The organism is Kitasatospora sp. NPDC041917 (assembly GCF_055589745.1).
Genome location: NZ_JBVJBI010000023.1, coordinates 1 through 111,680 on the forward strand (window position 1 = coordinate 1; position 111,680 = coordinate 111,680).

General features: G+C 73.5%; 105 protein-coding genes and 2 pseudogenes (1 of these 107 running past the window's edge). 57 read left to right on the forward strand and 50 right to left on the reverse strand.

Features of this window, described 5'->3' with window-relative positions:
* Both ACZ6EM_RS25515 and ACZ6EM_RS25520 read right to left on the reverse strand, forming a co-directional pair.
* Positions 1-203: pseudogene (locus tag ACZ6EM_RS25515) on the reverse strand (aggregation-promoting factor C-terminal-like domain-containing protein); the annotation flags it as partial.
* Between the two features lie 966 nt (positions 204-1,169).
* Complete coding sequence (locus ACZ6EM_RS25520) at positions 1,170-2,081, reverse strand: LysR family transcriptional regulator (protein WP_401043165.1); 912 nt, start codon at positions 2,079-2,081, stop codon at positions 1,170-1,172.
* A 189-nt stretch (positions 2,082-2,270) separates the two neighbouring features.
* Here ACZ6EM_RS25520 and ACZ6EM_RS25525 point away from each other — a divergent pair, with 189 nt between their 5' ends.
* Entirely contained in the window at positions 2,271-2,951 is a 681-nt protein-coding gene (locus tag ACZ6EM_RS25525; protein WP_401043163.1) for a type 1 glutamine amidotransferase domain-containing protein, read from the forward strand.
* Between the two features lie 99 nt (positions 2,952-3,050).
* Here the strand turns inward: ACZ6EM_RS25525 and ACZ6EM_RS25530 are convergent, their stop codons facing one another.
* Positions 3,051-4,586, reverse strand: a complete 1,536-nt coding sequence (locus ACZ6EM_RS25530) for a carboxylesterase/lipase family protein (RefSeq protein ID WP_465773304.1) — start codon at positions 4,584-4,586, stop codon at positions 3,051-3,053.
* A 112-nt stretch (positions 4,587-4,698) separates the two neighbouring features.
* On the opposite strand from ACZ6EM_RS25530, the gene ACZ6EM_RS25535 reads away from it, so the two are divergent.
* From ACZ6EM_RS25535 to ACZ6EM_RS25580, 10 genes are all read left to right on the forward strand, one after another.
* Positions 4,699-5,328: a TetR/AcrR family transcriptional regulator gene (locus tag ACZ6EM_RS25535; RefSeq protein WP_401043159.1), complete on the forward strand. Its 630-nt coding sequence runs from the start codon at positions 4,699-4,701 to the stop codon at positions 5,326-5,328.
* A gap of 51 nt (positions 5,329-5,379) precedes the next feature.
* The gene (locus ACZ6EM_RS25540; RefSeq protein ID WP_465773305.1) at positions 5,380-6,477 is read left to right on the forward strand and encodes a TIGR03617 family F420-dependent LLM class oxidoreductase; all 1,098 of its coding nucleotides are present in this window, start codon (positions 5,380-5,382) and stop codon (positions 6,475-6,477) included.
* A gap of 227 nt (positions 6,478-6,704) precedes the next feature.
* Positions 6,705-7,109, forward strand: coding sequence for a hypothetical protein (locus ACZ6EM_RS25545; RefSeq protein WP_380540982.1), 405 nt, complete (start codon positions 6,705-6,707; stop codon positions 7,107-7,109).
* A complete protein-coding gene (locus ACZ6EM_RS25550; protein WP_465773306.1) occupies positions 7,106-8,869 on the forward strand; it encodes a GMC family oxidoreductase in 1,764 nt (587 codons plus the stop codon). The genes ACZ6EM_RS25545 and ACZ6EM_RS25550 overlap by 4 nt, the downstream gene beginning before the upstream one ends.
* Positions 8,870-8,941: 72 nt before the next feature.
* Positions 8,942-9,784, forward strand: coding sequence for a hypothetical protein (locus ACZ6EM_RS25555; RefSeq protein WP_359903256.1), 843 nt, complete (start codon positions 8,942-8,944; stop codon positions 9,782-9,784).
* A complete protein-coding gene (locus ACZ6EM_RS25560) occupies positions 9,781-10,458 on the forward strand; it encodes a ribonuclease FAU-1 family protein (RefSeq protein WP_465773307.1) in 678 nt (225 codons plus the stop codon). The genes ACZ6EM_RS25555 and ACZ6EM_RS25560 overlap by 4 nt, the downstream gene beginning before the upstream one ends.
* A gap of 496 nt (positions 10,459-10,954) precedes the next feature.
* Positions 10,955-12,217, forward strand: coding sequence for a PapB family radical SAM/SPASM ranthipeptide maturase (gene papB, locus ACZ6EM_RS25565; protein ID WP_401044676.1), 1,263 nt, complete (start codon positions 10,955-10,957; stop codon positions 12,215-12,217).
* A gap of 1 nt (position 12,218) precedes the next feature.
* On the forward strand, positions 12,219-12,566 hold the full coding sequence (gene papA, locus ACZ6EM_RS25570; RefSeq protein WP_401044679.1) for a freyrasin family ranthipeptide: 348 nt from the start codon (positions 12,219-12,221) through the stop codon (positions 12,564-12,566).
* A gap of 58 nt (positions 12,567-12,624) precedes the next feature.
* A complete protein-coding gene (locus ACZ6EM_RS25575; RefSeq protein WP_465773308.1) occupies positions 12,625-13,248 on the forward strand; it encodes a GGDEF domain-containing protein in 624 nt (207 codons plus the stop codon).
* 67 nt (positions 13,249-13,315) lie between these two features.
* On the forward strand, positions 13,316-13,783 hold the full coding sequence (locus tag ACZ6EM_RS25580) for a hypothetical protein (protein WP_465773309.1): 468 nt from the start codon (positions 13,316-13,318) through the stop codon (positions 13,781-13,783).
* Here the strand turns inward: ACZ6EM_RS25580 and ACZ6EM_RS25585 are convergent.
* The 5 genes from ACZ6EM_RS25585 to ACZ6EM_RS25605 all read right to left on the reverse strand — a co-directional run bounded on the left by ACZ6EM_RS25585 (position 13,749) and on the right by ACZ6EM_RS25605 (position 18,167).
* Positions 13,749-14,735, reverse strand: coding sequence for a bile acid:sodium symporter family protein (locus ACZ6EM_RS25585; RefSeq protein WP_465773310.1), 987 nt, complete (start codon positions 14,733-14,735; stop codon positions 13,749-13,751). The two genes, ACZ6EM_RS25580 and ACZ6EM_RS25585, sit on opposite strands and share 35 nt — an antisense overlap.
* Before the next feature lie 209 nt (positions 14,736-14,944).
* Positions 14,945-15,262 carry a hypothetical protein gene (locus ACZ6EM_RS25590; RefSeq protein ID WP_380351491.1) on the reverse strand — a complete coding sequence of 106 codons (318 nt, stop codon included), beginning with the start codon at positions 15,260-15,262 and terminating at the stop codon, positions 14,945-14,947.
* Complete coding sequence (locus tag ACZ6EM_RS25595) at positions 15,259-16,146, reverse strand: isocitrate lyase/PEP mutase family protein (RefSeq protein ID WP_465773311.1); 888 nt, start codon at positions 16,144-16,146, stop codon at positions 15,259-15,261. The genes ACZ6EM_RS25590 and ACZ6EM_RS25595 overlap by 4 nt, the downstream gene beginning before the upstream one ends.
* A 353-nt stretch (positions 16,147-16,499) precedes the next feature.
* Positions 16,500-17,378, reverse strand: coding sequence for a class I SAM-dependent methyltransferase (locus ACZ6EM_RS25600; RefSeq protein WP_401044688.1), 879 nt, complete (start codon positions 17,376-17,378; stop codon positions 16,500-16,502).
* 198 nt (positions 17,379-17,576) lie between these two features.
* The gene (locus ACZ6EM_RS25605; RefSeq protein ID WP_465773312.1) at positions 17,577-18,167 is read right to left on the reverse strand and encodes a PadR family transcriptional regulator; all 591 of its coding nucleotides are present in this window, start codon (positions 18,165-18,167) and stop codon (positions 17,577-17,579) included.
* Between the two features lie 204 nt (positions 18,168-18,371).
* Here ACZ6EM_RS25605 and ACZ6EM_RS25610 point away from each other — a divergent pair, with 204 nt between their 5' ends.
* On the forward strand, positions 18,372-19,835 hold the full coding sequence (locus tag ACZ6EM_RS25610; protein ID WP_465773313.1) for an MATE family efflux transporter: 1,464 nt from the start codon (positions 18,372-18,374) through the stop codon (positions 19,833-19,835).
* Positions 19,786-20,313 carry a DinB family protein gene (locus ACZ6EM_RS25615; RefSeq protein ID WP_401044693.1) on the forward strand — a complete coding sequence of 176 codons (528 nt, stop codon included), beginning with the start codon at positions 19,786-19,788 and terminating at the stop codon, positions 20,311-20,313. The genes ACZ6EM_RS25610 and ACZ6EM_RS25615 overlap by 50 nt, the downstream gene beginning before the upstream one ends.
* Before the next feature lie 49 nt (positions 20,314-20,362).
* Here the strand turns inward: ACZ6EM_RS25615 and ACZ6EM_RS25620 are convergent, their stop codons facing one another.
* The 3 genes from ACZ6EM_RS25620 to ACZ6EM_RS25630 form a co-directional block, all read right to left on the reverse strand.
* A complete protein-coding gene (locus tag ACZ6EM_RS25620; RefSeq protein ID WP_465773314.1) occupies positions 20,363-21,832 on the reverse strand; it encodes an MFS transporter in 1,470 nt (489 codons plus the stop codon).
* Positions 21,829-22,419, reverse strand: a complete 591-nt coding sequence (locus ACZ6EM_RS25625; RefSeq protein ID WP_465773315.1) for a TetR/AcrR family transcriptional regulator — start codon at positions 22,417-22,419, stop codon at positions 21,829-21,831. The genes ACZ6EM_RS25620 and ACZ6EM_RS25625 overlap by 4 nt, the downstream gene beginning before the upstream one ends.
* A 172-nt stretch (positions 22,420-22,591) precedes the next feature.
* The gene (locus tag ACZ6EM_RS25630; protein ID WP_401050048.1) at positions 22,592-22,771 is read right to left on the reverse strand and encodes an antitoxin; all 180 of its coding nucleotides are present in this window, start codon (positions 22,769-22,771) and stop codon (positions 22,592-22,594) included.
* Between the two features lie 162 nt (positions 22,772-22,933).
* Between ACZ6EM_RS25630 and ACZ6EM_RS25635 the strand changes: the two genes are divergently transcribed.
* On the forward strand, positions 22,934-24,550 hold the full coding sequence (locus ACZ6EM_RS25635) for a M28 family peptidase (RefSeq protein ID WP_452180118.1): 1,617 nt from the start codon (positions 22,934-22,936) through the stop codon (positions 24,548-24,550).
* 280 nt (positions 24,551-24,830) lie between these two features.
* Entirely contained in the window at positions 24,831-26,237 is a 1,407-nt protein-coding gene (gene lpdA / locus ACZ6EM_RS25640; RefSeq protein ID WP_387733705.1) for a dihydrolipoyl dehydrogenase, read from the forward strand.
* Between the two features lie 109 nt (positions 26,238-26,346).
* Here the strand turns inward: lpdA and ACZ6EM_RS25645 are convergent, their stop codons facing one another.
* Positions 26,347-27,081: a sigma 54 modulation/S30EA ribosomal C-terminal domain-containing protein gene (locus ACZ6EM_RS25645; protein ID WP_387692252.1), complete on the reverse strand. Its 735-nt coding sequence runs from the start codon at positions 27,079-27,081 to the stop codon at positions 26,347-26,349.
* 226 nt (positions 27,082-27,307) lie between these two features.
* Positions 27,308-28,567, reverse strand: a complete 1,260-nt coding sequence (locus ACZ6EM_RS25650) for an AI-2E family transporter (RefSeq protein WP_465773316.1) — start codon at positions 28,565-28,567, stop codon at positions 27,308-27,310.
* 146 nt (positions 28,568-28,713) lie between these two features.
* Here ACZ6EM_RS25650 and ACZ6EM_RS25655 point away from each other — a divergent pair, with 146 nt between their 5' ends.
* Entirely contained in the window at positions 28,714-28,950 is a 237-nt protein-coding gene (locus tag ACZ6EM_RS25655; RefSeq protein WP_401050495.1) for a DUF6296 family protein, read from the forward strand.
* 77 nt (positions 28,951-29,027) lie between these two features.
* Here the strand turns inward: ACZ6EM_RS25655 and ACZ6EM_RS25660 are convergent, their stop codons facing one another.
* The 3 genes and pseudogenes from ACZ6EM_RS25660 to ACZ6EM_RS25670 form a co-directional block, all read right to left on the reverse strand.
* Positions 29,028-29,252, reverse strand: a complete 225-nt coding sequence (locus ACZ6EM_RS25660) for a hypothetical protein (protein ID WP_401050492.1) — start codon at positions 29,250-29,252, stop codon at positions 29,028-29,030.
* A gap of 129 nt (positions 29,253-29,381) precedes the next feature.
* Positions 29,382-29,828, reverse strand: a complete 447-nt coding sequence (locus ACZ6EM_RS25665) for a DUF6343 family protein (protein WP_401050489.1) — start codon at positions 29,826-29,828, stop codon at positions 29,382-29,384.
* 139 nt (positions 29,829-29,967) lie between these two features.
* Positions 29,968-30,354 (reverse strand): annotated as a pseudogene (locus ACZ6EM_RS25670) (GNAT family N-acetyltransferase); the annotation flags it as partial.
* A 123-nt stretch (positions 30,355-30,477) separates the two neighbouring features.
* Between ACZ6EM_RS25670 and ACZ6EM_RS25675 the strand changes: the two are divergent.
* Entirely contained in the window at positions 30,478-32,478 is a 2,001-nt protein-coding gene (locus ACZ6EM_RS25675; RefSeq protein ID WP_401050486.1) for a LamG-like jellyroll fold domain-containing protein, read from the forward strand.
* Positions 32,479-32,653: 175 nt separating this feature from the next.
* On the opposite strand, the gene ACZ6EM_RS25680 is transcribed toward ACZ6EM_RS25675, so the two are convergent.
* A complete protein-coding gene (locus ACZ6EM_RS25680; protein WP_401050483.1) occupies positions 32,654-33,304 on the reverse strand; it encodes a TetR/AcrR family transcriptional regulator C-terminal domain-containing protein in 651 nt (216 codons plus the stop codon).
* A gap of 85 nt (positions 33,305-33,389) precedes the next feature.
* Between ACZ6EM_RS25680 and ACZ6EM_RS25685 the strand changes: the two genes are divergently transcribed.
* Positions 33,390-34,793 carry an FAD-dependent monooxygenase gene (locus tag ACZ6EM_RS25685; protein WP_465773361.1) on the forward strand — a complete coding sequence of 468 codons (1,404 nt, stop codon included), beginning with the start codon at positions 33,390-33,392 and terminating at the stop codon, positions 34,791-34,793.
* A gap of 140 nt (positions 34,794-34,933) precedes the next feature.
* Here the strand turns inward: ACZ6EM_RS25685 and ACZ6EM_RS25690 are convergent, their stop codons facing one another.
* From ACZ6EM_RS25690 to ACZ6EM_RS25700, 3 genes are all read right to left on the reverse strand, one after another.
* Entirely contained in the window at positions 34,934-35,119 is a 186-nt protein-coding gene (locus ACZ6EM_RS25690) for a hypothetical protein (protein WP_465773317.1), read from the reverse strand.
* A 77-nt stretch (positions 35,120-35,196) separates the two neighbouring features.
* Complete coding sequence (locus ACZ6EM_RS25695) at positions 35,197-35,370, reverse strand: CsbD family protein (protein WP_359903189.1); 174 nt, start codon at positions 35,368-35,370, stop codon at positions 35,197-35,199.
* 162 nt (positions 35,371-35,532) lie between these two features.
* A complete protein-coding gene (locus ACZ6EM_RS25700) occupies positions 35,533-36,177 on the reverse strand; it encodes an SRPBCC family protein (protein ID WP_465773318.1) in 645 nt (214 codons plus the stop codon).
* A 175-nt stretch (positions 36,178-36,352) separates the two neighbouring features.
* Between ACZ6EM_RS25700 and ACZ6EM_RS25705 the strand changes: the two genes are divergently transcribed.
* Entirely contained in the window at positions 36,353-37,015 is a 663-nt protein-coding gene (locus tag ACZ6EM_RS25705; protein WP_465773319.1) for a TetR/AcrR family transcriptional regulator, read from the forward strand.
* 262 nt (positions 37,016-37,277) lie between these two features.
* Here the strand turns inward: ACZ6EM_RS25705 and ACZ6EM_RS25710 are convergent, their stop codons facing one another.
* A complete protein-coding gene (locus ACZ6EM_RS25710) occupies positions 37,278-37,556 on the reverse strand; it encodes a plasmid stabilization protein (RefSeq protein WP_465773362.1) in 279 nt (92 codons plus the stop codon).
* Positions 37,557-37,885: 329 nt separating this feature from the next.
* Here ACZ6EM_RS25710 and ACZ6EM_RS25715 point away from each other — a divergent pair, with 329 nt between their 5' ends.
* Positions 37,886-39,409, forward strand: a complete 1,524-nt coding sequence (locus ACZ6EM_RS25715) for a threonine/serine exporter family protein (protein WP_465773320.1) — start codon at positions 37,886-37,888, stop codon at positions 39,407-39,409.
* Between the two features lie 167 nt (positions 39,410-39,576).
* Positions 39,577-39,732, forward strand: coding sequence for a DUF6131 family protein (locus tag ACZ6EM_RS25720; protein WP_401051289.1), 156 nt, complete (start codon positions 39,577-39,579; stop codon positions 39,730-39,732).
* A gap of 60 nt (positions 39,733-39,792) precedes the next feature.
* Here the strand turns inward: ACZ6EM_RS25720 and ACZ6EM_RS25725 are convergent, their stop codons facing one another.
* Entirely contained in the window at positions 39,793-40,146 is a 354-nt protein-coding gene (locus ACZ6EM_RS25725) for a hypothetical protein (protein ID WP_380540904.1), read from the reverse strand.
* Between the two features lie 226 nt (positions 40,147-40,372).
* On the opposite strand from ACZ6EM_RS25725, the gene ACZ6EM_RS25730 reads away from it, so the two are divergent.
* From ACZ6EM_RS25730 to ctaF, 3 genes are all read left to right on the forward strand, one after another.
* Positions 40,373-41,014, forward strand: a complete 642-nt coding sequence (locus ACZ6EM_RS25730; RefSeq protein WP_380351512.1) for an L-threonylcarbamoyladenylate synthase — start codon at positions 40,373-40,375, stop codon at positions 41,012-41,014.
* Positions 41,015-41,191: 177 nt separating this feature from the next.
* The gene (ctaD, locus tag ACZ6EM_RS25735) at positions 41,192-42,919 is read left to right on the forward strand and encodes an aa3-type cytochrome oxidase subunit I (protein ID WP_465773321.1); all 1,728 of its coding nucleotides are present in this window, start codon (positions 41,192-41,194) and stop codon (positions 42,917-42,919) included.
* A complete protein-coding gene (ctaF, locus tag ACZ6EM_RS25740; protein WP_465773322.1) occupies positions 42,916-43,311 on the forward strand; it encodes an aa3-type cytochrome oxidase subunit IV in 396 nt (131 codons plus the stop codon). The genes ctaD and ctaF overlap by 4 nt, the downstream gene beginning before the upstream one ends.
* Here the strand turns inward: ctaF and qcrB are convergent.
* The gene (qcrB, locus tag ACZ6EM_RS25745) at positions 43,277-44,986 is read right to left on the reverse strand and encodes a cytochrome bc1 complex cytochrome b subunit (protein WP_452177315.1); all 1,710 of its coding nucleotides are present in this window, start codon (positions 44,984-44,986) and stop codon (positions 43,277-43,279) included. The two genes, ctaF and qcrB, sit on opposite strands and share 35 nt — an antisense overlap.
* A 329-nt stretch (positions 44,987-45,315) precedes the next feature.
* Between qcrB and ACZ6EM_RS25750 the strand changes: the two genes are divergently transcribed.
* Together ACZ6EM_RS25750 and ACZ6EM_RS25755 are read left to right on the forward strand one after the other, a co-directional pair.
* The gene (locus ACZ6EM_RS25750) at positions 45,316-45,918 is read left to right on the forward strand and encodes a hypothetical protein (RefSeq protein WP_465773323.1); all 603 of its coding nucleotides are present in this window, start codon (positions 45,316-45,318) and stop codon (positions 45,916-45,918) included.
* A gap of 78 nt (positions 45,919-45,996) precedes the next feature.
* The gene (locus ACZ6EM_RS25755) at positions 45,997-46,554 is read left to right on the forward strand and encodes a GNAT family N-acetyltransferase (RefSeq protein WP_401047022.1); all 558 of its coding nucleotides are present in this window, start codon (positions 45,997-45,999) and stop codon (positions 46,552-46,554) included.
* Between the two features lie 50 nt (positions 46,555-46,604).
* Here ACZ6EM_RS25755 and ACZ6EM_RS25760 read toward each other — a convergent pair whose 3' ends face one another.
* Positions 46,605-47,624, reverse strand: coding sequence for a S66 peptidase family protein (locus tag ACZ6EM_RS25760; RefSeq protein WP_401047024.1), 1,020 nt, complete (start codon positions 47,622-47,624; stop codon positions 46,605-46,607).
* A 208-nt stretch (positions 47,625-47,832) separates the two neighbouring features.
* Here ACZ6EM_RS25760 and ACZ6EM_RS25765 point away from each other — a divergent pair, with 208 nt between their 5' ends.
* Positions 47,833-49,026 (forward strand): enoyl-[acyl-carrier-protein] reductase FabV, encoded by a 1,194-nt coding sequence (locus ACZ6EM_RS25765; protein WP_401047026.1) that lies wholly within the window; start codon positions 47,833-47,835, stop codon positions 49,024-49,026.
* On the opposite strand, the gene ACZ6EM_RS25770 is transcribed toward ACZ6EM_RS25765, so the two are convergent.
* From ACZ6EM_RS25770 to ACZ6EM_RS25800, 7 genes are all read right to left on the reverse strand, one after another.
* Positions 48,984-49,628 carry a hypothetical protein gene (locus tag ACZ6EM_RS25770; protein WP_465773324.1) on the reverse strand — a complete coding sequence of 215 codons (645 nt, stop codon included), beginning with the start codon at positions 49,626-49,628 and terminating at the stop codon, positions 48,984-48,986. The two genes, ACZ6EM_RS25765 and ACZ6EM_RS25770, sit on opposite strands and share 43 nt — an antisense overlap.
* Before the next feature lie 67 nt (positions 49,629-49,695).
* Positions 49,696-50,139: a MarR family winged helix-turn-helix transcriptional regulator gene (locus ACZ6EM_RS25775; RefSeq protein WP_380351521.1), complete on the reverse strand. Its 444-nt coding sequence runs from the start codon at positions 50,137-50,139 to the stop codon at positions 49,696-49,698.
* Positions 50,136-51,998 carry an MFS transporter gene (locus ACZ6EM_RS25780; protein WP_465773325.1) on the reverse strand — a complete coding sequence of 621 codons (1,863 nt, stop codon included), beginning with the start codon at positions 51,996-51,998 and terminating at the stop codon, positions 50,136-50,138. The genes ACZ6EM_RS25775 and ACZ6EM_RS25780 overlap by 4 nt, the downstream gene beginning before the upstream one ends.
* Before the next feature lie 175 nt (positions 51,999-52,173).
* Complete coding sequence (locus ACZ6EM_RS25785) at positions 52,174-52,764, reverse strand: hypothetical protein (RefSeq protein ID WP_465773326.1); 591 nt, start codon at positions 52,762-52,764, stop codon at positions 52,174-52,176.
* A gap of 183 nt (positions 52,765-52,947) precedes the next feature.
* The gene (locus ACZ6EM_RS25790; protein WP_465773327.1) at positions 52,948-54,147 is read right to left on the reverse strand and encodes an NAD(P)/FAD-dependent oxidoreductase; all 1,200 of its coding nucleotides are present in this window, start codon (positions 54,145-54,147) and stop codon (positions 52,948-52,950) included.
* Positions 54,144-54,341, reverse strand: a complete 198-nt coding sequence (locus ACZ6EM_RS25795) for a ferredoxin (RefSeq protein ID WP_401047040.1) — start codon at positions 54,339-54,341, stop codon at positions 54,144-54,146. The genes ACZ6EM_RS25790 and ACZ6EM_RS25795 overlap by 4 nt, the downstream gene beginning before the upstream one ends.
* Positions 54,342-54,435: 94 nt before the next feature.
* Positions 54,436-55,635, reverse strand: coding sequence for a cytochrome P450 (locus tag ACZ6EM_RS25800; RefSeq protein ID WP_465773328.1), 1,200 nt, complete (start codon positions 55,633-55,635; stop codon positions 54,436-54,438).
* Positions 55,636-55,822: 187 nt separating this feature from the next.
* Between ACZ6EM_RS25800 and ACZ6EM_RS25805 the strand changes: the two genes are divergently transcribed.
* The 3 genes from ACZ6EM_RS25805 (at position 55,823) to ACZ6EM_RS25815 (ending at position 58,763) form a co-directional block, all read left to right on the forward strand.
* Positions 55,823-56,428 (forward strand): MarR family winged helix-turn-helix transcriptional regulator, encoded by a 606-nt coding sequence (locus ACZ6EM_RS25805; RefSeq protein ID WP_465773329.1) that lies wholly within the window; start codon positions 55,823-55,825, stop codon positions 56,426-56,428.
* Between the two features lie 31 nt (positions 56,429-56,459).
* Entirely contained in the window at positions 56,460-57,920 is a 1,461-nt protein-coding gene (locus ACZ6EM_RS25810; protein WP_465773330.1) for a PTS transporter subunit EIIC, read from the forward strand.
* A 525-nt stretch (positions 57,921-58,445) separates the two neighbouring features.
* Positions 58,446-58,763, forward strand: coding sequence for a beta/gamma crystallin domain-containing protein (locus tag ACZ6EM_RS25815; RefSeq protein ID WP_380351537.1), 318 nt, complete (start codon positions 58,446-58,448; stop codon positions 58,761-58,763).
* A gap of 182 nt (positions 58,764-58,945) precedes the next feature.
* On the opposite strand, the gene ACZ6EM_RS25820 is transcribed toward ACZ6EM_RS25815, so the two are convergent.
* The 3 genes from ACZ6EM_RS25820 to hcp form a co-directional block, all read right to left on the reverse strand.
* Complete coding sequence (locus tag ACZ6EM_RS25820; RefSeq protein ID WP_401055015.1) at positions 58,946-59,482, reverse strand: DUF4240 domain-containing protein; 537 nt, start codon at positions 59,480-59,482, stop codon at positions 58,946-58,948.
* Between the two features lie 923 nt (positions 59,483-60,405).
* Positions 60,406-61,050, reverse strand: coding sequence for a 2Fe-2S iron-sulfur cluster binding domain-containing protein (locus tag ACZ6EM_RS25825; protein ID WP_465773331.1), 645 nt, complete (start codon positions 61,048-61,050; stop codon positions 60,406-60,408).
* On the reverse strand, positions 61,047-62,717 hold the full coding sequence (gene hcp, locus ACZ6EM_RS25830) for a hydroxylamine reductase (protein WP_465773332.1): 1,671 nt from the start codon (positions 62,715-62,717) through the stop codon (positions 61,047-61,049). Before hcp ends, ACZ6EM_RS25825 begins: the two co-directional genes overlap by 4 nt.
* Before the next feature lie 383 nt (positions 62,718-63,100).
* Between hcp and ACZ6EM_RS25835 the strand changes: the two genes are divergently transcribed.
* From ACZ6EM_RS25835 to ACZ6EM_RS25845, 3 genes are all read left to right on the forward strand, one after another.
* On the forward strand, positions 63,101-65,872 hold the full coding sequence (locus ACZ6EM_RS25835) for a SpaA isopeptide-forming pilin-related protein (protein ID WP_465773363.1): 2,772 nt from the start codon (positions 63,101-63,103) through the stop codon (positions 65,870-65,872).
* A gap of 139 nt (positions 65,873-66,011) precedes the next feature.
* Positions 66,012-66,368, forward strand: a complete 357-nt coding sequence (locus tag ACZ6EM_RS25840; RefSeq protein WP_380540857.1) for an ArsR/SmtB family transcription factor — start codon at positions 66,012-66,014, stop codon at positions 66,366-66,368.
* Between the two features lie 135 nt (positions 66,369-66,503).
* Positions 66,504-67,841 (forward strand): MFS transporter, encoded by a 1,338-nt coding sequence (locus ACZ6EM_RS25845; RefSeq protein WP_465773333.1) that lies wholly within the window; start codon positions 66,504-66,506, stop codon positions 67,839-67,841.
* A gap of 229 nt (positions 67,842-68,070) precedes the next feature.
* Here ACZ6EM_RS25845 and ACZ6EM_RS25850 read toward each other — a convergent pair whose 3' ends face one another.
* The gene (locus ACZ6EM_RS25850; RefSeq protein ID WP_401055130.1) at positions 68,071-68,565 is read right to left on the reverse strand and encodes a universal stress protein; all 495 of its coding nucleotides are present in this window, start codon (positions 68,563-68,565) and stop codon (positions 68,071-68,073) included.
* Between the two features lie 369 nt (positions 68,566-68,934).
* Between ACZ6EM_RS25850 and ACZ6EM_RS25855 the strand changes: the two genes are divergently transcribed.
* Positions 68,935-70,587, forward strand: coding sequence for a phospholipase D-like domain-containing protein (locus tag ACZ6EM_RS25855; RefSeq protein ID WP_465773334.1), 1,653 nt, complete (start codon positions 68,935-68,937; stop codon positions 70,585-70,587).
* The gene (locus tag ACZ6EM_RS25860; protein WP_465773335.1) at positions 70,527-70,823 is read left to right on the forward strand and encodes a hypothetical protein; all 297 of its coding nucleotides are present in this window, start codon (positions 70,527-70,529) and stop codon (positions 70,821-70,823) included. Before ACZ6EM_RS25855 ends, ACZ6EM_RS25860 begins: the two co-directional genes overlap by 61 nt.
* A 26-nt stretch (positions 70,824-70,849) precedes the next feature.
* Here the strand turns inward: ACZ6EM_RS25860 and ACZ6EM_RS25865 are convergent, their stop codons facing one another.
* Positions 70,850-72,319, reverse strand: a complete 1,470-nt coding sequence (locus ACZ6EM_RS25865; protein ID WP_465773336.1) for an alpha/beta fold hydrolase — start codon at positions 72,317-72,319, stop codon at positions 70,850-70,852.
* Positions 72,320-72,709: 390 nt separating this feature from the next.
* On the opposite strand from ACZ6EM_RS25865, the gene ACZ6EM_RS25870 reads away from it, so the two are divergent.
* From ACZ6EM_RS25870 to ACZ6EM_RS25905, 8 genes are all read left to right on the forward strand, one after another.
* Positions 72,710-73,828 (forward strand): NHL repeat-containing protein, encoded by a 1,119-nt coding sequence (locus ACZ6EM_RS25870; protein ID WP_465773337.1) that lies wholly within the window; start codon positions 72,710-72,712, stop codon positions 73,826-73,828.
* A 174-nt stretch (positions 73,829-74,002) separates the two neighbouring features.
* The gene (locus tag ACZ6EM_RS25875) at positions 74,003-74,158 is read left to right on the forward strand and encodes a hypothetical protein (protein ID WP_465773338.1); all 156 of its coding nucleotides are present in this window, start codon (positions 74,003-74,005) and stop codon (positions 74,156-74,158) included.
* Positions 74,159-74,192: 34 nt separating this feature from the next.
* A complete protein-coding gene (locus ACZ6EM_RS25880) occupies positions 74,193-74,753 on the forward strand; it encodes a hypothetical protein (RefSeq protein WP_465773339.1) in 561 nt (186 codons plus the stop codon).
* 494 nt (positions 74,754-75,247) lie between these two features.
* Complete coding sequence (locus ACZ6EM_RS25885) at positions 75,248-76,069, forward strand: SDR family NAD(P)-dependent oxidoreductase (protein ID WP_465773340.1); 822 nt, start codon at positions 75,248-75,250, stop codon at positions 76,067-76,069.
* A gap of 36 nt (positions 76,070-76,105) precedes the next feature.
* Entirely contained in the window at positions 76,106-76,180 is a 75-nt protein-coding gene (locus ACZ6EM_RS25890; protein ID WP_401052252.1) for a 50S ribosomal protein bL37, read from the forward strand.
* Positions 76,181-76,731: 551 nt separating this feature from the next.
* Complete coding sequence (locus ACZ6EM_RS25895) at positions 76,732-78,099, forward strand: hypothetical protein (RefSeq protein WP_452177332.1); 1,368 nt, start codon at positions 76,732-76,734, stop codon at positions 78,097-78,099.
* A 356-nt stretch (positions 78,100-78,455) separates the two neighbouring features.
* Positions 78,456-78,839 carry a CU044_2847 family protein gene (locus ACZ6EM_RS25900; RefSeq protein ID WP_401055229.1) on the forward strand — a complete coding sequence of 128 codons (384 nt, stop codon included), beginning with the start codon at positions 78,456-78,458 and terminating at the stop codon, positions 78,837-78,839.
* Positions 78,836-83,359 carry an nSTAND1 domain-containing NTPase gene (locus ACZ6EM_RS25905; RefSeq protein ID WP_465773341.1) on the forward strand — a complete coding sequence of 1,508 codons (4,524 nt, stop codon included), beginning with the start codon at positions 78,836-78,838 and terminating at the stop codon, positions 83,357-83,359. The genes ACZ6EM_RS25900 and ACZ6EM_RS25905 overlap by 4 nt, the downstream gene beginning before the upstream one ends.
* Before the next feature lie 40 nt (positions 83,360-83,399).
* On the opposite strand, the gene ACZ6EM_RS25910 is transcribed toward ACZ6EM_RS25905, so the two are convergent.
* The gene (locus ACZ6EM_RS25910; protein WP_401049306.1) at positions 83,400-83,699 is read right to left on the reverse strand and encodes a hypothetical protein; all 300 of its coding nucleotides are present in this window, start codon (positions 83,697-83,699) and stop codon (positions 83,400-83,402) included.
* Positions 83,700-83,994: 295 nt separating this feature from the next.
* On the opposite strand from ACZ6EM_RS25910, the gene ACZ6EM_RS25915 reads away from it, so the two are divergent.
* Positions 83,995-85,176: an RICIN domain-containing protein gene (locus ACZ6EM_RS25915; RefSeq protein WP_465773342.1), complete on the forward strand. Its 1,182-nt coding sequence runs from the start codon at positions 83,995-83,997 to the stop codon at positions 85,174-85,176.
* A 128-nt stretch (positions 85,177-85,304) separates the two neighbouring features.
* Here ACZ6EM_RS25915 and ACZ6EM_RS25920 read toward each other — a convergent pair whose 3' ends face one another.
* Together ACZ6EM_RS25920 and ACZ6EM_RS25925 are read right to left on the reverse strand one after the other, a co-directional pair.
* A complete protein-coding gene (locus tag ACZ6EM_RS25920) occupies positions 85,305-85,532 on the reverse strand; it encodes a response regulator transcription factor (protein ID WP_401049302.1) in 228 nt (75 codons plus the stop codon).
* A 57-nt stretch (positions 85,533-85,589) separates the two neighbouring features.
* Entirely contained in the window at positions 85,590-85,760 is a 171-nt protein-coding gene (locus ACZ6EM_RS25925; protein ID WP_401049300.1) for a hypothetical protein, read from the reverse strand.
* Between the two features lie 139 nt (positions 85,761-85,899).
* Between ACZ6EM_RS25925 and ACZ6EM_RS25930 the strand changes: the two genes are divergently transcribed.
* The gene (locus tag ACZ6EM_RS25930) at positions 85,900-86,919 is read left to right on the forward strand and encodes a helix-turn-helix transcriptional regulator (RefSeq protein WP_465773343.1); all 1,020 of its coding nucleotides are present in this window, start codon (positions 85,900-85,902) and stop codon (positions 86,917-86,919) included.
* Positions 86,920-87,102: 183 nt separating this feature from the next.
* Positions 87,103-87,675: a hypothetical protein gene (locus ACZ6EM_RS25935; protein WP_452177336.1), complete on the forward strand. Its 573-nt coding sequence runs from the start codon at positions 87,103-87,105 to the stop codon at positions 87,673-87,675.
* Between the two features lie 57 nt (positions 87,676-87,732).
* On the opposite strand, the gene ACZ6EM_RS25940 is transcribed toward ACZ6EM_RS25935, so the two are convergent.
* Positions 87,733-89,145, reverse strand: coding sequence for a M1 family metallopeptidase (locus ACZ6EM_RS25940; protein WP_452177337.1), 1,413 nt, complete (start codon positions 89,143-89,145; stop codon positions 87,733-87,735).
* A 28-nt stretch (positions 89,146-89,173) separates the two neighbouring features.
* Positions 89,174-90,136 (reverse strand): M28 family peptidase, encoded by a 963-nt coding sequence (locus tag ACZ6EM_RS25945; protein WP_452177338.1) that lies wholly within the window; start codon positions 90,134-90,136, stop codon positions 89,174-89,176.
* Between the two features lie 162 nt (positions 90,137-90,298).
* Here ACZ6EM_RS25945 and ACZ6EM_RS25950 point away from each other — a divergent pair, with 162 nt between their 5' ends.
* Both ACZ6EM_RS25950 and ACZ6EM_RS25955 read left to right on the forward strand, forming a co-directional pair.
* On the forward strand, positions 90,299-91,042 hold the full coding sequence (locus tag ACZ6EM_RS25950; protein ID WP_452177339.1) for a response regulator transcription factor: 744 nt from the start codon (positions 90,299-90,301) through the stop codon (positions 91,040-91,042).
* The gene (locus ACZ6EM_RS25955) at positions 91,032-93,071 is read left to right on the forward strand and encodes a sensor histidine kinase (protein WP_465773344.1); all 2,040 of its coding nucleotides are present in this window, start codon (positions 91,032-91,034) and stop codon (positions 93,069-93,071) included. Before ACZ6EM_RS25950 ends, ACZ6EM_RS25955 begins: the two co-directional genes overlap by 11 nt.
* A 31-nt stretch (positions 93,072-93,102) precedes the next feature.
* Here ACZ6EM_RS25955 and ACZ6EM_RS25960 read toward each other — a convergent pair whose 3' ends face one another.
* Entirely contained in the window at positions 93,103-94,782 is a 1,680-nt protein-coding gene (locus ACZ6EM_RS25960) for a hypothetical protein (protein ID WP_452177341.1), read from the reverse strand.
* 246 nt (positions 94,783-95,028) lie between these two features.
* Here ACZ6EM_RS25960 and ACZ6EM_RS25965 point away from each other — a divergent pair, with 246 nt between their 5' ends.
* The 3 genes from ACZ6EM_RS25965 to ACZ6EM_RS25975 are packed head-to-tail and all read left to right on the forward strand — an operon-like array spanning position 95,029 to position 97,666.
* Positions 95,029-96,111, forward strand: a complete 1,083-nt coding sequence (locus tag ACZ6EM_RS25965; RefSeq protein ID WP_452177342.1) for an NAD-dependent epimerase/dehydratase family protein — start codon at positions 95,029-95,031, stop codon at positions 96,109-96,111.
* A 59-nt stretch (positions 96,112-96,170) separates the two neighbouring features.
* Positions 96,171-96,665, forward strand: a complete 495-nt coding sequence (locus ACZ6EM_RS25970; protein ID WP_359904633.1) for an NUDIX domain-containing protein — start codon at positions 96,171-96,173, stop codon at positions 96,663-96,665.
* A 14-nt stretch (positions 96,666-96,679) separates the two neighbouring features.
* A complete protein-coding gene (locus ACZ6EM_RS25975; protein WP_452177343.1) occupies positions 96,680-97,666 on the forward strand; it encodes a GHMP family kinase ATP-binding protein in 987 nt (328 codons plus the stop codon).
* Positions 97,667-97,681: 15 nt separating this feature from the next.
* Here the strand turns inward: ACZ6EM_RS25975 and ACZ6EM_RS25980 are convergent, their stop codons facing one another.
* The 4 genes from ACZ6EM_RS25980 to ACZ6EM_RS25995 form a co-directional block, all read right to left on the reverse strand.
* Positions 97,682-98,779 (reverse strand): radical SAM protein, encoded by a 1,098-nt coding sequence (locus tag ACZ6EM_RS25980; protein ID WP_359904638.1) that lies wholly within the window; start codon positions 98,777-98,779, stop codon positions 97,682-97,684.
* Between the two features lie 62 nt (positions 98,780-98,841).
* A complete protein-coding gene (locus ACZ6EM_RS25985; RefSeq protein WP_380540786.1) occupies positions 98,842-99,666 on the reverse strand; it encodes a carbohydrate ABC transporter permease in 825 nt (274 codons plus the stop codon).
* Positions 99,663-100,574, reverse strand: a complete 912-nt coding sequence (locus tag ACZ6EM_RS25990; RefSeq protein ID WP_359904643.1) for a carbohydrate ABC transporter permease — start codon at positions 100,572-100,574, stop codon at positions 99,663-99,665. The genes ACZ6EM_RS25985 and ACZ6EM_RS25990 overlap by 4 nt, the downstream gene beginning before the upstream one ends.
* Positions 100,564-101,826: an extracellular solute-binding protein gene (locus ACZ6EM_RS25995; protein WP_452177344.1), complete on the reverse strand. Its 1,263-nt coding sequence runs from the start codon at positions 101,824-101,826 to the stop codon at positions 100,564-100,566. Before ACZ6EM_RS25995 ends, ACZ6EM_RS25990 begins: the two co-directional genes overlap by 11 nt.
* A gap of 222 nt (positions 101,827-102,048) precedes the next feature.
* On the opposite strand from ACZ6EM_RS25995, the gene ACZ6EM_RS26000 reads away from it, so the two are divergent.
* Together ACZ6EM_RS26000 and ACZ6EM_RS26005 are read left to right on the forward strand one after the other, a co-directional pair.
* The gene (locus tag ACZ6EM_RS26000; RefSeq protein ID WP_380540777.1) at positions 102,049-103,224 is read left to right on the forward strand and encodes a serine/threonine protein kinase; all 1,176 of its coding nucleotides are present in this window, start codon (positions 102,049-102,051) and stop codon (positions 103,222-103,224) included.
* Between the two features lie 10 nt (positions 103,225-103,234).
* A complete protein-coding gene (locus ACZ6EM_RS26005; protein WP_465773345.1) occupies positions 103,235-103,993 on the forward strand; it encodes an HAD family hydrolase in 759 nt (252 codons plus the stop codon).
* Here ACZ6EM_RS26005 and ACZ6EM_RS26010 read toward each other — a convergent pair.
* On the reverse strand, positions 103,944-105,395 hold the full coding sequence (locus tag ACZ6EM_RS26010) for a N,N-dimethylformamidase beta subunit family domain-containing protein (RefSeq protein ID WP_465773346.1): 1,452 nt from the start codon (positions 105,393-105,395) through the stop codon (positions 103,944-103,946). The two genes, ACZ6EM_RS26005 and ACZ6EM_RS26010, sit on opposite strands and share 50 nt — an antisense overlap.
* A 239-nt stretch (positions 105,396-105,634) precedes the next feature.
* On the opposite strand from ACZ6EM_RS26010, the gene ACZ6EM_RS26015 reads away from it, so the two are divergent.
* Positions 105,635-106,480: a class I SAM-dependent methyltransferase gene (locus tag ACZ6EM_RS26015; protein ID WP_380540768.1), complete on the forward strand. Its 846-nt coding sequence runs from the start codon at positions 105,635-105,637 to the stop codon at positions 106,478-106,480.
* 108 nt (positions 106,481-106,588) lie between these two features.
* Entirely contained in the window at positions 106,589-107,374 is a 786-nt protein-coding gene (locus tag ACZ6EM_RS26020) for a GNAT family N-acetyltransferase (protein WP_465773347.1), read from the forward strand.
* On the opposite strand, the gene ACZ6EM_RS26025 is transcribed toward ACZ6EM_RS26020, so the two are convergent.
* The 3 genes from ACZ6EM_RS26025 to ACZ6EM_RS26035 form a co-directional block, all read right to left on the reverse strand.
* The gene (locus ACZ6EM_RS26025; RefSeq protein WP_465773348.1) at positions 107,364-108,479 is read right to left on the reverse strand and encodes a hypothetical protein; all 1,116 of its coding nucleotides are present in this window, start codon (positions 108,477-108,479) and stop codon (positions 107,364-107,366) included. The genes ACZ6EM_RS26020 and ACZ6EM_RS26025 overlap by 11 nt on opposite strands.
* A 152-nt stretch (positions 108,480-108,631) precedes the next feature.
* Positions 108,632-108,880 (reverse strand): hypothetical protein, encoded by a 249-nt coding sequence (locus ACZ6EM_RS26030; RefSeq protein WP_465773349.1) that lies wholly within the window; start codon positions 108,878-108,880, stop codon positions 108,632-108,634.
* Between the two features lie 420 nt (positions 108,881-109,300).
* Positions 109,301-109,918 carry a TMEM175 family protein gene (locus ACZ6EM_RS26035; RefSeq protein ID WP_465773350.1) on the reverse strand — a complete coding sequence of 206 codons (618 nt, stop codon included), beginning with the start codon at positions 109,916-109,918 and terminating at the stop codon, positions 109,301-109,303.
* 631 nt (positions 109,919-110,549) lie between these two features.
* Here ACZ6EM_RS26035 and ACZ6EM_RS26040 point away from each other — a divergent pair.
* Both ACZ6EM_RS26040 and ACZ6EM_RS26045 read left to right on the forward strand, forming a co-directional pair.
* Complete coding sequence (locus ACZ6EM_RS26040) at positions 110,550-111,017, forward strand: hypothetical protein (protein WP_401049362.1); 468 nt, start codon at positions 110,550-110,552, stop codon at positions 111,015-111,017.
* Positions 111,018-111,026: 9 nt separating this feature from the next.
* Positions 111,027-111,680, forward strand: the 5' portion of a protein-coding gene (locus tag ACZ6EM_RS26045; protein ID WP_465773351.1) for a S1 family peptidase. 501 nt of this gene lie beyond the right edge of the window; 654 of the gene's 1,155 nt are visible here — the first part of the coding sequence; it begins with the start codon at positions 111,027-111,029; its stop codon lies beyond the right edge, outside the window.

Here is a 111,680-nt window from a genome sequence, read left to right on the forward strand (position 1 = left end):
GAGCTCGGGTTGGTCGCGGTCACGTTCCAGCCCGACTCGTGGGAGATGATCTGGCTGAACGAGGCCAGCTGGTCCGCCGGGACGATCTGGGCGGCGATGGCCTGCGGGGAGGCCTCGGCGGCGGAGGCGACGGCGGGGACCACGGCGGCGCCCAGGGCGGTCACACCGGCGGCGCCGGCGAGAATCGCGGCAGAGGTACGCATACGGAGCTTGAAAGCGGGCATGTAGAGCAAGACCTCGTTCGGGTTGGGCCGGTGTCACGCCCCGTGTCGACCGTGGCCGGACAGGGGCCGAACGGTCGCGGGGTGTGACGCGGCGGGAAGCCGTCCACCGGCGGGACAGGAGCCGGTGTGGCTGGCGACGAATGCCAAGTTGCCAGACCGGATCGGCCCCCGCCAAGACCCCCTCGCTACGATCCGCCGTCGTAGCCGCGCGCCCGGCTCCGATTCCAAGGAACCGCCGCCCCGGGCGCCTCGACCCCTCCCCGCCTGCGCGAACACGTTCCGCCCCGTGGCAGAAGACGGGCATAACGGACACTGCTAGCCGTCGTCGTTCATCGCATCCGTGTGTGAGCGCCCTCACCGCCCCGGGTCCGGCGGCATCGCTGACGGGCCCGCCGCCGTCACACCGGGTCACCACCGACCGGCCGCTACTGAGACCCCCGCCACACCCCGCAGACGCGGGCGGCCGTCCGACGAAGGCAGCCACGGCTGGCGGCCCCGGACGGTCGGCAGCGCGGTCCAGCGGCGGACGGACCCGGCGGCCGTGGCCACCGCCAGACCGGCACCGAGGGCGCACAGGGCGCACAGGACGCCCACGACGTGGCCCCATTCGCCGACCCGCAGGGCCGGCAGCCAGCAGGCGGCGGCGGTCAGCGACAGGGAGACGGCCTTGAGGCGGCCCGGTCCAACGGCCGGGAGAAGCGGGCCCGGGCTGGTGCTGCGCCGGCGTGCCGAGCGCCGGGCCCGGCACATCGAACGCGCGGTGCGCGAGGAGCGCAACGCGGCGGCCCGGGACCTGCACGACGTCGTCGCCGGCGACGGGTGGCTTCGCCCGGACGTCCACGACGACGGCCACATGGACGGGTTGGAATTGCCGCCGGCCTGTCGGCTGCCAAGCTGCTGGCTGCTGGAACGGCGTGGCCCGGCGGCCCGAGGCGGGCCGCCGGGTCAGGCCCAGGTGCGGGCCGCGGCCAGCAGGCGCTCGCGGACCAGGGCCACGTGCGGGTTGGCCGAGCCGGCCGGGCGGCGGACCAGGTACGCGGTGTTGATCGGCGGATCGGCCGGCTCGTGGAGCAACCGCAGGGCCCCGGTGGCGAGTTCGGCCCGGCACAGGTAGCCGGGCAGTACGCTCCAGCCCGCGCCCGCGGTCACCGCCGCGACCACCGCCCGCAGGTCCGGCACGGTGACCGCGGCCCGGGCGTGCAGCCGTCGGTCGAAGACGTGCCGCCAGTAGCGGCGCGCGATCGGCAGGTCCTCGGCGTAGCTGAGCAGCGGGACCTCGGCCAGCGCGCCGGGCAGCTCCCGGCCGGCCAGCCGTTCGGCCCAGAGCGGGGCCGCGACCAGGACGAACTCCTCGTCGGCGAGCGGTTCGGCGAGCAGCGTCCGGCCTGGCGGCCGCCGGGTGGCGATCACCAGGTCGTGCTGCCCGGCCCGCAGTTCCGCCAGCAGGGGGTCGGTCAGCCCATTGGTGACCCGCAGCTGGACGCCCTCCGCGACGAGCGGGGCCAGCTCCGCCAGCAGGACGGTGCCGAGGAACTCGGCGGGCCCGGCGAGGTGGACCGGTTCCGGCACGCCGCCAGCGCGCCCGTCGGCGAGGCCCGCGAGGCGGTCCAGCGGCCCGGCCAGCCGGGTGGCGAGGTCGTCGGCGTACGGCAGCGGGCTGACCCCGCGCGCCCGGCGCTCGAACAGTTCCCGGCCGAGCCGTTGCTCCAGCGCCCGGATCTGCGCGGTCACCGTGGACTGGGACAGGCCCAGCAGATGCGCGGCCGCGGTGAAGGAGCCCGCCCGGTGCACGGCGAGGAAGGTCCGCAGCTGGTTGAGGTCCAGCGGGCCGGAGCCGGTGGTCGGCCGATCGCTCATGCCGGCGAGCCTACGGGATTCCGATGGCCGGCCGGCGGGCTCGACGGTCCGGGTGAGGTATCGGAATCCCGATGCCCGGTATCGCGTGGCCCATTGGTTCCCGCAGGCAGGGCGCGTCTAGCGTCGACGGCGTGAGCGCCGCGGCGGACCGTCGCGGCGAGGACCGCGGCACCCCTGGAGGCACACCCCATGGCCGACATCCTGTTCGTCGTGACCGGCTCGAAGGTCTGGACGCTGAACGACGGCACCGAGCATCCGACCGGCTTCTGGGCGGAGGAGGCGGTCGTCCCGTACCGCGCCTTCACCGGGGCGGGCCACCGGGTCGCGGTCGCCACCCCGGGCGGCGTCGTCCCGGTCGCGGACCGGGCCAGCCTGACCGACCCCGAGCTGGCCGAGGAACTGGCGAAGATCGCCGAGTTCCGGCAGCCGCTGGTGCTGGCCGAGGTCGACCCGGCCGACTACGACGTCGTGTTCTACCCCGGCGGCCACGGCCCGATGGAGGACCTGGCCGTCGACGCCGACTCCGGTCGGCTGCTCACCCGGGCGCTCGCCTCGGGACGCCCGCTGGGCGTGGTCTGCCACGGCCCGGCCGCGCTGCTCGCGGCACGGACCGAGGGCGGCGGCTCGCCGTTCGCCGGGTACCGGGTGACCGGTTTCACCAACGCCGAGGAGGTCCAGGCCGGCCTGGCCGACCGGGCGCCGTGGTTGCTCCAGGACCGGCTGGTCGCGCTGGGCGTGGACTTCGAGGAGGGCGAGCCCTGGGCGCCGCACGCGGTGGTCGACCGCAACCTGGTGACCGGCCAGAACCCGGCCTCCTCGGCCCTGGTGGCCGCCGGGCTGCTGAAGCTGCTGGCGGAGTCGGCGAAGTAGCGGCCGGGGCGGGGCCCGGCGCGGCGGTGCTGCGGCGCGGCGCCCGACGTCGCCGGGCGGGCTCCCGTCGTGCCGGGCCTCCGTCGTGCCGGGCGTCCGTCAGCGGAGGTCGTAGGCGGTGAGGGGATGGCCCGCCCAGATCCGGTGCGTGGCCTGTTCCGGGTAGCGGACGGTCCGCGAGCGGGCGTCCAGGACCCGGGTGAGCTGCCCGTCCGGTTCGAAGGCGGGCCACCCCGGGTCGCCGGTGGTCGCGAACCGGACCCAGGCCCGCCGCAGTTCCGCCGAGACCCGGACCGCCTCCGGCGGGGGCGGGTCGCCGAGGGACTGCCGTGCCGGCGGGCTGTCCAGGCTGCCGAAGGCGAGCGGCACGTCCAGGCCGTGGCAGGCGCCGAAGGCGCCGTCGAGAGCGGGCGCGGGCAGGGCGAGCTCGAAGAGGTACGAGGTGCCGCCGGCGGCCGCGTTGGCCTCGGCGAGTCGGACGGACGGCACCCGGAACAGGGCGTCGGAGCCGACGGTTTCCAGGAGTTCGGAGGGTGTCGCCCCCGGGAGGGCGGCCCGGTAGGCGTCCGGGCCGCCCGGCGGCGGGGCGAACAGCTCCAGCATCAGCCGGGCCTCTTCCTCGGTGAAGCCGCCGTGCCGGCCGCTGAGCACGCTGAACAGCCGGAACTCGTCCCGGGTGTGACCGACCAGCAGGTCCACGCCGGCGGTGAGCGCCGACCAGGGCGAGCCCGGCAGGACCTCGCCGTCGACCACCGGGACGGTGGCGATGCCGCTGTGCGCCAGCCGGCCCCAGCGCGCGAGGCGGGCCGGCAGCGCGGCGCCCAGGTCGGTGACCGCCGAGGCCAGGCGCCAGGGGTGCACCTCGGCCAGGGCGGCGGCGGTGGGGGCCGTGCCGAGCAGCTTCGCGAGTTCGGCGGTGACCTCGGCGGCCAGCGCGGGAGTGCAGTGGTTGCCCGGCACCGAGTGGGCGACGGCCCGCCGGAAGAGGCCGCGGGCCCGGTTCGTCGAGAGCAGGGCGGCGACCGAGCCGGCGCCCGCGGACTGCCCGGCGACGGTCACCCGGGCCGGGTCCCCGCCGAAGCGGGCGATGTTGCGCCTCACCCAGTACAGGGCGGCGATCTGGTCCAGGAAGGCGCGGTTGGCGGGGGCGCCCGCCAGCAGTGCGAAGCCCTCGGCGCCGACCCGGTAGTTGATGCTCACCACGACCAGTCCGGCGGTGGCCAGGGCGGTCGGGTCGTACAGCGGGTCGCCGGCGGTCCCGGAGATGAACCCGCCGCCGTGGATCCAGACCAGCACCGGCAGTCCGGCCGCGCCCGGATCGGGCGTGCAGACGTCGAGCGTCAGCCAGTCGGTGTCCTCGGACGCTCCGGACGTGCTGGCGGGCATCGGCCCGGACTGCGGGACGACGGGCCCGAAGGCGGTGGCCTCGCGGACGCCGTCCCAGGATTCGGGCTCGACGGGGGCGGCGAAGCGGAGGGCCCCGACGGGCGGTCGGGCGTAGCGGATGCCGCGGAAGACCGCGAGCTCGCGGGCCCCCGGCCGCGCGTGCTCCTGTTGCTGTTCCTGGCCGCGCCGCGCTGCCCAGCGGCCGCGGACGAGTCCCTCGGCGGTGCGGATGACGGGCTGTTCCGGCATGTGGGCGCTCCTCCCTCGGAAGGCTCTTCCCACGTTATAGGTCAGCTGTATTATGTCAAGTGTATGAAAAAGAATCCGCAGTGCGCGGAGCGAGGACGAGGAGCCGCCGCCGATGCCGAAGCAGGTCGACCACCGGGAACGCCGGGAGACGATCGCCCGCGCGCTGTGGCGGGTCGTGGAACGGCGCGGCGCCACCCACCTGACGATGCGCGAGGTCGCGCAGGAGGCCGGAATCTCGCTCGGGCAGCTCCAGCACTACTTCGGCTCCCGGGCGCAGATGCTCTCCTTCGCGATGGACTTCGCCGGCGAGCAGAGCGCGCAGCGGGTCGGCCTGGCGATGGGAGCGCTCGGCGGGCGGCCGCATCCGCGCGACGTGCTGCGGGTGATGCTGGTCGAGCTGCTGCCCCTGCACGCCGACGCGCGGGCGACCAGCCGGATGAGCGCCGCCCACGTGCTGGAGGCGCTGCACGACGAGGAGGTCCACGCTCGGGCGCGCGGCGGCCTGCTCCAGGGGCGGGCGATGGTCGAGCAGGTGGTCCGGCAGGCGATCGCCGACGGGCAGCTGGCGCCCGACCGCGACCCGGTGGTGGAGACGGACCTGCTGCTCGCGCTCACCGGGTTCGCCACGCTGCTGGAGCTGGACGTGGTCGGGCCCGACGCCGTGCTCGCGGCCGTGGACCGGCACCTGGACCGGCTGTTCGCGGTGCCGGGAGACGTGGGCGGGGACGTCGACGGCAGGTGACGTGGCAGGCTACCCGGGTACCACAGCCGCCCGCGACCAGGAGCCCAGCCCATGGACCGACCCGCCGCCCTCCGGCCCGCCGCCCCCCGACCCGCCGCCCTCGGGCTCGACGCCACCGCCTCCGGGCACCCGGCGGGCATCCTGGACGCCGCCGAGCGGGCCGAACGCCGGGGCATGGACCGGCTCGTGGTGGCCGAGACCGCGTACGACCCGTTCCTCCAGCTGGCCCGCGCGGCCGACCGGACCGAGTCGATCGAGCTGGCCACCGGCATCGCGGTGGCCTTCGCCCGGACCCCGATGACCCTCGCCTACCAGGCCTGGGGACTGCACGCGGCCTCCGGCGGACGCGCCGTCATCGGGCTGGGTTCGCAGGTCAAGCCGCACATCGAGAAGCGCTTCGGAATGCCCTGGGACCGTCCGGCCGCCCGGATGCGCGAGTACGTGCACGCGGTGCGGGCGATCTGGCACAGCTGGCAGACCGGCGAACGGCTGCGCTTCCGGGGCGAGTTCTACACCCACACGGTGATGACGCCGGTGTTCTCCCCGGACCCGGTCCCGTCCGGCGTGCCGCGCATCCTGCTGGCGGGCGTCGGGCCGCTGATGACCCGGACCGCCGGGGCGGTGGCCGACGGCTTCCTGAGCCACCCGTTCTCCTCCACCGCCTACCTGGCCGAGCAGGTGCTGCCGGGCCTGACCGAGGAGCGGGCCCGGGCCGAGGCGGAGGGCGCCGCATGGACGGAGCGGCCGTTCGAGATCGTCGGCAGCGTGCTCACCGCCACCGGCCGCACCGAGGAGGAGCTGGCGGCCAACCGGGCCGCCACCCGCGAGCGGCTCGCGTTCTACGCCTCCACGCCGGCCTACCGTCCGGTACTGGCGCAGCACGGCTGGGAGGAGCTCCAGGAGGAGCTGCACACCCACTCGGTGCGCGGCCGCTGGGCGGAGATGGCCGCGCTGATCGACGACGAGGTGTTCGACGCCTTCGCGGTCTGCGGTCCGGTGGAGGAGGTCGCGCGGGAGATCCACCGCCGGTACGCGGGTCTGGTCACCCGGCTGTCCGTCAGCCTGCCCGAGGACGCCGACCCGGAGCTTGGCCTGGACGTCCTGGCGGCCGTGCGGGCGCTGGGCCGACCGGAAGCGGACGCCGGATGATCGTGATGCGCGGCCGACCGGACAAGGGGTGACGAAGTCCGGGCAGATTCGTGCAACGCGTTTCCGATGGTGAGGAGGCGCGGCATGATCGCGGTGGCAGGCCGGGTCGTCCGGTGGACGGGTCGACCCGGGCTGCCGCGTTGTGGGGCCTGTCGCGCCGTACGGACCGTTGCGCCGTCCGGCCTGTCATGCCTCGGCCACCCGTTGCCGACCATGGGGGTGCCCGCGTGCCCGTGTCCGACGACCGCCCGGCCGACTACGACCTGGCGGAGTGCTGGGACCCCGTCGCGAACCAGTACGTCGACGCCCTGGCCGACCTGGACGAGTTCCTGCGCGTCTGCGCCGAGCTGACCGGATTCGACGTCCCCGAACTGCGCTCCACCGGCATGGCGGACGAGCACCACCGCACCACGCTGGCCCACCAGGTGCGCGACGAGCACGCCCTGGTCCACCTCTGGTACGTCGGCGCCTGGCCCGGCGAGGCACCCTCCTCCGCCCGGGCCCACGACCAGGGACTGGTCTGGCGGACCTTCCACGCCGTCCCGCCCGGCTCCGCAGCCCCCGGCCACGGCAGCTGGGCCGAGGCACCCCGAAGCGCAGTGGCGCCGGACAACGGCGGTGAGCGCCGATGAGCGCCCGCTGGGACGCCGTCGTGGTCGGCGCTGGCTTCGCCGGGACCCTCGTCGCCCACCGCCTCGGTGCGCAGGGCTGGCGGGTCCTCGTCCTGGAAGCCGGACGGGCCGCGCCCACCGGCGCCGAGACCGCCACCGCCCACCGCGCGGCCGGCGGCGGACCGCCCACCTCCCCCTACCCGCACAGCCCCGAGGCCCCGTCACCCGACGTCACCGACCTCGCCGGACACCCGGACGGCGGCTTCACCGCCACCGGCCACCTCCGCCAGGACGGGCCGCTGCCCTACGCCAGCGGCTACCTGCGCGCCAACGGCGGCACCGGACTGCTCTGGACCGGGCTCACCCCGCGCATGCACCCCGAGGACTTCCGCACCGGAGACCTCGGCCACGGCCGCAACTGGCCGATCGGCTACCACGACCTGGAACCCCACTACCGCGAGGCCGAACGGGAACTCGGCGTCGCCGCCGACGCCGAGGAGCAACGCCGCGCCGTCGGACTGCCCATCCCGGACGGCTACGACTTCCCGATGCGCGCCGTTCCGGCGAGCTTCCTCGACCGGCAACTGGCCCGCGTCCTCGACGGACGGACCGTCCGCGACCCCGCCGTGCCCGGCCCCGCCCGGCTCGCCGTCACCGCCACCCCGCACGCCCGCAACGGCGTGCCGACCAGGCCCGGATCCGCCGACGGGCCGCTCTGCGCGGGCAGCGCCAGCTGCGTCCCCGCCTGCCCGACCGGCGCCAAGTACACCCCGCTGCGCACCCAGGCCCGCTGGGCGGCCGGGGTCGAACTGCGTACGGAGGCCGTCGTCAGCCGGGTGCTGGCCGACCCGGAGACCGGGCGGGCCGGGGGAGTCGAGTACCTTGCGGGCGGGACGGCCCACCGGGTGGAGGCGGACCTGGTCGTCCTCGCCGCGCACGCGATCGAGAACGCCCGGCTGCTGCTCCTGTCCGGCCTGGCCAACCGCAGCGACCAGGTCGGCCGGAACCTGATGGACCACCCGGCCCTGCTCACCTGGGGGCTGATGCCCCGCCCGGTCGGCCCCTACCGCGGACCCGGCTCCACCAGCGGCCTGGAGGCGTTCCGCTTCGGCCCCGGGCGGGAGCGCCGGGCGCCGTTCCGGATCGAGATCGGCAACTGGGGCTGGTCCTGGGCGGGCGGCGCGCCGGAGGCCGAGGCGGCGGCGCTGCTCGCGGCGGGCCTGCGCGGCAAGGAGCTCCGCGACCGCCTCGGTGACCGGCTGGGCCGTCAGTTCTCGCTCCAGTTCGAGCTGGAGCAGCCCGCGGACCCCGCCAACCGGGTCACCCTCGACCCGGACCGGTGCGACCCGCTCGGTCTGCCGGGCCCGGCCATCCGCTACGACCTCTCGGAGTACGTCCGCGAGGGGATGACCTCCGCCCGGGCCGTCTCCGACCAGCTGTTCGCCCTGCTCGGCGCCGAGGACCACACCGCCTACCCGGCGGCCGGATGGCCGGGACGGCTCGAACACCGGGGAAGCGTCCACGGCTACCGCGGCGCCGGCCACGCCGGAGGCACCCACATCATGGGCGACTCGCCCGCGACCTCGGTGGTCGACCACTGGCAGCGCTGCTGGGAGCACCCCAACCTGTACGCCGTCGGCTGCGGCTCGATGCCCTCCCTGGGCACCTCCAACCCCTCGCTCACCATGGCCGCCCTCGCGCTGCGCAGCGCCGAGCGGATGCACCACGACCTGCTGGAGCTGCACCGCCCGGCGGCCGTGGCACCACCGGCCGCCCCCTGAACCCTCGTACCGCCCCCGCGGTTTCCCCCGTCTCTCCCGTCTCTCCCGTCTCTCCCCGTCCTCGGAGCCCTCATGACCGGCCTGCCGCTGCCGCCCGTACCGGAGCCGTACCACCTGCCCTTCCACTACGGTGCGCTGCACAATATCGGCGTCGACTACCTGGTCGACCGCGCGCGGGCGCGCGAACTGCTCGCCAAGCGCCACCCCGGGCTGAACGTCGCCGCCTTCGACGGCGGGGCCTGCGTCTCGCTCAACTACCAGCTCTACTTCGCCCAGTATCCGAACGGCGGCGGCATCACCCAGGAGCTGGAGATCAACCTGATCGCCCACCCGCTCTTCGCCGAGGAGCGGATGCCGGTGGTCAACTACGGCCAGTACGCCCGGGGGTACGACCAGACCAAGCTGCTCGGCATCGCCCGGCTGCACGTCCTCTGCGACAACCCGCTCGCCATCGACGCCGGGCGCCGGCTGTACGCCGAGCCCAAGCACCCGGGCTGGTTCGAGACCACCCTGCCCTCCCTCAACGCGCCCGACGTGCGCGAACGCTGGACGGTCTCCTGCCGTCGGGCCGGCCTCGGGCAGGACGGACTGATCCGCCACGACGAGGAACTCCTCGCCCTGGACGTGAACCTGGTCGGCCTCACCCCCGAGTCCGTCAACAACACGCCGATCACCGGCTACGGCACCGACGACGAGGGCAAGCTGCTGGCCGGGCCGCTCAACGTCTACCAGCCCTACCGCTACTACGCCCTGGACGACCGCACCGCCGACCGCGTCCGGCTCGACCTCGGCAACCCTGCGGAGGAGTCGGCCCGCGACCTCGCCCACCTGATCGCCGACGCCCCGGCGGCCGGGGTCTGGACCTACCAGTCCCCGCCGGTCGCCGCCCACAACCGGGCCTACTACATCCGATGACGGCCCCGGCCTTCTCCCCGGTCTTCGCCCCGGGCGGCACCGCCGTGCGACGGGACGTCGCCCATGGCAGGGTCTGGTCGGCCATGCCGTACACCGTGCTCACGGACGACGGCGCGACCCTGACCCTCACCGCCCGCCCGGGGACGGAGACCCTGGCCCCGGCCGGCTGGACCGCCGCCGCCCGCGCGGGGGACGACGCCGCGCGGCTGGACTGCATCGAGGACCTCGCCGCCGGCCGGTGGGAACTCGATGACTGGACCTGGCGCGACACCGTGGTGCTCAGCCGCTTCACCGCCGGAGCGCCGTTCAGTGTCCACCGCTTCCTGACGCCCGACGGTCGGCCGCTGTACTGGTACGTCAACTTCGAGCGCCCGTACCGGCGGACGGCCATCGGCCTCGACACCCTCGACCTCTTCCTGGACCTGGTGATCACCCCCGATCTCTCGACGTACAGCTGGAAGGACGAGGACGAGTACGCCCACGCCCGGCGCCTCGGCGTCATCGACGAGGTCACCCATCGGTGGATGGACCGGGCACGGGACCTCGCCCTCGTCCAGCTCCTGGACCGCACCGGCCCGTTCGCCCCCGATCCGGCGGTCTGGGAGCTGCCACCCGTAGGCCCGCTGCCCACCCTCCCGGCCACCGCCCTCAGCACCCCCGTCGAAGCGGACTGAGGACGGCGGCCGGCCACCTGCTCGGGCTGTCCTGTCCGCGGGGCCGATGTGCTCGATGATCCGCCGGCTGCCGACCAGGCACCCCGAACAGAGGCGCGCGAGCTGTCGCAGCGTCAGGCCGGTGCGCCCGTACACCGCGACCGGCAGGACCCGGCCCTCCAAGCGGGAGGAGGCCGGCACGGTCCGCCGCCCTGGCCGACCGTGGAACCTCCCGGAGCCGGATCGAGCCGTTGGCGCGGGCCGATCCCGTTCGTGGGCCGCGATGGGTGGCCGTGGGCGGACCTACCCGCGCCCGGTTGAGGCGATTGCGTGGAAGTGCCACCCTCGACTGAAATATGTCGACACGGCGGTTGATCAGAACGGCCTAACCGGGTTGCGGAAACCTTTTCGCCACCTAAGCTCGGTGCTGTCGTACAGCGTGTACGTCCAAGCTCGTCAGCATAAAGGGGCAGTGCTCCTTGAGAGATTGTCGCGGCGCCCAAGTGAGGAAATTCGAATGACCGAGACTGCGTCCCGAGTGTGGAGTGGCATCGATGTTCCTTTGGGATTCAGTCGACCGAGTCTCACCGGGCTTTCCCTGCAAATCACCGACGCGTGCAACCTGGCCTGCTCGTACTGTTATTTCTACAAGAAAGATCCCGTCGCGCTGACACCCGAGATCATCGACCGCTCGCTGGATCTCCTGGACCATGAGAGTGGCGAATCCAGTACGGACTGGCACGTGAATCTCTTCGGTGGCGAACCCACCCTTCGGCCTGACCTGATCCGCTACATCTGCTCGAATGCGCGGACCCGCGCCGAATCCCGCGGCAAGAATGTCAGCTTCTCGATGACGACGAACGGGACCAGGTTCGGCCAGCGTCTTCTGGATCTCACCACCGAGTTCGGCATCAGCACCATGCTGAGCCTGGACGGAAACCAGAAGGCCCACGACAAGTTCAGGCAGTACCAGGACGGCCGCGGCTCGTTCGACCAGATCGTCGCTCACCTCGACTGGCTGAAGGCCGCACCTCACTTCAAGGTGCGTCTGACGATCTCGCCGCTCACCGTCGAGTTCCTGGCCGAAAGCCTGGAAGACCTCGTCGAGCTCGGGATCACGAACATCGCCACCAGCCAGGTCGTCGAGCAGAAGTGGACACAGGAGCATCTCGCCACCTTCGCCGAGCAGTGGCAGCGCGTGGGTGCGCTGTACATCCGTGAGCAGCTCAAGGGCAACGCACTGGCGATCAAGGGGCTGAAAGGCCGGGAAACGCAGGAACCGCTGGAGGTGTGCAAGGCGCCTTCACAGTACGGCTGCGGTGCTGCCACCACATTCGTCTTCGTGAACTGCTTCGGCGACCTCTACCCCTGCCACCGCTATCCTGGCTACTTCGACAAGTCCCCCCATGTGCGACTCGGTTCCGTCTTCACCGGGATCGACGAGGTGAAGCGTCTTCACTACGTGATGGCGAACCTCGCTTCCTCGAAGAAGGGGTGTCATTCGTTCGTCAGCTCGAAACAGAGCAAGGGGGCTTGTGGTGGCTGTGCGATCCAGGGTGCATGTGGCGGCTCCTGCATGGCGGTCAACGAATACGTGACGGGCGACCCTACGCAGCCGCCATCGGTACCGGGAGCGATCGAGCAGATCAAGTTGTCGGTCCTGCAGCAGGTCCACGAGTACCTCGCGGAGGTACCCACGCAGAGTGGCCCACCCCCTCGCCACGCCGGTGCAGGTGCCGAGTTCCCAGATGGTGCAGAATCCGAGAGAAAGGAAGCGTGACATGTCAGGGAAGAACCAGGAAGGTTCGGCTCCGGAGAGGCGGAGACTCCTCAAAAAGGCCAACTTCAGTGACGAAGTTGAAAGGCGCGGCACAACGGAGGTCCGGAACGAGCTCGGAGTGCCCGATCTCGACCAGGTCTTGAAGGACCTCCAGCAGAGGTACGGGATCCGCATCGGGCTGTCGCCAAACCTGATCGATCGGCTGGAGGCGATCAAGGCCAGATCCGCGAATGATCCCATTCTCAGAAGCGGGTGCTACACCCAGGACGTCTGTGTCTTCTGTGACACCGGAGACCTCTGCGTCACATGCGACATGATGGACTGGTGCATCTCGGTCGATGTCCATTGAGCATCGCTCCACCGAACTCGTGGGAGTTCGCGCGCGGATCGGTTATGGAGGGCACAGCATGAGCCACGAGCGTGACCTCATCACCGCTGTACCGAGCCGCGCGGGGCTGCATGCGGCCTTCTCCCTGGGCCACTTGATCGACCCCGATCGCCCGTTGAGCATGCTGTTCGCCGACCTCGATCGCTTCGGTGAGGTCAATCGCCGCCACGGCCGCGCGGTCGGCGACCAGGTGATCGCCGCCGTCGGCGCCAGCCTGAATTGCGCCCTGCGCCGGGAAGACGTCGCGTTCAGGCTCAGCGCAGACGAATTCGTCATCGCCACGCATCGGGACTGCGCTGAGACCGAGGCCTTGGCGCGACGGTTGATCAAGGCCCTGGCCGAGCCATTCGAACCGGCCGGTGGCGACCGCGTCGTGATCTCGGTCAGCATCGGTACCGTCCACGTCGATCGCGTGCCGTCCGAATCAGCGATGGAAGGCTTGATCTATACCGCCGGAACGGCCATGTACGCCGCCAAGGAGCGGGCGCCCGGCGGGCTCTACCATCGTCCCCACACCAGCTCGGCATCGAGCAGGCCTTGCAGTCTCGCCACCTCGCCTCTGCCGAAGGTCTGGCGGCCGGCATTCGCGACATGCATGCCCCTCCCGGCCACCGCCCTCAGCACCCCCGTCGAAGCGGAATGAAGGCTGGTCACCCGGCGCCGACCTGCTAGGGTCGCGCCCCTGCGCGAACGACAGCGAGGGGGCGGACGTGACGGTGACGGCGGACACGACGGACGACGTGGAGGCCCTCAAGCACCTGCACGACGGCGGCGACTACCGGCGGCTCGCAGAACGGACCTCGAACCCCGAGGTCCTGCGCCAACTGGCGATCGGAGAGTACCCGTTCGTCTGGCACGCGATCGCCCGCAACCCGGCCGCCCCCACCGACCTGCTGGCCGCACTGGCCGGGCGCCGGCAACTGGTGTGGAACGACAACCGTCTCCTTGAGCTGCTCGCGGCCCACCCCGCCCTCATGGGCGAGGCCTTGGAGGGGCTGGTCGATCTCGTGGGCGACCGCCTGCGGGAGGGCGACCGGCCGTACGCGGCCGTCCTGGAGCTGGCCGGCAGGCCGGAGCTGCCGGCCGAACGGGTGCACCGGCTCGGCCGCCTCCCGGGGGCCTCGGCCAGGCTGCGCCGGGGGATCAGCCGGGTGCTGGCGGAGCGTCCGGACCGGTGAGCGCGACCGGGACCGGGCCGGGCGCGGCGGCGGTGGGAGCCCGTGACCAGCGTCCGGCGAGTACGGTGCCGACGATCAGCTGGAGCTGGTGGTAGAGCATCAACGGCAGCACCAGCAGGCCGGCTTGCGCGCCGAACAGGACGGTGGCCATCGGCAGGCCGTTGGCCAGGCTCTTCTGCGAACCGCAGAGCACCGCCGCGATGGTGGCCGACCGGTCGAGCCCCAGCAGCCGCGCGCCGAGCCCGGTGGCCGCGAGGGCGGCGGCGAGCAGGGCGAGTAGCACCGCGAGCAGCCCGAGCAGCGCGAGGGGGGTGGCCAGGCCCCAGATGCCCTGGGACACCGCTGCGCTGAACGCCGTGTAGACGACCATCAGGATCGAGCCGCGATCCACCGGGGTGAGCACCCGTTTGTGCCGGGACAGCGGACCGCCGAGCCACGGCCGCAGCAGCTGCCCGAGCAGGAACGGTGCGAGCAGCTGCAGCCCGATCCGCAGCAGTCCGTCGGCGGACAGTGCGGTGTGCGATCCCAGCAGCCAGGCCGCCAGTAGGGGTGTGAGCACCAGCCCTGCCAGGCTGGAGTAGGTGCCCGCGCAGATCGCCGCCGGCACGTTGCCCCCGGCGGCGCCGGTGAGCGCCACCGAGGACTGCACCGTGGAGGGCGCCAGACAGAGGAACAGCACCCCGGTGTGCAACTGCCCGGTCAGTGGGACGGGCGTGAGCAGTGCGGTGGCCACGCCGAGCAGGGGGAAGAGGACGAAGGTGGCGGCCAGTACCAGCCCGTGCAGCCGCAGGTGCCGCAGCCCGGCCAGCGTCTCACGGGTGGAGAGCCTGGCACCGTAGAGGAAGAACAGCAGCGCCACCGCGAGGTCGCAGGCCACCGCGGCGAATCGCGCCGAGGTGCCGGAGGCCGGGAACAGCGCGGCCAGTCCGACGGTGCCGGCCAGCGCCGCCATGTAGGGGTCCAGCCAGCGCGGCAGCAGCCTGCGGGAGCGGGGCCCGTGGGCGCGTTGCGGCTGGGTCCGTTCCTCGGGCGCCTGGTCCCGGCGCCCCCGTGCCGCGCGCCCCGGTGCGTGCCCCGATGTCGGGTGCCCCTGCGCCGCGTGCCCCCTGGCCGTGCGCGCCCGGAGCCCTGGTGGCTGCTCCGGGCGCGCCGGACGGTCGGTCACGGGCCGCCTTCCGCCATCGGGCGGACCGAGGGCCTGGAGGAGGAGCCGGGCCCGAGCAGTCCGCCGACCAGCGAGCCGGCGCCGTCGTGGTCGCTGCCCGCCGAGCCGCTGCCGTTCTGGAGGTTGGCCGTCCGGTCGATCTCCAGCCAGGAGTCGGCGTTCGAGTTGTCCACGACCGTGATCAGCCCGCCGCCGGCCGCCGCGGGCGACGCGGCTCCCGCGAGCAGGGCGCAGGCTCCGGCCAGCCCCAGCGCGGTGGCCCGCAGGGCGGCGGCCGGCGAGGGCGGGGCGGCCCCGCGCAGCCCGGTCCTCATGCCGTCACCGCCATCAGCCCGCTGGAGCGCGAGATGTTCCGCTCCAGCAGCTCGGTGGACTCCCGTACGCCGACCTGCTCGCGCCCCCCGGCCGGGGCCGGCAGCCGCCCGTCGGCGCTCTTCAGCCCGGCCAGCGCCTCGTCGATCGCCCGGTGCGCGGCGAACAGGCACGGCGTACTGTAGATGGCCACGTCCACCCCCAGCTCCGACAGCTCCGAGAGCGACAGCCGGGGCGACTTCCCGCCCGCGATCTGGTTGAACAGCAGGGGCTTGTCGCCGACCACCCGGCGGATCCGGCGGATCCACTCCTCGCTGCGCACACCGTCCACCAGCACCACGTCGGCGTCGGTGGCGGCGAGCGCCCGGGCCCGGCGCAGGATGTCGTCCTCCTCGGTGGCGTCGGTGCGGGCGACCACCACCAGGTCCGTCCGGTTGGCGAGGACGAGCTCCAGCTTCTCCAGGTACTCCTCCAGCGGCAGCACCAGCTTGCCGTCCGCGTGCCCGCAGCGGCGCGGCCGCTTCTGGTCCTCCAGGATCACGCCCGACGCGCCGATCCGTTCGAGCCTGCGCACGACGTGGCAGGCCACCTCCGGATCGACGTACCCGTCGTCGATGTCGACCAGCAGGTGGTGCCGGGGGAAGGCCCCGCGCAGCCGCTCGACGAATCCCACCATGTCGGGCCAGGCGATGAAACCGATGTCGGGCAGCCCGTAGTAGGAGGCCGCGAAGCCGAAGCCGGAGACGAACATGCCGTCGTAGTGCTCGGCCGCGATGGAGGCCGAGTACATGTCGTGGACGCCGATCAGGGGCGTCGTCCCCGGGCCCGCGATCTCCGCGCGAAGCCGCTGCCCGGGGCTGTCCGATGCCGTGTTTCCGTCGTACAAGGCCTACTCCTTGCTAGGGATGACTTTGCCTGAACTTGGTGTTCATCAGACCGAACTGAGGTGTCATCACTATGCGCCCTTTAATGTTCCGTGGGCAAATCTTTAAGGGAGGTTCCCTCGTTAGAGTGAATGCAAGCGGACAATAGGAAAGCCTACGAATGTGCTGATCCGACAAATGAGCTGGCGTGTCGGCACGATGGAGGACGGCCGGGGTGACGTCACGGCCGTCGAGAAGGCGGAGAAGGCGGAGAAGGCGGAGAAGGCAGAGAAGGCGGAGAAAGCGGAGACCTGGAAAGCGTGGAAAGCAGCCGGGCCCGCCCGGTGGGGGCGGGCCCCGGTGAGGGGTCGGGTGCTCAGGCGCTCGGGACCGGAGGGACGGCGCGGCGTTCGCGCAGCGTCCGGAGCATCCGGCGGGTGGCCCTGGTCGCGACCGGGGGCAGGAGTTCGAGGGCGAGCCGGCGCGGCGTGGAGCGCTGGACCGGGGCCTTGACCTGGTAGTTGAGGCGCAGCACCTTGGCGTCGGCGATGGTGTCCTCGTCGACGGTGTATCCCTCGGCCCACCAGTCGCGCTCCTTCAGGACCGCCTGGACGGCCGCCGCGTCTCCCCAGGTGCCGTAGAACTTCATCGGGGTGAGCAGGACCGGCCGCAGTCCGCCGGTGAAGACCGCCTCCCAGACCGCGGCGGAGACGCCCGGAGTGTGCTCGGAGCGGTAGTCGTCCAGGGCGACCACGCCGTTCTCGGCGAGCGCGGCGCGGGCCACGGCGATGTCCCCGGCGACGTGCTCGTAGAGGTGGGAGGCGTCGACGTGGACGAAGCGGCAGCTGTGCGCCCGGACGCGGCCGTCGGCCAGCACCGAGGTCGGGGCCTGCACTATCTCGGGCAGTTCGCCGTGGAAGGCGAGGTAATTGGCCTCGAAGGCGCTGCGGGTGAGGGTCCTGCGGTAGGACATGTTCATCTCGGCGGCGTTCTCGGCGTCGCCCGCCTCGGAGTCGAACAGGTCGCAGACCGTCAGCCGCTCGCCCGGCCGCAGGTGGTCGCCGAGCAGGACGGCGCTGCGGCCGAGGTAGCTGCCGAGCTCCAGGACGTCGCCGGTGACGCCGGCCGCGCTCTGGGCGGACAGCAGGTGGCTGAAGGCGGCCCGGTCGAGGCTGAAGAACCAGCCGGGAATGTCGTCCCGCTTCAGCGGCGCGGAGTGGACTGCGGCCTCGACCGCGGTCTCGGAATCGGGCACGGCGGCCTCCAGGGGGACGGCGGGGCGCGGTGGCGGATCACGCCCGCGGAGGGGGGACGCCGAGGACGTGAGGCGGATCATCATAGCGACGCCGGGGCCGGGGGGAACCAGGTGTGGAACGGCCTGAATTCGGATTTTCGCTCTGCCGTTCGGCAGGGGTGTGCGCCTTCGGTTTTGCTCTGGATTCGCCTGGTCGGCCTAGCGTTCCGAGGACCGCGGCTCCGTCGGTGAGTCGGGGGCTTCCGACGGCTCCGCCCCGGCCGCCCGATCCAGCTCCGTGACGGTCTCGGACAGCCAGGCCCGCTCGGCCGCCGTGGAGGCCCGGGCGACGAGCAGCATCCCGCGTCGGAAGGGGTTCGGCTCGCGCTCGGCGGTCACCGGCTGCCCCGTTCCGTCGTAGAAGAAGCTGCTCGGAGCGTCCAGGAAGGCCAGCCGGCGGCGGAGCACGGCGGCCTGCCGGGACGGGTCGGCGAGATGGTGCAGGAACGTGGTGACGGTGAAGAAGCGGATCTGGTCGGTGATCTCGGCCTGCTCCGGGTCGGCCAGTCGGCGCAGCAGTTCGGCCCGCCCCCGCGCCGTCAGCTCCAGCGTCTGCCGCGGTGCGGCGCCGCTGCCCGGTTCGGTGCGGCGGTGCAGCAGTCCGGCCTTCTCCAGCCGGGCGATGGCGGGGTAGAGCGCGCCGTCGCTCACCGGTCGGACATGACCGGTCAGTCCGGTGATCCGGGACTTGAGCTCGTAGCCGTGAAGCGGCTGGTCGTACAGGAAGCCGAGGATCGCGAGCGTCAACACGGCTGGAGCCCTTCGGTCGGAGTGCGCCCTGTGGAGTCGTCATGTTACCTCTTGTCGATGTGCCTCGAAACGATGTATCTCTATTCGAGGCAGGTCGAGAGGGCCGCAGCCGATCGAGGGGAGCCGAGGCGGGCCAGGGCCGCGCCGGGGCGAGCCGGGGCCGGTCCGGTCACGCACGAGCACCACAGGGGAAGGGAGAAGGGCATGCGCGGCCAGTTGCGCCGACTCACGGCATTGGCGGTACCCGTCTACGCGGAGTTGCTGTCCGGGGTGATCGCCTCGGTGATCGGGGCCCTCTGGGTGGCCGGTCTCGGCGGGGCCGCGGTCGCCGCCGTCACCCTGGCCGGCACCGTCGAGAACCTGCTGCTCGGCCTGGTCCTGGTGGTCGCCTCCGGCACCAGCGTCAGGCTCTCCCACGCCCTCGGTGCGGGCGACCACGCCGAAGCCGCCCGGACCACCCGCGCGGCCTGGCGGCTCTGTGCCGCCGTCAGTGCGGCGCTCGCCGTCCCCGGCTTCCTGCTGCGCGACCGGCTGGCAGGCGCCTTCCTGGACGGCGAAGCCGCCGAACAGGCCGCCGGTTACCTCGCCGTCGCGTTCCCGGCCTTCGCGCTCTTCGTCGGCCAGCGCATCGCCGACGAGCTGTTCAAGGGCGCGGGCGACACCCGCACCCCGATGCGGCTCGCCCTGCTCTCCAACGCGCTGCTGCTCCTCCTCGACCCCCTGCTGATCCTCGGCCCGGGGCCGCTGCCCGCCCTCGGCGTGCCGGGCGACGCCCTGGCCCTGGTCCTCTCCCGGGCGATCGCCCTCGCCGTCACCCTGCGAGTGCGGCGAGTGCGGCGAGGGCGGCGACTGCGGCAGCCGGTGCGACGCACAGATCCGCAGCCGGGGCAGCACGCGGATCCGCAGCCGGTGAGACGCGACGTACCGCAGCCGCAGGACCCCGGCGGCACCGGGGGAGCGGGCGCGGCGGCGGTACGGATCCTGCGCGCGGGCGCACCGTTCGGTCTGGACTTCACCGCCCGGATGGCCGTCGGAACCGCCCAACTCGGCCTGGTCGCGGGCTTCGGCGTCGCGGCGGTGGCCGGCTACGGCCTCGGCTACCGCGTCCTGCTCGTCGTCACCATGGCCTTCTACGCGCTGCGCCAGGCCGCCGCGATCGAGGCGGCACGGCTGACCGGCGCGGGAGAGGGCGCCGCGCTGCACACCCTGCGCCGCGCCACCGGACGCCTCGCCGCGCTGCTCGGCGGGGTGGCGGCGGTGCTTGCCGTCACGCTCGCCGTGCCGCTGACCGCGCTCTTCACCGAGGACCGGGCGGTGGCCGCGCAGTCCGTCGGCTTCCTGCGCTCGGCGGCCCTCTACCTGCTGCCGTACGCGCTGGTGGTGGCGGTCGGCGGAGTGCACCAGGCGGCGGGCGCCGGGCGCCCGCTGGTGGTCTCCGTCCTGCTCGGTCTCGGGGCCCAACTCACCGCCTCGGCGGTCTTGTCCGGGCCGCTGGGGGTGTCGGGGGTGTGGCTCGGGCCGGCGGTGGGCGCGGCCGTGCAGCTCGCGCTGCTCGCCGCACTGACACGGTCGCGGAGTCCGCGCGGGGCCGCAGCGGGCGTGTGCCAGAGTGGGGGCCATGGCACTCACCCCGGACGGGCGGCCGATCCCGCTCCCGCACGCCGATGAACGCGCAATGCTGGAGAGCTGGTTGGACTTCCAGCGGGCCACGCTCGCCCGCAAGGTCGACGGGCTCGACGACCGGCAGGTGCGGCTGGCGTCCGTCCCGCCGTCCACGATGACCCTGCTGGGGCTGGTTCAGCATGTCGCCGAGGTCGAACGCAACTGGTACCAGCGGGTGTTCGCCGGGCAGGACGTCCCGCCGGTGTACGGCGCGGACAACGGTGACGGCTACGGGCTGGACCCGGTGCGCGGGATGGCCGAGGCGCTGGTGGACTGGAGGAGGGAGATCGACCGGGGCCGGGAACTGACCGCGGACCAGCCGCTGGACGCGGCCGGCCCGCTCTCCCCGCAGGCCGCCGCGGTGATCGGCGCGGACAGCGTCTCGCTGCGCTGGATCCTGGTGCACCTGATCGAGGAGTACGCCCGCCACAACGGCCACGCCGACCTGCTCCGGGAGTGCGTCGACGGCGTCACCGGGGTCTGAACCCAACCGGGGTCTGAACCGGACCGGGGTGTGACGGCAAGGGCGTTGCTCACCGCCGACCGGTGGGCTCCGGCCGCCCGCCCGACGCCGGACCGGCGGTCCGCTCGGCGGCCCCACCGGCCGTCGGTCCAGCCGCCCGTCCGGGCAGCCGCGCGGCGAGCAGCGTCCCCGCGCCGGCCACCGCCGCCATGGTCAGCGCGGACGGCGCGAGCGCCGCGCCGGGGTCCGTACGGCCGGCGGCGGTGGCGGCCAGGGCGATGCCCAGGGCCGGGCCGGTGTTCAGGACGGTCTGCTGCAGGCCGCCCGCGACCCCGGCCCGGGCGGCGGACACACCCCGGACCACCATCGTGGTGGCGGTGGCCATCACCGCACCGAAGCCGGTGCCGAGCAGCGCGAAGCAGCCGCCGATCGCGAGCGTCCCGGAGCCGGTGCCGAGCCCCGCGGTGAGCAGCGCCCCCGCGGTGATCAGTGCCATCCCCGGCAGCACCACCGCCCGTTCGCCGTGACGCTTCGCCAGCCGGGCGGAACCGGGCGCCGCGAGGATCATCGCCACCGCGAGCGGCATCGCCCGCAGGGCGCTCTGCAGGGGGTCGAGCCCGAGCACGTCCTGGAGGTAGTAGACGGCCGGGAAGAGTGCGCCCTGGAGCGCGGCGGAGGCGGCGAGCAGGACGACGAGCGGCGGCGCGACGGCCGTGGAGCGGAACAGCGCGGGCGGCAGCAGGGGGTCGGCGGTCCGGCGCTCGTGCCGGACCAGGAGGAGGGCGAGGACTCCGGCCGCGGCGAGGCAGAGCAGCGGGACGACCGGCCGGCCGGTGTCCGGCAGCGTCACCAGGCTCTCCACCAGGAAGGCCAGCGCGAGTGCGAGCAGGGCCGCGCCGGGCAGGTCGAGCCCGCTGCCGTGCTGGCCGTCGTGCTCGCTGCCGTGCCCGGCGGCCGGGGACCGGGTGTCGGGCGATCCGGCCCCGGCCGGCACCGCGAGCGCCGCCAGGAGGGCGGCCGCGGCGGGCAGCAGGCCCAGCAGGAAGACCGACCGCCAGCCGAGGTGCGCGGTCAGCGCCCCGCCGACCAGCGGCCCCGCTGCCGCCGCGAGCCCGATGGCGGCGGTGCGGATGGCGATCGGACCGGCCAGGCGGTCGGCGGGCCAGGCGGCCCGGAGCATGCCCAGGGTGGCCGGCTGCAGCAGCGCGCCGGCCACGCCCTGCAGGACGCGCAGGGCGACGACCCAGCCGATGCCGGGCGCCACGGCGATCCCGAGCGAGGCGGCGGCGAAGCCGGTCACGCCGAGCGCGAAGACCCGCCGGTGCCCGTACCGGTCGCCGAGGCGGCCGGCGAAGACCAGCAGCGCGGCGACGGTGACCAGGTAGCCGGTGCCGGCCCACTGGACGGCGGCGACGGAGGCGTGCAGGTCGTGCTGGAGGGCCGGCCGGGCGACGGTCAGCGCGGTGCCGTCGACGGCGACCAGGACGGCGCCGGTGATGCTCGCGGCCAGGACGAGCCCCCGGTGGTGCCGCGGGTTCACCGCGCGGCCGGGCCGAGGTGGGCGTCCAGCGTCGCGCGCAGCAGCGGCTCGATGGAATCGTCGCCGGTGATGAGCCGCAGGCTGCCCCAGGTGCGCAGCTGGGCGAGGCCGTGCAGGTTGGACCAGAGGGCGGCGGTGGCGGCGGCCGGATCGTCGGACCGCGGGTGCACCTCGGAGACCAGGCCGACGAAGGTCAGGAAGAGCGGCAGGGTGGTGCGGCGCAGTTCGGCGCCGCTGCCCTCCAGCAGGTCGTGACGGAACATCAGCTCGAACATGCCGGGGTTGGCGGCCGCGAAGCCGAGGTAGGCGCGGGCGAGCGCGTCGAGGCGGGTGCGGGCGTCGGCGCCGGTGGTGGCGGTGAGGGCGTCGGCTCCCGCGAGGGTGTCGGTGAGCCTGCCGAAGCCCTGCTGGGCGATGGCGGCGAGCAGCTCGCGGTGGGTGGGGAAGTAGCGGCGGGGCGCGCCGTGCGAGACCCCGGCGCGGCGGGCGATCTCGCGCAGGCTGAGCGCCTGGACGCCGCCCTCGGCCACCAACTCGACGCCGGCGGCCACCAGTCGGGCCCGTAGGTCCTGTTCCTGTTCGGTCATGAAGACACTGTCTACCAGGTGCTGGTAGACAGTGTCTACTCGCGCTCGCGGGAGCGCCCCGGGCAGAATCGACCCCCATGGACGAAGGCGGCGAGCCGGCCTGCTGGCCGGACCGGGGTGGCGAGCCGGCCGGACGGCCCCGGGTGGGGCGGCCCGCGGGAGGCAGGAGCCGCTACTGCTGCGGCGGCTGGTCGCGGAACTGGTTCTTGAGCTGCTCCTGGGCGGCGTCCACCTGACCGCTGTACTTGCCCTCGGTGCGCTGGTCGACGGTGTCGCCCGCCTTGTCGACGGCTTTGTCGGTCTGCTCCTCGTGGCCCTTCAGCAGGTTCTTGAGCTTATCCATCATGGACATCTGGTCACACTCCTGGATGAGACGCCCCCACCCCTCCAATATCACCGCGCGCGCCACGACCCGCATCTCGCAAGGTCTGCGTAAAGGCTTGGCAACGGGATTCCGGTCATGTCAAATCATGACCCTCATGACCTTCACGGCCCGTCGGATGGAGCTCCCTTGATGCTGCGCACCCGTCGCCCCACCTCCCCGCTCGACCGCTCCGTCCCGGAGGACCCCGCCACCTCCACAGGGGGCCCGCGAACCGCCGTCACCCGGCGTGGCGCGGGCGCCGCCCTGACCGTCGCCGCGCTGGTCGCCCCGCTGCTGCTGGCCGGCGCCGGCAGTGCCTCGGCCGACCCGGACCCGGCGCGCAAGGGCGCCAAGCTGGCCTCCCGGCTGGTCGAGGCGAGCAGTGCCCGGGACGCGCGGGCCACGCTGGCCGCGCTCCAGTTGATCGCGGACCGCAACGGCGGTACCCGGGTGGCCGGTTCGAAGGGGCACGACCAGTCCGCGCAGTACGTCTACGAGCAGGCGCGCCGGGCCGGGCTCAAGGTGTCCAAGCAGGAGTTCGTGTACACCTTCTTCGAGGCCCGCTCCGAGCGCCTCGACGTGGTCTCCCCGAAGGCCGAATCGGTGCCGGTGATCGCCATGACGTACTCGGTGGGCGGCCCGGAGGCGGGCCTGACCGCGGACCTGGCGGTCGCCCCGGTCGGCGCCACCACCGGCTGCACGCCCGCCGACTACCCGTCGGGCGCCTTCACCGGCAAGATCGCCCTGATCCGGCGCGGCGGATGCTCCTTCGCCGAGAAGCAGGCCGCCGCGGCCGCCGTCGGCGCGACCGGGGCGATCATCTACAACAACACCGAGGGCACCCTGAACGGGACGCTCAGCGAGCCGACGGCGGGGCGGATCCCGACCGGCGGGATCACCCAGGCCGCGGGCCAGGCCCTGGCCGCCCAGGCCGCCGCCGGGCCCGTCCGGGTGACCCTGGACATCCGGACCTTCATGGAGCAGCGCAAGACCTGGAACGTCATCGCCGAGACCCGCGGCGGCGACCCGGACCACACCGTGATGGTCGGCGCGCACCTCGACTCCGTGCCCGAGGGGCCGGGCATCAACGACAACGGCTCCGGCACGGCCGGCGTCCTGGAGGTCGCGAAGAACCTCAGTGTCCACCCGGTGAAGAACAAGGTCAGGTTCGCCTGGTGGTCGGCCGAGGAGTTCGGCCTCAAGGGCGCCGAGGCGTACGTGAACTCCCTCTCCGACGCGGAGAAGAAGAAGATCGGCCTCTACCTCAACTTCGACATGATCGCGTCCCCCAACTACGCGCAGTTCGTCTACAACGGCTCGGGCAGCGCCGGCGGCGACGCGGGCCCCGAGGGCTCGGCGCAGCTGGAACGGGACATCAACGGCTACCTGGACGGCCGGGGCCTGCCGCACGACCCGACCCTCTTCGACGGCCGCTCCGACTACGGTCCGTTCATCGACGCGGGCATCCCGGCCGGCGGCACCGACACCGGCGCCGAGAAGGTCAAGTCCCCGGAGCAGGCGGCCCGTTACGGCGGCACCGCCGGCGCCGCGTACGACGGGTGCTACCACAAGGCCTGCGACAACCTCGGCAACATCGACATGGGCGTCTTCGACGTCAACATCGACGTGATCGCGAACGCCGTCGGCACCTACGCCTGGGACCTCTCCTCGCTCCACCGGCCCGTCCCGGCCCAGCGCCCGGCCGCCAAGGCGGCGCCCGGTATCAGCGGCACGAGCGACGCCCACTCCGGCGGGGTGGCGGCCTGACGCCAGGGTGGGCCCGCGGCTGCTCCCGGCCGGCGGGCCCACCCGACCGCCGTACCCGACCGCTCCGTCCGAGACTGCTCCATCCGGGACCTCCCCGCCTCATCGCCCCTGGTGGCCGTGGGTGCGGCCACCGTAGCGCAGGACACTGACAATCCGGCCACGGACCGGTACGGTGCCGCGCGGAGCGCATCCGCCGAGACCCGGTGGGTGCGCCGGGTCCGGTCCTGACACCATGGGACCGAGATCACGACACGGTGACATCCTCGGAGGAGTCAGCAACATGAGCACGCACTACGACGTCGTCGTCCTCGGCGCGGGCCCCGGCGGCTACACCGCCGCCGTCCGCTCGGCCCAGCTGGGCCTGAAGGTCGCGGTCATCGAGGCCAAGTACTGGGGCGGCGTCTGCCTCAACGTCGGCTGCATCCCCTCCAAGGCCCTGCTGCGCAACGCCGAGCTCGCCCACATCTTCACCAAGGAGGCCAAGACCTTCGGCATCAAGGTCGAGGGCCAGGTGACCTTCGACTTCGGCGAGGCCTTCCGGCGCAGCCGCTCGGTGGCCGACGGCCGGGTCAAGGGCGTCCACTACCTGATGAAGAAGAACGGCATCACCGAGTACGACGGCTGGGGCACCTTCGTCGACGAGCACACCCTCCAGGTCGCGCTGAGCGGCGGCGGCTTCGAGGTCGTCACCTTCGACCACTGCGTCATCGCCGCCGGTGCCACCACCCGCCTGCTGCCCGGCACCAGCCTGAGCGACCGCGTGGTCACCTACGAGGAGCAGATCCTCACCGAGCAGCTGCCGGAGAGCATCATCATCGCGGGCGCCGGCGCGATCGGGGTCGAGTTCGCCTACGTGCTCCACAACTACGGCGTGAAGGTCACCATCGTCGAGTTCCTGGACCGCGTGGTGCCGCTGGAGGACGTCGAGGTCTCCACCGAACTCGCCAAGCAGTACCGCAAGCTGGGCATCGAGGTGCTGACCTCCACCCGGGTCGAGTCGATCGACGACAGCGACCCGAACGCCAAGGTCCGGGTCACCGTCACCAAGGACGGGCAGCAGCAGGTGCTGGAGGCCGACAAGGTGCTCCAGGCGATCGGCTTCGCGCCGCGGGTCAACGGCTACGGCCTGGAGAACACCGGGGTCAAGCTCACCGACCGCAACGCCATCGCAGTGGACGGCCGCGGCCGCACCAGCGTCGAGCACATCTTCGCGATCGGCGACGTGACCGCCAAGCTGATGCTCGCGCACGCCGCCGAGACGATGGCCGTGATCGCCGCCGAGACCATCGGCGGGGCGGAGACCATGGAGGTCGACTTCGTCATGATCCCGCGCGCCACCTACTGCCAGCCGCAGATCGCCTCCTTCGGGTACACCGAGGCCCAGGCGCGCGAGCTGGGCCACGACGTCAAGGTCGCCAAGTTCCCGTTCACCGCCAACGGCAAGGCGCACGGCCTCGGCCACCCGATCGGCTTCGTCAAGGTCATCAGCGACAACACGCACGGCGAGCTGCTCGGTGCCCACCTGATCGGCCCCGAGGTCACCGAGCTGCTGCCGGAGCTGACGCTGGCCCAGCAGTGGGACCTGACCGTCCACGAGGTCGCCCGCAACGTGCACGCCCACCCGACCCTGGGCGAGGCCGTCAAGGAGGCCATCCACGGCCTGGCCGGTCACATGATCAACATGTGACGACCGGCCCTCGGCCGCGCCGCGCCCCCGTCGAGCGACTGCCCGGCGGGGGCGCGGCGCGGTTCCGGGCCGATCGGCAGGAGCGGCCCCGGGCTCCGGTCGGGGCCCGTCAGACGTGCCCGGCGATCAGGCCGAGCCGACCGTCGAAGCGGCGGTAGAGCACCCGGCCCCGGCCGGTGACCGGGTGCGCGAAGAACAGGAACGGCAGCTCCGCGCCCGCCAGCCGGTCGACGGCCTGCGCCTGCGTCAGCCGGGGCGCGCCGTACGGGCTGAGGGTGATCGGCGACGTCCGGCGGCCCGCCGGTCCGGCCGGGACGGTACGGGCGAGGCGGTAGCCGGTCGGTCCGACCCGGTAGACCACGGCGTCGGTCTCGGTCGCCGGATCGGTGAACAGGTGGATGTCGTAGTCCATCGCGTCCATGGTCCGGGCAGCGGCCTCCGGCGAGCACCAGACCAGCGAGGGCTCCTTGTGCCGGACCACCCGGAGCTCGCGGAGCTCGCCGCCGTCCGGCCCGGTGGGGGCCGCGGCGCGGTGGCCCGGCCACGGGCGCGGTGCCCAGGCCCCGGTGACGGCCCTGATCCTGCCGCGCAGCGCGTCGCTCACCCGGTCGAGCGAGTCGCCGAGCCCGGCCGCGGCCTCCTGGACGCGGATCCGCCGGCCGTCCACCTCGGCGTTCACCTGCGCCAGCACACCCCCGGCCACGGCCGCGAGCCGGACCCGCAGGGCCTCCACCAGCGTCCCCACTCCCGGAGCCGCCGCCGCGGCGCCCACCCGGGCCCGCGCCTCGGCCAGGACCTCGCAGGTCAGCCCCTCGAACGCCCTCACCGTGACCAACTCGCCCATCCCAGGCCCTTCCACTCCCAGCCGGCGCAATACCGGCGACCAGGATTCCCGCCCCCGCTCCGCGCGGCCAGGGCCCAACGGCCCCACCGGGAGGGCCGGGCGGACCAGCCGCGGTCCGGGGGCGGGCCCGTCGGGGGGCGGGGCCAGGAGGGGAGTGGCGGGGCTCGGAGGGGGCGGCGGGGCCAGGAGGGGAGTGGGAGCGGTGCCGTTGCGGAGCACCGGGCACTCACCCGCCCTGCCGGCCGCCCTCGCCCGGGTCCTGGCGCCGGCCCCGGTCCGGTCGGTGACCGGACCGATCACCCGCCGCAAGGGGCCGCGTCCCCGAGCCGCTGGGTGCGCCACGGGAGCGCAGCTCGCCGAGCACCGCCCAGGCGACCGACACCACCGGCACGGCCACCACCGCGCCCAGGATTCCCGCCAGCACGGTGCCGCCGGCCACCGACACGGCGATGGCCACCGGGTGGATGCGGACGGACCAGCCGAGCACCAGCGGATGCAGCAGGTGGCCCTCGATCTGGCCGATGACCACGATCAGGGCGAGCACCAGCAGGGCGATCACCGGCCCGCGGGCGGCGAGCGCGACCACGGAGGCGATCGCCAGGGCGATCGGGGAGCCGATCAGCGGGACGAGCGTCGCCACGAACTCCAGCAGCATCAGCGGCATGACCAGCGGCACCCGCAGGATCGCCAGCGCGATGCCCACCAGCACGGCGTTGGAGGCCGCCACGATCAGCACGCCCCGGGTGTAGCCCGCGAAGGTGCGCCAGGCGGTACGACCGGCACGGTCCCAGGCCGACCGGCTCCGGGCCGGCATCTGCCGCTGCGCCCAGGACCACATCCGGTCGCCGGAGTGCAGGAAGAACACCGAGCAGAAGACCGCGAGCGCCAGCCCCGTGACCAGCTCGACGATCCGGCCGGCGCCGCTGAGCGCGGTGCTGACCAGGGCGGAGCGGTGGGCCGAGACGAACGCGCCGATCTTGGCCCGCAGGTCGGTGACGGTGCCGGGGCGCAGGTGGAAGGGGGCGCCGGTGAGCCAGCGGTCGATCCGGGAGAGCCCGCCGCGCAGCTCGTTGCCCAGCCGGGTCCACTCGTCGGCGACGGTCGTGCCGACCAGCGCCAGCACCCCGCCGACGAGCACGAGGATGCAGAGGAAGGCCATCACGACGGCGAGCGAGCGCGGTGTGCCCCGGGCCAGCAGGTCGACCAACGGACGCAGCACGGAGGTGATGACCAGGGCCACGAACAGTGCGACGACCACCAGCTGGAGCCGGGCGAGGACGTCGACGACCAGATAGGCGAAGAGTCCGAGCAGCGCCAGCCGCCAGGTGTACCCGGCCGCCGTCCGCAGTCCGGAGGGGACGTGCTCCCCGGACGGGGACGGGCCCCGGCCCGGCACCCCCGCCCGGGTCCGGCGGGCCGGCACCCGGGGACGGCGGCTGCCCAGCGGCCCGGGCCGCCGGTCCGGTTCGGCGCCGTTCACGCCCATGGGCGGTCTGCCGGGTGTAAACGCGCGGGGCCGGGGCAGGCGCGAAGCGGCACCGGTCTCCCTCGGGAGGACAGTGGTCCTCCGTGTACAAGCGGTCGGATGTGGGGAGAATCGATGACGCAGGGTGGGGGGAGAAGGAGGCAGACATGAGAAGCCTCACGCGCCGTTACGCGGTGACGCTCCCCGGCCCGATCGGCGGGCACGCCCCACTGTGCTCGGTCGTCGTGCACGAGACGCAGATCGTGGGGCCCGACGGGGGCCTGGTCTGGGAGAGTGCGGAAGGCGACCTGCGGGTGGAGATCGCCAGCGGGGTGGCCACCGTGCTGGCGTTTCCCGGAACCGGCAGCCGGCACCCGTGCCTGATGGCGGTGCCGTTGCCCTGAGCACGCGGCCGGGACGCGTGCCGCAACGAAGGCGAGGGGGGAGCGGAGGCGACGCGGGCGGGCGTCGCGACGGACGGTCACCGCGCGGTGGCGGCCAAGGCCTCGCGCACGGTGACCAGGCAGGGGTCGCAGTACCGGTCAGGCCCGGCCGCACCGGCGCCGTCCGCTGCCGGGACGACGCGCTGGGAGGGCTCCAGGAACCGCCCGCAGAGCGAGGACGACGCGTCGTCCTTCGCCACCACGTGCCACACCACGGCGGGCGGGGAGACCGCCGGGTCGTGCTCGGCCCACATCTCGTACACGGCGCTACCTCCGGATCGCTGGGGGCTCGGTGAGTCCATGCAAACCCGGGCTCTGCCGAACGGCCACCGGGCCAGACCCGGTGGGATGGTTGTGGGCCGGTGGTGGTCGGGCCCGGCGCGGGCGCCGGCTCACTCCTGGCGGTCGGAGCCCCGACGGTCGGCGCCCGGGCGCCCCTGGGCACCGGTCCGGTCGCGGCCCTGGCCGGCGGCCAGGCGGCGCCGGATCACCAGCAGGTCGAGTCCGGCGAGGGCGGCGAACCCGGCGCACAGGGCGGCGAAGAAGGCGTAGGTCCCCCGGTTGGGCGCGGGGCCCGGGCCGGCCAGCGCGGCCAGCACGGCGAAGGCCACCGTCCCGCCGACGAACAGGACCAGGAAGACCCGGGACAGCAGCCGCCGCAGCTCCAGGTCCGAACGGGCGGTCACCGGCTCGGTGCCCCGGCGCACCGATTCCTCGGGCCGCAGCTGCGGCGTCGTCCGGCCGGGGCCCTGCGAGGTGTGCGGGAAGTCGTGGCGCTCGCCGCTCCGGCGACGGGCCCCGCCGCCGTGCTGCACGCTCGGTCTGCGATGTACGGACATGACGACCCCCGAACGGAGTCGATCGGTGGTGTTCCGTCGGTGCGCCTACCCGCGCCCGGCGCCGGTACACGTCGGCGGGTGCGCACCCGCGCTGTTCGAGCCGCAGCCGGACCGCCGGCCGTCGACCCGGCCGGAGGTCTCAGGGGGTGACTGCGTACTCGGTGAACCGGCCGCAGGCGTGGAATCCGAGACGGCGGTAGACCGGTTCCCCGTCCGATGACGCCTGCAGGACCGCGGTGCGGCAGCCCGCGTCGTGGGCCGTGCGCAGGGTGGCCAGGGTGATGGCTCCGCCGTACCCGCGGCGGCGGTCGGAGGCGAGGGTCGCGATGTTGTAGATCCCGGCGACACCCGCGAAGAGGACGACCTCGGCCGAGCAGACCGGTCGTCCGTCCGCGTAGCCGATGAGGTAGCGCGCCGGGCAGTCGGGGGCCAGGGCCCGCTCGGTCGCATCGGCGTGGAAGCGGCGGACGGTGGCGGCCGGCGGGTTCCGGTTCGCGGCCAGGACCATCGCGTAGTCGGCGAGTTGTGCGCGGAATCATCGCGGCGCCCGATGGATTCGGCCGCTGTTCAACGGGGCTTGGCCCGGCCGATGATCCACGACTGCTCCCGGTGCCTACCGTCGGGGCCCACACCACTTCCGGGAGCGAACATGCACGACATCCAGGCGACCGAGCACGAGTGCGGCTGCCCGCGGACCGCCGACCTCGACGGGGAGGGGACGGCCGCGGCCAGTCGGCGCCGATTCCTGCGCGGGGCCGGTCTGGTGGGCGCCGGGGTCGGTGCCGCCGGTCTCGGCCTGCTCGGTGCGGTGCCCGCGCAGGCGGCCGGGCCCGAGCAGGGCGGTGGGGCCGAGCAGGCCGGCGGGGCCGGGAAGAAGCCGAAGAAGGCCGGGGGGAAGGGGCGTTGGCAGCCGGACCCGGACGCCCGACAGTTCACCGTCGTGGTCATGCCGGACACCCAGTACCTGTTCGACCAGGACCGGATCCACCCGGCGCCGCTGGAGGCCTCGGTCCGCTACGTGCTGGACGGCGGGGTCAACCGGGAGGACGGGACGGACGACAACATCGTCTTCCTGTCCCATCTCGGGGACGTCACCGAGAACGGCCTGGCCGTCGAGTTCGCCGCCGTCACCAAGGTGTTCGGCCTGCTGGACGAAGCGGGCGCGGCCTACGGGGTGCTCGCCGGCAACCACGACGTCCGTTCCTCGACCGACGACCAGCGCGGCAGCACCCCGTACCTGGAGACCTTCACCAAGGCCAGGGCCGCCCGCACCGCCGGGTACCGCGGTTCCAGCCCGGACGGCTACAACACCTGCCACGTGTTCCGGGCGGCCGGCCGCGACTGGATGGTGCTCTCGCTGGACTGGCGGCTCTCCGACGTGGGCTTCGCCTGGGCGAACGGGGTGATCGCGGCCAACCCGAAGGTCCCGGTGATCCTGACCACCCACGACCTGGCGTACGCCGACGACAGCGGCCGCGCCGAGCTGTCCGACAACGGGAAGCGGCTCTGGGAACGGCTGGTCGACGGCAACGACCAGATCTTCCTGACCGTCAACGGGCACTACTGGCCGCCCGGCCGCACCGTGCTGAAGAACCGGGCCGGCCACGACGTGCACGTCCACATCACCAACTACCAGGACCGCTACTACGGCGGCGCGGCGATGATCCGGGCGTACCGCTTCGATCTCGACCGCAGCACCGTCGACGTGTCGACCTTCTCGCCGTGGATCCAGCAGATCGCGGCCGAGGAGCGCAACGCGCTGGCGGCACAGAACGTCGAGCTGACCTCGGACGTGGACCGCTTCTCGCTCGCGATCGACTTCGACCGCCGGTTCGCCGGCTTCGCGCCCGTCCCGCAGCGCCCGGCGCGCCGGGCGGGCGAGCTGCTGGTGCGCGACACGGTGGCCTACTGGCGGTTCGACGGCGGTGGCGGGGACGGCACGGCCGTCTCCCCGCAGCAGGTCGTCAAGGACCTGAGCGGGCAGGGCAACGACCTGCTCTGGCAGGGCGCCCCCGGCACGCCCGAGGGCGCGCTCAGCTGGTCCGCCGAGCACCACCCGGACCAGCCCGGCCACGGCAGTCTGCTGTTCAAGGGCACCCGCTCGCCGGTGCGCGGCGGCTACCTGCAGACCGTGCCCACCGCGCCGCTGAACCGGGAGACCTTCGAGCGCGGGTTCACCGTCGAGGCCTTCTTCAAGCTGCCCGCCGACTGGGACTCCGCGCAGAGCCGCTGGTCCGCCCTGCTCAGCCGGTGGGGGACGGCCGGTGAGGCGGGCAGGAGCGGGCCGGGGACGGACGCCGACGAGCCGGTCGCCACGCTCAGCGTCTCCGAGGCGCCGGCCCTCCAGTGGTGCGTCTACCCGATCAACCAGACCGGGGCGTCGACCTGTTGGGGTCACCAGCTGCCGCTGGACCGGTGGTGGCACGTCGCGGTGGTCAACGACGGGAAGCTCAGCCGGATGTACGTCGACGGCTGCGAGGTGGCGCGCAACCCGGCGACGCCCGCGGTCGGGCTGACCACCCTGGGGCGGCCGTGGATGCTGGGCGGGTACGCGTACGCGGGGGTGCTGGACAAGGTCTTCCACGGGTACGTCGGGGATGTTCGGATCGTGCGGCGGGCGCTGCGGGCGGGCGAGTTCATGACCGCCTGACCGCGCTCCACGGTGCTCGACCGCACCCCGTCGAAACCTCTCCGAAGTACGGACACCGCCGGGCTCCGATACGGGCCCGGCGGTGTCGTCTCCCGGTACGGCGCGGTACGGCGCGGTACGGCGCGGTACGGCGCGGTGCGGCAGGCGCCGGTGCGCGACAGCGGGGCCGGAGCCGTCAGCGGAGCAGGGTGGCCTCGACCCCGGCGAGGATCGCCGCCAGGCCCTGTTCGAAGCCCTCGTCGAAGTCCTGGAACATCACCCGGCCCGACGCGGCGGCCAGGGGGTGGGCGGCCAGGCGCTCGGCGCGGGCGTCCACGTCGTAGCCCTCCGCGCCGTCGAAGGGGTTGGGGCCCATCGCCTGCTCCTCGACGACGTAGCCGATGGTGAAGCTGTAGGCGGTCTGCCAGGCCCGGGTGGCGGCCGTCGGGGTGAAGCCGGCCTCGACCAGTACGCGCAGCGAGGCGTCCAGGCCGGCCGCGTAGCTGGTGTCGGTGAACCGGGCGCCGCTGTAGACCTTCGCGCCGTCGCGGTAGCGAAGCAGTTCGGCGCGCAGGGTGCGCATCGTCCTCAGGTAGCTCTCCCGCCAGTCGCTCGCAGGCGGGCCCTCCCCCGCCCGGCCGGTCATGCGGCGCATCATCTCGGTCGCCATCTCGTCGAGCAGCGCCTGCTTGTCCTTGAAGTGCCAGTACAGCGCGGGTGCCTTGACGTCGAGCCGGGTGGCGATGGCGCGCAGCGTCAGGCCGTCCAGGCCGGCCTCGTTCAGCAGGTTCAGCGCGGTGTCGACGACCTGGGCGCGGTCGAGCTTGGGGGTTCTCTGCGGGGTCACGGTTGACAGTTTAACGCCGTTAAGTGCAGGCTGTCGGCAACGGCTGCTTAACAACGTTAAGGAGGTTGCCGTGACGTCTCGCGGCATGCACACGGACGTCCTGGTCGTCGGCGCCGGGCCCACCGGACTCGCCCTGGCGCTGGACCTCGCCCGGCACGGCGTCGCCGCGCTCGTGGTCGAGCGCGGCGCGGAACTCTTCCCCGGCTCGCGCGGCAAGGGTCTCCAGCCGCGCACCCTGGAGGTGTTCGACGACTTCGGCGTGCTCGACCGGGTCCGCGCGGTGGCGGGGCACTACCCGCCCAACCTGATCTGGCAGGACGGCGAACCCCAGGGCGAGCACCGGATGTACGACCCGACCGAGCCCTCCGAGGCCGAGCCGTACACCGAGGCGCTGATGCTGCCCCAGTGGCGCACCCAGCAGGTGCTGTACGGGCGGCTGCGCGAGCTGGGCGGCGAGGTCGCGTTCGGCCGGGAGCTGGTCGGCCTGGCGCAGGACGAGGCGGGCGTGACCGCCGGGTTCGCCGCCGGCGGCCCGGTCCGGGCGCGGTACGTCGTCGCGGCGGACGGCGGGCGCTCGACGGTGCGGCGGCTGCTCGGCATCGGGATGACCGGGGAGACCGTCGACCCGGACCCGATGCTGGTCGCGGACGTCCGGATCGACGGCCTGGGCCGCGAGCACTGGCACGTGTTCCGGTCCGCCGAGGGGCTGCTGGCGATCTGCCCGCTCGGCGGCACCGAGGACTTCCAGCTGGTCGCCCAGTTCCCGGAGGGCACGGCCGTCGACCTCACCCTCGACGGACTGCGCGAGGTGGTCGCGGCCCGCTCCCACCTGACCGCCGAGCAGGTCACCGAACTGCGCTGGATCTCCGAGTTCCGCCCGCGCGCCGCACTCGCGGACCGCTTCCGCGCGGGCCGGGTGTTCCTCGCGGGCGACGCCGGGCACGTCCACTCGCCGGCCGGCGGGCAGGGTCTGAACACCAGCGTCCAGGACGCCTACAACCTGGGCTGGAAGCTGGCCGCGGTGCTGGCCGGACGAGCGGGGGAGGAACTGCTCGACAGCTACCAGGAGGAGCGCCGCAGCAACGCGGCGGCGATGCTGGAGCTGTCCACCCGGGTCCACCGCGGCGAGGAGCGCCGTGGCCGGGCGACCCGGCAACTCGGCCTCGGCTACCGGGAGTCCACGCTCTCGGTGGAGACCCGCCGGAACCTCCCGGCGGACGCGCTGCGGGCCGGCGACCGCGCCCCGGACGGCCGGCGGGGCGCGGTCCGGCTGTTCGACGCCTTCCGCGGGCCGCACTGGACGCTGCTCACCGTCGGCACGGACGCGCCGCTGCCCGCCGTCACCGCCCCAGTGGTCCGCATCCCGGCCTACGCGGCGTACGGCACCGGCGTCTTCCTGGTCCGGCCCGACGGCTTCGTCGGCTGGGCCGGTACGACGGCCGACGGCCTCGGGGAGTACGCGGGCCGGCAGGGGCTGCTCGCCTCCTGAGCGGGCGTCCGGAGCCGTTGGCCGGGCGTCGGTCCGGCCGGGTGTCGGTCGGCCCGGCTTCGGTCCGCCGGTGGGTGACCCCCGCCGCAACGGGAACGGGCGAACCCGTGGTCACCGCAACTGCGGCGCACGGCAGTTGCTCAGTCCGGCGGCTCGTGCGGGTCCGGCTCGTGGGCCGGCGCGGTCGTCTCGGACTCGGCGCCCTGCTGAGGCCTGTTCTCCTCCTCGTGCCCGGACCGCGGCGCGCTTTCGCCGGTCATCCGGGACTCGGGGGTCTCGACCGGGACCGGGGAGTCCCTGGGGACGGGTTCGTGCTGGTCGTTCACGGGATCCGACTCCTCTGCGGGGTGCGGTGGATGAGCGGACACCCGGTGGCCGCCCGGGGCGACCGCCGGGTGCCGGGTCAGTGCCTGCCCGCGTCCTTGACCTTCTCCGCGGCCTGCTTCAGGTCGCTCTTCACCTGCTCGGCCTTGCCCTTGAGCTCGGTCGAGCGGTCGCCGGTGGCCCGCCCGGCGGTCTCCTTGGCCTTGCCGCTCGCCTTCTCCGCCATGTTGTGCAGCTTCTTCTCGGTACCCACAGCGGGTGCCTCCTCTCGTCGACGGGGGCGAAGTCCGCCCCGGGCGGCGTCTGCCCCGGTCGGGAGCTTCCATGCGCGGCCCGGGGACTTCCGTGCGTGGCCGGGGTCTTCCGGGTCCCGATCCCGCGCGGGGAAGCCCGGCGGTTCGCCGGCGCGGCGGTGCTACCGGGCGGCGCCGGCCTCGGCGGCGGCCTTCAGGTCGTGCAGCCAGCCTTCGAGGCCCTGGCGGAGGATGTCGGTGGCGGCGGGGACGTTGGCGTCGACCTGGGGGCCGGTGTGGGTCTCCTCGGTGCGCACCAGGACGCCGCCGGGCACCTCGGTGACGTTCCACACGTGCACGCCGTCGATCCGCAGGCCGGTCGCGACCGCCGGGCCGGTCCAGCGGATGCAGGAGCCGGGCCGCAGCTGCCGGACGGTGGAGGTGATCTCCAGGACGGGGTCGGTCGAGGCGGGGTTCGGGGGCAGCGGGGTGGTCCAGTGGAACACCGAACCCGGGCGCAGCGGGCCGCCGTCGAGGCGCTCGGCGCTCTGCACCGGGGCCTGCCAGTCGGGCCAGTGCTCCACGTCGGTCTGGAGCCGCCAGACGGTCCGCAGCGGCGCGTGGATCACGGTCCCGGTCCGGTAGCGGACCCGGGCGTCGGGGTCGACGCCCGCCCCGCGGCAGGTGAGCGAGGAGCCGGGGCGGTGGGCGGTGGCGGCCCCGGCCGGTGCGGCGACGGCGCCGAGCAGGCCGAGGGCGAGCGGGACGGTCAGCAGGGCGCTGCGGATGCCGGTGGTGCGGGTGCCGGTGCTGCGGGTGGCGGACATGGAACTCCCCATTCACTGGTCGGCCGTCGGGAACGGCACGGTCGCCGCGTGCTAGATGCTCACGCCTTCGTTAGAAGTTGTAACTCCCCGAGCCCTGAGAGGTCAACAGGTTCCGTGATACCTTCTAACGGAAGCGTGAGCATGTAGTCGGTCGACTCGGGGAGCGGGGCGAAGCATGGCCGGGACGGGTACGGACACCCCGCGCGAGCGCTACCGGGCCCAGGTGCGCGAGGAGATCAAGGCGCACGCCTGGGACCAGATCGCCACGGCCGGCGCCTCGGCGCTCTCCGTCAACGCGATCGCCAAGCGGATGGGCCTGAGCGGCCCGGCGCTCTACCGCTACTTCGCCGGCCGCGACGAGCTGATCACCGAACTCGTCCGGGACGCGTACCGCAGCCTCGCCGACACCCTCGGTGCGGCCGCCGCCGACGGCGCCGACCTGGCCGGGCTCGCCCACGTCCTGCGCGAGTGGGCGCTGGCCGACCCCCAGCGGTACTTCCTGATCTACGGCACCCCCGTGCCCGGCTACCGCGCACCGGAGGACACCACCGCCATCGCCGACGAGGTGATGCGGACGCTGGTCGACGCGTGCGCGGCGCTCGCCCCGGCCGGGTCGGAGACCCCGCAGGCACCGTTCGCCACCCACCTGCTGGGCCACCGGGGCTGGGCGGGCGATCAGCCGGCCCCGCCCGAGGTGCTGCACCGCTTCCTGGCCTTCTGGACCCGCCTGCACGGCGTGCTGTCGCTGGAGCTCGCCGGGCACTTCACCGGTATGGGCTTCCGGTCCGCACTGCTCTTCGAGGCCGAGCTGGAAGGCCTGCTGGCACCGCACTTCTGACCGCCCGCGGTTCCGCCCCGACCGGCATCGGCGGTACCGCGCCGAGGTCTCGGGCCTGCCCGGCGTGCGGCTGGGAAAGCGGTGGCGCGTCGGGGTCCGGAAGTGGCTCCGGCGGAGGGAACGGCGGGATCGGCGGCGGCGCGGGATCGGGCTCGCCCGGCCGAGGCGCGGGGTCGGGGCCGGGGCCGGGGGTCGGCCGGGTGTCCGGATCCGGGGGCATCGGGACGGTCATCGGGGCACCTCCTGGGGTGGCGCGCGCCGCTCAGCGGCCGAGCGCGTGCGCCAGCCGGCTCTTGTTCATCGTGGAGCGGCCCTTGATGCCGCGCTGCCTGGCCTCGTTGTACGGCTGGTCGTAGGTCGGGCCCCGGGCGCCCCGGTGCGAGCGCTGTCCGCCGCGCCGGCCGGAGGACATGTCGTGGGTCGAACTCCGGCCGGCGGTCCTCGACTCGCCGTGCCTGGCGCGCTCCTTGTTCACCGTCCGGGCGGCGATCTCCTCGGCCCGCTTCTCGCTCTCACTCCGGTCGAGCGCCCTGTCCTCGATGTGCTCGTACTGGCGCTCCCGCTCGGGGCTGGATCCTCGGGGCCTGGTCGGAGCCTCCGTTCCTCGCTCGGGGTCGTCGCGCCGCCGCGTGTACCCGCGAACGCCGCCGCGAATCCGCCGGTCGGGGCGGTGCGCGGGCCCGTCCGGGAGCCCGGCGGCCGGTCGGCCCCGCCCCCGAGGTCGGCACGCGCGGGGCGACGGGGCGTGTACGGCGGGTCGTGCTCCGGTCCGTACGGGTGTGCCGGGTGTGGCGCGTTCGCCGCAGCGTCACTCCGGGTAGTTGAACGGCTGCACGTTGTTGACGGAGGGGGTGGGGTCAGGGAGTCGCGATGACGGAACACGAGCAGCTCGGCGCGCCCGCCGGCCCGGAAGGGCGGCCCACCCGGCCCGAACGGGTGCCGCCGCAGACCCCCGCGCCCGGACGGCGCGAGACGAGCGCCCGGTCCGGACCGGACGGCGACGGCACCGCGGCCCCCTGGCCCGACATGATGCTGCCGCTGCTGCGCACCCCGACGGCCGATCGGCAGCCAGGGCCGGAGGGGGCCGGCGCGGAGCCGCCGGCGGGTGTCGAACCGGCGCAGGTGCTGGACCTCGCGCTGCTGGTCGGCGAGCTGCTGCTGGCCAGCGGCGAGGCCGCGGAGGACGTCGAGGCGGCCATGCTCGCGGTTGCGCACGCCTACCGGCTCCAGCCGTGCGACCCGCAGGTCACCTTCACCCGGGTGGCGATCTCGTACCAGCCCGGCCCGTCGGAGCCCTCGCTGACGGCCGAGTGCTCGGTCCGCCGCCCGGCGGTCGACTACGCGCGGCTGGCGGCCGTGTTCCGGCTGGTCATCGAGATCACCGTGGGCGGGATGGCCGTCCGGGAGGCGCACGGCCGGCTGGTGGCGGCCCGCCGGCACAGCCGCCGCTACTCGGGCCGGCTGTTCGTGCTCTGCTGCGGGGGGATGGCCGGGGCCGCCACCCTGCTGATCGGCGGCCGGGCCGACGCCCGGGCCTGGCTGGTGTTCGCCAGCGCCGTCGTCGCCGCGCTGGCGGGCGAGCGGCTCTCGGCGCTGGTGGCGCGCCACGACCTCCCGGCCTTCTACCAGTTCGTGGTGGCGGCGGTGCCCGCCGCCGTGATCGGCATCCTGCTGTCGTTCAACGGGCTGCACCTGCGTGGATCGGTGGTGATCACCGGGGGGCTGTACGCGGTGCTGCCGGGGTGGCCCATGGTGGCGGCGGCCCAGGACGGCCTGGCGGGTTTCTACCTCACCGCCGCCGCCCGGCTGCTCGAAGCGCTGTACCTGATGGCCGGGGTGGTGATCGGGGTGATGACGGTGCTCTACGTCGGCGTCAACAACGGCGCCGACCTGGCCGCCCAGGACGTCCCGACCGGGGCGGTGAACCCGCCGTTGCAGCTCGCCGCCGCGGTGCTCCTGACCCTGGCGTTCGCGGTGCTGCTGAACACCGAGCCGGGCACCCTGCCGGCGGTTCTGCTGAACAGCGCGGCCGGCTGGACCACGTACGGGGTGCTGGTGAACGCGGGCGGCGAGCCGATCCTGGCCACCGGCCTGGCGGCGGGGCTGGTGGGACTGTCCGGCCAGCTCATGGCGCGCTGCCGGGGCAGCTCGGCGCTGCCGCACATCACCGCCGCGCTGGGGCCGCTGCTGCCCGGCTCGGTGCTGTACTTCGGGATGCTCGCCTTCGTGCGGGGCGAGCCCGAGGTCGGGCTGAGCGGCATCGGGCGGGCCGGCGCGATGGCGATGGCCCTCGCCATCGGCGTCAACCTGGGCCGCGAGCTGGCCCGGCTCTTCCTGCCCGCGCCCCGGATGGCCGCGCCGCCCCGTCGCCGGCGCGGCCGCCACCGGCGCTGAGAGGGAATGACGGGCCGGTTGTTTGCCCGGGCGGCGGCGCGGTACACGCGTGGGGTGTGGAGCCGGGCCGGGCGGGACCGGCCCGCTCCCCGGGGAAGGCCCAGGCCGGTTCGAGCCGGCGCGAGGCCGTCCCCGCCGTCGGCCATCCGTCAACCTTGGAGACCCTCGTGATAGTCCTCGGTGTCATCCTGCTCATCGTCGGCTTCGTCACCGGCATCTCGATCCTGTGGACCATCGGCATCGTGCTGGTCGCGATCGGTCTGGTCCTGTTGGTCGCCGGGGCACTCGGGCACGCTGTCGGCGGCCGCCGGCACTACTACTGACCCGGGCTGACCCCTGCTCAGTGCCGTGCGCCGGCCGCCCGACGCACCGGACCGCCCCGCTCAGGGGCGGTCCTCGTGCAGTCCGCAGAGCCAGGCCAGGGCCCGGTGGACGCCGAGTACGTAGCTGTGGTCCGACCCCTGGGCGCGGACCCGGTGGAGGTGGACGGCGGCGGCCTGGCACTCGGCCAGCAGCTGGGCGTGGCACGGACCGGTGGCGCCGGCCGTCGCGGCGGCCGTGGCCGCGGCGGTGACCGGGGCCGCGACCTGGGCGCCGGCGGCCCACCGGTAGGCGCCGAGCACGCCGTGCTCGAAGCCGGTCCAGGGCCGCGGGTGCCGGTTGACCTTGTCGATCGCGGCGAACACCTCGTCCAGCGGGCGCACTCCCACGCCCGGGACGGTCTCGTCACTGGTCATGTCCGCAACCTACGTCCGCCCGCCACGGCCCGCCCCCGGGGACCACGGCCCGCTACGGCGCCGCAGCCCCGCGCCACCCGAGCGGCGGAGGCGACCGCCCGGCCGGACCCGGGCCCGGCCGGGCGGCGGGGCCGGGACGGGTAGGCTGACCAGGACGTGTCCGGTCGGAGAGGTGGCCGGGCCGGAGGAACGGTGCGGGCCGGCGGCCCGCTGGTGGAGACCCCTGATGACTCGTCGTTTTGACTGCTCGAACCCGTCCGAGCGCGCGGCCGGGCTGCGCGAGGCCGTGGCCGCGGTGCGCCGCGGTGAGCTGGTCGTGCTGCCCACGGACACCGTGTACGGCGTGGGCGCCGACGCCTTCGCGCCGGAGGCGGTCGACCGCCTGCTGCGGGCCAAGGGCCGGGGCCGGAACATGCCCTCGCCGGTGCTGGTCGGCTCCCCGGAGGCGCTGGACGGGCTGGTCGAGGTGACGGAGCGCGCCCGGCAGCTGGTCAAGGAGTTCTGGCCGGGCGGGCTGACCGTGGTCGCCCGCCACCTGGAGTCGGTCGAGCTGGACCTCGGCGAGACCAACGGGACGGTCGCGGTGCGGATGCCCGCGCACCCGGTCGCCATCGAACTGCTCAACGCCACCGGGCCGTTGGCCGTCTCCAGCGCGAACCTGACCGGGCACGACTCGCCGCAGGACTGTGACGCCGCCCAGGGCATGCTCGGCGACTCGGTGGCCGTCTACCTCGACGGGGGCCCGACCGCGGCCGCCGTGCCCTCCTCGATCGTGGACGTCACCGGCGAGGTGCCGGTCCTGCTGCGGGCGGGCGCGCTCGGCGCCGAGCGGCTGCGCGAGGTGGTCCCCGACCTGCGGGAGCGCTGAGCCCGAAGCCCCGGACGGCGCCGCGCCCGGTCGAAGGGCCGTACCGCGTGGCGCCCCGGCGGCCGGGGCCGCCGCCGCTAGGGTCGGCGATGGCGTGCGAGGGCGGGCCCTCCGCCGGGACGGGGAGGGGGTCGGCGCCGCGACCGGGGGCGTCACCGGCTCCGCTGCGGAGGTTCCATGAGCGCTTCGTCCACTGCGCCGCCCCGGGCGCAGGACCGCACCCGGGCGCGGGTCCGGCAGGGCAGCACGCTGCTGCGCTGGCTGTTCACCACGGACCACAAGGTCATCGGGAACCTCTACCTGGCGACGGCCTTCGGCTTCTTCCTGGTCGGAGGCGTGCTCGCGCTGCTGATGCGGGCCCAGCTGATGGGGCCGGACACCGGGCTGCTGTCGAACGAGCGGTACAACCAGCTGTTCACCATGCACGGCACGATCATGCTGCTGCTGTTCGCCACCCCGACCTTCGCCGGGTTCGCCAACGCGATCATGCCGCTGCAGATCGGCTCGCCGGACGTCGCCTTCCCCCGGCTGAACGCCTTCACCTACTGGGCCTTCCTGCTGGGCGGGCTGATGGTACTGAGCGGCTTCCTCACCACCGGGGGCGCGCCCTCGTTCGGCTGGTTCGCGTACGCGCCGCTGAACGGGCCGCTGTTCTCGCCCGGGGCGGGCGGGGACCTGTGGGCGCTCGGCCTGGTGGTGGCGGGCCTCGGCACCATCCTCGGGTCGGTCAACTTCATCACCACCATCACCTGCCTGCGGGCGCCGGGCATGACGCTGTTCCGGATGCCGATCTTCACCTGGAACGTGCTGTTCACCTCCGTCATGGTGCTGCTGGCCTTCCCGGTGCTGACCGCCGCACTGCTCTGCCTGGAGGCGGACCGCAAGTTCGGCGCGCACGCCTTCGACGCGGCGAACGGCGGGGCGCTGCTGTGGCAGCACCTGTTCTGGTTCTTCGGCCACCCGGAGGTGTACATCGTCGCGGTGCCGTTCTTCGGCATCATCAGCGAGATCATCCCGGTGTTCAGCCGCAAGCCGCTGTTCGGCTACTACGGCATGATCGGCGCGACCATCGCCATCACCGCACTGTCCATGTCGGTGTGGGCCCACCACATGTTCGCCACCGGCCAGGTGCTGCTGCCGTTCTTCTCGATGATGTCCTTCCTGATCGCGGTGCCCACCGGGGTGAAGTTCTTCAACTGGGTCGGGACGATGTGGAACGGCTCGCTGTCCTTCGAGACCCCGATGCTCTGGTCGATCGGCTTCCTGGTGACCTTCCTGTTCGGCGGGCTGAGCGGGGTGCTGCTGGCCGCGCCGCCGATCGACTTCCACGTCACCGACAGCTACTTCGTGGTGGCCCACCTGCACTACGTACTGTTCGGGACGGTCGTCTTCGCCACCTTCGGGGGCTTCTACTTCTGGTGGCCGAAGCTCACCGGGAAGATGCTCGACGAGCGGCTGGGCAAGGTCCACTTCTGGATGCTGTTCACGGGGTTCCAGACCACCTTCCTGGTGATGCACTGGCTCGGCGCCCAGGGGATGCCGCGCCGCTACGCGAGCTACCTGGCGGTGGACGACTTCACGGCCCTGAACGTCTGCGCCTCGATCGGCTCGTTCCTGCTCGGGATCTCCAACCTGCCGTTCTTCTCCAACGTCTGGCGGACCACCAGGTACGGCGAGAAGGTCGCCGAGGACGATCCGTGGGGCTGGGGCCGGTCGCTGGAGTGGGCCACCTCCTGCCCGCCGCCGTCGCACAACTTCCACGCGCTGCCCCGGATCCGCTCCGAGTCGCCGGCCTTCGACCTGCACCATCCTGAGGTGCCGTCGGAGGAGCCGTCGAGCGGCAACGCCGGTGTGCCGCACGGCCGTTCAGGTGGGCCGGGGAGCGGACGAGGGAGCGGGCGGTGAAGGCGGAGGGATGGCTGTTCGCCGTCATGACGGCGTTCTTCGCGGTGACCGGGCTGGTCTACGGCTTCTGGGCCCGGGAGCCGGCCGGCAAGGCGATCCTGGCAGTGGCGTTCATGATGTCCGGCCTGGTCGCGCTGTTCTGGTTCGTCCAGCACCGGCGGCTGGGCGGCGGCCGGGCGCAGGACCGCAAGGAGGCCGAGATCGCCGAGGCCGCCGGGCCGGTGGGGTTCTTCCCGGCCCGCAGCGGCTGTCCGGTCCTCGCGGCGGTCGGTGTGACGGTCTTCGCCCTGGGACTGGTCTTCGCCCGGTGGCTGATCGTGGTCGGCGCCCTGGTGCTCGGGTTCGCCGTCGCCGGCTTCATCTTCCAGTACCGCGACCACGACGCGGGCTGAACCGGCGCAGCAGCCGCCGGAGCGGGCCGCCCGGGGCGGGTTCGAGCGCCCGGAGGGCCGGGGCGGCGGGGTGGGCCGGGGCGGTGAGGACGGCCGCCGTCCGCTCCGACTCCCGCTCGGTGGAGGGGAGTTCGACCCGGTCGCGGTGGAACCAGGAGCTCGCCGCGGCCCGTACCCGCTCGTGCCGCGGCGCCCCTTGTAGGGCCGTGACCGGATCCGCCGCGGAGCGCGCCAGCAGCACGTACCGCTCGGCCTCGGGGACCGGGCGGCGGTGGCCGGAGAAACCGCCGTCGTGCGACTGGTCGATCCGGCCGGTCTCGTCGCCGTCCAGCAGCCGGGAGCGGTCCCGGGCCTGCAGGGCCAGGCAGAGGCGCCGGGTGAGCACGAAGACCACCGGCGGCAGCACCACCAGGGCCGTCCGCAGCACCACGGTGAGCGCGTTCACGGAGAGCTCGAAGGCGTACGCGATGACGTCGTTGCCGCCGGCGATCAGCAGCACCGCGTAGACGGTGATCCCGGCGGTGCCCAGCGCGGTGCGGGTGGGCCGGTTGCGCGGGCGGTCGCACAGGTGGTGCTCGCCGGTCCCGGGGTCGAGCCACCGTTCGACGAAGGGATAGGCGTACAGCGCCGCGAACAGCAGACCGGGCACCACCAGGGCGGGCAGGAACACGTTCCACGACACGGTGTGCCCGAGCAGCCTGGTCTCGGTGGCCGGCATCAGGCGCAGCGCCCCCTCGATGAAGCCGATGTACCAGTCCGGCTGCGCGCCCGTGCCGACCACGTCGGGGCGGTAGGAGCCGTACCGCCAGATCGGGTTGACCTCGGCGAGGAAGGCCGACAGCGCCATCACGCCGCCCACCGCGAACATCAGGCCCACCGTGCGGGTGAGGAACTGGGGGAAGAACGGCATCCCCACCACGTTGCGGTTGGTGCGGCCGGGGGCGGCCCAGTGGGTGTGCTTCAGCACCACCACCAGCGTCAGGTGCGCCCCGAGCAGGGCCAGCAGCAGGCCCGGGACCAGGAGGACGTGCACGGTGAACAGCCGGGGGATGACCTCGTGACCGGGGAACTCGCCGCCGAAGGCGAACAGGGTGAGGTAGCTGCCGACCAGCGGCACCGACAGCAGGACGCCCTCGGCGATCCGCAGGCCGGTGCCGGAGAGGGTGTCGTCCGGCAGCGAGTAGCCGGAGAACCCCTCCAGCAGCGCGAGGTTGAACAGCGTCACCCCGATCACCCAGTTGAGCTCGCGCGGGCGGCGGAACGCCCCGGTGAAGAACACCCGCAGCAGGTGCACACCGATCGCGGAGGCGAACAGCAGCGCCGACCAGTGGTGGATCTGACGGATCATCAACCCGCCCCGCACCTCGAAGCTGATCCGCAGGGTGGACGCGTACGCCTCGGACACCCGGACGCCGTCGAGCGGCAGGTAGGCACCCCGGTAGACGACCTCGTTCATGCTCGGCTGGAAGAAGAACGTCAGGTAGACGCCGGTCAGCAGCAGCACCACGAAGCTGTACAGCGCGAGTTCGCCGAGCAGGAAGGACCAGTGGTCCGGGAAGACCTTGCGCAGCAGCTCCCGGCCCGCCTCCGTGACCGGCAGCCGTGCGTCCAGGCGGGTCGCGACGCGCTCGCCGGCGGACGGCTCGCGCCCGTTCGAAGCCCTGGTTTCGTCCACGGCAGGAACCTAGTGGGCCGCGCGGCGCACGGGGCGGCCGAGCGTCGCGGATGTCGCGGTGGGCGGAGGCAGAGCACTCCAACGGCGGAACGGGCATCGGGTGCCCGGGCGTCCGCATCGAACGAGCCTCCGGTGGCGGTGGCGGTGGCGGTGGCGGTGGCGGTGGCGGCGGTCCCGGGCGGGCCGGCGACCCTGCCCGGCGCCTGCCCGGCGCACCGCGGCGCGGCCGGCGGGCACGGAATCCGCACAACACGCTTGCGCTGCCGGGCGGTTCGACCGGTGCGGCCGCGGAGGTGGCGCGGGTCGGCCGCCCGGGGCATGATCACGGGATGACGACGATCAGGACCCGGCGGGGGCGCCTCGGCATACCGGCACTGGCGGCGCTCGCCGTGCTGGCGGCGGGGTGCGGGACGAAGCATGTGGACACCGCCCAGGACACCGGCGCCGCCACGCCGACGACGGCCGCGCCCACCGCCGCGCCCACGGCCCAGGGCGGGCCGGTCGACTTCCCCTGCCCCGGCGAGACCCCGACCCCGACCCCGACACCCACCCGTACGGGGAGCCCCACCGCCGCGCCCGCGCCACCGCTCGACCACTACGCCGAGAACCACGGCTTCAAGGCGCCCCTCCAACTGCGCGGCCGGAGCCGCTGCGACGGACTGGCGGCCGTCCAGCGCGTCAAGGAGGCGCTCGAACCGCTGCGCACGGCCAACGACTACACCCCGGAGAGCGCCCGCCTCCGGCTCACCGGCCTCGGCTACCCGGCGGACAAGGTGCGGGTGCAGGGCATCGGGCGGACCACGGTCGGCTTCACCGTCGAGGCCACCGGGATGTGCCTGACCGGGACGATGATCCCCGACTCCACCAGGGCGGAGGCGTTCGCCGGCTACCCGGACGGCCGCGGCTGCGAGGAACCCCGGGGCGGACACTGACGCCCACCGGGCGCGCACCGCACGGCAGTTGACGCCGGGTGGTTGCGGCGAACCGTGCGGGAAAGGATCATGGCCGGCATGGTGCGACCGAGGAACGTCGTCGACTGCGGGTCCTTCGCGCTGCGGCGCTGGCAGGGACAACGGGACTTCGCGGCGGCCTTCACGCTGATCGAGGAGTCCCTAGCGCACCTGCGGCCCTGGGAGCCGTGGGTGGCCCGGCACGACGAGGAGCACACCCGCGCCCTGCTCACCCGGTGCGACACCTGGTGGGCGAGCGGCGAGGTGTACACCTACGCGATCACCGAGGACGGCGCCCCGGTCGGCATGTGCCAGGCCGTCCGCGCGGACGGGCCCGGCAGCCGGCGCGTCGGCTACTGGCTGCACCCGGCCGCCACCGGCCGGGGCCTCGCCACCCGGGCGGTGGCGGCCCTGGCCGAGGAGATGTTCGCCCTGCCGGAGGTGGACCACCTGGAGATCGTGCACGACCGGGCCAACACCGCCAGTGCCGCCGTCCCGCGCCGCCTGGGCTTCACCGAACTCCGGCGGGAGCCGGCCGCGCTGCCGCTGGCCCCGGCCGGCAGCGGGACCGCCGTGGTCTGGCGGCTGAACCGCCCCCAGGACGCCACCGGAGCGTGAGTCGGCGCTCGGGGGGTGCTGCCCGGGGCCGGCTCACCGAGCCGCGGTGCTCAGCCGACCGGCCCCGTCGTCGCGTGCGGCGCTACCGCCGGTTCGAGCAGCGACAGCGTCCGCTGCTGTGCGTCGAGGCCGACACGGATGCCGACCGGCATCGGCAGATTCGGGCCGGCATGCCCGAAATCGACGTTGCCCAGGACCGGGATGTCACGGTCCCCGAGGACGTCGAGGACGATCTCGCGCAGCGTCGGGGACGCGCCGGGTTCGAGTCCGCCGATCTCGCGCGGAACGCCCACGACCATGCCGGCGATCCGATCGAGGATGCCGCTGTGTCGCAGCACCTGCAGATAGCTCCACACGTACGACGCCAGGCCGCCCATCTCCTCCCAGAACAGCACCGCACCGTCGAACCGTTCGAGCGGCAGCGCGAAAGGCGTCGCCTGCGCCAGCACGATGCGATTGATCAGCCCGCCGATCAGCCGCCCTTCGGCGCGACCGGGACGCCAGCACTCCCACGACGGGCTCGCGGGCAGCGCACCGATCGCCTCGGTGCCGGTCAGCAACCCGGAGTAGAGCTTCTCGAGTTCCGCCCGGCGCGCCGCGGACACGGACTGCCAGTGGCCGCCGAAGCCCGGGACGGCCATGTCGGCGTGGAACCCGACCAGCCCCGTGCGCGCGTGGAGCACCAGATGCAGCAGCGAGATGTCGCTGTAGCCGAGGATCGGCTTGGGGTCGGCCCTGACCGCCTCGACGTCGATCAGGTCGAGGTAGCCGAGCGCCGTCTGGCCGCCGTCACTCGCGACGATCGCGCGCACCTCGGGATCACGCAGAAGACCGTTGAGCTCCCCGGCGATCTCCGCCGGCGTGGCCGCGCTCCACCAACGGCGGCGTCCCGCTTCGAGGAGCGGAGCCCGACGCACGCGGAATCCCATCCGTTCGAGCACGACCACCGTCCGCTCGACGTTGGGCTCGTAAGCGGCCGGCAGGGGACCGGACAGCGATGCGATGACCACGAGATCTCCGGGCCCCAGGGCACGCGGTCGAAGCAGTTGCGGCAGTGCGGAACCAGTCATGGCGGCAGTGTCTCCGGTGCCACGGGCAGGTGCACGCGATTTTGCCGAGCTTCTAGCCGAAGCGGGGCACCGCCGCAAGGACGACCTCCGACAAGTGGAGGCCGCATCTTCCGTGACGGCATGGCAAAGGCGGCGCCCCCCGGCGCGGATAGGCTCCGGACGACCGACACCTTGATCACGATCTCCGGATCGGAGAGGGCGCCAGCACGTGAGCATCCAGCAGATCACCCCCAAGCAGCGGGGCTACCTGATCGTCAACTCCCACCCGGCCGGCAGCGCGGCGACCGTCGACCGCCAGTGGCAGCGCATCGCGCCCGCGGCACCGACCGGCCGGTCCCCGGTCGCCCTGGTCCTCGGTGCCAGCGCCGGATACGGCCAGGCGCTGCTGCTCGCCGGGCTGCGCCGCCAGGGCATCCGCGGCATCGGCGTCGGCTACGAGGCCGCCGCCACCGAGCGGCGCACCGCCACCGCCGGCTGGTACCGCACCGCCGCGACCTCGGCCCTGGCCGAGCGGAGCGGGGGAGACTTCACCTTCGTCAACGCCGACGCCTACGCGGACGCCACCCGCGCCGAGGTGCTCAAGCTCCTCGCCGAGCGCTACGGCCCGGTCGACTACCTCGTCTACTCGCTCGCCTCGCCCCGGCGGACCGACCCGGCCACCGGCGAGGTCCACCACTCGGTGATCAAGCCCCTCGGCTCGCCGTACACCTCGCCGTCCCTGCTCTTCGAGGACGGCGCCCCGCGGATCGGCACCGTCGAGCTCACCCCGGCCGACGAGGCCGAGCGGGCGGCGACCGTCAAGGTGATGGGCGGCGAGGACTGGCGGCTGTGGGTGCGGGCGCTGGCCGACGAGGACCTGCTCGGCCCCGGCTTCACCACCGTGGCCCTGTCCTACGTCGGCTCCGAGATCACCGCGCCGGTCTACCGGCAGGGCACGATCGGCGCCGCCAAGGAGCACCTGGAGACCACCGCCCGTCAGCTGCAGACCGAACTGCTCGCCGACCGCGGCCGGGCGTTCACCGTCGTCGCCGGTGCGGCCGTCACCCAGGCGTCCACCGCCATCCCCTCCATCGCCCTCTACACCTCGCTGCTGCGCGTCGTCCTCGGCGAGGACGGCTGGCGCACCACCGACGACCAGGCCGTGGACCTGTGGGAGCAGCTGACCGGCGCGAAGGAGCTCACCCTGGACGGGCAGGGCCGCATCCGCCTGGACGGCTGGGAGCTCGACCCCGCCGTGCAGGACCGGGTGCGGGAGCTGTGGGCCGACCCGGCGGGCGCGCTGGCCGCCCAGCCGGACGGCGCCGCCTGGTTCTACAACCAGTTCCGCCAGCTGTACGGCTGGGACGTCCCCGGCGTCGACTACACCACCGGCGTCGAGACCTCGGTGCCCTGGCCCGAGTGACCCGACGGTGCGTCCACGGCGGCCCTGATGTGCTCCGGCAGCTGCCCGTAGGCGACGGGTTCGCCGCACAGCCGCCGTACGGAGGCCAGCCCCAGGCCGGCCTGCCCGGTGGCCTCCACGAGGGCGCGGGGCGCGACGTAGAAGTCCCACTGGCCGATGTCCAGCGGGTCGTAGTCGTCGTGGGTGCGCGCGGTGTGGAGGGCGAAGACGTAGACGTCGGCGTTGTAGGACTGCTCCGCCGCGTCTCCGTCCTCGGGCGACCAGGTGCGGCCGCGCAGCCGGGAGAAGCGGATCTCCGACAGCCGGCGCTGACCCCAGGCCTGGAGGTAGGCGCTCGTCTTCACCTCGATCCTGAGCCCGTCCGGCGCCAGGACGTCGAAGCTCTCCCACTCCGCGTTGCGCCGGACCGCGCCCACCGCCCGGTGGACCAGGAACTCGGCCAACAGGCCCCGGGTGGTGTTCGTCCGGAGGTCGGGGATCGCGTAGCGCCAGAACTCCAGCACCGTCCCGGCGTCCGCCCCCCGGAAGGCCTCGCCGCCCTGGAACGGTGTCGGCTCGGGCGGGGTGTGCCAGTCGGCGGGCGCGGCGGGGTCGGAAGTCATCGCGCCAGCCTGCCACCCGCCGGGCCGGGGGTGCTTGCCCGGGCCGGGGCGTGTCGGCGGCGGTGGATCAGCCGGGTTCCTCCAGGAGCAGTTCCAGCAGCGGCAGTGCCGCCTCCAGCGCACGGCACTGTTCGGGCGTGAGCCGGGAGCTGCGCCGGGCCAGCAGGGCGGTGCGCTCGCGGCGGATCCGGGAGAGGGTCTCCAGCCCGAGCGGGGTGGGGGCGAGCAGCTGGGAGCGTCCGTCCTGCGGGTCGGGGCTCTTGGCGACCAGGCCGTCGGCGACCAGCGGGGCGACGGTGCGGACCATGGACGGGACCGCCACGCCCTCGCGGGCGGCGAGTTCGCCGAGCCGCAGCGGACCGTGCTGCTCCACCCGGGCCAGGGCGGAGAGCTGGGCGGCGGTGAGGTCCTGGTCCCCGGAGGCACGGACCAGCTGGCGGTTGAGCCGGCCTATCGCCAGGCGGAGCCGGACCACGGACTCGGCGGAGAGCCCGTCACCGTCGGCGCTCACGGTCCGTGCTCCTTCGTCGGCGCCTGCGGAGCGGTGTCCGGTGGCTCCGCCGCCGCTCGCGGCCCGGCGGCCGTCGCCCTGCAGGCCGTCGCCCCGGCGGCGGGAGCCGGGGAAGCAGTCGTTGCGGAAGCAGGCGCCGCGGAAGCGGGCCGGGGCCGCCCGCGGACCAGCGAGGCGGCCGCGGCGACCAGCGACATCGCGATCGCCAGCCAGAACACCACCACCAGTCCGTCGTGGAAGGGCCCCGAGATCAGCTGCGGGAAGAACTCCCGGCCGGTCAGCGTCCGGACGTTGTCCGGCGGCAGCTGGCCGAGCACGTGCGGGCCCAGGAGCTGCTGGATCGGGTTGTAGCCGAGGAAGGCCGCGAACAGGGTGCCCACCGGCGGCAGCGACGCGATGCTGCGGGCGTCGGCGGCGGGCACGCCCTGGGCGGTCAGTCCGGCGGTGAGGGTGTGCGGCAGCGAACCGGCCAGACCGGCCACCATCAGGGAGAAGAAGACGCCGATCGACAGCACCATGCCGGCGTTCTGGAAGGTGGCCCGCATGCCGGAGGCGGCGCCGCGGGCCGCGGCCGGCACGCTCGACATGATCAGCGAGGTGTTGGGGGCGGCGAACAGTCCTCCGCCCAGGCCGTTGAGGAACACCAGCAGGGCGAACCACGGGTAGCCGAAGTCGGTGGGCAGCAGGAGCAGCCCGGCGAAGGAGAACGCCATCACCACCAGCCCGCCGGCGGCGAAGAGCCGGGCCCCGGCGCGGTCCGACAGGTAGCCGGCGATCGGTCCGGCGGCCAGAAAGCCGACGGTCAGCGGGACGAGGTAGATGCCGGCCCACAGCGGGGTGTCGGCGTAGTCGTAGCCGTGCAGCGGCAGCCAGATGCCCTGGAGCCAGATGATCAGCATGAACTGCAGCCCGCCGCGGGCGATCGAGCCCAGCAGGGTGGCCGCGTTGCCGCCCGTGAAGATCGGGTCGCGGAAGAGCGAGAGCGGGAACATCGGCTCGGCGGTCCGGGACTCGACCAGGCAGAAGACGGCCAGCAGCGCCACCCCGCCGAACAGCCCGGCCAGCACCCAGGGGCTGGTCCAGCCCATGGTGTGGCCGCCGTACGGCTGGATGCCGTAGGTGATGGCGGCGAGCAGGGCGGTCAGGCCGACGGCGAAGGTGACGTTGCCCCACCAGTCGATCCGGGCGGGCCTGCGCACGCCGGTGTCGCGCAGCGACCGGTAGGCCCAGACCGTGCCGAGCAGGCCGATCGGCACATTGACCCAGAAGATCGAGCGCCAGTTCCACTCGGCCAGCAGCCCGCCGAGGACCAGGCCGATGAAGGATCCGGCGATGCCCGCGACGATGTTGACGCCGAGCGCGGTGCCGCGCCGGTCGGCCGGGAAGGCGTCGGTGATGATCGCGGCCGAGTTGGCCATCAGCATGGAGCCGCCGACCGCCTGCACCACCCGCCAGCCGATCAGCCAGAGCGCGCCCGCCCCGCCGTGCAGCGGATCGAGGGAGAGCGCCACCGAGGTGAGGGTGAAGATCAGGAAACCGGCGTTGTAGATCCGCACCCGGCCGTGGATGTCGCCCAGCCTGCCGAGGGTGACCACCAGGACGGCGGTGACCAGCATGTAGCCCATCAGCATCCACAGCAGGTAGCTGACGTTGCCCGGCCGGAGCGGGTCCAGACCGATGCCGTTGAAGATCGCGGGCAGCGAGATCAGCACGATCGACGCGTTGATGGTGGCGATCAGGGTGCCGAGCGTGGTGTTGGACAGGGCCACCCACTTGTACCGGGTGTGATCCGGTTCCACGGCGGTACGGGCCGGGCGCGGCCGCCCGGTCCTGCCGCCGCCGGAGAGTCGTGTCGCCACCGCTGCCTCCTGCCGGCCGACCGGGCCGGGGCCGGCCGGCGGGTCGGAGTGGGAATTCGATAGCTTCCGCCAACTAACGATAGTCCGAGGGCTGTTCGATCGGTAGACCGCCGGCGGCGGAGCGGCGGGAGAGCGGTACGGCGGGAGGCAGGTGGGCGCGCGCGGCCGCCGCCCGTCAGCCCGCCGCCGTCCCGGACGGCTGCCGCCGGCCGCGGACCCGGTCCAGCAGCAGGACGAGGAGTACGGCCAGCAGGGCCGCAGCCAGTGCGTACACCGGCAGCCAGAGCGTGGTGGTGGCGGACAGGCAGTCGGCGACGGCGTGCCGGGCCTGCTGGTCCTGTGCGGTGGCCAGCGCGGCGCCGTCCCCGGCGGCGAGGTCGCCGAGGGCGGCCTGCGCCTGCAGCCGCGCGTAGTCGCCCAGGTGGGGGCAGTCGCGGCGGGTGCCGGGCATCGGGAACAGCCAGGACCAGCGCTGCATCGCGGGGGCCAGGGCGAGCGCCACGGTCAGGCCGATGACCAGCGCGTAGGCGGCCAGGCTCCGGGCGTAGCCGGCTCCCGCGTCCGTCGCACGGGCCGGCGGGCGGGTGGAGGAGAGGACCACCGCGAGGAGGGTCAGCCCGAGGTAGGTGGAGAACCACTGCCACGAGCCGGAGGAGAGCGAGAAGGCGAGCACGGCGGCCAGCGCGGTGCCCAGGACACCGGCCCGGGGGCTCACCGCGAGGGTCGGAGCGGGCCCCGGGCCGGCTCGGCGGCTGCGGTCGTCCATGCGCTTGCTCCCCTGGCCGGATGCGGGCCACCAGTCTCCGGGGGCGGCCGCTCCGGGGCCCCGCACCATGCCGGTCCGCCCGCCGCCTCGCCCGGTTGGCGGGCGGCAGCGGCCGGCGGACCGTACCCGGGCCCGTGCCCAGGGCGGAACGTCCCCGTGTCCAGGGACGGCCCGGACCGGGGCTCAGGCCGGCTCGGGCGGCCACGGGCCGTGCGCCGCCACCTGGGCGCGCAGCCCGCGCAGCGCCTTGGCGGAGGCGATCCCGACCGCGCCGGTGACCAGGCCGTCGCGGACGCAGACGGCGGCGAAGCGGTGCTCCTCCAGGCTGCCGTCGACGACCTCGAACCGTTCGGCGCCGCCGGGCCGGCCGAACACCTGCACCCGCAGTCCGTACTGGTCGGTCCACAGGTACGGGACCGGCCGGTAGGCCTGCCGGACGCCGTCCGGTCCGGCCAGCAGGTTCCGGGCCGCGTGCATGGCCTGCTCGGTGGCGTTGGTGCGCTGTTCGAGGCGCCGGTGGCGGCCGGTGCGCGGGTCGGGCCAGGAGGCGGCGTCCCCGGCCGCCCAGACGCCGGGGCCGGCGGCGCAGTAGGCGTCGCAGACCACGCCGTCGTCCAGCGGGACGCCGCTGCCGGCCAGCCACTCGGTGGCGGGCTCGGAGCCGACGGCCATCAGCACGGCGTCGGCGGCCAGTTCGGTGCCGTCGGCCAGCCGGACGCCGGCGGCCCGGCCGCGCCGTTCGAGCAGCCCGGTGGCCACGCCCCGGTGGAGCCGCACCCCGTGCTCGCGGTGCAGGCCGGCCAGTAGCGCGGCCGTCTCGGTGCCCAGGACGGCGGCGAGCGGCGTGGCGGTGGAGGCCAGCCAGGTCACCTCGGCGCCGAGCCCGACGGCGGTGGCCGCCGCCTCGGCGCCGAGCAGTCCGCCGCCGACCACCAACAGCCTTGTGCCCGGCCGCAGTTCCTCGCGCAGGGCGAGGGCGTCGGCGAGGGTGCGCAGCACGTGCGCCCCGGGCCGCGGTGCGTCGGCGCCGGGCAGCCGGCGCGGGCGGACGCCGGTGGCCACGACGACGGCCTCGCAGCGCACCCGCCGGCCGTCGGAGAGCCGCACGGTGCGCTCCCGGCGGTCCAGCCGCTCGGCCCGGACCCCGAGGCGCAGGTCGAGCCGGAGCCCGTCCAGCGCCTCGGGGCCGCGCAGGGCCAGGCGGTCGGGCTGCCACTGCCCGCCGAGCAGGTGCTTGGACAGCGGCGGCCGGTCGTACGGCGGCTCCGGCTCGGCGCCGATCAGGGTGAGCCGGCCGTCGTAGCCGGACCTGCGCAGCGCCTCGGCGGCGTGCAGCCCGGCCGCGCCGGCGCCGACCACGGCCACCTCCCGCAGTGCGGTCACACCTGCTCCAGGTGGATCGCCGCGGCCGGGCAGACGGCGGCGGCGTCCTGGACGGCCCGGTGGAGCTCGGCGGGCGGTTGGGCGTCGAGCAGGACGACGATGCCGTCCTCGTCGCGCTGGTCGAAGACGTCGGGGGCGGCGAGCACGCAGTGCCCGGCGCCGCAGCACTTCTCCTGGTCGATCCGGACGAGCATGGTCTTCCTTTCGGAGCGGGTGCCCCGGGGAGGTGAACTCCGCGTAGGGGCAGGTGGGTCGACGGGGTCGTGGGGGCTCCCGGGGGAGCCCGGGTCACCAGGCGATCGGCAGCTCGTGGACGCCGTAGACGAGCATCTCGCCGCGGAAGCGGACCTCCTCGAACGGTACGGCCAGACGCAGTTCGGGCAGTCTGCGCAGGATGGTGGCCAGCGCGATCTGCAACTCCAGGCGGGCGAGCGGCTGTCCGAGGCACTGGTGGCTGCCGAAGCCGAAGGCCAGGTGGCGGCGGGCGTCGCGGGTCAGGTCGAGCTCGTCGCCGCCGGGGAACTCCCGCTCGTCCCGGTTGGCGGTGTTGACCATGCAGATGACGCCCTCGCCCGCCGCGATCCGCACGTCGGCCAGGTCGACGTCCTCGGTGGCGACCCGGGTCACGCCGGAGTGCACGATGGTCAGGTAGCGCAGCAGCTCCTCGACCGCGCCGGGCACGGACTCGGGGTGCTCGCGCAGGTGGTCGAGCTGGTCGGGGTTGCGCAGCAGGGCGAGCACGGAGAGCGCGGTCATGTTCGCCGTGGTCTCGTGTCCGGCGATCAGCAGCAGCCGGCCCATGTCGCCGATCTGCTGGGTGCTCAGCTCGCCGCGCTCCACCAGGCGGCTGAGGATGCCGTCGTCGGGGTGGGTGCGCTTGGTCTCGGTGAGCCCGACCAGGTAGTCGACCAGCTGGGCCTGGGCGTCGGCGACGTCCTCGGCGCTGGAGTCGCGGCGCAGCAGGACGCGGCTGCACTCCTGGAAGAAGTCGTGGTCCTGGTAGGGGACGCCGAGCAGCAGGCAGATGACCAGGGACGGCAGCGGCAGGGCGAACTCGTGGACGAGGTCGGCGCCGGAGCGTCCGTCGGTCATCCGGTCCAGCAGCTCGTCGGCGATCCGCTGGATCTCCGGGCGCAGCGCCTCGACCTTCTTGATCATGAACTCGCCGGTCAGCATCCGGCGGAAGTGGGTGTGCTCCGGGGCGTCCATCCGGATGATGGTCGGCCGTCCGGTGTTCAGCTGCCGGGCGCCCGCGCTGATGAACGGGTAGCCGGGCCGGGTGGAGTCGGAGCTGAACCGGGCGTCGGAGAGGACCGCCTTGACGTCCTCGTGGCGGGTGACCAGCCAGCTGGTGGAGCCGTCCCACAGGGTGACGCGGCCGACCGGCTCCTCCTGCCGGGCCTGGTCGTAGGCGGGCGGCGGGGCGAACGGGCAGGTGCCGCGGGCGGCGGGGTGGGTGAACCGCGGGGTCTTCTCGGTGGTGGCCATCAGTGAATCCCCTTCCGGGAGTTGAGCCGGGCCATATTTACGTGCCGAAAGCAACTAACTGAACGTCACGGTAGCTCGCGTTCCGTGGTGGCGGAAGGGCGTGCCGGGCGCCGGCCGAATCTGTCCGAAATCCGGCCACGGTTCCCCGCCCCGGCCGCCGCCCGAACCGGATCGCTACAGTTCCCCCATGTCGGACGAAGAAGACGCCGAAGACGATCGGACCACCGCCCGCGGGCCACAGAGCCCGGACGGCCTGGACGGCCTGGAGGACGTCCTGGCCACCCTGGCCTACCTGCTGACACGGTCACAGGAACACGAGCGCCGCACCGCCAAGGCCGGCATCACCGCCGCCCGCTCGGACGTCTACCTGCTGCGCGCGCTCGCCGAGCGCGCGGAGGCCAGCCGGGTGAGCGACCTGGCCGACCGCCTGATGGTCAAACCCTCCCACGTCACCCGCCAGATCGACCGCCTCCAGGGCCAGCAGCTGGTGGAACGCAGCCAGGACGCCCAGGACCGGCGGGCCCGCCAGGTGGCCATCACCCCCGGCGGGCGGGACGTGCTGGACCGTCTGAAACAGGCCAACATCATCGGGCTCGCCGACGCGCTGGACGGCGTCCCCGAGGCGGACGTCGTCACCACCGCCACCGTGCTGCGCCACCTCATCGACCGGTACGTGCACCGGGTGCGCACCACCGGAGCCGCCGACGACCCGCTCCCGGACCGGACGGACGGCGCCGCCGGCGCACCGGCTCCGGCCACGGGGTCCAGAACCGCCGCGTACCAAGGCGGTTGAGCCGGGGGAGCACCCGGGTACGTCACCCGGCATGTCGGACGAGAAGAACCGCGCCGTGGCCGAGGCGATCCTCCCGCTGGTCGGTGGCGCCGCCAACATCCGCTCGGTCGCCCACTGCATGACCCGGCTGCGGCTGGGCCTGGCGGACCGCGCCCTGGTCGACACCGAGGCGCTCCGGGCGCTGCCGGAGGTCCTGGGCACGGTCGAGGACGACACCTACCAGATCGTGCTCGGGCCCGCCGCCGTCGCCGGGGTCACCGCGCGGCTGCGCCTGCTCCTGGAGCCCCCCGGCCCGCAGGACGGGGCGGCCGGGCCGGCGGCCGCCCCCACCGCCGAGGACCTCGCCCGGCGCGGCGAGCGCATCCGGGCCCAGGCCCGGGTGCGCAACGCGACCCCGGTGAAACGGGCGCTGCGCCGGATCGCCGACATCTTCGTCCCGCTGATCCCCGCCCTGATCGGATGCGGGATCGTCGCCGGTCTCGCCGGGGCCCTCGCCAACCTCGGCTGGGCACCGGCACTGGTCACCGCCCTGGGCCCGGTCTCCTCCGGGTTCATGTCCCTGATCGCCGTCTTCGTCGGCTACAACACGGCGAAGGAGTTCGGCGGCACACCCGTGCTCGGCGGAGCCGTGGCCAGCGTGATCGTCTACGCGGGGGTCACCAAGGTGGAGGCCTTCGGCCACCACCTCACCCCCGGACAGGGCGGCGTGGTGGGCGCGCTCGGCGCCGCGCTGCTGGCCGTCCACCTGGAACGCTGGACCCGCCGGCTGGTGCCCGCCGCCCTGGACGTGCTGGTCACCCCCACCGTCACCGTGCTGCTCGGCGGGCTGGCCGCACTCTTCGGCCTGATGTTCGTCGCCGGGGAGATCTCCACCGCCATCGGCCACGCCGCCACCTGGCTGCTCGCCCACGGCGGCCTGCTCGCCGGACTCGTGCTCGGCGGCCTCTTCCTGCCGCTGGTCATGCTCGGCCTGCACCAGGCGCTGATCCCGATCCACACCACCCTGATCCAGCAGCAGGGCTCCACCGTCCTGCTGCCGATCCTCGCCATGGCCGGCGCCGGGCAGGTCGGCTGTGCCGTGGCCGTCTACCTGAGGCTGCGCCACAACGCCTCGATCCGGGCCACCATCAGGTCCGCCCTCCCGGCAGGCCTGCTCGGCGTCGGCGAACCCCTGGTCTACGGCGTCACCCTGCCGCTGGGGCGCCCCTTCATCACCGCCTGCATCGGCGGCGCGGCCGGCGGCGCCTTCGTCGGAGTGGCCGGCCAACTCGGCAGCACGGTGGGCTCCACCGCCATCGGCCCCTCCGGCTGGGCCCTCTTCCCCCTGCTGGCCGGCCCGCACGGACTCCTCGCGGGCGCCGCCGTCTACGGCGGCGGACTGCTCACCGGCTACCTCGCGGGCTTCCTGGCCACCTACTTCTTCGGCTTCACCCGCGAAACCCTCGCCGAGTACGACGCCCCGGCCACCGAGCCGGACCGGACGACGGAGTAGCCCGGTCCGCCCTGCTCCCGACGAGCCCCGGAACGGCGCGCGCCCGCCGGGACGCATCCCGACGGGCCCGCGCCGGGCGGTCGGACCGAGGCCGTGTCACGCGCCCCGAGCAGGACCTGCGACCGCACGGTGCCGGCGGAGTTCAGGAAGACGGAGACACCCCCGGCACCGACGTCCTCCCCGCTCGGGCGAGCACCTCCGAGGGGGAGCAGCCCCCTCCCGGCCCCTCGTCCGCACGTGAGCGCCACGATCGGGTGATGTCTCGGCCCGCCGGTTCGCATTCGGAGTGTTGCGGCCGGACGGGGGACGGGGGTCACTACGTTGAGGGTCCGGGTCATGCGGTCGTGTCACCGAAAGGCGCGGCCGGGAGGAACTGGACCGGTGCGCGGTCGGCCGTTCACCGAATCGGCCGAGCACCGTTCCGTCATGACGTGACGCCACTGACAGCGCCGGGCCGCGCCCCGGGCCTCGTACGAGGGAGAATCCGTGATCTCGAAGACCAAGAGGGCCATCTGTTCCATGGCCATGGCGTTCGCCGCAGCCGCCACGGCCACCGTCGGCCTGCCGAGCGGCGACGCCTTCGCCATCGACCACGTCCAGTGCGACGGGGGCCGCAATGACTTCCTGAAGATCTGGTCGCACCTCGACGGCCGTGACAGCGTCGACTGCTACGCGAACGGGGGGAGGACCGACTTCGGTGGCTGGTGGGTCGACCGGATCTCCACGGGCAACAACGACCTGACGTACTACGACGTGAACGGTGACTCCGTGAGGATCGAACGCTGGACCGACATCACCTTCCCGAACCGACCGCCGAGGGTCGCCGCCATCCAGATCGGGTGACACGGGGGCAGCCGCTCGTTCCACACGCTGATGCCGGGCATGCCTCTCCGGGCGTGACCGGCATCAGCGTGTGCGGCAGGTCGGCCACTTCGCGGCCGCCCGTGTTCCAACCCTGGCCGCGCGACCGTGGAGGTGGCCCGTTCCTGGCCCGGGTCTCGTGCGGCGCCCCGATGTCCGCTTCGTCAGTCCGAGTAGAGCGCGGCCAGGTGTGGCAGCCGTTGGCTCAGCCGGTTGTCGTCGCCGAAGTCGAAGTTCCAGTCCGGGTCCAGGGGCGGGTACGAGATGGTGAAGGCGTCGCCGGGAAGGTCTTCTCCGGTGGCTTCCCGGTAGGCATTCCAGGCGATGGTCAGGGTTTCCTCACATTCGAGGTCGGTTCCGCCGGCGGCACAGGCCCGTACGGCCGGGAGTGCGGCGAGCCGGTCCGGATCGGTGATGACGCTGTCGAAGGTCGCGCGGCCCTGGGTGATCAGCCAGCCGCGGAAGTAGTCGAATCCGTCATCGGAACAACCGCCGTTGACCAGGTAGGCGGCGCCCCAGAGCGGGGCCCGGTACGAGTCGGCCATCAGGTTCCACAGGACCTGCTGGGCCGCGACGATCTCCTCGGCGGGGCGAAGCGCGAGTAGCGCGCCGGCCCGGCGCGCGACGGCGTAGCCGTTGTCCGGAGCCGGCACCTGCGAGCGGGCTTCCTCGACCAGATTCCAGAACTGCTGGGTGTCCATGACGGCTGAGCATCGCACGGGACTCCGACAGAACAGTCCAGGGACGGAACGGTGTCCGCTCCGCCCACGCGGAGCCGCGCCGGATCGCCGCCGCACCAGCGCACTTCGGACCGCAGCGGCAGTTCGTCCTCGCGAACACCGCGTACGTCCTGCGGTTGCAGGCGAAGCCGCCCTCGGGGAGGGCGCCAGGCTGAGGGCGCACGCCAGGGATTCGCCGTCCGGGAGCGGCGCGGTTCCGGCGGCATGGCACAGCACCATGCCGAAGGCGTAGAGATCCACGGCATGCGTGATCGGTCCGCCGATGAGCTGTTCCGGGGCGAGGAACCCCTCGGTGCCGACGCCTGACGATTGGTCGGACAGGCATGGCCGGGACGGGCCCTTTGTGATCGGCCGGTCGTTCGGCGATGGCCGGAAACGGCGGCGAGAGGTCTTGATGGCAGGCCCCCTGGGGTGCGGACCTGGCGGGCGGCGACCTCGGCCAAGTGAACTACGGGCATCCCGTTGGACGTTCCGGGGGCAACCGGCGGTGCGAGGAGACAATGGCCGACCTGATATGTGATGTACGTCACAGGAGCATTTTCAAGATCTTTGCCGGATTGGCCCGTTGCCGGCCCCAGAGGGTGGGGGAACTTCCCCGGAAGACGGAGGAACGAGAAGAGATGACCACCGCGGCCCGCAGCTGTGCGCTTCCGGCCGCACTTGCCGCCCTTCAGGACCCGCCGCGATGGACCGGCCGGTCGGTTCGGTGCCGGGACGAGAAGCGTCGACCGCTGGGTTGGGCTCCTCCCGGGGTCTACGAGGCGACCCGACTCGTGATGTTGGGACAGACCGGTGGAGATATCGGTCTGCCGGCCTGTCCTGTCACGATCTCGCCGATCAGGTCGGGGGCGGCCCGGGCGGGTGAGGGGCGGGGGCGGCGGGGGTCAGGTGGCCAGGAAGCGCTCCCGGTGGATCTGGTCGGACGGTACGCCGGCGAGTGCGGCGGTGCGCAGGACGGCGTCGACCAGGGGTGGCGGGCCGCAGACGTACAGGTCGGGTGTGGTGGTGCCGAGTTCGGGGAGGGCGGCGGCCAGGAGGTCGGCCGGGGTGCCGGTCGGTCCGGACCGGTCGGGGCCCGGCCTCCGGACGCAGATGTCGTACCGGAAGCCGGGCAACTCGGCGGCCACGGAGGCCAGTTCGTCCAGTCCGAAGACGTCCTGCGGTTCATTGACGCCGAGGAGGAGTCGGGCGGGCTGCGGGTCCTGCCACTCGGCCATCCGGCGGACCATCGCCAGCAGCGGGGCCAGGCCGGTGCCGCCGGCCACGAACCAGCGTGGACGCAGGCCGGTTTCGTGGAGGCCGAAGGCGCCCTGCGGGCCGCCGAGTTCGTACGGGCCGTCGGTGACCGAGGCGTGGCAGGAGCCGCAGGTGCCCCGGCGGCAGGAGGCCGGGAGGGCGGCGCCGGCCTCCGCCGCGGCCTCCAGGACGCTGCGGCCGGGGGCGCAGTCGAACTCCAGCCGGCCGCCGTCGCTGGTGGTGAGGGTGACGGGGTGCGAGCCGGTCGCCTCCACCGGGTCGGCGGTGCTCACGACGCCGTCCGTTCGAGGGCCGCGGCCAGGTCGGCCGCCGGGTCGCCGATCACCCGCAGGTCGAACCGCTTCACCAGCTCGTCGACCAGGGCGGGGGTCAGGAAGCCGGGCAGCGAGGGGCCGAGGTGGATGTTGCGGATGCCCAGGGCGAGCAGGGTGAGCAGCACGGCGACGGCCTTCTGCTCGGTCCAGGACAGCGCCAGGGTGAGCGGCAGGTCGTTGACCTCGCACTCGAAGGCGTCGGCCAGCGCGGTGGCGATCCGGATGGCGGAGTAGGTGTCGTTGCACTGGCCGAGGTCCAGCAGCCGGGGGAGGCCCGCGATCTCGCCGAAGTCGTGCCGGTTGAAGCGGTACTTGGCGCAGCCGAGGGTGAGCACCACGCTGTCCCGGGGCGCGCCGAGGGCGAAGTCGGTGTAGTAGTCGCGTCCGGGGGTGGGGCCGTCGCAGCCGCCGATCAGGAAGAAGTGACGGATGGTGCCCTGCCGCACGGCGTGGACCACCTGGTCGGCGACCGCGAGCACGGCGTCCCGGCCGAAGCCGACGGTGACGGCCTCCTCCTCGGCGGCGGTCTCCGGGAATCCGGGCAGGGCGTGGGCGGCCTGGATCAGCGGACGGAAGTCGTGGTCGGCGAGGTGCCGGACGCCGGGCCAGCCGACCGGTCCGGCGGTGTAGATCCGGCGGCGGTAGCTGACGTGCGGTTCGATGATGCAGTTGGAGGTCATCAGGACCGGGCCGGGGAAGGCGGCGAACTCCTGCTGCTGGTCCTGCCAGGCGCCGCCGTAGTTGCCGGCCAGGTGCGGGTGGGCCTTGAGCAGCGGGTAGGCGTGGGCGGGGAGCATCTCGCCGTGGGTGTAGACGTTGATGCCCTGGTCCCTGGTCTGCACCAGGACGGCTTCCAGGTCCCGCAGGTCGTGGCCGCTGACCAGGATCGCCTTTCCGGCGACGGGGGTGGTGCGCACCGTGGTGGGCTGCTGGGGGCCGTAGGTGCCGGTGTTGGCGGCGTCGAGCAGTTCGATCGCGGCGAGGTTCAGCCGGCCGAGGCCGACGGCGCGCTCCAGCAGCTCGGCGGGGTCGGTCGGCTCGCCGGCCAGGTAGGCGAGGGCGTCCTCGACGCCGCCGAGGACCTCGGCGCTGCGGCGGCCGAGCACGTCGGCGTGGTGGGCGTAGGCGCAGATGCCCTTGAGCGCGTAGAGGTGGAGCGAGCGGAGCCCGACGACCTCCGGCCCGACCAGGGGGAGCCCGAGGTTCACCCGGACGTCCGGGGCCTGGCCCACCAGCGTCGCCGGGTGCGCCCCGGGGGTCCAGGCGGCGGGCCCGGTGAGCGTCTGCGGCTCCTGGCCGGCGGCGCGCGCGGCCCGCTCGTAGCGCTCCTTGGCCCGGGTGCGGACGCCGACGGCCAGCTGGATCAGGGCGGCGAAGCGGGTGGGGTTGAAGTTGACGTTGGTGAGTGTGGTGAAGACCGCATACAGGACGAAGGCGGCGGCCTCGTCGTCCGGGGCGCCGAGGGCGCGGGCCCTGGCGGCGTACTGGGAGATGCCCTTGACCGCGTGGATGAGCAGGTCCTGGAGGTCCGAAGTGGGGGAATCCTTGCCGCAGTTGCCGATCGGACCGGCGCAGCCGGGGGTGGCGCCGGTGCGGTCGGTCTGTTCGCACTGGAAGCAGAACATGCGGGTCCTCCGGGGACTCGTGGTGTCGTTCGGGCGAGGCGGCGGGTGGGCCTCGACGCGTCCAGGATGGGGTCGGCGCTGACGGCGCATCAGGGCCGGAGGACCCCAATCCGGGGCCGGGAGACCCTGCCGGTGCGCGTGCGCCTGCGCCTGCGCCGGGTCCGCCGTGTCCGCCGGGTCCGCGGGTCCGCGCGTGGGTCGCGTCCGATCGGGTGCACCTGGCGCAGCGTTCAGACGAAAACACCGGTGGGTCGCCGCCGCTCGGGGCTTCGAGGAGAACACTCCGAGGGTTGTCTTTGTGTTCATGTGATGAAAGGACTGATGTGAAGCCCAGTCAGCATCCGACGACCGCCGTCGGCTGGGGACGAAGACTAGGCAGGGTGATGGGATCCGCCCTGGCCCTGACGCTCGTCCCCTTCGGCATGTCGCTCGTCGCACCGACGGCCGCCTACGCGGCCGGCCTCCCGGGAGGCCTCGGGCCCTGCCTGGGCGCGGACTGCCCGGCGACGTTCCCGCCGGTCAACAACGGGCCCTTCGCGGGGCGCGACGCCGGCGTGAACATCTTCGTCGGCGGCGACTTCAACGTCAGCGGCTCGGCCGCCGAGGCCGAGGGGCACGTGGTGACCCTCGGCTCCTTCAGCATGAACAAGGCCGCCGGAGTCAGCTCCGTCTACAACATCGGCATCGTCGGCGTCGGCTCGCGCGTCCCCCCGCCGGACGGGGCCGACTTCCTCACCGCCGGAGGCAACGTCACCGTGGCCCCGGGGCAGTCGCTCCTGGCCGAGGGAGGCGTCGTCCGCTACGCGGGCACGGCCACCGGCACCATCACCGGCACCAAGGTCCAGGACCCGCGGGCCGTGGCCGCCTACACGCCGCTGCGCGGCGAACTGCAGACGGCCAGCGCCTGCTACGCCGGGGTCGGCACGCCCCGCCCCGCCACCGGAACCGCCGTCAACCAGGGGTTCCAGACCCTGTTCACCGGTGACGGCACCTCCGCCCTCCAGGTCTTCAACGTCGACTTCGACATCGTCGGGCTCGGCGGCTCCACCCAGGGCGTCGCGTTCGCCGGAATCCCCGCGAACGCGACCGTGCTCGTCAACCTCGTGGGCGGCGCCCGCACCATCAACACCTACAGCGGCAGCCTCCAGGACACCGACCCCTGGAACCAGCTGCGCGAGCGACTGCTGTGGAACTTCCCCGCCGCGACGACCGTCACCCTCACGGGATCGGGGCAGTTCCAGGGCAGCGTGCTGGTCGGCAACCCGGCCAGCACCGCCACGATGAACCTGCCCGGCCTGAACGGACGGTTCTTCACCACCGGCACCCTGCTGCACAACTCCGGTTCGGGCATGACCGGGACCGAGTTCCACGCCTACCCCTTCAACGGCGACCTCCCGGACTGCGGCAACCCCCCGGCTCCCACCGGGTCGACCAGCGTGACGAAGGTCGACTCGGCGACCTCGCAGCCGCTGGCGGGCGCGACCTTCCAGCTGTGGCGTGAGACCAACGGCGTCGCGGGCCTGCAGACCTCGGGGACCACCCCGGACACCAAGGTGGGCGCCCCCTGCACCACCGGGAGCAACGGCCTCTGCACCACCGCCGGCCTGCCGCTGGGCACCTACTACTGGCAGGAGACGGCGGCTCCGCCCGGCTACGACCTGCCGCAGCCCGCGGTGACGACCGTGGTCCTCGACACCAACGGCCAGAACGTCCCGGTCACCGTCCGGGACACCCGGAGCCCGGTCGTCGAGACCGGCTCCACCAGTGTGACGAAGGTCGACTCGGCGACCTCGCAGCCGCTGGCGGGCGCGACCTTCCAGCTGTGGCGCGAGAGCAACGGCGTGCCCGGTCTGCAGACCTCCGGGGCCAACCCCGACACCGCCGTGGGTTCCGCCTGCGTCACGCCGGCGTCGGGCGTCTGTTCGGCGAGCGGCCTGCCGCTGGGCACGTACTACTGGCAGGAGACCGCCGCGCCCCCCGGGTACGAGCTGCCCGAGCTCAACGTGACCACCGTGGTGCTGAGCACCAACGGGCAGAGCACCCCGGTCAACGTCGCCGACACCGGGACCACCGCCCCCACCGGGTCCACCACCGTGACGAAGACCGACGCCGGGACGGGGCAGCCGCTGGCGGGCGCGGTCTTTCAGCTGTGGCGCGAGACCAACGGCGTGCCCGGTCTGCAGACCTCCGGGGCCAACCCCGACACGGCCGTCGGCTCCCCGTGCGTCACCCCGGCGTCGGGCGTCTGCACGGCGGACGGCCTGCCGCTGGGCACGTACTACTGGCAGGAGGTCTCGCCGCCCGACGGGTACGAGCTGCCCGAGCTCAACGTGACCACCGTGGTGCTGGACATGAACGGGCAGCACACCCCGGTCGGCGTCGCCGACGCCCAGACCACCGCGCCCACCGGCACCACCGGCGTCACCAAGGTCGACTCCGTCACCGGACAGCCGCTGGCGGGTGCCTCCTTCCAGCTGTGGCGCGAGAGCAACGGCGTGCCCGGTCTGCAGACCTCCGGGGCCAACCCCGACACCGCCGTGGGTTCCGCCTGCGTCACCCCGGCGTCGGGCGTCTGCTCGGCGGACGGCCTGCCGCTGGGCACGTACTACTGGCAGGAGACGGCGGCTCCGCCCGGCTACGACCTGCCGCGGCCCGCGGTGACGACGGTGGTCCTCGACACCGGTGGGCAGAACATCCAGGTGACCGTCCGGGACGGGAAGACGCCCGCTCCGAGCGGGTCGACCTCCGTCACCAAGGTCGACGCCGGTTCGGGCCGGCCGCTGGCGGGCGCGGTCTTCCAGTTGTGGCGCGAGAGCAACGGCGTGCCCGGTCTGCAGACCTCCGGGGCCAACCCCGACACGGCCGTCGGCTCCCCGTGCGTCACCCCCGGGTCGGGTGTCTGCTCCGCGAGCGGTCTCCCGCTGGGCACGTACTACTGGCAGGAGGTCTCCGCGCCCGAGGGCTACAGCCTGCCGCAGCACGCGGTGACCGAGGTCGGGCTGAGCAAGGACTGCCCGTGCGTGGCGATCACGGTGGAGGACAGCAAGTGCCCGCCGCCGCCGTGCCCGCCCACCCCTTGCCCGCCGGGCGACGAGTGGAGTCCGTACGTGCGCTACACGCCCGTACCGGGCTTCCTGTGGGGCATGAACGCGTGAGCTCGATACCGCGTGAGCTCGTGACCGCGTGAGATGACGACCCGGCCGGAGGAGCCCATGGCGGCCCCTCCGGCCGGGCGGCGCCCGGGCCGGTGTCGCGGCGCTTCGGCAGGCCGGCCCGGGGCCCTACGATGGCGCCATGAGCGGGAGCCTTCGGATATCAGGTGCACACCATGCGCAGGAGCATCGGGACGACGAGCGGCTGGAGGCCGCGGCCGGCATCCTGGCGCTGCTCGCGGACCGCACCCGGCTCGCCCTGCTCCAGCGGCTGAGCGCCGGCGAGGCCGACGTGACCACGCTGACCGAGGCGACCGGGGCCCCCCGGACGTCGGTCAGCCAGCACCTCGGCAAGCTCCGGCTGGCCGGCCTGGTCACGACCCGCAAGGACGGCAGGCGCGTCGTCTACGCGCTGCGCCACGGCCACCTGCGCCGGCTGGTCGACGAGGCGCTGAGCGTCGCCGACCACCAGATCGGCGAGCTCCCCCCGCACGACTGACCCGTACCTTCCGGCTCCGCGGCCCGTGCCCTCCGGGGTACGGGCCGCCTTTTCGTCAACATGTGCACATGCGTGCACATGTTGACCTATCCTGGTCGTGTCGTCCTGCCGCGCCCAGTCCGAGCGGGGTCCTCCATGCTGTCCGTGCTGCGCAACCGCACCTATCTGCACCTGTTCGCCGCCCAGATCGTCGCCCTGGTGGGCACCGGCCTCGCCACCGTCGCGCTCGGCCTCCTCGCGTACGACCTCGCCGGAGCGGACGCCGGATCGGTGCTCGGCACCGCACTGGCGATCAAGATGCTCGCGTACGTCGGCATCGCCCCGGTGGTCACCGCGCTGGCCCACCGCATCCCGCGCCGACGCCTGATGGCCGCCTCCGACCTCACCCGGGCCGGCGTCGCCCTCACCCTGCCCTTCGTCACCGAGGTGTGGCAGGTCTACGTCCTGATCTTCGTACTGCAATCCGCCTCGGCGGCCTTCACCCCGGCCTTCCAGTCGGTGATCCCCGAGGTGCTGCCCGAGGAGCGCGCGTACACCCGCGCCCTGTCGCTGTCCCGGCTCGCCTACGACACCGAGAGCCTGGTCAGCCCGGTGCTCGCGGCCGCCCTGCTCGCGCTGATCAGCTACAACTGGCTGTTCTGGGGCACCGCCGCCGGGTTCCTCGCCTCCGCCGTCCTGGTGGTCTCCGCCGCCCTGCCGAAGCGGGTACGGCCGGAGCCGGTCGGGCAGGGCTGCCCGGAGCCGACCCGGGCGGAGCCGGTCCGGTCGAAGCGGGAGCGGGCGCGGCCCGGTGGGGGCGTCCTCGCCCGGTCCGTCCGCGGCACCCGGCTGTTCCTCGCCGTGCCCCGGCTGCGCGCGATGCTCGCCCTGGACCTCGCGGCGGCCGCCGCCAGTGCGATGGTGATCGTCAACACCGTCGTCTACGTCCGCGGCCCGCTCGGCCGCCCCGCCACCGACGTCCCGATCGCGCTCGGCGCCTACGGGGCCGGGTCGATGGTCGTGGCGCTGCTGCTGCCCCGGGTGCTGGACCGGCTGCCGGACCGGACCGTCATGCTCCCGGCGGCCTTCGGCATCGTCGGCCTCTTCGCCCTGCTCGCCGCGCTGACCGCCGCCGGGCCGGGCGCCTGGCGCTGGCCCGTCCTGCTCGCCGTCTGGGCGGCGTTCGGCGCGGTCGGCTCGCTGATCCTCACCCCCACCGGCCGGGTCCTGCGCGACTCGGTGGCGGCCGAGGAGCTTCCCGCCGTCTTCGCCGCCCAGTTCTCCCTCTCCCACGGCTGCTGGCTGCTCACCTACCCCCTGGCCGGCTGGCTCGGCGCCACCCTGGGGCTCACCGCGGCCTCCGCCGCCCTCGGCGCCGTGTCCCTCGCCTCCGGTGTACTCGCCGCCCGCGCCTGGCGCGCGGTGCCCGGGACGACGGGCCCGGCCGCGGTGGCGGCGAGCGGGAAACGCGGCGGCGCCACCGTCCCCGGCTGACCGGACGGACACCTGGTGTTGCCGGCCCCGACCCGCGTGTCCTGGAAGGCGGGCAGCGCCTCGCCGTCCGGTGTGACGGCCGTGGGCGGGATCGATCTCGTGGCGGGGCGGTCGCACCGGGTGTTCCGCGACCCGGCGAACGCCACCCCGCGCACGGTGAACACGGAGACGCCGGCCTTCCCCGGCGCACCTGTCTGCAGGCCCTCGACGGGACGCCGGGCGCAGGGGTTCACCCGGGTGCGGCTCCGGGCTCGGGCGGTACGACGACGACGGGGAGGCGGGCGTGGTGGACGATCTCGGTGCTGGTCGAGCCGAGGGCGAGCCGGCCCCAGCGGCCCGCACCGCGGGTGCCCACCACCAGCAGGCCGGCGTCCCGGCTCTCCTCCAGCAGGACCTGAGCGGGGCGGCCGTGCTCGCAGCGCACCTCGACCTCGACATACGGTTCGCCGACCTGCTGTCGCAGCTCCTCGACCAGGTCCGTCACCTCACGGGCGACGGCGTCGTGCAGATGCGGCTCCGGATCGCCGCTCGGGCGGAACCAGCCCGTCATGGCCCGGTCCGGCGGATCGGCGTGCCGGCCGCCGAAGGCGCAGACGGCCCGTACGCCGACTCTCCGCAGCTGTGCCTCGCGAAGGGCGAAGAGCACGGCCCTGCGGGCGGGCTCCGAGCCGTCCGTACCGACGACGATCGGCCCGGCGGGACTTGACGCGGGTGAGCTGTTCACGGGGACCTCCAGGAGGTGGGGCCTGGCAGCGGACCGACAGGCTCGGCGGATCCGGGGAGGCGCGGAGACCGGCGCGTCCACTGCTTTCATGATCCTCCGGCAACGGCGCGGCGGCATGTTCGTACTCCTCCGTCGACCGCCCGCGGCGGCGTGATCTCCCTGGGCGGCGAACAGCTGCCGGACGGTTGCGCGGTCGCTCGGCCGGCGGCGTCGTGCAGCTCAGGGGCGTGGGCCGGATCTCGCCGGGGTCGGCCGGGCCCGTCCGCGCTCTTGTCATGCCCAAGTTTGACGGCCTGTTACCAGCCGGTAGTCTCTGGGTGTCTCGTAGGCGAACAGCACGACGCCTGCCATGTTCTGAAGGATCCTCACGTGTACCGACCCGGCTCCCGCCGACCCCGCCGCGCTCTGCGTGGTGCCCTCGCCGCCGTCGCGGCCAGCACCCTGCTCACCGTCCTGCCGGTCGCGCCGTCCCACGCCGACTCCGCGCCCGCGCAGGGCACGGACACCGCCCACCTCGACGCCGTCGAGCAGGTGCTGCGCCAGGTGTCGCCCGGCCTGGAGGGCACCGTCTGGCAGCGCACCGACGGCAACGCCCTGGCCGGCGCCGACCGGGCCGGCGGCCCCGCCGACTGGCTGTTCCAGACGCCAGCCTGCTGGGGCGACGCCACCTGCGCCGACCGGCCCGGCACCCGCGCGCTGCTCGCGAAAATGACCGCCGACGTCTCCGCCGCCACCCGGACCGTCGACGTCTCCAGCCTCGCGCCGTTCCCCGACGGCGGATTCGAGGAGGCCCTGGTCGCCGGGCTCAAGGCCTCGGTCGCCGCCGGGCACCGCCCGGTCGTGCGCATCCTGGTCGGCGCGGCGCCGCTGTACAACGCCAACGTGCTGCCGTCGCGCTACCGGGACGAGCTGGTCGCCAAGCTCGGACCGGCCGCCTCCTCGGTCAGCCTCAACATCGCCTCGATGACCGCCTCGCGCACCGCCTTCTCCTGGAACCACTCCAAGCTCCTGGTGGTCGACGGGCGCACCGTCCTCACCGGCGGCATCAACGGCTGGAGCAAGGACTACCTCGACACCGCGCACCCCGTCTCGGACGTCGACCTCGCGCTCACCGGCCCCGCCGCGACCTCCGCCGGCCGCTACCTGGACACCCTGTGGGAGTGGACCTGCGGCCGGACCGGCCTGCTCGACAACGCGTGGTTCGCCTCCTCGGACGGCGGCGCCTGCCGCCCGTCGATCGAACGCGAGCTCAACCCGCCCGCCCCCACCGCCGGGAACGTCCCGGTGATAGCCGTCGGCGGCCTCGGCGTCGGCATCAAGGACGCGGACCCCTCCTCCCGCTACCAGCCCGGTCCCGTCCCCGGGGCGGCGGACGCCAAGTGCGGCCCGCTGACCCTGCACGACAACACCAACGCCGACCGCGACTACGAGACCGTCAACCCCGAGGAGAACGCCCTGCGCGCCCTGGTCGGCAGCGCCCAGCGGCACGTCGAGATCTCCCAGCAGGACCTGAACGGCACCTGCCCGCCGCTCTCGCGCTACGACTCCCGGCTCTACGACACGCTGGCCGCCAAGCTGGCCGCCGGCGTCAAGGTGCGGATCGTGGTCAGCGACCCGGCCAACCGGGGCACCGTGGGCAGCGGAGGCTACTCGCAGATGAAGTCCCTCGTCGAGATCAGCGACGTCCTGAAGGCCCGGCTCACCGCGCTCACCGGCGACCAGGGCAAGGCCGCCGCGGCCCTCTGCGGCAACCTCCAGCTCGCCTCCTTCCGCGCCGCTCCCACCGCCACCTGGGCCGACGGGCACCCGTACGCGCTGCACCACAAGCTGGTCTCGGTCGACGACTCGGCCTTCTACATCGGCTCGAAGAACCTGTACCCGGCCTGGCTGCAGGACTTCGGCTACATCGTCGAGAGCCGCGGCGCGGCCGCGCAGCTCGACCGCGACCTGCTCGGCCCCGAGTGGCAGTACTCGCAGGCCGCCGCGACCGTCGACTGGTCCACCGGGACCTGCCGCGCCTGACGTCCGGCGCCCGACGTCCGGCCGGCGGGCTCCCTGCTCCGGAATCCCGGGGCGGGGGGCCCGCCGTCCGCGACGGCCTGGACACCCTCGCCGAGCTCGCCGCCGCCCACGCGGGCGAACCCCTGGACGACCTCGTCCGCTTCCTCGCCGACCACCACCCCAGCGACGGCCACGACGACATGGCCGTCCTCGCCATCCGCACCCCCGCCGAGGAGCGGACCGACCGGCGTCCGTAGCGTCGCCCCGGCGCCAACGCCTGCCACTACTTGAGCAGGAAGTCGTGCACCGCCTGCCGTCCGGCCGGGTTCGCCGCCCGGTTCTGCACCGAGTGCGCCGCGCCCGGGACGATCACGATCTGCGGATGGTGCGCGAACTCGGCCTGCTGGAAGAGCAGTTCATAAGGCGTGGCCAGGTCCCGGTCGCCGCCGAGCAGCAGCACCGGCACGTCGGGCAGCTTGCGGTGCGCCGGCAGGATCGGCGGGACGGGCTCGCGCGGCCAGTCCAGGCAGACCAGGAGGCTGCCGAGCCCGGTCGCGGTCGCAGGGTCGAACGGCCAGGTCTGCTCGGTGGTCAGCCGTTGCCGGGTGCGCTCCAGCGCGGCCGGCCGGCCCTCGACGGGGGTGTCGGTGGTGCCCCACGGGAAGTGCGAGTCGGCGCACAGGGTGGCGGAGTGCAGCCCCTGGCTGAGATCCCCGGCCGGGGCGGCGTCGACCTCCCGGTGGACGAGTTCGAAGAAGTCCTGGAGCTTCGCGGGCTGCCCGGCGGCGGCCTCGTGCAGGATGTCCGGCACCCCGCCGTAGTCCGGGTCGATGAACTCGTAGCCGGTGAGCGCACTCAGGATCTGCGCTCCGTTGCCGTACCGCCGAACGGTGGTGGCGAGGTCGGCGGCCGGATCGGTGGTGCAGCCGGTGGCCCGGCAGGCGGCCCGCAGGACCCGGGCGCTCGCGGGCAGCGCGGCCAGGTCGAGGGGGTCGAAACCCTGTGGCGGCGCCACCGAGTCGAGCACCAGCCGCGCCACGTGCGCCGGGTGGGCGAGCGCGTACCGCTTCGCGACGATGGTGCCGTAGGAGACGCCGTCCAGGGTGAGGCGCCGGTCGCCGAGGGCACGGCGCAGCAGGTCGATGTCGGCGACGGTGTCGGCGGTGCTGTAGTGGCGGGCGTCGGTGCCGAGGGCGGTGGCGCAGTCGGCGACGGACCGCTTGCGCGGCAGGGCGAGGTCGGAGGAGCCCATGTCCTCCTGGAGGCCGGGGCATTGGAGCGCGTTCCGGCCGGTGCCGCGCTGGTCGTACATGACCAGGCGGTAGTCCTTGAGGACGGGCTCCAGCTTGCCCGCGATCTGCTTGATCGTCGGGACGCCGGGCTGGCCGGGGCCGCCGGTGAGGAACAGCAGGTCGCCCCTGGGGGCCTTGGTGTTGCCGGTGACGGCGACCGCGAGGTCGAGGCTGCCGGGGGTGGCGCCGCTGTGGTCGAGCGGGACGGTCAGGTTCCCGCAGGTGAACTCGGGCGCGTCCGGGCAGGGTGCCTGCCCGGTGATCCCGCCGCCGGCCAGGGCTTCGCCGTCGGCCGAGGCTCCGGCTAACGCTCCGGCCCCGGCCAAGGCTCCGGCTCCGGCTCCGGCTCCGGCCAAGGCTCCGGCTCCGGTGGAGGCGAGGGCGGGGGTCGCCAGGGTGGTGCCGGCGACCACCGCGAAGGCGCCCGCCAGGGCGGCGATGCGGCCGCGTGTGCTCGTCATGTGTCGTCCTTCCGTTCGCACCGCGTCCGTACGGACACGGTCACGGAAGCAGCCTGTGCCCGGGGCGCGTCGATGGCGAGCGTTCGGGCGGGATCCGAGTGGGAACGAACCGTCAGGCCCCGGACGGCCCCGGAAGGCCCCGGAAGGCGGAGCGGCGCCCGCGTACGGGTGCCGCTCCGTCTCGGGCAGGGCGATGGCGACGAGGTCCAGCGCCCCGCCGAGCATCGGCGCACTGTCGTCACTCAGTGTGATCAGCGTTTGGCGGACGTCGTGAGGCGGGGTGCGGCGGCTTGCGCCTAGCGTGGCGTTCCGGGGGCGATCCGAGTACTTCCGCGGGTCGGGCCGTCCGGGAACCGGAGGTCCGGTCCGCCCTCCAGAAGGCATGTGCACATGAAGCTTCGGGCATGTTCGAACGCGCTGGTGACCACCGCGCTGACCCTCGGTCTGGCCGCTGCCGCGTCCCCGGCCGGCGCGGCGGACCCGCCGCCGTTCCTGGACCGGCTGCACACCGTGTCCGCCGTCGCGTCCACCGTCCCCGAGAACGGCGACGTCAACCCGTACGGCACGTTCACCATCCAGGAGAGCGTCGGTGACCTGCACCGGGGCAACGTCCTGATCAGCAACTTCAACAACTCGGCCAACCTCCAGGGCACCGGCACCACCCTGGTCCAGGTGACCCCGGGCGGCAGCAGGACGACGTTCGCCACGATCGACCCGACCAACCTGCCCGGCCCCTGCCCCGGCGGGGTCGGCCTCACCACGGCGCTGACCGTCCTGCCCGGCGGCTGGGTCGTGGTCGGCAGCCTGCCCACCGCGGACGGCACGTCCGACACCGCCCAGGCCGGCTGCCTGCTGGTGCTCGACCGGCACGGAACCGTCCGGGAGACCATCGCGGGCGACGGCATCAACGGTCCGTGGGACATGACCGCCGTCAGCACCGGAAAGCGCAGCGAGCTGTTCGTCACCAACGTGCTCAACGGGACGGTCGCCGGCGGCGGCGCGGAGGTCGACCGGGGAACCGTCCTGCGGATCACCCTGTGCACCGAGGACGACCAGCCGCCGCAGCGGGTGGCCACCACCGAGATCGGCTCCGGGTTTCCCGAGCGGACGGACCCGGCGGCCCTGGTGGTCGGCCCGACCGGGGTCGGCCTCGGCCATGACGGCACGCTGTTCGTCGCCGACGCGGTGCTGAGCCGGATCACCGCGATCCCGCACGCGGTCGCCCGCACGGACAGCGCGGGCATCGGCCGGGTCGTCACCGAGGGCGGCGGCCTCAACGCCCCGCTGGGGCTGGCGATCGCACCCCGGGGTGACATCCTCACGGTCAACGGCGGGGACGGCAACATCGTCGAGACGACTCCCGAGGGGCGGCAGGTGGCGAGCAAGCAGATCAACAACGAGGGCACCCCGCCCGGCGCCGGCGCGCTCTTCGGTCTCGCGCTGGATCTCGACCAGGACGCCGTCTACTTCGTCAACGACGCGGACAACGCGCTCGACGTCCTTCACTGAGCGCCGGAACCAGGAGGAGCGGTGCACCGGCGGTGGTCGCGGCCGGTGCACCGCGGCCCGCCCACGGCGGGTGGATCGGGCGCCTCCCCGGATCGCGCGCCTCCTGGGAACCGGCGTCTCCGTCGGTATTGTGCGGTTCCGGAAAACCGCAGACGAATACCGGAGGGGACTGCTGTGCGTGATGAAGTAGAACGTCGTATCTTCTCAATGTTTGATTCAGATAACGATCAGATCGTTTCCCGGTCGGAATATCTCTCGCGGGTGGACCGGGTGGTTACGGCCCTGGCTCCCGTGCGCGGCGCCGAAGCCGTGGCCCAGGAAATTCGTTGATCGAACCCGAATTCAACAGGAGAAGATCCAGCTCATGAAACCCGTACTCGTCGGCGCCGCACTGACCGCCGTGGCACTCCTCGAAGCGGCCATTCCGGCCGGCGCCGCCTCCGCCGATCCCGAGGTCGACGCCACCTGCGTGCGCACCCTCCACGGCACCTTCGACACCCCCGTCGGCCTCGGCGGCGGCAACGCGCCCCAGGCCGACACCCTGCACATGACCGGCACCGTGAAGTGCGTCGACCCGGCAGGCCGGCCCGTCGCGGCCGGGACCGTCGACCACACCGTCACCCTGCCGCGCACCGAATGCACCGGCGACGAGCACGGCGACACCTCGGCCACCCGCGTCACCTGGGCGGACGGCGCCGTCTCCACGTTCGGGTTCGACCGCGTCGACGTCGTCAAGGCCTACGGGACCGCCTCGCTGGTCGCCGCGGGCAGGGTCGCCTCCGACAGCGCGCGCTTCGCCGGTGACACGCTGAACGGCGCGGGCACCAGCATCAGCACCGGGTGCGGCACCATGGCCGGCGCCCGCACCGTCGACTCCACGACGGTGATCCGCTTGTCCCACCGGCCGGGGCCGGCAACCGGCTGACGCACCGGAAGCCGGGCCGGGGTCGTCGGCGCGAGGGACCGGCGTGCGCCCGTCGCCGGTCCGGGCGGGCGCGTCAACGATGCGTCAGTAGCGCGTCGGTGGGCGTCAGGGGTTCGTCAGGGAGGGTGAACGCGCTTGCCCCGGGCATGCGGGCGGGCTTTGATGGAGCACATGCACCGCTCGACACGCCACCACGACCGCCCGCCGCATAGTCGGCCGCGGATCGTCGCTGTCGCGGTCGCCACCGCCGTCCGGTAGGACCGAGCCGCTTCCCGCTCTCCGCCGGCCGCGGGGTGCGGGGTCCGGTGTCCTCCACCGGTTCCGTGCCGATCACCGCCGCCCGTCCCCCGGCCCCGACCGGCTCCGAGGGGCGGGGGACGGGCGGCCTCCTCTCATCGCACCACACCTTTCCCGCACCGGCGGCCCCGGGAGCGAGCGGCCCCGTGCCGCGCAACTCCCGCACCCCGCCGGTGCCTTCCACCCTTGGATGGGTCATGTCCGACACTGTGCTGTCCGCCCGCACCGCCCTCGTCACCGGTGCCTCCTCCGGGATCGGCTGGGAGACCGCCCGACTGCTCGCCGGGTACGGTGCGACCGTGCTCGTGCACGCCCGGACCGCCGCCGAGGCGGCGGAAGCCGTCGAGCGGCTGGTCGCCGCGGGCGCCCGGCGGGACCAACTCGTCGAGCTGGCAGCCGACTTCACCCACCTCGCGGAGGTCGCGGTGCTGGCCGGTGCGGTCGTCAAGCACTATCCGGCGCTGGACCTGCTGGTGAACAACGCCGCCGCGATGGCGCCCGAGCGCTGCACCCTGACCGGCGACGGCAACGAGGTCTCGCTCCAGGTCAACTTCCTGGCCGCGCACCTGCTGGCGAGGCTGCTGCGCGCCCCGCTCGCGGCGGCCGGCGACGCCCGGATCGTCAACGTCTCCTCCTCGCTGCACCGCACCGCCTCGATGAACTGGTCGGACCCGCACCGGACGAAGAGGTACTCGCGGGTCGCCGCGTACGCGCAGTCGCAGTTGGCGCTCACCATGGCGACCGCCGGGATGGCCCCGGCCGGCTCCGGCATCACCGCCGTCAGTCTCGACCCGGGCCAGTGCGCCACCGCGCTGCTGCCGCTGTACGGGCGCACCGGCGCGCCGGCGGCGGAGGGGGCGGCGGCCGTGGTGCGGCTCTGCCTGCCGGGGACGGTCGTGGCCAACGGCGCCTACTTCGACGGCGAAGCCATCGCGCCCGTGGCGCAGGCCGCCCAGGAGGAGCGCTCGCTGAAGCGACTGGCCAGGCTCGCCGACCAGCTGGCCGGCCTGGCCGCCTGAACCGCCGGCACCCCACGGACCGGGAGGAGGAGCGCGATGTCCAGGCGCGCCCGCAAGAAGAAGGCCCGGCGGAAGAAGAAGGCCAACCACGGCCGGAAGCCCGGGCGTTGACCCGATGGACCCACCCGGTGCCGCGTGCCACCGGCACCGGGTGCGCCGCTTGAGGACCCCGGGGCCCGCCGTCCGGCTGTACGGACGGAGGGCCCCGGGGCTCGGCGCTCCCGGAAGGTGCTCGGCGTACGGGCCTGCGACGGGCCTTGCCGGGCAACAGCGGACGATCACCGGCCGAAGCACCGCCAAGGCTTCGTCAAGATCGCGGCCGGCGGCGTCAAGGAGGCGTTAGAGCGAGCGGACGGGTGTTCGGCCGCGCCTAGCGTGAGCTGCGAGGAAACGGTTCTCCAGCCGGGCACGCGTCCCGGCGGCGGACCGTTGGCCGAACCCCGACCCCCGGCGGCCTCCGGGGAAGGTTCGGCGGCCGGTGAAACAGGGGGAGGGGGCGCGCGGCGATGCCAACGGGAACGTCGGGCGGTACGGCGGTCGTGGGGAAAACGGTCGCGCCGGAGACGGCGCGACAGGAGACAGCCGAACCACCACCCGGGCCGCGCGCCCCCCGTCACTGGCGCCCCGGGCGCAGCCGGGCCCGGTGGACCACCCCGCGCCTGGTGCGCGGGCTCACCGGCCTCTGCCTTGCGGCGCTGCTCGGCGCCGGAGCGGTCGGCGGCGCCGTCCTGGGCGGGGCCCGGGACGGCACGGACGTGATCGGTCACCGGGCGGCCCCGCAGGTGGTGCGCTCGGCGGACCTGTACTTCGCGCTCAACGACATGGACGCCCAGGCCGCCAACCTGCTGCTGTTCGGCGCCGATCCGGACTACGCGGCGCCGCGCAGGGCGACCCTGGACACCTTCGAACAGCGGCGCACCCAGGCCGACACCGACCTGCAGCAGGTCGCGGAGGCGGCGGCGGGCGACCGGGCCGGGGAGCGGGCCGTGCAGACCGTCATCGGTGAACTCGGGAGCTACGAGGCCCTGACGGCCCGGGCCCAGCTGCTGGAGGACCAGGCCCGGGCCCCGGCCGGCCGCCCGTCGGCCGAGGCCCTCGCGGCCTACCGGCAGGCCACCGACCTGCTGCGCCAGCGCCTGCTGCCCGCCGTCGACGACGTCACCAAGGCCAACGCGGCCGTCGTGGAACGCAACTACACCGACCGGCGTGACGCCCTGTCCGGCGGCCGGTGGTGGATCCTGCTCACCGGTCTGGTCGTGCTGGCCGCGCTCGGGCTGCTGCAGCGGGTGCTCGCCGTGCGCTTCCGGCGGCTGGTGAACGTGCCGCTGGCCGTCACGAGCCTGCTCGCCCTCGTGGGGCTGGCCGCCGCGCTGACACTGGCCTCCCGGACCGATCACCGGCTGGTGATCGCCAAGAGCAACTCCTTCGACTCGGTGATCGCGCTCAGCCGGGCGCGCGCGGTGGCGTACGACCTGAACGCCGACGAGAGCCGCTACCTGACCGACCCCGCCCGGGCGGCCGCCTACGAGCAGAGCTTCCTCGACAAGACCCAGTCCTTCGCCCGGGTCGACGGTGCCGCCCTCGCCGCGTACAACGACCGGCTCGCCGTACTGGCGGACCGGCACCGGGCCGACCACGGCCAGGTGGGGTTCGGCGGGTACCTCGGCGACGAACTGCGCAACATCACCTTCCCCGGGGAGCAGGACGCGGCGGAACGGGTCCTGGCCGCCTTCCAGCAGTACCAGCGCGACGACCGGAGGATCCGCGAGTTGAACGCCCAGGGGAGGCTCAAGGAGGCCGTCACCTACAACACCGGCCTCACCCCCGGCCAGTCCAACGCCGACTTCGGAACGCTCGCTGCGGCCCTGGACGACAACCAGGCCATCAACCAGCGCGCCTTCGACGCGGCCGTCGCCGCCACCGACGGCGACCTCGACGCCGTCACCGCGGGTACGGGCGCGGCGGTGCTGGCGGCGGCACTCGCCCTGACCGTGCTGGGAGTGCGGCCGCGCCTGCGCGAGTTCTCCTGACCCAGGGGCCGGGGCCGTCATGGAGTCGGCTCCGGGGACGCTCTCCGTTCCTGCCCGGGCCCTCTGCCGTGGGGAGGTCCGAGACCGTCCGCCGGGTGCGGTACGGCGCGAGGAACGCGCTGAGGGCGGTGGCATCCGCCCACCGCTGAGATCCACAAGTCTTAGTACTCATATACGAGTTGTCGCCATTTCTGTCCGTTCCCGAGGCACTCCCCGGTGCGGGCTTGTACGGTGATTCCCCCTGCCCGGCAGGCGGGTTCCCACGGGTTCGCGCCGGCCGCGTCGGCGGGAGCGATACGGGGACAGGGACAGGGACACCACGCACGCATGGGGCCGTGAGGCTCCGAGGGGGAGAGATGGCGTACCTCGTTGAACTGCCGGTCGGTCCGGGGGCCGGTATCCCGGACGTCGTGAGGATCGAGATCGAGCAGGCCGCGGAGGGCCTGGTGCAGGTGGCCCGGCCCGGCCAGGTGGTGGCCCGTGCCACACGGTCGCTGGGCGAGATGCTGGCCGGGGTGAGGCCGGTGGCGCAGGACTTCGTCGACGGCTTCCGCGGCATGGCCCACGCACCGGACGAGATCGGCATCGAGTTCGGGCTGTCGCTGTCCGCGGAGGCGGACGTGGTGATCTCCAGCACCTCGGCGCAGGCGAACTTCAAGGTCTCGCTGACCTGGAAACGGACACCGGCCGACGGGACGGACCAGGTGGTCGAAGCGGCGGCGGAGGAGCCCGCGCCGTGACGGCGCCGGTCCCCGGGCCCGTGGAGGGCGTCGGGTCGAACGCGCTGGACGCCGCGGTGCTGCGGATCCACGACGCGCTGAGCAGGCCGGTCGGTGCCGGCTTCCTGGTCGCACCCGACCTGGCCGTCACCTGTGCGCACGTGGTCTCGGCGGCGCTCGCCGGGCAGGGCGTCGAACCGGGCGTCGGGTCCTGGGTGTTCGTGGACCTGCCCCTGCTGCCGGTGCCGTCCGGGGCGGGTCGGCCGGCCGTGGCGGGGGTGATGGCGGTCGTCGAGCACTGGGTGCCGCGGACCCCGGAGCGCGGCGGGGACGTCGCGGTGCTGCGGCTGGCCGCCCCGCTGGCCGGCGCCCGCCCGGTCCGGCCCGTCGAGACCAGGGCCGAGAACGTCTGGGACCACCCCGTGCGGGTGTTCGGCTTCCCGGTGGGCCGTTCGGACGGGGTCTGGCACGCGGGCGTGCTGAGGGGCCGACAGGGCGGGGGGCTGCTCCAGGTCGACCTCGCCTCCCGGGGCTACCGGGTCTCCGGGGGGTTCAGCGGGAGCCCGGTGTGGGACGACCGGCTCGGCGGGGTGGTCGGCATGGTGACGATCGCCGAGGCGACCGATCCCCCGGTGAGCTACCTGACCCCCACCGACGGCCTGACGGCGGCCTGGCCCGGGCTGCGGGCCGTCGCGATGCCGCCGTCGCCGTTCCGCAGCCTGACCTCGTTCCAGGAGTCGGACGCGGCGGTCTTCCACGGCCGGCACACCGAGAGCGAGGAGGTCGCCGTCCTGACGGCGCGCGAGCGCTGGGTCACCGTCGTCGGCCCCTCCGGCTCCGGGAAGTCGTCGCTGGCCATGGCCGGGGTGGTCCCCCGGCGCCGTGCGGCGGGGGCGCTGGCGGTGACCCTGCGGCCGGACTCCGGCAGCAGTCCGCTGTCGGCGCTGGCCGCCGCGCTGCTGCCGTTGCTGGAGCCGGCGCTGTCGGCGACGCAGCGTCTTGAGCGGGCCCCCGTCCTGGCCGCCGTGCTGGCCGGGCCGCGAGGCATGGCCGACCTCGTGCCCCGGCTCCTGGAAATCCACGGCGCGAACCAACTGCTCCTGGTGCTGGACCAGTTCGAGGAGCTGTTGGTGCGCGGCCGGTCCGCCGTCGACGAACTGGCCGCAGTGCTGTTCACCGACACCCTGCCGAACACCGTCCGCGTCCTGACCACCCTGCGGGCCGACTTCCTGGAGGAGGCCCTCGCCCATCCGCTCCTCGGCCCGGTCATCGGCCGGCAGGTCTACGCACTCGGCCCGATGAGCCGCGAGCAGCTGCACCAGGTCGTCACCGCGCCGGTCGACGCCGTCGCGGGGGTGCGCTACGCGCCCAACCTGGCCGAGCGCCTGCTGGACGACACCGGAGCCGAACCGGGCGCGCTGCCGCTGCTGGGCTTCACCCTCGACCTGCTCTGGCGGCGCCAGGACGCCGGTCTGCTGACCCACCAGGCCTACGAGGCGCTCGGCGGCGTCAAGGGCGCGCTGGGCGCCTACGCCAACGACGTCCTGCGGTACAAGGTTTCGCCGGAGGAGGAGAAGGGGGCCGCCCGTCGTCTCTTCACCCAGCTCGTCCGGGTGCCACTGGGTTCGCTGTCCGCCACCCGTCGGACGGCGTTGCGCACCGAGCTCGGCGAGGACGAGTGGCGCATCGCCCGGCGGCTCGCCGACGAGCGGCTGCTGGTCGTCGGGCGCAGCGCCGAAGGCGTGGACACGGTGGAGCTCGCGCACGAGGCGCTGATCAACGCCTGGGACAAGCTGCGCGCCTGGGTCGAGGAGGACCGCGCGTTCCTGGCCTGGAGGGAGGTCCTGCGGCACGACCGGGAGCGCTGGGAGCGCGGCGGGCGCGACCACGATCTGCTGCCGAAGAGGATCACGCTGGCGGGCGCCGAGCCCTGGTTGCACAGCCGGGCCGGGGATCTGAGCGAGGCCGAACGGGACTACCTGGAACGCGGTCGCGTCCACCGCCGGTCGCGCCGGCGGAGGCAGGGCACGGTGGCCGCGGCGCTGTGCGTGACGCTGCTGGCCGCCGCGACCGGGGGCGTGCTCACCGTGCGGGAACGCCACGCCACCGCCCGGGAGCGGGAGGCCACCGCCCAGAAGGCCGCGGTCGTCGACTCCAAGGATCTGGCCGCCCGCGCGCAGGCCCTCGGCGGCACCGATCCCGGACTGGCCGCCCAGTTCGCGATCGCCGCCCACCGGACGTCCCCCACCCAGGAGGCCGCCGCCCAGCTGTACGACCTGAGCGGCTCGTTGCTGAACAGTGTCGTCGGCGAGGCCGGGAAGGACACCCTCGTCATGGCGACCGCCGCCCGCGCGTCCCTGGTCGCCGCGGTGAACCAGGACGGAGTGGTCCGGATCTGGGACATCGCCGACCCGGACGCGCCGGCGCTCCGCTCGACCGTCGAGGTCGGCCTGACGGGCATCGCCCTCACCCCGGACGGGTCCCACCTGGCCGCCTCGTGCGGCACCGGGGGAGGCCTGTGCCTGTGGAGCCTCGCCGACCCCGGGAAGCCCGTGATCGCGGCCCGTCTGCCCTTGGCGACCGACCCGACGGGGGAACGGGCGGGCGTCATGTCGATGGCCACCAGCGCGGACGGCACGCTGCTGGCAGCGGCCCTGGGAAACGGCGACACCCGCCTGTGGTCGATCGCCCGGCCCACCGCCCCCACGGAGCTCGCCCGGCTGCGCAACCCGACCGGGCAGGGACCCGCGGCCCTCGCCGCCGTGGCCTTCGCACCGCGGGGAAGCCTGCTCGCCACCACCGTTCTCGGCGGCAGGACCCAGCTGTGGGACATCGCCGACCCGGTCAACCCGGTCGACCCGGTCGACCCGGCCAATCCGGCCACCCTGGAGACCGGGTACAAGTCGATCGTCTTCAGCCCCGACGGCGGCCTGCTGGCCGCCGGAAGCCAGCGGGACGTCGGTCTCTGGCGGCTCGGGGACCCGGCCCACCCCGAGGCCGTCAGAGTCTCGACGGGGGGCTCCGCGAACGTGAGTGCGGTGGCCTTCAGCCGGGACGGCCGCCAGCTCGCCTACGGCGGGACGGACGTGAAGGACCCCAAGGGCGATCTGTGCTTCGTCCCCCTGTCCGCGGACAACCTGGCCCTGGTGTCCGCGAAGTCGAGCTGCATGAAGACGGCCTCCGGCCTCTACGCCATGGCCACGACCGTGGCCGGCGGGCTGCTGACCGTGGGCGCCGACGGCGTGCTGCGCCGGTGGCGCGCACCGGTCCGGCAGATCGACGAGGCCCGGCTGCCCGGCGGCCTCCCCTCCTGGTCGTTCAGCCCGGACGGCCGCCTGATGGCCGCGGCGCAGCAGGTCACCGCAACGGCGCCGACCCCGACCACGCAGTCCGTCGGGCTCTGGGACCTCTCCGCGTCCACGGGCCCCGCACTCGTCGCGACCCTGCCGGTCTCCGTGCGGAGCACCGCGTTCCTCCGCGCGGACGCGCTGCTGACCGTCGGATGGGAGGGCGAGGTCCGGCTCTGGAACGTGAGCGATCCGCACCGCCCGGTCAAGGCCGGCTCCCTCGGCACCGCCGACTTCCCCGCCACCCCGTCGACCGTCGGTGACGTGATCATCAGCTTCGGGGTGACCTGGGACGACAGCGGCCACCTCATCGCGGTGATCAGGGGCCGGGCACTCCACCTGTGGCGGGTCACCGACTCGCTCGACGCGACGGAGGTCGGCTCGATCCCCGCCCCCGACGCCGACGGCCACGACGCCGGCCTGGTGAACCACGGCCGCACGGCCTACCTGGCGAGCAAGGCCGGCTTCGACTGGTGGGACGTCAGCGACCCGGCGAAACCGAGGCGCACCGGCTCGTCGGCGATCAAACCCCCGGAGGGCTCCTCCGATTCCGGCGGCTCCGCCGACTCGCTGAACATGGGTTCCGCGCTCTCCCGCGACACCCCGGCCGGTACGGTCATGGCCGTCACGAGCACACCGGACACCAGCTGCAAGTGCTCGGCCCTGGAACTGTTCCACTTCACCGCCGGCGGCGAGCCGACGTCGAGGGTCACCGTGCCCGGTGCCTTCAACGACGTCCTGGGACTGAGCAGCGACGGCCGGCTGCTCGCCGCCGGCGCCAACAACGGAAGCGCCGTCTCCCTCTGGGACATCGGCGATCCGGGGCATCCCCGGCCCGAGACGACCATTCAGACGGTGCAGGGCGTCAAGGGCGTCGAATTCGCCCAGAACGGCGCGCTCATGGCCATCTGGAACAGCGGCACCCTGGAACTCTGGGACGTCCGCAACCCCACCAGCCCCGTTCTCGTGGTCTCCGTGGCCAATCCGAGCGGCGACACGATCCGCGCGGTCGCGCTCGTGGCGACCGGGCCCACCCTCCTCGTCGCCTCCAACAGGACCGTCTCGCTGCTCGACACCGATCCCGCCAGGCTCGCCGACCGCCTGTGCTCCTACAGCAGGGGCTCCGTCAGCCCCGCCCAATGGCGCCTGTACGCGCCCGACATCGCCTACCGGAACCCGTGCCCGAGCCGCTGACAGGGCTGCGGCCGTCCTCGGCCGCAGCTGCGGACAACCCTCAGGCTCCGTGCTCCCGGGCGGACGCGATGGCCGCCCGTACCGTTTCCAGCAGGGCTTCCAGGCCCTGGGCCCGCTGCCATTCCTCGGCCGAGAGGTGCCAGGTGTGCTGCGTCGCCGGGGCCTCGGGCGGACCGGCGACGACCTCGACGGTCCGCCTCCCCTTCCGGTCGGGGCCCGTGACCCGCAGGTCCGTGTTCCGGATGTGGAACCGCTTCGGAGAGCTCCCGAAGACCTCCAGGACCCGGCCGTCGAACGTGTAGAACTCTCTGCCTGCCCTGGCCGTGATCTCGTCGGTCATGGGGCGACGCTACACGCGGGACCCGCGGCTGTCAGGCCTCCGTCCGGCGGCAGGTCCGTCACCGCTCCGGCCGCGGGGCGTGTCACGTGATCCAGGTACCGCCGCTCCGGCACCGGATCTTCGTGACTGTCCGTGACCATCGCGGCTCGGCAGGATCTACCTCACCGAACGGAACGCCGGCAGGAAGGCGGACCGGACAGGTGGCGGCGGTGACGCCCCCTGGCCGCCCGCACCCGTACCGCGTTGTGCCGGTCCGCCTGACGCTTCCTCCGAACTCGTCCGAAAGCAGCCCATCATGAGCGCCGTTAGCGCCCGCCTGAAGAAGTCCGCCACCGCCACCGCCCTGGCCGCCAGCCTCCTCGCCGGGGCCGGTACGGCTCTGGTCGCGGCCCCGACCCCGGCCGTCGCGGCCGACTGCGCCGGCAAGGACGGCGTCGGGGGTGGCAACTGCACCAGCGCCCTGATCGGCGCCGTCTCCGACACCGTCAAGTTCGTCCTCGGTGCGGCCAAGCAGGCGAAGATGGAGAACGCCCAGTTCACCCAGGCCCTGGTCACGAAGCTGAGCAGTGCCGCGCCCGGCTACAACGTCCTCGTCTTCAAGTACGACGGGACGGACGCCTTTGACACCAAGTGGTTCAAGAACGACTACTCGGCGAACATGCGGGGGGTGATGTTCGAGGACGACGTCAGGCTGGAGCACCACGACAAGGAGGGCGGGCCGCAGGGCTACGACGACTTCAAGGTCTGGGTCTTCGCGGGCGAATCGGACTTCGTCAACTACGGTGACGGCGGCTTCATGAACTGGGCCTTCATCGGCCACGACTCGGACACCAGCGGCCACGGGGGCCGGCACATCCACTTCCCGGCCCGAGTGGTGCCGGGGTCCACCAGCGGCTCCACCCCGCCGCCCGGAACCCCCTCGACGCCGCAGGTGCCGATCGGCGGCCAGGTCATCACCGTCCCCGCGGTCCCCATCAGCAGCCCGGAGACCCCCGGCATCCCCGCGCACGAGACCGGCGACACCGGGAGCAGCATCCCCGGCGGCCACATCCGGATGGGGTTCGGTGTCGCCGACTCGGGCGCCGCCCAGCTGGGCGGCACGCTGCGCCCGAGCGTCAAGAACGGCCGGGCCCCCGCCGCCAACGGCTCCGCGAGCGGCAGCCCGGTCACCGCCGCCACCAGCACCGCCGCCAAGTCCACCGGCTGGGTCTTCACCCAGGACGCCGGCGGGCTGTACAAGATCACCAACGCCGTCACCGGCCTGGCCCTCACCGAGAACACCAAGAGCTACCTGGCCGAGGCGCGCCCCTGGACGGGCTCCGCCGCCCAGAAGTGGGAGGTCTTCGCGTTCGGCGACGGCGAGTACCAGATCCGCGTCAGCGCCGACGACTGCCTCACCTACGACGAGGACAACAAGGCCCTCGGGGTCTGGACCTGCACCAACGACTGGAACCAGCGCTGGACGATCAAGGCCTGACCGCCCCTCGCCCGACTCCGCGCCCGACTCCGCGCCTGGCCCCGCGCCTGACTCCGCCCCTGCCGGGACCCGCCGGCGGGGGCGGGCCCGTGTCCGGCCCGACATCGCGCACGCGCCCCGGGGCCGCGTCACGAGGCGGGGAGGCCGTGGCCGTGGGTGAAGGCGAACAGTGCCAACTGCATGCGGGTGGTGGCGCCGGTCTTGCTACGGATCCGTCGGAGGTAGGTGTCGACGGTGTGCGGGCTGAGCTGGAGGCGGCGCGCGATGGTGTCGTAGGTGGCTCCTCGGGCCAGCAGCTCCAGCACCTCCACCTCCCGGCGGCTCAGGGCGGGGGTGGCGGTGGCGGGTCGGGACATCGGGGCACTCTCCTGGCTGAGGGGACGTCGAACGGGAGCGGTGGTCACGGCGACCGTTCAGTAGACGGGCTGGCAGGAGGGGGTCGCGCACGAGCCGCCCCACGAGGTGTCGTCCGCGTGAACGTTGCGGGCCGCCGTCGGCTGGTCCTGCGGAACGGCGAGCGCGGCGGGGGCGCTGATCCCGAGAAGGGCCGCGAGCAGTACGGCGGCGGTGATGAAACGCTTCATGGAGTCCTCCTGGAGGGAACCTCAACGGTTCGCCGAGCGGGTCCCGGCCTGTGATCTAGCATGTCGGCGAGATGATCACGCGCCTATGGGCCGACCACCTCACCAAGCTGGGTGGCAGCAAAGTGACTGGGGGATGTACATGGATGTTTCCGGCGAACCGGACGATCGGGCGGGCGGAACGGAACCCGATCAGGTCGACGTGGCGGTCTACTCCTGGGTACTGGAACACCACCGGCTCGAACCCGCCGCCATCGCCGCAGACTTGGGACTGAACCCGGACCGGGCCGCCTCCTCGGTACGCAGGCTGAGCGCCCTGCGCCTGGTGTACCCGGACCCGCAGGACCCGGCGGCGGGCTACGCCGTCGCACCGGAGGCCGCGATGGCCCGGCTCGCCGCCCCCGTCGAGGCCCGGATCCGGCGCGAGCAGGAGGAGCTGGCCAGGGGACAGGCCCAACTCGTCGGCTTCTTCCCCCACTACCGGCGGAGCGGGCGGATGGCCGGCGCCGGTGAGGGGATCGAGGTCATCAGCAGCCTGCAGGAGGTACGGGCGGCACTCGACCGGGCCTCGGACAGCTGCCGGAGCGAGGTACTGGCCAGCCAGCCCGGTGGCGGAAGCCGCGTGCCGGAAGCCATGGAGGAAGCACTCGGCCGTGACCGCGCCCTGCTCGCCCGCGGGGTGCGGATGCGCACGCTCTACCACCACACCGCACGCTTCAACGGCCCCAGTCAGGCGTACGTGGAAGCGGCCTCGCCGCTCGGCGGCGAGTACCGCACCGTCCACGAGCTGTTCGGCCGGATCATCGTCTTCGACCGCGAACTCGCCTTCATCCCCGCGAGCGACGGCTCCTGGGGCGCGGTGGCGGTCCGTCAGGAGTCACTGGTCGCCTATCTGTGCGAGATCTTCGAACAGTCCTGGTCGTGTGCCAGGCCGTTCTCCGCCGCCACCGAGGACGGCCTGGAGCAGGTCTCCCAGGAGATCGACCGGACCATCCTGCGGCTGCTCGCCGCCGGGCTCAAGGACGAGACGATCGCCCGCCGCCTCGGGATGTCTCTGCGCACCGCGCGGCGTCACATCGCCGACATCATGGGACAGTTGGACGCCGAGAGTCGGTTCCAGGCCGGTGTGGCCGCCGCTCGTACCGGGCTGCTGGGCGAGTAGCGACACCCCGGGAGGCAGGGGTGCGGGGGTGGCCGGGTCACTCGGGTGGCAGGGTCACGTGAGTCCGGGACCGGAGGCGCGGGACCGGGTTCGCGTGACTGTCCCGGCGCCACCACCGGAATCCATGATGGAGCCCGGCGAAGGGAAGCCTCCCGACGCGAGGCTCCGGAACGGAGGACGACGGTGCAGTGGGGGCCGGACGATCAGGAGAACGAACCGGCCGACGAGAGCGGCTACCTCCGGGAACTCGCCGCGTTCCTTTCGGCCCGGTCCGGTGGAGGACCGGCCGTCCTGTGGACGGACTACGAGCCCCCCGTCACCGGCGACCCGTCCACGGCGGAGGCCGCGGCAGCCCTCGCCACCGGGCTGAGCGCACTGCTGGGCGTCACCGTCCGGAGCCTCCCTCAGGGCCCCGCGGACCCGCACGCGGCACAGATGCGACAGGCCGATTCGGAGGAACTCCTGGTACTCCAGCTGTCCTCCGTCACCGACATCCTGGTCGGTGCGCCGACCGCCTCGACGGCCTCGACGGACACGATCCCCGGTCCGATCGGCTCCACCGCCTCGACCGACGCGCACCGGGTGCCGCTGGCGGTCCGACTGCGGGGCGGCCAGGCGCTCTTCGTCCCGTGCCGCTCGACCTGCACGCTGCTGCCCGAGCCGGGCTCCCGGCATGCGGTGCTTCAGATCCCGACACCGCGGACCGGGCCGCGGGCCCGTCCCGGGAGAGGCCCCCGGCCCGGCGTCGGCTCGTAGCCACCGGGGTGATCCCGGTGCGGCTCCGGTCCGGAGCCGCACCGGCCCGGCGGCGGGCTACCGGTTGCCCAGGGGGCCCGGGTAGAGGTACTCCTCGGCGGGGAGCGTGGTCCCGTGGGCCCAGGCGTCGAAGAAGCCCTTGAGGTCCTTGCCCGACACCCGCGCGGCCAGTGCCTCGAACTGCGGGAACGAGGCGTTGCCGTAGGCGTGGTCGGCGGTCCAGCGGCGCAGGGTGGCGAAGAACGCGTCGTCGCCGACGGTGCGCCGCAGGGCGTGCAGCATCAGGGAGCCCTTGAAGTACAGGGCGGGGGCGAGCTCCTTGCCCTTCCCGGGGTCGTACAGCTTCGTGGACCAGAACGAGGGGTTGTCCTTGTTCTCGGCGACCACGTGGGGGTAGAAGCCGGTGTCGAGGTCGGCGCCGTTGTGCTCCTCCCACAGCTGGTTGGCGTACTGGGCGAAGCACTCGGCGATGCAGCCGTCGCGCCAGTCGGTGAACGAGACGCTGTTGCCGAACCACTGGTGGGCGCTCTCGTGGACCACCCCTTCGTCGTAGAGGGCCCCGATGTACGTCGGCCGGCTCTGGGTCTCCAGGGCCGCCGCACCGCGTCCGGGATTCTTGGACTCGCCGACCACGATCGCGCCCGCCGAGGAGAACGGGTACGGGCCGAACTTCGAGGCGAGGAAGGCCAGGACGTCCGGTTGCGCGGCCTCCGTGGCCGCGTCGATCGGGACGTCCGGGCTGTACGCCGTGATGACGGGCCTGCCGTCGGGCAGCTGGGCCCGGTGGACGGTGAACCGGTCGATGGCGACCGTGCCGAGGTACGTCGCCATCGGCCGGTCCTCGCGCCAGCGGAACGTCGTCGTGCCGTTGGCGGTGGTGGTGGGCCCCGGCAGGCCGTTGCCGATGGCGGTCCAGCCGTCGGGGACGGTCGCCGTGAGGGCGAAGGTGGCCTTGTCGGACGGGTGGTCGTTCGACGGGTACCACGAGGTCGCGGAGTGCGGTTCGCCCGACACGTTCGCGCCGCCGTTCGTCAGGGTGTGCCAGCCCTCGGCGTCGGGCGTGCCGGCGTACGTCACCCGGACGGCGAACGTGGCGCCCCGGGCGACCCGTTGGGCCGGGACGACGACCAGCTTGTGCTCGCCGGAGCGCGAGAAGGACCGCGCGGGCGTGCCGTTCACGGTGACCGAGGAGACCGTGAACCCCTTCAGGTCCAGGTTGAAGCGGTCCAGCGCCCGGACGGCCCGGGCGGTGACGGTCGTGTCGCCGTCCAGGTGGTCCGTGCGCGCCGGGTCGTAGGCGATCCGGACGTCGTAGTGCCCCACGTCGTAGCCGGAGTCGCCGTCATCGGGGAAGTACGGGTCCCCGAGGCCGGCCGCCGAGGCGGGCAGGGCCGTCAGGGCGACGCCGAGGGCGGTCGCGGTCGCCAGCACGGCGGCGGTCCGGCGGCGGGTGGTCGGTGTTCCGGGCATCTGTGCCTCCTGCGGGGGTGTCGGGTGGTCAGGGCCGGGCGGTGGCGGGGGCGGTGGCGGAGAGCTGCCACACCACGCCGATCAGGGCGTTGGTGCTGGTGGTCTGCGTCGCCGGGTCGACGTTGGCGAGGTTGTCGCAGGCATCGTGGATGCAGTCGGAGATGCCGGTGCTGAAGCCGGAGGACGGGATGCCGGCCTTGCCGAACGACTCGTTGTCCGACCCGCCCACGCCGATGTCGAAGGTGGCGAGCCCCCGGGCGGCGAACCACGACTCGAAGACCTGCCCGGCCGCGCTGTCGGCCTGCTGACCGTCCTTCACCACGAGCCACTGCTGGGTGTTCCGGCTGCCGGTCTGGTCGAAGTTGAGGTACAGGTCGACCGCCTTGCGGTCGGCGTCGGACAGGCCGCGGACGTAGTCGGCCGAACCGACCAGGCCGACCTCCTCGGCTCCCCACCAGGCGAACCGCAGGTGCCGGGCGGGCTTCAGCCGGGCCTTGGCCACCTGGAGGGCGGTGGTCAGCACCGTGGCCGAGCCGGACCCGTTGTCGTTGATCCCCGGGCCCTGCTTGACGCTGTCCAGGTGGGCGCCGGAGAGCAGCACGTGGTTCGGGTCGCCGCCGGGCCAGTCGGCGATCAGGTTGTAGCCGGTCGCGCCGTCGTGCGAGAAGCGGCGCACTTCGGTGCGGAAGCCGGCCCGGTCCAGCGCGTGGCGCACGTACGCCAGCGACTCCGCGTATCCGCGGGTGCCGTGCGCGCGGTTGCCGCCGTTGCGATCGGCGATCCGCTGCAGGGCCCGCAGGTGCGGCATCACGTCCTCCTCCGCGACGGTCGGCGCGGTGGCGGGCCCGGAGGGGACCGCGGTGGCCGCCGTGGCGGCGGAGGGGACCGCGGACAGGACCAGGGCCACGCCGAGGACACCGGCGGCGAGGGACAACGGACGGGAGGACGGCTTCGGGGAGGGCTTCGGGGACGGCTTCGGGGACGGCTTCACGAGGGGCCTCTCGGGAGGGGACCGGGGCACTCGGCCCCGGCGGACCCCGCCACACTCTCCGCCCGGTGTCAGGAAGTTGTCAGGAAGCAGTCGGAAAGCGGTGGTGACGTGGGAGGACACGGTCGGGGAACGGCGATCGGACGGCGCTTTACGATCATCCGTATGTGCGCACACGTGGTGGTTGCCGAGGACGATCCCAAACAGGCCGACCTCATCCGCTTGTACCTGGAACGCGAAGGCCACCGCGTCGACGTCGTCCACGACGGCCGGGCCGCCCTGGAGCGGGCCCGCCTCGGATCGGTGCAACTCCTCGTCCTCGACGTCATGATGCCCGTCCTGGACGGCCTGGACGTGTGCCGCGCCCTGCGCGCCGAGTCCCCCCTGCCGGTGCTGATGCTGACCGCCCGCACCGCCGAGGAGGACCTCCTGCTCGGACTCGACCTCGGCGCCGACGACTACCTCACCAAGCCCTACAGCCCCCGGGAGCTGGTCGCCCGGGTCCGCGCCCTGCTGCGCCGCGGCTCCCGGCCGGCCCCGGCCCGGGACACCCACGGCGGCCGGGACGCCCAGGACGCGTCCGGGCCGCAGGCCGTCCTGCGGGTCGGACCGCTCACCGTCGACCCGCTGCGCCACGAGGTCACCGCCCACGGCCGTCAGATCGGCTGCACACCCGCCGAGTTCCGGCTGCTGGAAGTGCTGGCCGGCCAGCCGGGCCGGGTCTTCACCCGCGCCCAGCTGCTGGAACACCTGCACGGCATCGACCGCTACATCACCACCCGTACCGTCGACACCCACGTGATGAACCTGCGCCGCAAGATCGAACCGGATGCGCGCCGCCCCGTCGCCCTCCTGACGGTGTACGGCATCGGCTACAAGCTCGCGGAGGAGCCGCCCGGTGCGTCCTGACACCCCGCTGCGCCGCAGCCTGACGGTCCGGCTGCTCGCGCTCTCCGCCCTGGTCTCCCTGTGCTCCATCGCCGCGACCGCCTGGCTGGCCGCCCGCACGACCACCGGCGCGATCGAGCGGGAGCAGACCCGGGTCCTCGTGGACCACACCCGGATCTACGACGAACTGCTCGGCTACGCCGCGACCCACGCCGACTGGAGCGGGGCGCAGGAGACCGTTCGGCGGCTCGCGGACGCCACCGGGCGCCGCATCGTCCTGGCGACGCCGCGCTTCGAACCGGTCGTGGACTCGGCGGCCGGGGCGGGTGCCGGTGCCGGTGCCGGTGCCGCTCCCGTTTCCGTTTCCGTGAACGGGCCCGAGACCGGTCCCGCGTCGACGACCGGTGAGCGGACGGCCCTGCCCCGTACGCCCACCACCACGGTGGACCCGCTCGCCGTCGACATCGCCATGCTGCCCGGCGCACCGAGCGACCGGATCGACGCCCGCGCGGCGGGGCCGTTCCGGCCGACCGCCGCCGAGCACGCGACCCTGCGGGCCGCCCTGCTGCGGCAGGCGGACTGCCTGCGGTCGGCGCTCGGCATCGAGGCGACCGTCACCGACGACCTCGCCGGGCGGCCGCGGCTGCGGACCACCGACGACCGCGCCGACGGTGTGCGCTGCGCGTCCCCCGTGGTGATGGCGGCCCCGACCGACTCCGAGCGCGCCGCGCTCACCGACCTCACCGCGCTGGTCAACGCCTGCCTGGCCCGCCGGCAGGCCGGTCCCGTCACCCTGTCCCTGGGGCCGGACGGGATCCCGGCAGGGCCGGCGCCGCAGGACCGGGCGATGTCCGCCTGCCTGACCAACGCCCGCCGGCAGCAGCTCGTCCAGTACGTGGCGCCGCCCGTGCTGCTGTTCGTCGACACCCCGGTGACCGCCCCGAAGGTCACCGGCGCCGGAGCCGGGGGCGAGGCCCCCACGGCGGTGTCCGCGTCGATCCCCGCCCACCCCGGGCGGGTCGCCGAGGTCGCGGCCCTGGTGCTGTCGGTGACCGTGGCGGTCACGGTGACGGTCGGCCTGCGGCTCTCCCGGCCGCTGCACGCCCTCACCCACGCCGCCCGGCGGATGGCCGACGGGGACCTCTCGGCCCGGGTGGACGTGACCGGCCGCGACGAGATCGCCGGACTCGCCGCCGCCTTCAACGCGATGGCGGAACGGCGCGGGCAACTGGAGGACCTGCGCAAGGCGATGGTGGGCGACATCGCGCACGAGCTGCGCACCCCGCTGAGCAACATCCGCGGCTGGCTGGAGGCCGTCGAGGACGGCGTCGCCACGGCCGACCGGGCGCTGACGGGCTCGCTGCTCGAAGAGGCCCTGTTGCTCCAGCACCTCATCGACGACCTGAAGGACCTGGCCGCCGCCGACGCGGGCGAACTGGCCCTGTACCGCGAACCCGTGGACGTCGAGGACCTGTTGGCCCAGGTCGCCACCGCGCACGGAGCCCGGGCGCGGGCGTCCGGAGTGGCCCTGGCGCTGGCCGTCGAGCCTTCCCGGGACGCGTCGTCCGGGAACATGTCGTCCGGGAGCGCGCCGGACGGCTCGGTGGCCGGCGCCGAGCTGTTCGCCGACCCGGTGCGCCTGCGCCAGGCCGTCGGCAACCTGGTCGCCAACGCGGTCCGGCACACCCCGGCGGGCGGCACGGTCACCCTGCGGGCCCGCACCGACGCCGACGCCGTCCTCATCGAGGTCGCCGACACCGGCAGTGGCATCGCCGAGGCGGACCTGCCGCTGGTGTTCGAGCGTTTCTGGCGGGCGGAGAAGTCCCGCAGCCGTCGGACCGGCGGCAGCGGTCTCGGCCTCGCCATCGTCCGCAAGCTCGCCGAGGTCCACGACGGCAGCGTCCGGGTGGCCAGTACCCCCGGCAGGGGCTCGGTGTTCACCGTGCGCCTGCCGGTGGCCCCGACAGCGGCGTCGGGGCCACCGGGCCGGGGCCGGAGGGAGCCGGGGGCGACGGCCTCGCCGCGCCCGGGGGTGTCGAGCCGCTCGTAGGCGCCCCGGCCGCCGCCCGGCGCCCGCGAGGTCAGACGACGGTGAGCAGCGTGCCCTCGTACGCGAGCCACTGGGCGAAGGCGTGCAGTCCCTTGGCATGTCCGGTCGCCGGTGTCCAGCCGGGTGGGCGGGGGCCGTCCGGGAACGCCGGCCGGGGGGTGGGGGGTCCGGGCGCCGGTGGATCGGTCCGGACCGGCACCGGGCGGACGGCGGTGTGCACGGCGTGCGCCAACTCGCCGAGCGTGGCGGGCTTTTCGCCCGCTACGGTCAGGGCGCGGGCGGTGGGCCGGGTGCGCAGCACGGCCAGCACGGCGTCGGCCAGGTCGTCCGTGTAGACGGGGTGCACCTCGGTGTCGGGGCCCTCCTGGACGACCACCGGCCGGCTGCGCAGGGCGTCCCACACCATGCGGCCGACGAGGGTGTCCCGGGAGCAGCCGGGGCCGTACACCTCGTCCACGGTCAGGGTGTACGGCCGGGGGTCGTCGGGCAGGTGGATCCTCAGTTCCCGGGCCGGGGCTCCCGCGCGCAGGCCGGTCAGGTCGAGGACGGCGTCGGGCGCCGCGTCGCCGGTGAGGTCGGCCAGTCTGCGTGCGAGGTGCTCGCCGAGCGGTGTGGCGCCGCCGCGCAGGGTGAGGCCGGCGGGCCGCCGGGGCCGGCGGGGGGCCGGGCGGTCGGCGGCCTCGTGTCCGGCGGCCAGCGCGCGTCGTGCCACGGCGGCCAGGGCCTCGCGGCGTTCGGCGAGGTGTTCCTCGGTGCTGGTGTTGCTGATGCCGCCGGGTCCGATCGTCGCGATCGCCTCGGCGTACACCTCGGCCCGTACCGCCGGCGCGGAGCCGTCGACGTCCAGGCCGAGGCGGGCGGCCTCGTGGCCCATGGCGAGGGCCGTGAGCCAGGTCCCGCGGACGTCCGGCGCGTCCGGCTCCGGCCCGGGCGGCGCGAACAGCGTGCGGGGCAGGCCGAGGCCGTGCAGGTACTGCTCGCAGTCCAGGTGCAGCCAGCGTTCGGGGCCCGGCCCGGTGACCCGTACCGCGCAGCGGGCGACGCCGTACTTGAGGAACGGCAGGACCGTCAGGCCGGTCAGCCGGTTCCCCTCGTCGCCGGGCCGGTCGCCGGGCAGGAAGCAGACCGAACGGCGCGGCCCCCGGAAGGCGTTGCCCGAGATCGAGCCGCGGTCCTGGTGCTCGGCGAGGTTGGGGACGGAGACGTAGCGGGGGACGCCGGCGTCCCGGAGGTAGCGGTGCATCAGGATGTCGTCGGGCCAGCCGCCGAGGCGCTCGCGGCCGTAGCGGACGAAGCCTTCGGCGACGGCCCGGGGGAGCACGATCGCGACGCACGGGAAGTACTCGTTGACCGCGCCGATCCAGCGGGCGCCGGCCATGGCGCCGAATCGGGCCGCGGCCCCGTTGCGGGAGTCCCACAGGGCGAACAGGGCCAGTGCCGCGTCCGGCATCGCGTCGACGGCGAGGCGGACCCGTTCGAAGAACGTTTCGGACAACAGCATGTCGTCCTGGACGACCAGTTGGTGGGTTGCGCCGTCCTCGACGGCCTCCCAGGCGGCGAGCGCCGTGCGCAGCACCGAGGGGGTGCCGGTGGGGTCCGGGTCCATGACGACGCGCAGCGTGCCCGGGGGCGCCGCCAGGGCCATCCGCTCGGCGGCCCGCCGGCGCTTCGGGTGGGTCATGACCACCCCACTGAGCTGATGGAGCGTCATCTCATTTCCCTGTCTCTGGTGGGGCGTAAGGGACTTGGTGGATCCACTGGAGCGATCGGCTACTGCGGGTGCCACCGGTTCCGGACAGTACGGATCGCGCCGAGGGCTGGCAAGAGTGCCGAATTCGCACTGGCGGAGCGGTTGGAGATCCACGGATGCTGGGCTGGCACGCCACCTTCCGTGTGAAGCCTGTGGCTGTGTGTGAGCGCGCATCCGAGTTCGCCGTCTCCACGGAAAGGGACACACATGTCCGCTGGATCGCACGCGCCATCGAACGAAGCCGGAGCCGACGGGGGCGAGAGCGTCGAGGCCCGGCTGGAGAAACTGCGCGACGCCCGCGTCGTCGTGACGGGGGGTGGGGGCCTGGTGGGCAGCCGGCTCAGCGCCCTGCTGTGCCGGGCCGGTGCCGAGGTCGCCGTCCTGGACCGGATGGACGCCTACCCCGAGTCCGGCCACGCGGTCTTCGGGGTGGAGAGGAGTGGGGCCCGGCTCGTCGTCGGCGACGTGTGCGACCGGGACGCGGTCGCCGGGCTGCTCCGGGAGGCCGACTTCGTGGTCCACGCCGCCGCCTACGCGGACGTGGCCGCCTGCACCCGGAATCCCGAAATCGCCTTCCGGGCCAATGTGCAGGGCACCCAGGTCGTCCTGGAGGAGGCGGCCCGGGCGCGGATCCGCCGCCTGGTGCTGGTCTCGTCCGCGTCCGTGTACGGCGACGGCCCCGCCGACTCGCCCGGCCCGCACGTGTTCCACGAGGACCAGCCGCTGTTCCCGCTGTCGGTGTACGCGAACGGCAAGCTGTGGGCGGAGCACCAGACCCGGCTGCTGCTCGGGGCGTCGTCGGGGTGCGAGCACGCGATCGTCCGGTACTTCTCGGTGTACGGGGAGCCGCAGATCCCCAAGCCGGGCAGCCACTCCTGGATGGTCCCGTGGCTGTCCCTGCAGGCCCGGCTCGGCCGTCCCATGCGCCTGAACGGGGGCGGCGTCCAGGTGCGCGACCTGGTCCACGTCGAGGACGTGGCCGAGGCGACGGCGCTGGCGCTCGTGGAGGAGGGGATGGCGGGCCGGACGGTGAACGTGGGGACGGGCCGCCCGACGTCCGTCCGGGAGGTCGCGGACCTGCTCACCCCCTACTTCCCGGGGGCGCGCCGGATCGTCACCCCGCGTCCCGAGGGCGATCCGCTCGGGGGCTACGCCTCCACGGAGCGGTGCCGGGAGCTGCTGCGCTGGCGGGCCCGGATCGACGTGGCGCAGGGCGTGGACCGGTACGTGCGGTGGCTGGAGTCGACACCCGAGGCGGTGCCGCGCTGGCTGGTGGAGGAGAACGCGTGACAGTCTGTGGCCCCGTGGACGTCCGCCGTGGGGCGGGCCGCGAAGGAGGCGGTGCGGGCATGGGTTACGTCGGGTCGTACACCTGGTCACTGCGTCAGAAGGTGGGCGGCAGAAAGCTGTTGATGCCGGGCGCCCAGGTCCTGCTGCTCGACGCGGCCGGCCGGGGGCTGTTCCAGCAGCGGGTCGACAACGGCGTGTGGGAGCTGCCGGCGGGCGCCTGCGAGGAGGACGGGGGCTTCGCCGACGCGGCCGTCCGGGAGGTGGCGGAGGAGACCGGGCTGCGGGTGGAGAAGGAGGACCTGGTCGCGTTCGGGTCGCTGTCCGATCCGGCCGTGCACACCCTGACCTATCCGAACGGGGACGTCACCCACTGCTTCGCGCTGTGCTTCGTGGCCCGGCGCTGGTCGGGGGAGCTCGCCCCCGGGGCGGACGAGGTGCGCCGGGCGGAGTTCCGGCGCCTCGACGATCCGCCGGGGCCGCTGCACCCGCCCACGGCGGTGGTGCTGTCGATGTACCGGGCGTTCGTCGCCGAGGGGAGGTTCCAGGCCGGATGAGCGAAGAGCACCGGATGAGCGAAGAGCATCCGATCCGCGCCGCGGTGCCGTGCCGGGCGTGCCTGTCGGGGGAGGACCTGGACTGGCTGGGGGCGGGCCGCTCGGTCAGCCTCGCCCTCGACCTGCCGACCACGGTCGAGGTGGTGCCGGGGGCGACGGCCGTCGCGGAGACGGCCGGCGACTGGCCGGCCGAGGTGTGGACCTTCCTGCGCGCCCGGCTCCCCGGGATGGCCCCCGCCCCGCCGCCGGTGCGCGTCCGCAGCGAGGCGCCCCCCGCGAGCGGGCTGTCCTCGTCCACGGCGCTGATCGTGGCGCTGTTCCGGGCCTTCGCCGAGGCCGGGGCGCCGGCCGGCGAGCGGGTGCCGGAGCGCTCGATCGTCCAGTGGGCGTACGAGTTCGAGTTCGCCCGGTTCAACGGCGGCGGCATGGACCACCTCGCCGTGGCCGAGGGCGGCGCGCTGCTGATCGACGGCCGGGAGCACGGGCTGCCGGTCGTCAGGGAGCGGCTGGAGTTCCCGGACGACTGGCGGGTGGTCGTGGTGGATTCGGGCACCCGGAAGAACACCGGCGACCACATCCGTACGGTGCGGGCGCAGCTCGCGGCCGGCGATCCCGCGCTCGCGGCGTACCGGTCCGAGGCCGACCGGGCCTCGGCCGCCGCGTGGGCGGCGCTGCGCGGGCGCGACCACGAGGCGCTGGGGGAGGCGATGGCCCGGGCGCACGCGGCGATGCGCGACTTCCAGGGCATGTCGACCCCGCTCCTGGAGGAGCTGCGGACGGTGGCGCTGCGCGCCGTCGGCCTGCCGCTGAAGCTCAGCGGGGCCGGGGGCGGCGGCTCGCTGGTCGGGGTGTGCCGCGCGGGCGACGCGCCCGCGGTGGTGGCGGGCCTGGCCGGCGCGCTGCGCGGCCGGTACCCCGGGGCGCGGGTGATCCCCGCCCGGGCGGCGGCGGGGAGCCGCGGTGCCCGGGCGGGGGATCGGGTCGGCGTCAGCGCGGTGTGACGGTCACCGCGACGGTCACAGGAACGGGTCGTAGTCCTCCTGGAGGGGGACTGCGCCCGTTCCCTCCGCGATCTGCTCCAGTTCCAGGTTGGAGCGGTGCCGCGCGCAGTGGAAGCGGCAGTCCCGGCTCGGGTCGATGATGCCGCGGTCGGAGCCCTGCCAGATGTCGGCCAGGCTGTCGGTGACGGCGTCGCCGATCCTGGCCATCGGGTTGCCGCGGTGGTAGGCGCAGACGTACACGCCGGAGGGGGTGATCAGGGTGCGCAGTTCGGCGACCCGGCAGCGGTGGTACTCCTTGGGCTGGACGGGTCCGGTGTGGCGGCGCAGGGAGGTGAGCGTGGAGGAGTTGACGAGCTGGAAGGTGTCGCTCTCCAGCCGGGCCGCCTCGGCGAGCTGGCGGTCGACCGCGTCGAGGATGTCCTGGGACACCTGGATGACGTGGTGCTCCTCGTCGAACATCGCCTTGGTCTCGAAGTAGTCGCAGCCGATGTCGTGGGCGAGTTCGGCGGCGCGCAGCACCTCGGTGTGGTTGCTGACGGTCCGGCCGTCCGGCTCCCGGCGGGTCATGACGAGGAAGGAGTAGCCGAGGGCGCCGCTCTTCGCCTCGGCGAGCAGCCGCATGTTCGCGACGACCTTGTCGAAGACGCTGCGGCCCTTGCGGTCGGGGCGGAAGAGCCCGTACGTCCCGGCGGTGCCCGCGTCCATCGAGACGCGGACCCAGGTGGCGTAGCGGGCGAGTTCGGTGAGGTTCTTGTCGATCATGGTGCCGTTGGTGACGACCCCGACGGCCAGGCCCGCCTCACCGAGGATGCGCAGGACCTTGCGGGTGCCCCGGTGGGCGAGCGGCTCGCCGCCCCCGATCAGCACCACGCCCCGGACGGACAGGGCGACCAGCTCCTCGGCGAGCGCCGCCAGCCGTTCGGGGGTGAAGCGGCCCTGGTTGAGGAGCTTTCCGCTGATGCACTCGGGGCAGGCCAGGTCGCAGAAGGTCGTCGGATCGAGGTCCACGACGAGTGGCGCCCCGGAGGCGGCTCCCGAGGCGGCCTCCAGGACACGGGGCCAGCCGGACGGCTGGTACAGCTTGGACACGAGATCGAGGCGGTCGTGCGTCACGGAATCCTCCTGTGGACGTGAACGGGGTGCCGCCGGGAGAGCGGGGCCTGCTGTGCTCGCGGTCAGCCCTTGACCGCGCCGGCCGCGAGGCCGGAGGCGATCCTGCGCTGGACGACGAGGAAGAAGACCACGACGGGCAGGGCGGTCAGCGTGGCACCCGCCATGAGACCGCCGTAGTCGGTCCCGAAGCTGGTCTGGAAGGAGACCAGCCAGATGCTGACGGTCTGCTTCTTCGGACTCGACAGCAGGACGTAGACGAGGACGTACTCGTTCCACGCCTGGACGAGGGCGAAGACGGAGGTGGCGACGATGCCGGGGGCGAGCAGTGGCAGCACCACCCGGCGGAAGGCGCCGAGGCGGCCGCAGCCGTCGACCATGGCCGCCTCCTCCAGTTCCACCGGGACGCCGGCGATGAAACCGCGCAGCATCCACACCGTGAAGGGCAGCGTGAACACCAGGTAGGTGAGGATCACGCCGGTGAGGCTGTCGGTCATCCCGACGTCGTTCAGCAGCAGGTACACGGGGATGATCAGGGCCGTCAGCGGGACCATCTGGACGATCAGGATCACCACGACGAAGGCCCTGCGGCCGGCGAAGCGGAACCGGGCGAGGGCGAAGGCGGCGAGGGCGCCGACGACCAGCGACACCAGGACGGTGCCGAGGCCGATGACCACGCTGGAGCGGACGTTGGCCCAGAAGGTCTCGGTGCCCAGCGCCCGGGCGAAGTTGTCGAGCGTGAACCGGCCCGGCCAGAACTCCGGTGGCAGGCGCAGGATCTCGGAGGCCGGCCGGAACGCCGTGAGCACCATCCAGTAGACGGGGAAGCCGATCACCGCGGCGACGAGCAGCCCGAGGAGGTCGCGGCCCGGCGACCGCCGCCGCCTCATTCGACCTCTCCCGTCCGGAACATCTGACGCAGGTACACGACCGAACCGGCGAGCAGCAGCACGACGGTCACCAGCGCGATCGCGGCCCCGGTGCTGTACCGGTTGACGGCGAAGGACTCGATGAAGGAGTAGACGCCCAACAGGTAGTACTCCCGCTCGGGCTGGCCGCCGCGCATCAGCCAGATCTGGTTGAAGACGCCGAAGTCCCAGATGGCCGACAGCGTGGTGACCATGACGAGGACCGGTCTGATCACCGGCAGGGTCACGTGCCGGAAGACCTGGAACGGCCGGGCCCCGTCGAGCACCGCGGACTCCTCCAACTCGGGCGGGACCTGGGCCAGCGCGGCCCGCAGGGTGATCGCGGCGAACGGCAGCGAGCCCCACACCACGACGGCGACGATGACGGAGAACCCCTGCCAGGGGTCGGTGAACCAGTTGTGGCGGGCCAGGTCGACCCCGGGCAGGTTCGAGAGCAGCCAGTTCACCACGCCGTAGTCGGCGTCGAAGAGCCAGCGGAAGATCGACGCGGCGACCATGACGGGCATCGCCCACACGGTCACCAGCACCCCGGCGATGACGGCGCGCACCCACGGGGAGACCCGGTGCATCAGCTGGGCCGTGAACAGCCCGCAGAGCACGGTGAGGACGACGCACACCGCGGTGAAGAGCACCGTACGGGCCACCACCGTCCAGAAGAACCCGTCGCCGAGGATCCGGCGGAACTGGTCCAGCCCGGCCCACGGCGGCGACGTGCCGCTGAACAGCTGCTCGCGGGTCATGTCCTGGAAGGAGAGGACGACCATGTCCACGAGCGGGTAGCCGAGCACCAGGACGAGCGCGAGGACGGTCGGGCCGATCAGGAGGTACGGCAGCAGCGGACGCCGCCGCCGGCCCCGGTCAGCGCTCATTGACCACTTCGTCGATCCGCTGGTCCGCCTCCCGCGCGGCGTCCTGCACCGACGCCTTGCCGTTGGCGATCCGTTCGAGCATCTCGGGCAGGACGTTGGACTTCTCCACCGACGTCCAGCCCGGCGCGAACGGGGTCATCCAGCCCCCGGTGGCCGCGGCCTGGGCGGCCGGGCCGTTGATGCCGCCGCCGGCGACCTCGGCCAGCTGGACGGTGTTGTTGGGCAGGGTGTTCGCGGCGATCAGCGTCTTCTGCGACTCCCGGTCGGTGAACAGCTTGATCCAGTCGGCGGCCAGGTCCTTGCGCGTCGACTTGGCCGGCACGGCCAGGGTGGAGCCGCCGAGGAACGGCGGCAGGAGCTTCCCGGACGGGCCGGGGAAGGGGAAGGTGGCGAACTTGTCCTTCAGCTTCGGATCCCCGCCGGAGCGTTCGTCGGCGGCGGCGTCGGCCTCCCAGGTGTTGCCGTAGAAGACGCCCACGTGGCCCTGGCCGACGACGGCCGGCTGGTCGCCGTTGTCCTTGGCGCGGTCGCCCACGTAGTAGGCGTCGATCAGCCGCTTCCACTCGGTGAGCCCGGCGACGGACTTCGGCGAGGACAGCGAGGCCTTCCAGCGGTCGCCGTCCTTCACCGCGATCTCGCCGCCCGCGTCCTTCACGAAGGCCATCGCCGCGTACCAGTAGCGGCCGGGCATGTAGAAGGCGGAGAAGTTCGGGTCCTGGGCGCCGACGGTGCTCTTCAGCCTGTCGAACGCGGACAGGAGTTCGGGGTACGTCCTCGGGGCGCCCGGCACACCCGCCCGGGCGAAGTAGTCGGTGCGGTAGACACCGACCCGGGCCCCGACGTAGTAGGGCACGCAGTACGTCCTGCCGTTGGTGCGGCAGGCGTCGGCGAGCGCCGGCAGCCAGGCGTCCGACTGGTCGAAGCGGGCCGGTTCGAGGGGGGCGAAGGCACCGTTGACGATGTAGTTGGTGGTCTCGCTGTTGCCCATCTCCACCACGTCGGGCACGTTCTTCCCGGCGAGGACGGCGTCCAGTTTCTGGTTCTTCGTCGTCCACTGCTGGTACTGGACGTCGACCTGGATCCCGGGGTGGTCCTTGGCGAAACGGTCGTTGGTGGACTGGACCAATTGTGGCCAACTCTCCTGGGCGTCCACGGCCAGCCACACCGTCAGCTTGCCGCCGGATCCGGAGCCGCCGCCCGATCCGGAACCGCACCCGGCCACGGCCAGGGACAGGAGCAATGTGAGAACCAAGGGGCGACAGGGCACGCGAATGGCCATGGGGTCTCCAAGTTCGCTATGGGGGCAGTCTTCTGACTACCCGTCCGATCACCCCGCGGCGCGGAGGCACGGACATTCGGCCGGAAGATGACGTTCGGTGTCCCGTGGCGGGCGCAACGCCTTGACTCCTCCCGGGTGGCCCCCGCAGGTTGGGCCTCTGCGTCACCCACGCGACCCCCATCGAAGGGCTTGTACGTGACCGAGCAGACGACGACCGCGCCCGATGCGACCCCCGACACCACCGAACGGCCGGTGCGGGTCAACGCCTGGAACGGCTGGGACCCCCTGCGTCATGTGATCGTCGGGCGCGCCGAGGGCACCGTGGTCCAGGCCCCCGAGCACGCGGTCCGCCGGGACTACCCCGACGACGGCTTCCCCCTGGGAACCCACGGCCCGATGCCCGCCGACATGGTCGCCGAGGCCGAGCAGCAGCTCGACGACTTCGCCGAACTGCTGCGCCGCCGCGGCATCCGCGTCGACCGCCCCACCCCCGTCGACTTCACCCAGCAGGTCGGCACCCCCGACTGGACCCAGGACTCCATGTTCGGCTGCATGCCGCCCCGGGACCTGCTGCTGACCGTCGGCAACGAGGTCCTGGAAGCGACCATGTCCTACCGCAGCCGCTGGCACGAGTACCTGTGCTACCGGCCCGTGCTGCAGGGCCTGTTCGAGGCCGACGAGCGCATGCGCTGGGAGGCCGCCCCGAAACCCCGGCTCACCGACGCCTCGTACCACACCGAGTTCTGGGACACCTACAACGACCTGTCCACCGAGGAACAGCTGGCCCGGGTCCGCGACTACGACCTGGTGCTGACCGAGGCCGAGCCGCTGTTCGACGCCGCCGACGTCGCCCGCTTCGGCAAGGACCTGTTCGTCCAACTGTCCTTCGTCACCAACCGCAGCGGCTACCAGTGGCTCAAGCGCCACTTCCCCGACCACCGGGTGCACGCCGTGACCTCCACCAACACCCACCCGCTGCACATCGACGCCACCTGGGTGCCGCTGCGCCCCGGCCTGGTGCTGCACTGCGGCGAGCGGCTCGCGGACGCCGAGTTGATGGAGTTCTTCCGGCTCAACGACTGGGAGATCGTCGAGGCGGTGCAGCCCGCGAGCTGGGACCACCCGCCGAAGCTGTCGTTCTGCAGCCCGTGGCTCGCCGGGAACATGCTGAACCTCGACGAGAACACCCTGTGCATCGAGGAGAACGAGGTCCGGCTGGCGGAGCAACTCTCCTCGTACGGCTTCGAGATCGTCCCGGTGCCGTTCCGGGCGGTCGGGCCGTTCGGCGGCGGGCTGCACTGCGCGACCGTCGACATCGAGCGGGACGGCGAACTCCAGGACTACTTCCCGCGCCGGTACGGCCGGTACTGAGGCCGGGCGGGTGCCGAACGTGTTGCCGCCGCAGGTCCGTGCCGTCGTCTTCGACTTCTACGGGACGCTGGTGCGGATGGTCGAGCCGCTGCCGCCCGACCACCGCGGAATCTTCGAACGCCGGGGCCTCGCCGCCCAGGGCGCCCGCTGGGGCGACCAGTGGGCGGTGGGCCCCGGCGAGGGCGAGCAGCACGTGGCCCACTCGGTCGGTGAAACCGCCTACCACCGCTGGGAGGTGGACCGGCTGCTGCGCAGGGCTCGGGCCTGCGGGGTGCCGGAGCGCGAACTCGACGACCTGGTCGAGGAGATCGACCGGGCCATGAAGGCCGTCACGCTGGAGCTCTTCGAGGACGCCCGCCCCGTCCTCGGGGAGCTCCGCGACCGGGGCCTGCTGGTGGGCATCTGCTCCAACTGGTTCTGGAACCTGGAGGACTGCGTCGAGGAGGTCGGCCTCGGCGCGGTGGTCGACGTGGTCGTCGGCTCCGCCCGGGCGGGGGCGCGCAAGCCGCACCCGCTGATCTACCGGGCCCTGCTGGAGCGGTGCGGGCTGCGGGCCGGGGAGGTGCTGTTCGTCGGGGACATGTGGGCGCCCGACGTCCTCGGACCGCTCGCCGCCGGGATGCGGCCCGTCCACCTGTGCCGGCCGGACCCGGCGGTGCGCGGAGCCGAACCGCCCCTGCCGGCCGGGGCGGCCCGGATCCGCGGACTGCGGGACCTGCTCAGGGGCGCGCCGCGCGGTGCCGCAGCCGGTCCAGGAGGTTGCGGGTGACCCGCACGACGCCGGCGTCCTGCTCCCTCCCGCAGACCACCGGCCAGTCGGTGGTGCCCGCGGTGAACACGGTGCCGCCGGCGGTGTGCACGCCCATGGTCGCGGCCCGGGGGCTGGTGAGGCCCGGCTCCCGGACCGGGCCGTTCCAGTGGCCCCACGTGAAGTGGTGGAAGTCCTCGTGGACCGGATCGAGGACGTGGATCCCGAGGATGAGGAAGGAGGCGGGAGTGCCGTCCTCGCCGGTCGCCCGGGCCACGCCCCGGGCGTCCCGGGCGTAGGCGGCGCCGTCGCACTCGTACCCGATCAGCGCGGTGCCCGCGCCGAGCCGGTCGGGCACGCCGCCGTCGGACCCGTCGCGCAGCCCGGTGCCGGCGAACAGCCAGTGGTCGGCGTGCTGGACGGTGTACCCCTCGCGCGGACGGTCCCCGGGCCATTCGGTGCTCGGCCACATCCCGCCGTTGCGGAAACTCACCCCGGTGAGGGAGTTCTCGGGGCGGCCCGCGCCGTCGGGCGGCGCCGGCCACCACTGGTCGGTCGCCGGCAGGTGCGGATACTCGTCCCCCACGTGGTGGTCGGTGTCGGAGACGAAGGCGGTGTTCCCGTCGGTCGTATGAATGCGCCACCAGCACGTGTTGGCACTGAGGAAGGCGATGTTCCCGCCGTCGTGGACGAATCGCTCGGCGTGGGCGCGCATCGCCTCGCTCCAGTATTCGTCATGGCCGACGCTCAGCAGCAGATCGTACGAGGAGAGAAGTTCCTGGTCCTCGTGGAGGTCGAGATCCGTACAGAATTCGACCGGGTAGTCGTTGCGCTCCAGCCAGGCGATGAACGGGGCGTCCCAGTAGGCGAGGTCGATGACTCCGCCGGGCCGGTGCAGGCTCACCTTGTGCCCGCGGGGAGCGGCGTCCGCCAGGTACACGGGGTGGTCGTAGAGGCTGACGGCGCGTTCCTCGTCCGGCCGGTCGGAGCGGTTGTAGGCGTGCCGGGTGAAGGTCGACTTCTTGTAGAGGATGCGGGACCGGCTGCCGGCCCGCCGGGGCCGCACCACGAAGAACTCGCGGGCGGGGCCCTCGACGCTGCCCGCGTCCAGCGGCGGCAGGCCCTCGCCGCCCTCCTCGACGAACTGGACCAGGTACATCCCCGGAGTCCAGTGGGCGGGCACCGGCAGGGCGAGCGGCGGCCAGCCCCAGCCGTGCGCGGGCGAGGCCCGGCCGGGCACGCCGTCGGGGTGCGGGGGCGGCAGGTGGAGCGAACCGGGGTACCAGCCGGTCTCCGCCACCAGGTCCAGGTCCGCGCCCAGCCGGTAGAACCTCAGCCGGAACCGGGCGGCGTCGGTGGAGACGTGAACCGTCAGCTCTCCCCCCGAGGTGACGCTCTCCCGCCCGACATATCCCTCTATCATTCCGCCTCCCCAGCAGAACGATCGGCCCTCGAATGGGTATTCCGGCCGATTCGGCAAGCCATGGTAGGGGGTGCGGGAATTCCGGGCAACGGGTCCGTGAACCGGTCAATTCGGAGCCGCCTTTCGGACAGCGGACCGGGCAGGCCGCGTTCTTCCGGCCGAACGGGGTAGGGCGAAATCCAGCCGCACCGACCGGCTACCGCGAATCCGTCACCTCCGGTCATCGACAAGGGGCTCTCATGAGCAGTGAATTCCGGGTACGGGAACTCGTCCTGGGAATCGAAGGGCTGGCACTTCTGCGCCACGCCGTGGACGGGGACGAGACGTTCCTGCGGGAACGCGTCGAGGACATCCGGCGCTTCGCGTCGGGTGACGGGCGGCTGCCGGACGGCGGCGCCGACGTCAGCGAACTCGACGCCGCCGAGGGCTACGCCTCCTGGTCGGCGGTGTACGACTCGCTGCCCAGCTCCTACATCGAGGTCGAGGAGCCCGTGCTGCACGGGATCCTCGACACCCTCCCCACGGGCACCGCCCTCGACGCCGCCTGCGGCACCGGTCGCCAGACCGGCGCCCTCGTCTCCCGCGGGCACCGCACCATCGGCGTGGACCAGTCGCCCGAGATGCTGGCCAGAGCCCGCGAGCGCGCCCCCGAGGCCGAGTACCGGCTCGGGCACCTGGAAAAGCTGCCGCTCGACGACGACTCGGTCGATCTCGCGGTCTGCTCGCTGGCCATGACCCACCTGCCGGACCTCGCGGCGGGAGTGTCCGAGCTGGCCCGGGTGGTCCGGCCGGGCGGGCGGATCCTCGTCTCGGACATGCACCCGTTCGTCATCGCCCTGCAGGGGCAGTGCCTCTTCGTGCACGGCTCCGACCGGCTCGCCTTCATCCGCAACCACGTCCACCTCCCCGGGCGGTACCTGGAGGCGTTCACCGGAGCGGGGCTGCGGGTGCGGGCCTGCCACGAACCGCTCTTCAACGGACGCCTCGCGCCCGGCGGTTACGAGGAGTTCATCGCGGACGCGGCACGGGCGGCCTGGGACGGGCTGCCGATCGTCATCGTCTGGGACGTCGAAGTTCCCGCGTAGGTCCGGTGGGTTCCGGTGGGTTCCGGTGGGGCCCGTAGGTCCCGCAGATCCCGCAGCTCCCGCAGATCCCGCAGGCCCGTAGGTTCACGAGGAGAGGAGAACGGTCCGATGGCCCTGGTCGTGGTGACCCACGCGGAGCGCCCCGAACTGTGGGACCGCATGCCGGAACGGTTCGCCGGCATCGTGCCCGAGTACAACCTGCACGGAGACGTCAACGACGCCTACTGGAACCGGCTGTTCGAGGAGTTCCCCGACTACCAGTTCGTCCTGTACGACGACGTGCGCGAGGTGGTGGCCGGCGCCGGACGCTCGCTGCCGCGCACCTGGGACGGCACGGCCGCCGACCTCGGCCCCGGCCTGGACGACTCCATCGCCCGGGCGTTCGCGGACCGCGCGGCGGGCCGGACCGCCGGCGCCCTGTGCGCGCTGGGCATCGAGGTCGCGGAGGACTACCAGCGCAAGGGATTCTCCACCGTGCTCCTCGACGCGATGCGCCAAGTGGCGCGGCGGGCCGCCGTGGAGACGGTGCTGGTACCGGTGCGGCCCACCTGGAAGGACCGGTACCCGCTGGTGCCGATCGAACGGTACGCGGGCTGGCGGCGCGCGGACGGGGCCCCGCTCGACCCGTGGATCCGCACCCAGGTGGGCGCCGGCGGCACGATCGCCGGAGCCTCGGAACAGTCGTCGCGGATCACCGGGACGGTGGCCGAATGGGAACGCTGGACCGGCCTCGCCTTCCCGGAGGACGGCGACTACGTCTTCCCGGGAGGCCTCTCCACGCTGCGGATCGAGCGTGCACGGGACCTCGGCTCGTACTGGGAGCCCGGGGTGTGGATCACCCACCCGGTCGCGGCGGAGGACGTGCCGGGCGTCAGGCCCGTGGTCACGCCGTAGGTAGCCGCTCCCCGGCCCTGACGGCGGTCCAGGCGAAGGCGGACATGAGCCGCACCTCGTCCGGACCGGCCTCGGGGCGGCGCTCGGGCGGCAGACCGGCGGGGCCGACGGTGGCCACCGCCGCCTCCCGCAGCCGGGCGAGGGCGGCCGGCGGGACGTCGCCGGGGTGTCCGGGGTGTCCGGGGTCGCCGGGGTCGCCGGACAGCCGGCGGGCGGCCTCGGCCGCCTGCCGGCCGAGCAGGAGGCAGTGGATCCACAGCTCCTCGGCGAAGCTCCGGCCGAACCGCCGCGCCACCTCCGACGCCAGGTCCTCCGGCATGTCCGCCGCCACCGCATCGCGCACGGCCCGCTCCGGGATGCCGGTCGCCGGCAGGGCGTCGAGCCAGCGGTGGTGACCCCGTCCGCCGTCCGGGCCGTGCTCCTGGCCGACCAGCCGGACGTAGCCCTCGCCGTACCGCATGTACGGGATCCACCCCGGCTCCTCCAGGACGCGGCCCCGCTCCAGCAGCGGTGCGGCGTCGGCGGCGTCCACGGGGCAGACGGCGAGCCGGATCCCCTGGGTGGCATGGCCGTTGATGCTGCTGGTGCCGATGTGCTCCACCACGTTGGGCACGGCGATCAGACTCATCCGGCCGCGCTCGCGGAAGAAGACCGAGAAGAGCTCGTCGTCGTGGCGTTCGGCGCTGCCGGTGGCGAACCGGCGGAAGTCCTCCACCGTGTCGAGCGGCAGACAGACGGCGAGGGACGGCGTGAACTCGTCCGGCACCGCCCGCACCCAGGAGGCTCCGGCGAGCGCGGCGAGCCGGGCGGCACCGCCGTTGCGCGCGTGCCAGTTGGTGTAGAACACCAGGGCCTCGTCGGGGAACCGGGTGGCCGCGCGGCCGACGAGCGCCACCATGTTCTCCGGGGCGGAGACGTCGTCCTGGACGACGAGGTGATGGCTCCCCCCGGAGTCCGCCGCCGCCCAGGCGACCAGGGCCGTCCGGAGCGCCGACGGCGGGCCGTCCGGCTCCGGATCGAGCGCCAGGCCGTCCAGCCCGAGCCGCTCGGCCAGCTCGCGGGCCTGAACCAGGCGTACCGGGTGGGTCATGACCGCCGAACTCACGCGCACCGTCGGTACCACAGCTCTCCCTCGCTCCGGGGTCCTCGCGTCATGGTGGCAGGAGCCGCCCACGGCGGAAAGACCGCGACGCGACCTCGGCCGGTTTCCACAGGGTCGGGGCCGGGAGCGGGACCGGGGCCGGGCCGGGGCCGGGGTCAGGGCCCGTGGCGACCCCTCCAGTGCGAGGTCGCGCGAGGCTCGGCGTCCGTCCGGTAGGGGAGGTCGGCCTGCTGCGGCGGCCCGTCGCCGTCGTCCACCGACGGGCCCGCGGGCCGTCGCCGCGGTACGGCCAGGGCGAGGAGGGACAGCCAGCCGACCGCGAGGAGCCCGTCCAGGCACAGGGCGGGCACGAGCGGCGTCCGCCCGTCGACGTGCACGGCCACCACCGCACCGGATCCGATCACGGCGGCAACCCCAACAACCAGACAGCGTACGGCCCTTCGCATCCCGCCTCCCATGTCGACCGGTCCTGCGGCAGCGAACCCGGCTGCTCGGGAGGAACAGTGAACGGCAGCCCGGGGCCTGCTGTGACGACGTATTCAGGACAGATTGGAGTAGACCAATAGTGATCACACGAACCATGTCGGCGCGTCACGCGCGAGACCGGTGAACCCGGCGGGGGCGACGCTCCGAGAACGCTCCGATGCCGTCCGGCGTCGGCCTTTCGTTGGACTTCGGTAGCAGCAGGAAGCTCTGCGGGCCGCCCGGCGATCTGTGCCCGGCCCTGGCCCTCTGCCGGACCGACCCACGACAGCCGTCAACCCGACACCATGTCGACTCGACCGGCCGGTTTGGCGACCGGCCGTGCCGTCGCCGACCGTTTCTCATCGACGGCCCCGGGCGGCTTCGCGTCTTACGAGCGCGATCTTGACGGGGACCAGGGACGTCCAGGTCCAGATCGCGGCCGACGGTGAGGCAAAAGCGATCGGTACCGTCGCCCCGAAGACCACGATGTTCGTACCCAGGTCCGTGGCGATCTTCCGGCGGACACGCTCGTCGGAGGGACCGGCCCGCTCCGGGCTGCGCCGGATCGAAAGGAGCAGCGCGAGTTGCAGCAGGTCGATGACGATGATGGTGCCCGCGTAGACGGCGACGGCCAGGGACTGCGAGGCGTACTCGGACAGCATCGTGGTGGGGAAGGGAAGCAGCGCGATGACGCCCAGCCCGACGAGTGCGAGCCGTACGGACATCGTGCTCAGCGGCCCGGCGAGTCGGAGGATCCGGCGGTGGTCGCGCCAGACGCCGGCAAGGATGGCGAAGCTCAACCCGTAGGCGCCGATGTTGGGCAGCAACCCGTGCACCATGCGGCGGAAGCCGGCCGCGTCCAGTCCCGGAGTCACATGAATGTCGAGCACCAGCAGCGTCATGGCGATGGCGAAGATGCCGTCCGACAGAGCGACCAGCCGGTGCAGGCCTGTCTCGTCCACCTCACTGCTGCTCATGGCGAACAGGATGATCGATGACTGCGGGGATGGCCTCCATTACGCCCACAGCGGGCACGCCGGGCCCGGGCGTTCCGAGGAGCCGGAGGCGGCCAGGCTCTTCGACCAGGTGCTGGACGAGCTCGATCTGCCGGCGGACGCCCCCACGGAGGAACGCGCGATCCGTTGGGAGCTTGCCCCCGCTACAGCGAGGTCGCGGCCGTGGACCGGGCGTGGACCGGGCGTGGCCGCAGACGGTTACCGCGAGCCCCCGGCCTGTCCCCACCCCGTGCGGACAGGCCCTCGCACGTCTCGGCCGCCGGCGGTGCGGACGTGGACACCTTCACGAGGCCTCGACCGAAGCCCGCCGGCGGAAGGCCGGGGCATGGGCCTTGTCCGGACGGCGGTAGACATGGAAAGTGGCTTGGGGCCGCTTCTCCGTCCCCACGAACCGGATGGCCCGACTTTCCGACTTCCCGCTCCGCGAAGGGCCCAGGCAAGGCAGGCTACGTGCACACCATGGTGACGACCGGACAACAACAGGGCGTCCGGGGCCCGGTGGCGCAGGGGACAACAGGGCGACCAGGGCTCGAACGGCCGACGTCCTCGCGCGGAGGCGGGTCCGGCTGCTGCGGCATGCGAGGAGGGGCTTGTGCCTGGAACCGAGAGTACGAGTGACGAGGCGGGCGGGGGAACGAGGGATGCGGCGGCGGGCGCGTCGCTCGCCGGGACCGCGCTCGTCGTCGCGGTCACCGTCATCGCGCTGTGGCTCGGGCTCCTCGCCTGGCTGGCCTTCAACGCCGAAGCGAGCGACGTCACCTGGTCACGTCTGCTCGTCGTCCTCGGGTCCGTGGAGGCGGTCGCGTTCGCGGCCGTCGGCGCCTTGTTCGGTACGACGATGCAGCGGCAGCGGGTGGCGGACCTGACGGCCCGGACCGAGGCCGCCGAGGCCCGCGCGGACGCCAACGCGACAGCGGCCCTCAACGGCCACAGGCTGGCGGCGGCGGTCCAGGCGACCCGCACCCCCGGCGGCGGGCCGGACACGGAACAACTGTCGGCCGAAGGCCGATCCGGCAAGGATCCCCTGCTCGAACTGGCCGACCGGCTGTTCCCGCACTGAGGCGTCACCGTGGACACCATCGGAAGGCTGGTGCGCGACGGCGAGCCCGTCGGGACCGCGTTCGTGCTCACCGCCGACGGGCTCGCCGCGACCGCCGCGCATGTCCTCGCGCCGCACCCGACCGCGCAATGGACCTTCGAGCCGATCACCGCGCCCGGAATCTCGCTCCCCGTCGACTGCTCGCCGCCCTCGGACAGCGCGACCGACGTGGCGCTGATCCAGGTACGCGAAGCCGACGACTGGAAGCCGATGACGCTCGCCTCGCACACGCGCGCCACCCCCGGCGACCCGGTCCACCTCCGCGGATTCACCGTGTCCCGCGACTACGACTCCGGCGTCGGCCACTACGTCGGCACCACGGCGCAAAACGGCCGGGAATGGGTGAAAGTGAGCTGCCGACACGCCCAGCCGGGCATGAGCGGCGCACCCGTGCTGCTCACCGGGACGGGCAGCGTCATCGGCATCGTGTCGGCGCGCCTCAACGCGGGCAACTGGAACCGCGACACCGTGCTGCTCGCCCCGGCCGAGCGACTCGTCGCGCTCGCCCCCGAGCGTCTGGGTCTCGCCGCGCCGGCCCGTCGCTTCACCGACGGCATCCTCCGGTTGTCGTGGCTGCGCGAGGGCACGAAGGAACTCCTCCTGGAAACCGACGACTTCAACGTC

Coding starts and splice junctions, on each gene's coding strand:
- ACZ6EM_RS25520 (WP_401043165.1), bottom strand. CDS start 2,081: ATGAGCGATCGGCCGACCACCGGCTCCGGCCCGCTGGACCTCAACCAG.
- ACZ6EM_RS25525 (WP_401043163.1), top strand. CDS start 2,271: ATGGCCGACATCCTGTTCGTCGTGACCGGCTCGAAGGTCTGGACGCTG.
- ACZ6EM_RS25530 (WP_465773304.1), bottom strand. CDS start 4,586: ATGCCGGAACAGCCCGTCATCCGCACCGCCGAGGGACTCGTCCGCGGC.
- ACZ6EM_RS25535 (WP_401043159.1), top strand. CDS start 4,699: ATGCCGAAGCAGGTCGACCACCGGGAACGCCGGGAGACGATCGCCCGC.
- ACZ6EM_RS25540 (WP_465773305.1), top strand. CDS start 5,380: ATGGACCGACCCGCCGCCCTCCGGCCCGCCGCCCCCCGACCCGCCGCC.
- ACZ6EM_RS25550 (WP_465773306.1), top strand. CDS start 7,106: ATGAGCGCCCGCTGGGACGCCGTCGTGGTCGGCGCTGGCTTCGCCGGG.
- ACZ6EM_RS25555 (WP_359903256.1), top strand. CDS start 8,942: ATGACCGGCCTGCCGCTGCCGCCCGTACCGGAGCCGTACCACCTGCCC.
- ACZ6EM_RS25560 (WP_465773307.1), top strand. CDS start 9,781: ATGACGGCCCCGGCCTTCTCCCCGGTCTTCGCCCCGGGCGGCACCGCC.
- papB (WP_401044676.1), top strand. CDS start 10,955: ATGACCGAGACTGCGTCCCGAGTGTGGAGTGGCATCGATGTTCCTTTG.
- papA (WP_401044679.1), top strand. CDS start 12,219: ATGTCAGGGAAGAACCAGGAAGGTTCGGCTCCGGAGAGGCGGAGACTC.
- ACZ6EM_RS25575 (WP_465773308.1), top strand. CDS start 12,625: ATGAGCCACGAGCGTGACCTCATCACCGCTGTACCGAGCCGCGCGGGG.
- ACZ6EM_RS25585 (WP_465773310.1), bottom strand. CDS start 14,735: ATGGCGGCGCTGGCCGGCACCGTCGGACTGGCCGCGCTGTTCCCGGCC.
- ACZ6EM_RS25590 (WP_380351491.1), bottom strand. CDS start 15,262: ATGAGGACCGGGCTGCGCGGGGCCGCCCCGCCCTCGCCGGCCGCCGCC.
- ACZ6EM_RS25610 (WP_465773313.1), top strand. CDS start 18,372: ATGCGCGGCCAGTTGCGCCGACTCACGGCATTGGCGGTACCCGTCTAC.
- ACZ6EM_RS25615 (WP_401044693.1), top strand. CDS start 19,786: ATGGCACTCACCCCGGACGGGCGGCCGATCCCGCTCCCGCACGCCGAT.
- ACZ6EM_RS25625 (WP_465773315.1), bottom strand. CDS start 22,419: ATGACCGAACAGGAACAGGACCTACGGGCCCGACTGGTGGCCGCCGGC.
- ACZ6EM_RS25630 (WP_401050048.1), bottom strand. CDS start 22,771: ATGTCCATGATGGATAAGCTCAAGAACCTGCTGAAGGGCCACGAGGAG.
- ACZ6EM_RS25635 (WP_452180118.1), top strand. CDS start 22,934: ATGCTGCGCACCCGTCGCCCCACCTCCCCGCTCGACCGCTCCGTCCCG.
- lpdA (WP_387733705.1), top strand. CDS start 24,831: ATGAGCACGCACTACGACGTCGTCGTCCTCGGCGCGGGCCCCGGCGGC.
- ACZ6EM_RS25645 (WP_387692252.1), bottom strand. CDS start 27,081: ATGGGCGAGTTGGTCACGGTGAGGGCGTTCGAGGGGCTGACCTGCGAG.
- ACZ6EM_RS25650 (WP_465773316.1), bottom strand. CDS start 28,567: ATGGGCGTGAACGGCGCCGAACCGGACCGGCGGCCCGGGCCGCTGGGC.
- ACZ6EM_RS25655 (WP_401050495.1), top strand. CDS start 28,714: ATGAGAAGCCTCACGCGCCGTTACGCGGTGACGCTCCCCGGCCCGATC.
- ACZ6EM_RS25665 (WP_401050489.1), bottom strand. CDS start 29,828: ATGTCCGTACATCGCAGACCGAGCGTGCAGCACGGCGGCGGGGCCCGT.
- ACZ6EM_RS25675 (WP_401050486.1), top strand. CDS start 30,478: ATGCACGACATCCAGGCGACCGAGCACGAGTGCGGCTGCCCGCGGACC.
- ACZ6EM_RS25685 (WP_465773361.1), top strand. CDS start 33,390: ATGCACACGGACGTCCTGGTCGTCGGCGCCGGGCCCACCGGACTCGCC.
- ACZ6EM_RS25700 (WP_465773318.1), bottom strand. CDS start 36,177: ATGTCCGCCACCCGCAGCACCGGCACCCGCACCACCGGCATCCGCAGC.
- ACZ6EM_RS25705 (WP_465773319.1), top strand. CDS start 36,353: ATGGCCGGGACGGGTACGGACACCCCGCGCGAGCGCTACCGGGCCCAG.
- ACZ6EM_RS25715 (WP_465773320.1), top strand. CDS start 37,886: ATGACGGAACACGAGCAGCTCGGCGCGCCCGCCGGCCCGGAAGGGCGG.
- ACZ6EM_RS25725 (WP_380540904.1), bottom strand. CDS start 40,146: ATGACCAGTGACGAGACCGTCCCGGGCGTGGGAGTGCGCCCGCTGGAC.
- ACZ6EM_RS25730 (WP_380351512.1), top strand. CDS start 40,373: ATGACTCGTCGTTTTGACTGCTCGAACCCGTCCGAGCGCGCGGCCGGG.
- ctaD (WP_465773321.1), top strand. CDS start 41,192: ATGAGCGCTTCGTCCACTGCGCCGCCCCGGGCGCAGGACCGCACCCGG.
- ACZ6EM_RS25750 (WP_465773323.1), top strand. CDS start 45,316: ATGACGACGATCAGGACCCGGCGGGGGCGCCTCGGCATACCGGCACTG.
- ACZ6EM_RS25755 (WP_401047022.1), top strand. CDS start 45,997: ATGGTGCGACCGAGGAACGTCGTCGACTGCGGGTCCTTCGCGCTGCGG.
- ACZ6EM_RS25760 (WP_401047024.1), bottom strand. CDS start 47,624: ATGACTGGTTCCGCACTGCCGCAACTGCTTCGACCGCGTGCCCTGGGG.
- ACZ6EM_RS25770 (WP_465773324.1), bottom strand. CDS start 49,628: ATGACTTCCGACCCCGCCGCGCCCGCCGACTGGCACACCCCGCCCGAG.
- ACZ6EM_RS25785 (WP_465773326.1), bottom strand. CDS start 52,764: ATGGACGACCGCAGCCGCCGAGCCGGCCCGGGGCCCGCTCCGACCCTC.
- ACZ6EM_RS25795 (WP_401047040.1), bottom strand. CDS start 54,341: ATGCTCGTCCGGATCGACCAGGAGAAGTGCTGCGGCGCCGGGCACTGC.
- ACZ6EM_RS25800 (WP_465773328.1), bottom strand. CDS start 55,635: ATGGCCACCACCGAGAAGACCCCGCGGTTCACCCACCCCGCCGCCCGC.
- ACZ6EM_RS25805 (WP_465773329.1), top strand. CDS start 55,823: ATGTCGGACGAAGAAGACGCCGAAGACGATCGGACCACCGCCCGCGGG.
- ACZ6EM_RS25810 (WP_465773330.1), top strand. CDS start 56,460: ATGTCGGACGAGAAGAACCGCGCCGTGGCCGAGGCGATCCTCCCGCTG.
- ACZ6EM_RS25815 (WP_380351537.1), top strand. CDS start 58,446: ATGGCGTTCGCCGCAGCCGCCACGGCCACCGTCGGCCTGCCGAGCGGC.
- ACZ6EM_RS25820 (WP_401055015.1), bottom strand. CDS start 59,482: ATGGACACCCAGCAGTTCTGGAATCTGGTCGAGGAAGCCCGCTCGCAG.
- hcp (WP_465773332.1), bottom strand. CDS start 62,717: ATGTTCTGCTTCCAGTGCGAACAGACCGACCGCACCGGCGCCACCCCC.
- ACZ6EM_RS25835 (WP_465773363.1), top strand. CDS start 63,101: ATGGGATCCGCCCTGGCCCTGACGCTCGTCCCCTTCGGCATGTCGCTC.
- ACZ6EM_RS25840 (WP_380540857.1), top strand. CDS start 66,012: ATGAGCGGGAGCCTTCGGATATCAGGTGCACACCATGCGCAGGAGCAT.
- ACZ6EM_RS25845 (WP_465773333.1), top strand. CDS start 66,504: ATGCTGTCCGTGCTGCGCAACCGCACCTATCTGCACCTGTTCGCCGCC.
- ACZ6EM_RS25865 (WP_465773336.1), bottom strand. CDS start 72,319: ATGACGAGCACACGCGGCCGCATCGCCGCCCTGGCGGGCGCCTTCGCG.
- ACZ6EM_RS25870 (WP_465773337.1), top strand. CDS start 72,710: ATGAAGCTTCGGGCATGTTCGAACGCGCTGGTGACCACCGCGCTGACC.
- ACZ6EM_RS25880 (WP_465773339.1), top strand. CDS start 74,193: ATGAAACCCGTACTCGTCGGCGCCGCACTGACCGCCGTGGCACTCCTC.
- ACZ6EM_RS25885 (WP_465773340.1), top strand. CDS start 75,248: ATGTCCGACACTGTGCTGTCCGCCCGCACCGCCCTCGTCACCGGTGCC.
- ACZ6EM_RS25900 (WP_401055229.1), top strand. CDS start 78,456: ATGGCGTACCTCGTTGAACTGCCGGTCGGTCCGGGGGCCGGTATCCCG.
- ACZ6EM_RS25910 (WP_401049306.1), bottom strand. CDS start 83,699: ATGACCGACGAGATCACGGCCAGGGCAGGCAGAGAGTTCTACACGTTC.
- ACZ6EM_RS25915 (WP_465773342.1), top strand. CDS start 83,995: ATGAGCGCCGTTAGCGCCCGCCTGAAGAAGTCCGCCACCGCCACCGCC.
- ACZ6EM_RS25920 (WP_401049302.1), bottom strand. CDS start 85,532: ATGTCCCGACCCGCCACCGCCACCCCCGCCCTGAGCCGCCGGGAGGTG.
- ACZ6EM_RS25925 (WP_401049300.1), bottom strand. CDS start 85,760: ATGAAGCGTTTCATCACCGCCGCCGTACTGCTCGCGGCCCTTCTCGGG.
- ACZ6EM_RS25930 (WP_465773343.1), top strand. CDS start 85,900: ATGGATGTTTCCGGCGAACCGGACGATCGGGCGGGCGGAACGGAACCC.
- ACZ6EM_RS25940 (WP_452177337.1), bottom strand. CDS start 89,145: ATGCCCGGAACACCGACCACCCGCCGCCGGACCGCCGCCGTGCTGGCG.
- ACZ6EM_RS25950 (WP_452177339.1), top strand. CDS start 90,299: ATGTGCGCACACGTGGTGGTTGCCGAGGACGATCCCAAACAGGCCGAC.
- ACZ6EM_RS25960 (WP_452177341.1), bottom strand. CDS start 94,782: ATGACGCTCCATCAGCTCAGTGGGGTGGTCATGACCCACCCGAAGCGC.
- ACZ6EM_RS25965 (WP_452177342.1), top strand. CDS start 95,029: ATGTCCGCTGGATCGCACGCGCCATCGAACGAAGCCGGAGCCGACGGG.
- ACZ6EM_RS25970 (WP_359904633.1), top strand. CDS start 96,171: ATGGGTTACGTCGGGTCGTACACCTGGTCACTGCGTCAGAAGGTGGGC.
- ACZ6EM_RS25975 (WP_452177343.1), top strand. CDS start 96,680: ATGAGCGAAGAGCATCCGATCCGCGCCGCGGTGCCGTGCCGGGCGTGC.
- ACZ6EM_RS25985 (WP_380540786.1), bottom strand. CDS start 99,666: ATGAGGCGGCGGCGGTCGCCGGGCCGCGACCTCCTCGGGCTGCTCGTC.
- ACZ6EM_RS25990 (WP_359904643.1), bottom strand. CDS start 100,574: ATGAGCGCTGACCGGGGCCGGCGGCGGCGTCCGCTGCTGCCGTACCTC.
- ACZ6EM_RS26010 (WP_465773346.1), bottom strand. CDS start 105,395: ATGATAGAGGGATATGTCGGGCGGGAGAGCGTCACCTCGGGGGGAGAG.
- ACZ6EM_RS26015 (WP_380540768.1), top strand. CDS start 105,635: ATGAGCAGTGAATTCCGGGTACGGGAACTCGTCCTGGGAATCGAAGGG.
- ACZ6EM_RS26020 (WP_465773347.1), top strand. CDS start 106,589: ATGGCCCTGGTCGTGGTGACCCACGCGGAGCGCCCCGAACTGTGGGAC.
- ACZ6EM_RS26035 (WP_465773350.1), bottom strand. CDS start 109,918: ATGAGCAGCAGTGAGGTGGACGAGACAGGCCTGCACCGGCTGGTCGCT.